General features: G+C 68.1%; 112 protein-coding genes, 1 tRNA gene and 1 pseudogene (2 of these 114 running past the window's edge). 61 read left to right on the plus strand and 53 right to left on the minus strand.

The genetic code is table 11. The features are described from left to right. Window positions 1–260: the 5' portion of an Lrp/AsnC family transcriptional regulator gene (locus JMT67_RS11230; protein ID WP_054764449.1), read on the minus strand. 229 nt of this gene lie to the left of the window's left edge; the window shows 260 of its 489 coding nt (coding positions 1–260); it begins with the start codon at window positions 258–260; its stop codon lies beyond the left edge, outside the window. 150 nt (window positions 261–410) lie between these two features. On the opposite strand from JMT67_RS11230, the gene JMT67_RS11235 reads away from it, so the two are divergent. The 8 genes and pseudogenes from JMT67_RS11235 (at window position 411) to lpdA (ending at window position 6,955) form a co-directional block, all read left to right on the plus strand. Beyond that, window positions 411–1,658 carry a 3-methyl-2-oxobutanoate dehydrogenase (2-methylpropanoyl-transferring) subunit alpha gene (locus tag JMT67_RS11235; protein WP_228184827.1) on the plus strand — a complete coding sequence of 416 codons (1,248 nt, stop codon included), beginning with the start codon at window positions 411–413 and terminating at the stop codon, window positions 1,656–1,658. A 2-nt stretch (window positions 1,659–1,660) separates the two neighbouring features. Continuing rightward, window positions 1,661–2,785 (plus strand): alpha-ketoacid dehydrogenase subunit beta, encoded by a 1,125-nt coding sequence (locus tag JMT67_RS11240; protein ID WP_201463504.1) that lies wholly within the window; start codon window positions 1,661–1,663, stop codon window positions 2,783–2,785. A gap of 1 nt (window position 2,786) precedes the next feature. Continuing rightward, window positions 2,787–3,365: pseudogene (locus tag JMT67_RS16275) on the plus strand (biotin/lipoyl-containing protein); the annotation flags it as partial. A gap of 277 nt (window positions 3,366–3,642) precedes the next feature. Next, window positions 3,643–4,500 carry a dihydrolipoamide acetyltransferase family protein gene (locus JMT67_RS16280; RefSeq protein ID WP_233455868.1) on the plus strand — a complete coding sequence of 286 codons (858 nt, stop codon included), beginning with the start codon at window positions 3,643–3,645 and terminating at the stop codon, window positions 4,498–4,500. Between the two features lie 44 nt (window positions 4,501–4,544). Next, on the plus strand, window positions 4,545–4,763 hold the full coding sequence (locus JMT67_RS11250; protein ID WP_183216326.1) for a ribbon-helix-helix protein, CopG family: 219 nt from the start codon (window positions 4,545–4,547) through the stop codon (window positions 4,761–4,763). Then, the gene (locus JMT67_RS11255; protein WP_183216324.1) at window positions 4,757–5,122 is read left to right on the plus strand and encodes a type II toxin-antitoxin system VapC family toxin; all 366 of its coding nucleotides are present in this window, start codon (window positions 4,757–4,759) and stop codon (window positions 5,120–5,122) included. Before JMT67_RS11250 ends, JMT67_RS11255 begins: the two co-directional genes overlap by 7 nt. After that, the gene (locus JMT67_RS11260) at window positions 5,122–5,256 is read left to right on the plus strand and encodes a 2-oxo acid dehydrogenase subunit E2 (protein WP_183216322.1); all 135 of its coding nucleotides are present in this window, start codon (window positions 5,122–5,124) and stop codon (window positions 5,254–5,256) included. Before JMT67_RS11255 ends, JMT67_RS11260 begins: the two co-directional genes overlap by 1 nt. Before the next feature lie 286 nt (window positions 5,257–5,542). Next, window positions 5,543–6,955 carry a dihydrolipoyl dehydrogenase gene (gene lpdA, locus JMT67_RS11265; RefSeq protein WP_201463505.1) on the plus strand — a complete coding sequence of 471 codons (1,413 nt, stop codon included), beginning with the start codon at window positions 5,543–5,545 and terminating at the stop codon, window positions 6,953–6,955. Window positions 6,956–6,973: 18 nt separating this feature from the next. Here the strand turns inward: lpdA and JMT67_RS11270 are convergent, their stop codons facing one another. Both JMT67_RS11270 and JMT67_RS11275 read right to left on the minus strand, forming a co-directional pair. Beyond that, window positions 6,974–7,771, minus strand: coding sequence for an SDR family NAD(P)-dependent oxidoreductase (locus JMT67_RS11270; RefSeq protein ID WP_201463506.1), 798 nt, complete (start codon window positions 7,769–7,771; stop codon window positions 6,974–6,976). Window positions 7,772–7,778: 7 nt separating this feature from the next. Next, a complete protein-coding gene (locus JMT67_RS11275; protein ID WP_201463507.1) occupies window positions 7,779–8,249 on the minus strand; it encodes an Rrf2 family transcriptional regulator in 471 nt (156 codons plus the stop codon). 167 nt (window positions 8,250–8,416) lie between these two features. Here JMT67_RS11275 and JMT67_RS11280 point away from each other — a divergent pair, with 167 nt between their 5' ends. The 7 genes from JMT67_RS11280 (at window position 8,417) to JMT67_RS11310 (ending at window position 19,408) form a co-directional block, all read left to right on the plus strand. Beyond that, the gene (locus tag JMT67_RS11280; protein WP_183216315.1) at window positions 8,417–10,393 is read left to right on the plus strand and encodes a potassium transporter Kup; all 1,977 of its coding nucleotides are present in this window, start codon (window positions 8,417–8,419) and stop codon (window positions 10,391–10,393) included. A gap of 47 nt (window positions 10,394–10,440) precedes the next feature. Then, window positions 10,441–11,784 carry an RsmB/NOP family class I SAM-dependent RNA methyltransferase gene (locus tag JMT67_RS11285; RefSeq protein ID WP_201463508.1) on the plus strand — a complete coding sequence of 448 codons (1,344 nt, stop codon included), beginning with the start codon at window positions 10,441–10,443 and terminating at the stop codon, window positions 11,782–11,784. Between the two features lie 47 nt (window positions 11,785–11,831). Further along, complete coding sequence (gene rpe / locus JMT67_RS11290) at window positions 11,832–12,503, plus strand: ribulose-phosphate 3-epimerase (RefSeq protein ID WP_152949292.1); 672 nt, start codon at window positions 11,832–11,834, stop codon at window positions 12,501–12,503. After that, complete coding sequence (locus tag JMT67_RS11295) at window positions 12,500–14,353, plus strand: heparinase II/III family protein (protein WP_201463509.1); 1,854 nt, start codon at window positions 12,500–12,502, stop codon at window positions 14,351–14,353. Before rpe ends, JMT67_RS11295 begins: the two co-directional genes overlap by 4 nt. Window positions 14,354–14,443: 90 nt before the next feature. Continuing rightward, window positions 14,444–16,048, plus strand: coding sequence for a bifunctional phosphoribosylaminoimidazolecarboxamide formyltransferase/IMP cyclohydrolase (gene purH / locus JMT67_RS11300; RefSeq protein ID WP_201463510.1), 1,605 nt, complete (start codon window positions 14,444–14,446; stop codon window positions 16,046–16,048). A 139-nt stretch (window positions 16,049–16,187) separates the two neighbouring features. Further along, window positions 16,188–17,087 (plus strand): dienelactone hydrolase family protein, encoded by a 900-nt coding sequence (locus tag JMT67_RS11305; protein ID WP_201463511.1) that lies wholly within the window; start codon window positions 16,188–16,190, stop codon window positions 17,085–17,087. Between the two features lie 278 nt (window positions 17,088–17,365). Continuing rightward, window positions 17,366–19,408 carry a S8 family peptidase gene (locus JMT67_RS11310; protein ID WP_201463512.1) on the plus strand — a complete coding sequence of 681 codons (2,043 nt, stop codon included), beginning with the start codon at window positions 17,366–17,368 and terminating at the stop codon, window positions 19,406–19,408. A 129-nt stretch (window positions 19,409–19,537) separates the two neighbouring features. Here JMT67_RS11310 and grpE read toward each other — a convergent pair whose 3' ends face one another. Both grpE and hrcA read right to left on the minus strand, forming a co-directional pair. Continuing rightward, on the minus strand, window positions 19,538–20,170 hold the full coding sequence (grpE, locus tag JMT67_RS11315; RefSeq protein ID WP_201463513.1) for a nucleotide exchange factor GrpE: 633 nt from the start codon (window positions 20,168–20,170) through the stop codon (window positions 19,538–19,540). After that, the gene (gene hrcA / locus JMT67_RS11320; RefSeq protein ID WP_182714648.1) at window positions 20,167–21,219 is read right to left on the minus strand and encodes a heat-inducible transcriptional repressor HrcA; all 1,053 of its coding nucleotides are present in this window, start codon (window positions 21,217–21,219) and stop codon (window positions 20,167–20,169) included. The genes grpE and hrcA overlap by 4 nt, the downstream gene beginning before the upstream one ends. A 106-nt stretch (window positions 21,220–21,325) precedes the next feature. Between hrcA and rph the strand changes: the two genes are divergently transcribed. Beyond that, window positions 21,326–22,051: a ribonuclease PH gene (rph, locus tag JMT67_RS11325; protein WP_201463514.1), complete on the plus strand. Its 726-nt coding sequence runs from the start codon at window positions 21,326–21,328 to the stop codon at window positions 22,049–22,051. A 61-nt stretch (window positions 22,052–22,112) separates the two neighbouring features. After that, window positions 22,113–22,487 carry a hypothetical protein gene (locus JMT67_RS11330; protein WP_201463515.1) on the plus strand — a complete coding sequence of 125 codons (375 nt, stop codon included), beginning with the start codon at window positions 22,113–22,115 and terminating at the stop codon, window positions 22,485–22,487. A 130-nt stretch (window positions 22,488–22,617) separates the two neighbouring features. Here the strand turns inward: JMT67_RS11330 and pnp are convergent, their stop codons facing one another. From pnp to JMT67_RS11370, 8 genes are all read right to left on the minus strand, one after another. Further along, on the minus strand, window positions 22,618–24,840 hold the full coding sequence (gene pnp, locus JMT67_RS11335; RefSeq protein WP_201463516.1) for a polyribonucleotide nucleotidyltransferase: 2,223 nt from the start codon (window positions 24,838–24,840) through the stop codon (window positions 22,618–22,620). Between the two features lie 245 nt (window positions 24,841–25,085). Beyond that, complete coding sequence (gene rpsO, locus JMT67_RS11340) at window positions 25,086–25,355, minus strand: 30S ribosomal protein S15 (RefSeq protein WP_152949300.1); 270 nt, start codon at window positions 25,353–25,355, stop codon at window positions 25,086–25,088. Window positions 25,356–25,420: 65 nt separating this feature from the next. Continuing rightward, window positions 25,421–26,359 (minus strand): tRNA pseudouridine(55) synthase TruB, encoded by a 939-nt coding sequence (gene truB, locus JMT67_RS11345; protein ID WP_201463517.1) that lies wholly within the window; start codon window positions 26,357–26,359, stop codon window positions 25,421–25,423. Window positions 26,360–26,394: 35 nt separating this feature from the next. After that, window positions 26,395–26,844, minus strand: coding sequence for a 30S ribosome-binding factor RbfA (gene rbfA / locus JMT67_RS11350; protein ID WP_201463518.1), 450 nt, complete (start codon window positions 26,842–26,844; stop codon window positions 26,395–26,397). Window positions 26,845–26,909: 65 nt separating this feature from the next. Further along, a complete protein-coding gene (locus JMT67_RS11355; RefSeq protein ID WP_201463519.1) occupies window positions 26,910–27,587 on the minus strand; it encodes a DUF2459 domain-containing protein in 678 nt (225 codons plus the stop codon). 77 nt (window positions 27,588–27,664) lie between these two features. After that, a complete protein-coding gene (locus JMT67_RS11360; RefSeq protein ID WP_201463520.1) occupies window positions 27,665–28,177 on the minus strand; it encodes a hypothetical protein in 513 nt (170 codons plus the stop codon). Window positions 28,178–28,224: 47 nt separating this feature from the next. Next, complete coding sequence (locus JMT67_RS11365; RefSeq protein ID WP_054764465.1) at window positions 28,225–29,157, minus strand: Gfo/Idh/MocA family protein; 933 nt, start codon at window positions 29,155–29,157, stop codon at window positions 28,225–28,227. 3 nt (window positions 29,158–29,160) lie between these two features. After that, on the minus strand, window positions 29,161–30,324 hold the full coding sequence (locus tag JMT67_RS11370; protein ID WP_201463521.1) for a DegT/DnrJ/EryC1/StrS family aminotransferase: 1,164 nt from the start codon (window positions 30,322–30,324) through the stop codon (window positions 29,161–29,163). A 311-nt stretch (window positions 30,325–30,635) separates the two neighbouring features. Here JMT67_RS11370 and JMT67_RS11375 point away from each other — a divergent pair, with 311 nt between their 5' ends. Continuing rightward, a complete protein-coding gene (locus tag JMT67_RS11375; protein ID WP_201463522.1) occupies window positions 30,636–31,145 on the plus strand; it encodes a D-glycero-alpha-D-manno-heptose-1,7-bisphosphate 7-phosphatase in 510 nt (169 codons plus the stop codon). A gap of 69 nt (window positions 31,146–31,214) precedes the next feature. Beyond that, a complete protein-coding gene (locus tag JMT67_RS11380; protein ID WP_191555122.1) occupies window positions 31,215–32,090 on the plus strand; it encodes an alpha/beta fold hydrolase in 876 nt (291 codons plus the stop codon). Here JMT67_RS11380 and JMT67_RS11385 read toward each other — a convergent pair. Further along, on the minus strand, window positions 32,087–34,756 hold the full coding sequence (locus JMT67_RS11385) for a TonB-dependent receptor (protein WP_201463523.1): 2,670 nt from the start codon (window positions 34,754–34,756) through the stop codon (window positions 32,087–32,089). The genes JMT67_RS11380 and JMT67_RS11385 overlap by 4 nt on opposite strands. Window positions 34,757–34,828: 72 nt before the next feature. On the opposite strand from JMT67_RS11385, the gene JMT67_RS11390 reads away from it, so the two are divergent. Further along, complete coding sequence (locus JMT67_RS11390) at window positions 34,829–35,707, plus strand: DUF6528 family protein (RefSeq protein WP_201463524.1); 879 nt, start codon at window positions 34,829–34,831, stop codon at window positions 35,705–35,707. Window positions 35,708–35,747: 40 nt separating this feature from the next. Further along, entirely contained in the window at window positions 35,748–36,929 is a 1,182-nt protein-coding gene (locus JMT67_RS11395; RefSeq protein WP_054764471.1) for an ROK family protein, read from the plus strand. Between the two features lie 65 nt (window positions 36,930–36,994). Here the strand turns inward: JMT67_RS11395 and JMT67_RS11400 are convergent, their stop codons facing one another. Then, window positions 36,995–37,969, minus strand: a complete 975-nt coding sequence (locus tag JMT67_RS11400) for an ABC transporter ATP-binding protein (RefSeq protein WP_201463525.1) — start codon at window positions 37,967–37,969, stop codon at window positions 36,995–36,997. A 106-nt stretch (window positions 37,970–38,075) separates the two neighbouring features. On the opposite strand from JMT67_RS11400, the gene JMT67_RS11405 reads away from it, so the two are divergent. The 4 genes from JMT67_RS11405 to polA all read left to right on the plus strand — a co-directional run bounded on the left by JMT67_RS11405 (window position 38,076) and on the right by polA (window position 42,415). After that, on the plus strand, window positions 38,076–38,315 hold the full coding sequence (locus JMT67_RS11405; protein ID WP_054764473.1) for a zinc-finger domain-containing protein: 240 nt from the start codon (window positions 38,076–38,078) through the stop codon (window positions 38,313–38,315). 70 nt (window positions 38,316–38,385) lie between these two features. Then, the gene (locus tag JMT67_RS11410) at window positions 38,386–38,826 is read left to right on the plus strand and encodes a VOC family protein (protein ID WP_054764474.1); all 441 of its coding nucleotides are present in this window, start codon (window positions 38,386–38,388) and stop codon (window positions 38,824–38,826) included. Further along, complete coding sequence (locus JMT67_RS11415) at window positions 38,826–39,461, plus strand: DUF6655 family protein (RefSeq protein WP_054764475.1); 636 nt, start codon at window positions 38,826–38,828, stop codon at window positions 39,459–39,461. Before JMT67_RS11410 ends, JMT67_RS11415 begins: the two co-directional genes overlap by 1 nt. Before the next feature lie 38 nt (window positions 39,462–39,499). After that, complete coding sequence (gene polA / locus JMT67_RS11420; protein ID WP_201463526.1) at window positions 39,500–42,415, plus strand: DNA polymerase I; 2,916 nt, start codon at window positions 39,500–39,502, stop codon at window positions 42,413–42,415. Window positions 42,416–42,434: 19 nt separating this feature from the next. Here polA and JMT67_RS11425 read toward each other — a convergent pair whose 3' ends face one another. Beyond that, on the minus strand, window positions 42,435–43,586 hold the full coding sequence (locus tag JMT67_RS11425; protein WP_191554832.1) for a hypothetical protein: 1,152 nt from the start codon (window positions 43,584–43,586) through the stop codon (window positions 42,435–42,437). 99 nt (window positions 43,587–43,685) lie between these two features. Here JMT67_RS11425 and JMT67_RS11430 point away from each other — a divergent pair, with 99 nt between their 5' ends. From JMT67_RS11430 to JMT67_RS11500, 15 genes are all read left to right on the plus strand, one after another. Then, window positions 43,686–43,886 carry a twin transmembrane helix small protein gene (locus JMT67_RS11430; RefSeq protein WP_054764478.1) on the plus strand — a complete coding sequence of 67 codons (201 nt, stop codon included), beginning with the start codon at window positions 43,686–43,688 and terminating at the stop codon, window positions 43,884–43,886. Window positions 43,887–43,899: 13 nt separating this feature from the next. Then, entirely contained in the window at window positions 43,900–44,472 is a 573-nt protein-coding gene (locus tag JMT67_RS11435) for a cob(I)yrinic acid a,c-diamide adenosyltransferase (protein ID WP_054764479.1), read from the plus strand. Between the two features lie 47 nt (window positions 44,473–44,519). After that, window positions 44,520–45,236, plus strand: coding sequence for a tRNA (guanosine(46)-N7)-methyltransferase TrmB (gene trmB / locus JMT67_RS11440; RefSeq protein ID WP_054764480.1), 717 nt, complete (start codon window positions 44,520–44,522; stop codon window positions 45,234–45,236). A 109-nt stretch (window positions 45,237–45,345) separates the two neighbouring features. Next, window positions 45,346–47,295 (plus strand): methyl-accepting chemotaxis protein, encoded by a 1,950-nt coding sequence (locus JMT67_RS11445; protein ID WP_201463527.1) that lies wholly within the window; start codon window positions 45,346–45,348, stop codon window positions 47,293–47,295. A gap of 75 nt (window positions 47,296–47,370) precedes the next feature. Then, window positions 47,371–47,874 (plus strand): DUF1993 domain-containing protein, encoded by a 504-nt coding sequence (locus tag JMT67_RS11450; protein WP_201463528.1) that lies wholly within the window; start codon window positions 47,371–47,373, stop codon window positions 47,872–47,874. Window positions 47,875–48,002: 128 nt separating this feature from the next. Further along, the gene (gene rimP / locus JMT67_RS11455; RefSeq protein WP_183216276.1) at window positions 48,003–48,602 is read left to right on the plus strand and encodes a ribosome maturation factor RimP; all 600 of its coding nucleotides are present in this window, start codon (window positions 48,003–48,005) and stop codon (window positions 48,600–48,602) included. After that, a complete protein-coding gene (gene nusA / locus JMT67_RS11460; RefSeq protein WP_182715180.1) occupies window positions 48,602–50,320 on the plus strand; it encodes a transcription termination factor NusA in 1,719 nt (572 codons plus the stop codon). The genes rimP and nusA overlap by 1 nt, the downstream gene beginning before the upstream one ends. 18 nt (window positions 50,321–50,338) lie before the next feature. After that, the gene (locus JMT67_RS11465) at window positions 50,339–51,013 is read left to right on the plus strand and encodes an RNA-binding protein (protein WP_201463529.1); all 675 of its coding nucleotides are present in this window, start codon (window positions 50,339–50,341) and stop codon (window positions 51,011–51,013) included. Window positions 51,014–51,119: 106 nt separating this feature from the next. Beyond that, window positions 51,120–54,146, plus strand: a complete 3,027-nt coding sequence (gene infB / locus JMT67_RS11470; RefSeq protein WP_201463530.1) for a translation initiation factor IF-2 — start codon at window positions 51,120–51,122, stop codon at window positions 54,144–54,146. Window positions 54,147–54,377: 231 nt separating this feature from the next. After that, on the plus strand, window positions 54,378–54,794 hold the full coding sequence (locus tag JMT67_RS11475) for a DUF2141 domain-containing protein (RefSeq protein ID WP_201463531.1): 417 nt from the start codon (window positions 54,378–54,380) through the stop codon (window positions 54,792–54,794). Window positions 54,795–54,837: 43 nt separating this feature from the next. Beyond that, entirely contained in the window at window positions 54,838–56,316 is a 1,479-nt protein-coding gene (locus JMT67_RS11480) for a carotenoid oxygenase family protein (protein ID WP_201463532.1), read from the plus strand. An 82-nt stretch (window positions 56,317–56,398) separates the two neighbouring features. After that, a complete protein-coding gene (locus tag JMT67_RS11485) occupies window positions 56,399–57,550 on the plus strand; it encodes an acyltransferase family protein (RefSeq protein ID WP_201463533.1) in 1,152 nt (383 codons plus the stop codon). A gap of 48 nt (window positions 57,551–57,598) precedes the next feature. Then, entirely contained in the window at window positions 57,599–58,129 is a 531-nt protein-coding gene (locus tag JMT67_RS11490) for a CHAP domain-containing protein (RefSeq protein WP_054764489.1), read from the plus strand. Window positions 58,130–58,169: 40 nt separating this feature from the next. Then, window positions 58,170–58,967: a tryptophan 2,3-dioxygenase gene (locus JMT67_RS11495; protein ID WP_201463534.1), complete on the plus strand. Its 798-nt coding sequence runs from the start codon at window positions 58,170–58,172 to the stop codon at window positions 58,965–58,967. Between the two features lie 92 nt (window positions 58,968–59,059). Next, on the plus strand, window positions 59,060–59,545 hold the full coding sequence (locus tag JMT67_RS11500; protein ID WP_191554843.1) for a PA2169 family four-helix-bundle protein: 486 nt from the start codon (window positions 59,060–59,062) through the stop codon (window positions 59,543–59,545). 71 nt (window positions 59,546–59,616) lie between these two features. Here JMT67_RS11500 and rplS read toward each other — a convergent pair whose 3' ends face one another. Further along, window positions 59,617–60,039: a 50S ribosomal protein L19 gene (rplS, locus tag JMT67_RS11505; RefSeq protein WP_054764492.1), complete on the minus strand. Its 423-nt coding sequence runs from the start codon at window positions 60,037–60,039 to the stop codon at window positions 59,617–59,619. A gap of 68 nt (window positions 60,040–60,107) precedes the next feature. Next, window positions 60,108–60,827 (minus strand): tRNA (guanosine(37)-N1)-methyltransferase TrmD, encoded by a 720-nt coding sequence (trmD, locus tag JMT67_RS11510; RefSeq protein ID WP_182714358.1) that lies wholly within the window; start codon window positions 60,825–60,827, stop codon window positions 60,108–60,110. A 112-nt stretch (window positions 60,828–60,939) separates the two neighbouring features. Here trmD and JMT67_RS11515 point away from each other — a divergent pair, with 112 nt between their 5' ends. Then, a complete protein-coding gene (locus JMT67_RS11515; RefSeq protein ID WP_054764494.1) occupies window positions 60,940–61,077 on the plus strand; it encodes an entericidin A/B family lipoprotein in 138 nt (45 codons plus the stop codon). Between the two features lie 45 nt (window positions 61,078–61,122). Here JMT67_RS11515 and JMT67_RS11520 read toward each other — a convergent pair whose 3' ends face one another. The 7 genes from JMT67_RS11520 to trxA form a co-directional block, all read right to left on the minus strand. Then, window positions 61,123–62,877 (minus strand): AmpG family muropeptide MFS transporter, encoded by a 1,755-nt coding sequence (locus tag JMT67_RS11520; RefSeq protein ID WP_201463535.1) that lies wholly within the window; start codon window positions 62,875–62,877, stop codon window positions 61,123–61,125. Between the two features lie 39 nt (window positions 62,878–62,916). Further along, window positions 62,917–64,437: a response regulator gene (locus tag JMT67_RS11525; RefSeq protein WP_201463536.1), complete on the minus strand. Its 1,521-nt coding sequence runs from the start codon at window positions 64,435–64,437 to the stop codon at window positions 62,917–62,919. A gap of 71 nt (window positions 64,438–64,508) precedes the next feature. Continuing rightward, window positions 64,509–66,113 (minus strand): YifB family Mg chelatase-like AAA ATPase, encoded by a 1,605-nt coding sequence (locus JMT67_RS11530; protein WP_201463537.1) that lies wholly within the window; start codon window positions 66,111–66,113, stop codon window positions 64,509–64,511. Window positions 66,114–66,176: 63 nt separating this feature from the next. Further along, entirely contained in the window at window positions 66,177–67,133 is a 957-nt protein-coding gene (gene gshB, locus JMT67_RS11535; protein ID WP_201463538.1) for a glutathione synthase, read from the minus strand. An 88-nt stretch (window positions 67,134–67,221) separates the two neighbouring features. Then, window positions 67,222–67,416 carry a Trm112 family protein gene (locus JMT67_RS11540; RefSeq protein ID WP_054764499.1) on the minus strand — a complete coding sequence of 65 codons (195 nt, stop codon included), beginning with the start codon at window positions 67,414–67,416 and terminating at the stop codon, window positions 67,222–67,224. Window positions 67,417–67,496: 80 nt separating this feature from the next. Then, window positions 67,497–68,153 carry an LON peptidase substrate-binding domain-containing protein gene (locus tag JMT67_RS11545; protein WP_054764500.1) on the minus strand — a complete coding sequence of 219 codons (657 nt, stop codon included), beginning with the start codon at window positions 68,151–68,153 and terminating at the stop codon, window positions 67,497–67,499. A gap of 13 nt (window positions 68,154–68,166) precedes the next feature. Continuing rightward, window positions 68,167–69,072: a thioredoxin gene (gene trxA, locus JMT67_RS11550; RefSeq protein WP_182714352.1), complete on the minus strand. Its 906-nt coding sequence runs from the start codon at window positions 69,070–69,072 to the stop codon at window positions 68,167–68,169. Window positions 69,073–69,265: 193 nt separating this feature from the next. Between trxA and JMT67_RS11555 the strand changes: the two genes are divergently transcribed. Both JMT67_RS11555 and JMT67_RS11560 read left to right on the plus strand, forming a co-directional pair. Further along, entirely contained in the window at window positions 69,266–70,735 is a 1,470-nt protein-coding gene (locus JMT67_RS11555) for an amidohydrolase (protein ID WP_201463539.1), read from the plus strand. Further along, complete coding sequence (locus tag JMT67_RS11560) at window positions 70,735–72,075, plus strand: amidohydrolase family protein (protein ID WP_201463540.1); 1,341 nt, start codon at window positions 70,735–70,737, stop codon at window positions 72,073–72,075. The genes JMT67_RS11555 and JMT67_RS11560 overlap by 1 nt, the downstream gene beginning before the upstream one ends. Window positions 72,076–72,136: 61 nt before the next feature. Here the strand turns inward: JMT67_RS11560 and JMT67_RS11565 are convergent, their stop codons facing one another. Continuing rightward, window positions 72,137–73,546 carry a coniferyl aldehyde dehydrogenase gene (locus JMT67_RS11565; RefSeq protein WP_201463541.1) on the minus strand — a complete coding sequence of 470 codons (1,410 nt, stop codon included), beginning with the start codon at window positions 73,544–73,546 and terminating at the stop codon, window positions 72,137–72,139. Between the two features lie 187 nt (window positions 73,547–73,733). Between JMT67_RS11565 and JMT67_RS11570 the strand changes: the two genes are divergently transcribed. From JMT67_RS11570 to arfB, 3 genes are read left to right on the plus strand one after another with little or no spacing between them, the layout of a single operon-like run. Beyond that, window positions 73,734–75,092 carry a PAS domain S-box protein gene (locus tag JMT67_RS11570; RefSeq protein WP_201463542.1) on the plus strand — a complete coding sequence of 453 codons (1,359 nt, stop codon included), beginning with the start codon at window positions 73,734–73,736 and terminating at the stop codon, window positions 75,090–75,092. A 44-nt stretch (window positions 75,093–75,136) separates the two neighbouring features. Further along, a complete protein-coding gene (locus JMT67_RS11575; RefSeq protein WP_152949325.1) occupies window positions 75,137–75,595 on the plus strand; it encodes a YaiI/YqxD family protein in 459 nt (152 codons plus the stop codon). Next, complete coding sequence (gene arfB / locus JMT67_RS11580) at window positions 75,592–75,996, plus strand: alternative ribosome rescue aminoacyl-tRNA hydrolase ArfB (protein ID WP_054764507.1); 405 nt, start codon at window positions 75,592–75,594, stop codon at window positions 75,994–75,996. The genes JMT67_RS11575 and arfB overlap by 4 nt, the downstream gene beginning before the upstream one ends. A 7-nt stretch (window positions 75,997–76,003) precedes the next feature. Here the strand turns inward: arfB and JMT67_RS11585 are convergent, their stop codons facing one another. The 4 genes from JMT67_RS11585 to JMT67_RS11600 are packed head-to-tail and all read right to left on the minus strand — an operon-like array spanning window position 76,004 to window position 79,622. Beyond that, the gene (locus JMT67_RS11585) at window positions 76,004–76,483 is read right to left on the minus strand and encodes a hypothetical protein (protein ID WP_201463543.1); all 480 of its coding nucleotides are present in this window, start codon (window positions 76,481–76,483) and stop codon (window positions 76,004–76,006) included. Between the two features lie 13 nt (window positions 76,484–76,496). Next, window positions 76,497–78,077: a 2-polyprenylphenol 6-hydroxylase gene (gene ubiB / locus JMT67_RS11590; RefSeq protein WP_201463544.1), complete on the minus strand. Its 1,581-nt coding sequence runs from the start codon at window positions 78,075–78,077 to the stop codon at window positions 76,497–76,499. Further along, window positions 78,065–78,853 (minus strand): class I SAM-dependent methyltransferase, encoded by a 789-nt coding sequence (locus JMT67_RS11595; RefSeq protein WP_201463545.1) that lies wholly within the window; start codon window positions 78,851–78,853, stop codon window positions 78,065–78,067. Before JMT67_RS11595 ends, ubiB begins: the two co-directional genes overlap by 13 nt. Window positions 78,854–78,893: 40 nt before the next feature. Continuing rightward, on the minus strand, window positions 78,894–79,622 hold the full coding sequence (locus JMT67_RS11600; protein WP_233455869.1) for a Crp/Fnr family transcriptional regulator: 729 nt from the start codon (window positions 79,620–79,622) through the stop codon (window positions 78,894–78,896). Between the two features lie 167 nt (window positions 79,623–79,789). Here JMT67_RS11600 and JMT67_RS11605 point away from each other — a divergent pair, with 167 nt between their 5' ends. From JMT67_RS11605 to JMT67_RS11615, 3 genes are all read left to right on the plus strand, one after another. Further along, complete coding sequence (locus JMT67_RS11605; RefSeq protein ID WP_152949329.1) at window positions 79,790–80,095, plus strand: 4a-hydroxytetrahydrobiopterin dehydratase; 306 nt, start codon at window positions 79,790–79,792, stop codon at window positions 80,093–80,095. Then, window positions 80,092–80,892, plus strand: a complete 801-nt coding sequence (locus JMT67_RS11610; RefSeq protein ID WP_054764511.1) for an SDR family oxidoreductase — start codon at window positions 80,092–80,094, stop codon at window positions 80,890–80,892. The genes JMT67_RS11605 and JMT67_RS11610 overlap by 4 nt, the downstream gene beginning before the upstream one ends. A 215-nt stretch (window positions 80,893–81,107) precedes the next feature. After that, window positions 81,108–81,184: transfer RNA gene (locus tag JMT67_RS11615), tRNA-Arg, on the plus strand. A 102-nt stretch (window positions 81,185–81,286) separates the two neighbouring features. Here the strand turns inward: JMT67_RS11615 and JMT67_RS11620 are convergent. The 3 genes from JMT67_RS11620 to JMT67_RS11630 are packed head-to-tail and all read right to left on the minus strand — an operon-like array spanning window position 81,287 to window position 84,054. Further along, complete coding sequence (locus tag JMT67_RS11620) at window positions 81,287–82,549, minus strand: TolC family protein (protein WP_201463546.1); 1,263 nt, start codon at window positions 82,547–82,549, stop codon at window positions 81,287–81,289. Continuing rightward, on the minus strand, window positions 82,546–82,749 hold the full coding sequence (locus tag JMT67_RS11625) for a YgaP family membrane protein (RefSeq protein WP_152949331.1): 204 nt from the start codon (window positions 82,747–82,749) through the stop codon (window positions 82,546–82,548). Before JMT67_RS11625 ends, JMT67_RS11620 begins: the two co-directional genes overlap by 4 nt. Window positions 82,750–82,776: 27 nt before the next feature. Continuing rightward, window positions 82,777–84,054 carry an NAD(P)/FAD-dependent oxidoreductase gene (locus JMT67_RS11630; RefSeq protein ID WP_201463547.1) on the minus strand — a complete coding sequence of 426 codons (1,278 nt, stop codon included), beginning with the start codon at window positions 84,052–84,054 and terminating at the stop codon, window positions 82,777–82,779. Window positions 84,055–84,171: 117 nt separating this feature from the next. Between JMT67_RS11630 and JMT67_RS11635 the strand changes: the two genes are divergently transcribed. Genes JMT67_RS11635 through JMT67_RS11645 form a run of 3 tightly spaced genes read left to right on the plus strand, consistent with a single transcriptional unit; the run spans window position 84,172 to window position 88,783 of the window. Beyond that, the gene (locus JMT67_RS11635; protein ID WP_191554856.1) at window positions 84,172–84,510 is read left to right on the plus strand and encodes a rhodanese-like domain-containing protein; all 339 of its coding nucleotides are present in this window, start codon (window positions 84,172–84,174) and stop codon (window positions 84,508–84,510) included. A 29-nt stretch (window positions 84,511–84,539) separates the two neighbouring features. Then, window positions 84,540–85,565: an efflux RND transporter periplasmic adaptor subunit gene (locus tag JMT67_RS11640; RefSeq protein WP_201463548.1), complete on the plus strand. Its 1,026-nt coding sequence runs from the start codon at window positions 84,540–84,542 to the stop codon at window positions 85,563–85,565. Beyond that, the gene (locus JMT67_RS11645; protein WP_201463549.1) at window positions 85,562–88,783 is read left to right on the plus strand and encodes an efflux RND transporter permease subunit; all 3,222 of its coding nucleotides are present in this window, start codon (window positions 85,562–85,564) and stop codon (window positions 88,781–88,783) included. Before JMT67_RS11640 ends, JMT67_RS11645 begins: the two co-directional genes overlap by 4 nt. A gap of 201 nt (window positions 88,784–88,984) precedes the next feature. Here the strand turns inward: JMT67_RS11645 and JMT67_RS11650 are convergent, their stop codons facing one another. The 9 genes from JMT67_RS11650 to JMT67_RS11690 form a co-directional block, all read right to left on the minus strand. Next, entirely contained in the window at window positions 88,985–89,260 is a 276-nt protein-coding gene (locus tag JMT67_RS11650) for an ArsR/SmtB family transcription factor (RefSeq protein WP_325100334.1), read from the minus strand. After that, window positions 89,257–89,916 (minus strand): peroxiredoxin, encoded by a 660-nt coding sequence (locus tag JMT67_RS11655; RefSeq protein WP_201463550.1) that lies wholly within the window; start codon window positions 89,914–89,916, stop codon window positions 89,257–89,259. The genes JMT67_RS11650 and JMT67_RS11655 overlap by 4 nt, the downstream gene beginning before the upstream one ends. Window positions 89,917–90,090: 174 nt before the next feature. Then, window positions 90,091–90,258, minus strand: coding sequence for a hypothetical protein (locus JMT67_RS11660; RefSeq protein WP_156314143.1), 168 nt, complete (start codon window positions 90,256–90,258; stop codon window positions 90,091–90,093). Between the two features lie 71 nt (window positions 90,259–90,329). Next, complete coding sequence (locus JMT67_RS11665) at window positions 90,330–91,520, minus strand: alkaline phosphatase (RefSeq protein WP_201463551.1); 1,191 nt, start codon at window positions 91,518–91,520, stop codon at window positions 90,330–90,332. A gap of 110 nt (window positions 91,521–91,630) precedes the next feature. Next, window positions 91,631–91,990 (minus strand): DUF167 domain-containing protein, encoded by a 360-nt coding sequence (locus tag JMT67_RS11670; protein ID WP_201463552.1) that lies wholly within the window; start codon window positions 91,988–91,990, stop codon window positions 91,631–91,633. Continuing rightward, window positions 91,929–92,159 (minus strand): DUF4926 domain-containing protein, encoded by a 231-nt coding sequence (locus tag JMT67_RS11675; protein WP_152949338.1) that lies wholly within the window; start codon window positions 92,157–92,159, stop codon window positions 91,929–91,931. Before JMT67_RS11675 ends, JMT67_RS11670 begins: the two co-directional genes overlap by 62 nt. Before the next feature lie 5 nt (window positions 92,160–92,164). Continuing rightward, complete coding sequence (locus JMT67_RS11680; protein WP_201463553.1) at window positions 92,165–92,494, minus strand: DUF6883 domain-containing protein; 330 nt, start codon at window positions 92,492–92,494, stop codon at window positions 92,165–92,167. A gap of 7 nt (window positions 92,495–92,501) precedes the next feature. Beyond that, complete coding sequence (locus JMT67_RS11685; RefSeq protein ID WP_201463554.1) at window positions 92,502–93,431, minus strand: electron transfer flavoprotein subunit alpha/FixB family protein; 930 nt, start codon at window positions 93,429–93,431, stop codon at window positions 92,502–92,504. A gap of 1 nt (window position 93,432) precedes the next feature. Further along, on the minus strand, window positions 93,433–94,197 hold the full coding sequence (locus JMT67_RS11690) for an electron transfer flavoprotein subunit beta/FixA family protein (RefSeq protein WP_201463555.1): 765 nt from the start codon (window positions 94,195–94,197) through the stop codon (window positions 93,433–93,435). Between the two features lie 115 nt (window positions 94,198–94,312). Here JMT67_RS11690 and JMT67_RS11695 point away from each other — a divergent pair, with 115 nt between their 5' ends. Continuing rightward, the gene (locus JMT67_RS11695; RefSeq protein ID WP_201463556.1) at window positions 94,313–94,657 is read left to right on the plus strand and encodes a hypothetical protein; all 345 of its coding nucleotides are present in this window, start codon (window positions 94,313–94,315) and stop codon (window positions 94,655–94,657) included. A gap of 4 nt (window positions 94,658–94,661) precedes the next feature. Here the strand turns inward: JMT67_RS11695 and JMT67_RS11700 are convergent, their stop codons facing one another. Beyond that, the gene (locus JMT67_RS11700) at window positions 94,662–95,171 is read right to left on the minus strand and encodes a prolyl-tRNA synthetase associated domain-containing protein (RefSeq protein WP_201463557.1); all 510 of its coding nucleotides are present in this window, start codon (window positions 95,169–95,171) and stop codon (window positions 94,662–94,664) included. A 52-nt stretch (window positions 95,172–95,223) separates the two neighbouring features. On the opposite strand from JMT67_RS11700, the gene JMT67_RS11705 reads away from it, so the two are divergent. After that, on the plus strand, window positions 95,224–95,991 hold the full coding sequence (locus JMT67_RS11705; protein WP_152949343.1) for a DUF6065 family protein: 768 nt from the start codon (window positions 95,224–95,226) through the stop codon (window positions 95,989–95,991). A 45-nt stretch (window positions 95,992–96,036) separates the two neighbouring features. On the opposite strand, the gene JMT67_RS11710 is transcribed toward JMT67_RS11705, so the two are convergent. From JMT67_RS11710 to JMT67_RS11735, 6 genes are all read right to left on the minus strand, one after another. After that, entirely contained in the window at window positions 96,037–96,624 is a 588-nt protein-coding gene (locus JMT67_RS11710) for a CC0125/CC1285 family lipoprotein (protein ID WP_054764525.1), read from the minus strand. 114 nt (window positions 96,625–96,738) lie between these two features. After that, the gene (locus JMT67_RS11715; RefSeq protein ID WP_201463558.1) at window positions 96,739–97,377 is read right to left on the minus strand and encodes a LysE family translocator; all 639 of its coding nucleotides are present in this window, start codon (window positions 97,375–97,377) and stop codon (window positions 96,739–96,741) included. A gap of 60 nt (window positions 97,378–97,437) precedes the next feature. Beyond that, complete coding sequence (locus JMT67_RS11720) at window positions 97,438–98,055, minus strand: hypothetical protein (protein WP_152949345.1); 618 nt, start codon at window positions 98,053–98,055, stop codon at window positions 97,438–97,440. 77 nt (window positions 98,056–98,132) lie between these two features. Continuing rightward, window positions 98,133–98,615, minus strand: coding sequence for a translation initiation factor IF-2 (locus tag JMT67_RS11725; RefSeq protein WP_152949346.1), 483 nt, complete (start codon window positions 98,613–98,615; stop codon window positions 98,133–98,135). A 65-nt stretch (window positions 98,616–98,680) separates the two neighbouring features. Further along, window positions 98,681–99,481, minus strand: a complete 801-nt coding sequence (locus JMT67_RS11730) for a metallophosphoesterase family protein (RefSeq protein ID WP_152949347.1) — start codon at window positions 99,479–99,481, stop codon at window positions 98,681–98,683. A gap of 21 nt (window positions 99,482–99,502) precedes the next feature. Beyond that, window positions 99,503–100,282, minus strand: a complete 780-nt coding sequence (locus JMT67_RS11735; protein WP_054764530.1) for a nucleotidyltransferase family protein — start codon at window positions 100,280–100,282, stop codon at window positions 99,503–99,505. A 127-nt stretch (window positions 100,283–100,409) separates the two neighbouring features. On the opposite strand from JMT67_RS11735, the gene JMT67_RS11740 reads away from it, so the two are divergent. Beyond that, the gene (locus tag JMT67_RS11740; protein WP_233455870.1) at window positions 100,410–102,551 is read left to right on the plus strand and encodes a hybrid sensor histidine kinase/response regulator; all 2,142 of its coding nucleotides are present in this window, start codon (window positions 100,410–100,412) and stop codon (window positions 102,549–102,551) included. Window positions 102,552–102,719: 168 nt separating this feature from the next. After that, window positions 102,720–103,769: a ribonucleotide-diphosphate reductase subunit beta gene (locus JMT67_RS11745; RefSeq protein WP_054764531.1), complete on the plus strand. Its 1,050-nt coding sequence runs from the start codon at window positions 102,720–102,722 to the stop codon at window positions 103,767–103,769. 6 nt (window positions 103,770–103,775) lie between these two features. On the opposite strand, the gene JMT67_RS11750 is transcribed toward JMT67_RS11745, so the two are convergent. After that, window positions 103,776–104,270 carry a hypothetical protein gene (locus tag JMT67_RS11750; protein WP_183216198.1) on the minus strand — a complete coding sequence of 165 codons (495 nt, stop codon included), beginning with the start codon at window positions 104,268–104,270 and terminating at the stop codon, window positions 103,776–103,778. Window positions 104,271–104,422: 152 nt separating this feature from the next. On the opposite strand from JMT67_RS11750, the gene JMT67_RS11755 reads away from it, so the two are divergent. Then, on the plus strand, window positions 104,423–104,686 hold the full coding sequence (locus tag JMT67_RS11755) for a hypothetical protein (protein ID WP_007390203.1): 264 nt from the start codon (window positions 104,423–104,425) through the stop codon (window positions 104,684–104,686). A 3-nt stretch (window positions 104,687–104,689) separates the two neighbouring features. On the opposite strand, the gene JMT67_RS11760 is transcribed toward JMT67_RS11755, so the two are convergent. Continuing rightward, window positions 104,690–106,162, minus strand: coding sequence for a sensor histidine kinase (locus JMT67_RS11760; RefSeq protein ID WP_201463559.1), 1,473 nt, complete (start codon window positions 106,160–106,162; stop codon window positions 104,690–104,692). Further along, window positions 106,159–106,920 carry a TVP38/TMEM64 family protein gene (locus JMT67_RS11765; protein ID WP_201463560.1) on the minus strand — a complete coding sequence of 254 codons (762 nt, stop codon included), beginning with the start codon at window positions 106,918–106,920 and terminating at the stop codon, window positions 106,159–106,161. The genes JMT67_RS11760 and JMT67_RS11765 overlap by 4 nt, the downstream gene beginning before the upstream one ends. A 126-nt stretch (window positions 106,921–107,046) precedes the next feature. On the opposite strand from JMT67_RS11765, the gene rpmH reads away from it, so the two are divergent. From rpmH to yihA, 4 genes are read left to right on the plus strand one after another with little or no spacing between them, the layout of a single operon-like run. Further along, window positions 107,047–107,181 (plus strand): 50S ribosomal protein L34, encoded by a 135-nt coding sequence (gene rpmH, locus JMT67_RS11770; RefSeq protein ID WP_003164000.1) that lies wholly within the window; start codon window positions 107,047–107,049, stop codon window positions 107,179–107,181. Window positions 107,182–107,211: 30 nt separating this feature from the next. Beyond that, a complete protein-coding gene (rnpA, locus tag JMT67_RS11775; protein WP_054764534.1) occupies window positions 107,212–107,628 on the plus strand; it encodes a ribonuclease P protein component in 417 nt (138 codons plus the stop codon). Continuing rightward, window positions 107,625–109,424, plus strand: coding sequence for a membrane protein insertase YidC (yidC, locus tag JMT67_RS11780; RefSeq protein WP_201463561.1), 1,800 nt, complete (start codon window positions 107,625–107,627; stop codon window positions 109,422–109,424). The genes rnpA and yidC overlap by 4 nt, the downstream gene beginning before the upstream one ends. Then, window positions 109,421–110,074, plus strand: coding sequence for a ribosome biogenesis GTP-binding protein YihA/YsxC (gene yihA, locus JMT67_RS11785; RefSeq protein WP_191554869.1), 654 nt, complete (start codon window positions 109,421–109,423; stop codon window positions 110,072–110,074). Before yidC ends, yihA begins: the two co-directional genes overlap by 4 nt. Window positions 110,075–110,083: 9 nt before the next feature. Here yihA and hemW read toward each other — a convergent pair whose 3' ends face one another. Next, window positions 110,084–110,893, minus strand: partial view of a radical SAM family heme chaperone HemW gene (hemW, locus tag JMT67_RS11790; protein WP_201463562.1) — the 3' portion only. It continues 363 nt past the right edge of the window; 810 of the gene's 1,173 nt are visible here — the last part of the coding sequence; its start codon lies beyond the right edge, outside the window; it ends in the stop codon at window positions 110,084–110,086.

Raw genomic sequence — 110,893 nt, forward strand, 5'->3', positions numbered from 1 at the left:
TCGAAGATGTCGAGGTTCTCGGCCGAGGGCAGCATCAGTTTGACGATGGCGTAGACCTCGAAATCCAGGCCCAGCAGCTTGGCGTTCAGCAGGGTGACGCGCTTGGTGATCAGGCCGGAATCTTCCAGCCGTTTGATGCGCCGCCAGCAGGGCGAGGCCGACAAGCCGACCCGATCCGCCACTTCGGCGACCGACAGTCCGGCGTCTTGTTGCAGGATATCCAGGATCCGGGCGTCGATGGGGTCGAGTTCGTCCGCCAATGCGTTTCTCCGATTGTGGTTATGGCGCAATAAAATACCCTAAATAGGGATTTTGCAAGGTCAATTTGAGCGAGCGCCTGCTTAGGGGCCGTGTTATCACACGTCCAGAGGAAACACGGCCGCATCCTCCGAACGGAACCGGACGCCCGCATGAACGACAAAATGAGCCAAAAGAACAGTCGCCCCCTTTCTTTGCGCGTGCCTGAACCCTCGGGTCGGCCGGGCGACGCGCCGGATTTCAGCCATCTGACGATGGACCCCGCCGGAGCCGTGGCTCGGCCGGAGGTTTCGACGGCGCCCTATGAGATGCGCGATCACGCCTTTCGACTGATCCGGGTGCTTGACGAGGATGGAAACGCCGTCGGGCCGTGGAATCCGCGCCTGGACCCCGAGACACTTCGTCGCGGCCTGAAGGCCATGATCCTGACCCGCGCCTTCGACGACCGGATGCACCGCGCCCACCGTCAGGGCAAGACCAGCTTCTATATGAAGTGCACCGGCGAGGAGGCCATCGCAGTCGCCCAAGGCATGATCCTGAGCCGCGAGGACATGGGCTTCCCCACCTATCGCCAGCAGGGTCTGCTGATCGCGCGCGGCTATCCGCTGACGGCGATGATGAACCAGATCTATTCCAACGCCGAAGACCCGATCAAAGGCCGCCAGCTGCCGATCATGTATTCGGCCAAGGACTACGGCTTCTTCACCATCAGCGGCAATCTGGGCACCCAAGTCCCCCAGGCGGTCGGCTGGGCCATGGCCAGCGCCTACAAGGGCGACGACAAGATCGCCATCAGCTGGATCGGCGACGGCGCCACGGCCGAGGGCGACTTCCACAACGCCCTGACCTTCGCCAGCGTCTATCGCGCCCCGGTCATCCTGAACATCGTCAACAACCAGTGGGCTATTTCGTCCTTCCAGGGCATCGCCGGCGGGCTGGAGACCACCTTCGCCTCCAAGGCCATCGGCTACGGCCTGCCGGCCCTGCGGGTGGACGGCAACGACTTTCTTGCGGTGTGGGCCGCGACCCAGTGGGCCGAGGAGCGCGCCCGCTCGAACCAAGGGGCGACGGTGATCGAGCTGTTCACCTATCGCGGCGCCCCGCATTCGACCTCGGACGACCCCAGCCGCTATCGCCCCGGCGACGAGCACGAGAAATGGCCGCTGGGCGATCCGATCGAGCGGCTGCGCCAGCATCTGACGCTGATCGGCGAATGGGATGATGAGCGCCACACGGCGGCGCTCAAGGAGGCGGTCGAACAGGTTCGCGCCGCCGGCAAGGAGTCCGAGGCCATCGGCACCCTGGGCCAGTCGCGTCCCAGCGTGAAGACCATGTTCGAGGAGGTCTATGCGACCGAGGACTGGCGCCTGGTCGAACAGCGTCGCGAGGTGGGGGTCTGATCATGAGCGAGCAAACCACCTTTATCGAAGCGGATCGTACTGACGGAGTCGAACCGGACATGGTCGATCAGAACGCCGCTCCCGCTTCGGAAGCGACCGGCGCCGGCGTCGTTCCGATGAACATGATCCAGGCCCTGAACTCGGCCCTGGACGTCAAGATGGCCGAGGATCCGAACGTCCTGTCGTTCGGCGAGGACGCCGGCTATTTCGGCGGGGTCTTCCGCGTCACCGACAAGCTGCAGCAGAAGCACGGCCTGACCCGCAGCTTCGACGCCCCGATCAGCGAATGCGGCATCGTCGCCGCCGCCATCGGCATGGGCGCCTATGGCCTGCGCCCGGTCGTGGAGATCCAGTTCGCCGACTACATCTATCCGGCCTATGACCAGATCGTCTCCGAAGCGGCCAAGATGCGCTATCGCTCGGGCGGTCAGTTCACCAGCCCGATTACGATTCGCAGCCCCTACGGCGGCGGCATCTTCGGCGGTCAGACCCACAGCCAGTCGCCGGAAAGCCTGTTCACCCATATCGCGGGGCTGAAGGTCGTCATTCCGTCCAACCCCTATGACGCCAAGGGCCTGTTGATCGCCGCCGTCGAGGATGACGACCCGGTCGTCTTCTTCGAGCCGAAACGTCTGTACAACGGCCCGTTCGACGGCTGGCACGAGAAGCCGGTCTCGCCGTGGAAGGCGCAAGAATTGGCGCAGGTTCCGACGGGCAAATATGTCGAGCCGATCGGCAAGGCGCGCGTGATGCGCGAAGGAAACGACGTCACCATCCTGGCCTATGGCACAATGGTCTGGGTGGCGCTGGCGGGAGCCGAACACGCCGGCGTGGACGCCGAGGTGATCGACCTGCGCTCGCTCGTGCCGCTGGACATCGAGACCATCGAGGCCAGCGTGAAAAAGACCGGCCGATGCGTCATCGTGCACGAGGCGCCCAAGACCTCGGGCTTCGGCGGCGAACTGTCGGCCCTGGTTCAGGAGCGCTGCTTCTATCACCTGGAGGCGCCGATCGCCCGCGTCACCGGCTGGGACACGCCCTATCCCCATGCTTTCGAATGGGAATATTTCCCCGGACCGCAACGGGTTTCAGACGCCCTGAAGAGCGTCATGTCGGGAGGTCGTTAAGATGGGTCGTTTCGTCTTCAAACTGCCCGACGTGGGCGAAGGCACCGCCGAGGCCGAACTGGTCGGCTGGCACGTCAAGGTCGGCGATACGGTCGCCGAGGACCAGATCGTCGCCGATGTCATGACCGACAAGGCCACCGTCGAGATCACCGCCCCGGTCAGCGGCAAGGTCGTTGCCCTGCACGGCGAACCCGGCGCCATGGTGCCGGTGCGCGGGCCCTTGGTCGAGTTCGAGGTCGAGGGAGCGGGGAATGCGGAAGAGAGCCCCTCCGTCTCTCCGCTGCGCTCCGAGCCACCTCCCCCCGCTTCGCGCGGGGAGGAGACAGTAGCGGCATCGTCTCCTCCCCACGCCAGTGGGGAGGGGGACCGCGCGAAGCGGGGTGGAGGGGCTCTTGACGCCCCCCAGGCCTCCACCGGCAACTATGTCTTCAAACTGCCCGACGTCGGCGAAGGCACGGCCGAGGCCGAGCTGGTCGGCTGGCATGTCCAGGTCGGGGATGCGGTCGAGGAAGACCAGATCCTGGCCGACGTCATGACCGACAAGGCCACGGTCGAGATCACCTCGCCGGTCGCCGGAACGGTCGTCGCCCTGTACGGCGAGGCGGGCAAGGCCGTGCCGGTCGGCGGGCCGCTGGTGGCCTTCGATGTGGCCGGGGCCGGCAATGTCGCCAAGAGCCCCGTTCAGGCCCCTCCGTCGCCTCCGGCGCTGCTTCCCCCAAGGGGGGAGGATCGACGCCGGCAGCTACACCAAATCTCCCCCCCCTGCGGGGAGCACCCGCGCAGCGGGGGAGGGGGGCAAACCGGCCCCCGCCCTGACCGGCCGGGCCCCCGGCGAACGCCCCCTGGCCTCGCCCGCCGTGCGCAACCGCGCGCGCGATCTGGGCGTCGATCTGACCTTCGTGTCCGGAACCGGCCCGGCCGGACGGATCACCCACGAGGATCTGGACGGCTTCATCGCCCGCAGCGGTCAGGTTCCGGCGTCCGCCGCTCCGGCCGGCGGCTCGCCCTTCGCCCGCGCCGAAGGGACTACCGAGGTCCGGATCATCGGCCTGCGCCGCAAGATCGCGGAGAAAATGGCCGAGAGCGTGCGCCGCATTCCCCACATCACCTATGTCGAGGAAATCGACATGACGGCGCTGGAGGAGTTGCGGGCCCATCTGAACGCGACCAAGGCGAAGGATCAGCCCAAGCTGAACGTCCTGCCCTTCATCGCCCGCGCCATAGTGGTGGCCCTGCGCGACCAGCCCCAGATCAACGCCACCTATGACGACGAGGCGGGCGTCCTGACCCAGCACGCCCCGGTCCATCTGGGCATCGCCGCCCAGACGCCGAACGGCCTGATGGTGCCGGTGGTCCGCCACGCCGAGGCCCGCGACGCCTGGGACACGGCGCTGGAGATCGCGCGGGTTTCGGGCGCGGCCAAGGACGGTTCGGCCAAGCGCGAGGAACTGTCGGGCTCGACCATCACAATCACCTCGCTGGGGACCCTGGGCGGGGTGGTCCACACCCCGATCATCAACCACCCCGAGGTCGCCATTGTCGGTCCCAACAAGATCGCCGACCGGGTCGTGGTCAAGGACGGCCAGATGGTCGTGCGCAAGATGATGAACCTGTCGTCCAGTTTCGATCACCGGATCGTCGACGGCCATGATGCGGCGGTGTTCGTGCAGCGGATCAAGGGCCTGCTGGAACAGCCCGCGACCTTGTGGATGTGAGCGCGCAGACATGATATACACATCATATATCATGGAGGCTTGAGATGCGTATTCTCGTGGACGCCAATGAGGCCCAGGTCGCCGCCTTGGACGAGCTCGCCAAGCGCGAGCAGCGGCCTCGCGCCGCCGTGATCCGCGCCGCCATCGACGACTATGTCGCGCGGAACGGTCGGAAAGCGACCCTCGAAGAGTCTTTCGGGATATGGGGCAAGGACGGTGAAGACGGCCTCGCCTACCAAGAGCGGCTCCGCAGCGAATGGTAGCGGCCCTGCTGGATTCCAATATTCTCGTCGATCACCTGAAGGGCTACCCACAGGCGACCGCCGAGATCGGACGCTACGAGAATCCGGCCATCAGCATCGTGACCTGGATCGAAGTCATGGTCGGTGCGGCGGATGAGTCCTCCAACCATACCCGACAGTTTTTGGACGGCTTCATAGTCATAGGCCTCGACGACGCTGTGGCCGAGCGAGCGGTCGTTCTGCGTCAGACCTACCGATTGAAATTCCCCGACGCCGTCATTTGGGCAGCCGCCCAGACGACGGGGCGGCTGTTGGTCACCCGCAACACCAAGGACTTTCCGGCCGATGAGCCGGGGGTTCGTGCGCCCTACCAACTCTGATGAAGGTCGTGCGCAAGATGATGAACCTGTCGTCCAGCTTCGATCACCGGATCGTCGACGGGCATGACGCGGCGGTGTTCGTGCAGCGGATCAAGGGGTTGCTGGAGCAGCCCGCGACACTGTGGATGGGGTGAGCTAGATGCAGGGTTTGGTTAGCAGATTGGGAACGCCAGAAGCGGTAAGAGTGGCGGGCGTGTTTTTGATGGTTTCTCTCGCGATCTCTGCGGCAGTGTCCGCTTGTTCGAATGTGACGAAGATCGTTCCAGTTGCAGATGGGTTCTATCGCATGAATGCCCTGACCGGCCGAGTAGAAGTTTGTCGTTCAGCCGGATGCTTCGAGGCCCAACAGTTCTCCATATCGACTCAATCGCTGCGTTCTTCCGGCGATAAACGGCGCTTTGACTTTGGGACAGACTCTCAGTGACCCAGACCCTGAAAACCAAAGTTCTCATCATCGGCGCGGGCACCGGCGGCTATGTCGCGGGCATCCGTTGCGGGCAGCTGGGCCTCGATACTGTGCTGGTGGACGGTGGCGACGGCCTCGGCGGGACCTGCCTGAACATCGGCTGTATTCCGTCTAAGGCTATCATCCATGCGGCGGGCAAGTTCGAGACCGTGGCCAAGGCGGCCGGGGGCGGGACCCTGGGCATCACGGCGGCCAAGCCGGCGATCGACCTGAAACAGACGGTCGCGTGGAAGGACGGGATCGTCCGCAAGCTGAACGCCGGGGTCGCGGCCCTGCTGAAGAAGGCCAAGGTCAAGGTCATCAAGGGCTGGGCCGAGTTCGCCGACGCCAAGACCTGCGTGGTGAAAACCGACGAAGGCGATATCCGCATCACCGCCGAACACGTCATATTGGCGACGGGGTCCGAGCCGGTCGAACTGCCCTTCCTGCCGTTCGGCGGCGACGTCATCTCCTCGACGGAGGCGCTGAGCCTGTCGGAGGTCCCGAAGAAGCTGGTCGTCGTCGGCGGCGGCTATATCGGGCTGGAGCTGGGCATCGCCTATCGGAAGCTGGGCGCCGAAGTCGCCATCGTCGAAATGGCCGACCGGATCCTGCCCCTGTATGACAAGGCCCTGACCGATCCGGTCGCCAAATGGCTGGAGAAGCACGGGGTCGAGCTACACCTGGGCGCGCGCGCCGGCGGGTTCGGCCCAGATGCTCAAGGTGGGGGGAAGCTGTCGATCACGACCAAGGACGGCGAACCGCTGCAGCTGGAGGCCGACAAGGTGCTGGTCACGGTCGGCCGTCGTCCGCGCACGCAAGGCTGGGGGCTGGAAAACATGGGCGTGGCCATGGCCGGTCCGTTCGTGAAGATCGACAACCGCTGCGCCACCAGCATGAAGAACGTCTGGGCCGTCGGCGACCTGACCGGCGAACCCATGCTGGCGCACAAGGGATCGGCCCAAGGCGAGGTGGTCGCCGAGATCATCGCCGGCCACGACCGGGTGTTCGATCCCACGACCATCGCCGCCGTCTGTTTCACCGAGCCGGAGATTGTTTCGGCGGGTCTGGGTCCCAGCGATGTCGAGGGCCGCGACGATGTGATCACCGCCGTCTTCCCCTTCGCCGCCATCGGCCGGGCCCTGGCCATCGAGGCCGGCGAGGACGGCGGCTTCGTGCGCGTGATCGCCTCCAAGGCCGACCACCGGCTGCTGGGGATCCAGGCCGTGGGCCAGCATGTGTCGGAACTGTCCAACAGCTTCGCCCAGATGCTGGAGATGGGGGCGGTGCTGGAAGACGTGGCCGGGACCATCCACGTCCACCCGACCCTGGGCGAAGCCTTCCACGAGGCGTCCCTGCGGGCCCTGGGCCACGCGATCCATATCTGACCTCGGCCTGGAGCGGTCCTACAGCCGCTCCAGCCGCCTGGCGTGGTTCGCCACCATCTTCAGGGCCAGACCGTCGGGCAGGACGCGCGCCAGGCCCGCCATGACATTGTTCATGACGCCGGGCGTCACGCTGGCCCGGTTCGCCTCGCAGGCGTCGTAGCCGATGCGCGCCACGCGCCCGGCGTCCATCCACATCCAGGCGGGATAGGCGCTGGATACCTGATCGCGAGACCCATTGACGTCGTGGAACTCGGTCAGGGTGTAGCCGGGGCTCAGGACCGTGACGTGGACCCCCGTCCCCAGGGTCTCCAGATGCAGGCCCTGGGAGGCCTTGATCAGGAAGCTCTTGATCGGACCATACAGGGTGTCGCCGCCCGTCGCCGGCATCTGGCCCGCCAGGGAGGCGACGTTCAGCACCCGGCCGAAGCCCCGCTGGACCATGCCGGGCAGGACCAGGCGCGACAGCTCCACCGGCGCGGTCAGCATGACCTGGATCATGGCCCGGTGGGCCGCGAGGTCGGTGTCGAGGAAGCCGGTGACCCGGCTGAAGCCCGCATTGTTGACGAGGCCGTCAACCGTCAGGCCCCGCGCCGCAACGGCCGCGATCAACCGTTCAGGGGCGGCCGGATCGGACAGATCCTCGGGAACCACGGTCGCAGTCACCCCGTGGGCGGCGGTCAACTCGTCCGCCAGCCTCGTCAGCGGCCCCTCGCGGCGCGCGGTCAGGATCAGGTTCCAGCCCTTGGCCGCATAGGTCCGGGCCAGGGCGGCGCCGATGCCAGCCGAGGCGCCGGTGATCAGGACCGTTCGGCTCATCGGCGCGTCAAGCCGCGACAGGGCAGAACTTGTGCGGCGTAAAGGCCGCCAGGGACGTAGGATTTTCCGCCAGCAGATCGGCGATGGTGATCTTGGACAGGGCCTCGGTCGCGGCCTCGTCGGCGGCGGTCAGGGCCTTGGCCACCTGGCGCGGGATATGTTCGCTGATCGGGCAGCCCTTGGCGCCGGACGGTGGGGAGCCGATGTGGGCGCAACCGTTGACGGCCTTCAACACCTCGTCCAGCCGGATGTCCTGCGGCTGGCGCAGCAGCCAGGAGCCGCCGGTCGCGCCGGGGCGGGTGGCGATCAGACCGGCCTTGGCCAGCAGGGCCGTGACCCGGCGCACCACAACAGGATTGGTCGGTATGGAGGAGGCCAGAACGCCGCTGGGCGCCGCCCGATCAGGCGAAAACGCCCCCTTGTGGGCCATATAGGCCAGGGCGTGGGCGGCGACGGGGAAGCGCTGGCTGTCTGACATGATCGTGTTCCTGAAGGGAAAATAGGCGCTCGCGCGCCGAATCACAAATCTCCGCCTGTCCGGAGAAACCGAATCCCGCGCGCCGCGATTGAAGCGGACGCGGAATGAGCCTAAAGGCTCGCCGCTTTGAAGGGCTCGACCTGTCGTCGACGACCCGGAGGATACGCATGGCCGGGGACACTCCCCACGACGCGGGCGCTCTCCCCGCCGCGTCGAACACGCCGAACAAGTCCACCCACGCCACGGGACCCGAGTCCCAAGCTCCAGCAGGCCAGATCGCCAAACACGGCGGCTTCTGGGCCCTGACGGTCGGCGCGATCGGCGTGGTGTTCGGCGACATCGGCACCAGCCCGCTCTACGCCCTGCGCGAGGCGATCGATCACGCCCGCTCGGGCGTGGGCGGCGACCTGGCCGTGGTCGGCGTGGTCTCCCTGGCCTTCTGGGCCCTGATGGTGGTGGTGACGTTCAAATACGTCTTCTTCCTGATGCGGGCGGACAACAAGGGCGAGGGCGGCACCCTGTCCCTGATGGCCCTGGCCCAGCACGCGGTCGGACGGCGCAGCGCCTGGATCTTCATCCTGGGCGTCTGCGGCGCAGCCCTCTTCTATGGCGACGGCATCATCACCCCGGCCATTTCGGTGCTGTCGGCCGTCGAGGGCCTTCAGGACGCGCCGGGCCTGGCCGGACGTCTGGATCCCTTCATCGTGCCGATCTCCGCCGGGATTCTGGTGGCCCTGTTCATGGCTCAGTCGGGCGGCACCGCCAGCCTGGCCAAATATTTCGGCCCGATCACCGCCGTCTGGTTCCTCAGCCTCGGGGGGCTGGGTCTTTATCACATCTTCGACGACGTCAGCATTCTGCGGGCTCTCTCGCCCCACTACGGCGTCATGCTGCTGATCAATGACGGCTTCCTGGGCTTCGTCATCCTGGGCAGCGTCTTCCTGGCCGTGACCGGCGCCGAGGCCCTGTATGCGGACATGGGCCATTTCGGAAAGGCGCCGATCCGCATGGGATGGCTGGCCTTCGTCCTGCCCTGCCTGACCCTGAACTATCTGGGCCAGGGCGCCCTGATCCTGGACAATCCGGCCGCGTCGGAGAACCCCTTCTGGAACATGGTGCCGGAGATGGCCTATTGGCCGATGCTGATCCTGGCCACCGCCGCCACCGTCATCGCCTCCCAGGCCGTGATCACCGGAGCCTTCTCGGTCACCCAGCAGGCGGTGCAGCTGGGCCTGCTGCCCCGGATCGACATTCGCAACACCTCCGAAACCCAGGCGGGCCAGATCTTTGTGCCGGCGGTCAACACCTTCCTGATGATCGGGGTCCTGCTGCTGCTGGTGGTCTTCCAGAGCTCGCACAATCTGACCGCCGCCTATGGTGTGGCCGTCACCGGGACCATGCTGGTCAACACCCTGATGAGCTATTCGGTGATCACCAAGGGCTGGAAATGGCCGATGTGGGCGGTCGCCGGAACCCTGATCCCCTTCGCCTTCATCGACAGCGTCTTCCTGACCTCCAACCTGCTGAAGATTCCCGACGGCGCCTGGATGCCCCTGGTTCTGGGGGCGATGCTGGTCCTGATCATGTGGACCTGGGTGCGCGGCACCCAGATACTGACGACCAAGACCCGCAAGGACAGCCTGCCTCTGACCGACCTGATCGAGATGCTTCAGGCGCGGCCGCCGCACCGCGCGCCCGGCACGGCCATCTTCCTGACCAGCGATCCCGACGTCGCCCCGGTCGCCCTGATGCACAATCTCAAGCACAACAAGGTCCTGCACGAGAAGAACGTCATCCTGACCGTGCGCACCTCCGAGCGGCCCCGCGTCAAGGAGGCGGATCGGGTGCGGATGGAGCCGATCAATGACGACTTCAAGAAGCTGACCATCACCTATGGCTTCATGGAGACGCCGAACGTGCCGCGCGCCCTGGGTCTGTGCCGCAAACAGGGACTGAAGTTCGACATCATGTCGACCAGCTTCTTCCTGGGCCGCCGGTCGCTTATCCCGTCGGCGCGCCAGGGCATGCCCCTGTGGCAGGACCGGCTGTTCATCTTCCTGATGCGCAACGCCGCCAATCCGACCGACTTCTTCCACATCCCGCCCGGCCGCGTGGTCGAGCTGGGCGCCCAGGTGGCGGTTTGAGGCCGGGCGCCCGGCCGGGCCAAAACTCCGAGGCGCGGGGCCGCCGGATGGCGACCAAGGGCAGGCCGCGTCCCGCTTCTGCCTCGGAAGCCTTGTCTGAAACCCCGCACCATGACGATATCGGGGTGGAGGCCCGCCTCGTCGCCGGCCTGTTGCTGAACGCGGCGCTGGAGCGACGCAACGGACTGGACGAAGCCCTGTCCCAGCCGGCCGCCCGCGCCCTGGCGCCGGTCGATCGCGCCTTCGCCCGGGCGGTGGCCATGGCGGCCCTACGGCGTCTGGGCGAGATCGACCAGATCCTGGATCGCCGCCTGCAGAAGTCGCCGCCCGAGGCCGTGCGCACCTTGATGCGCATCGCCCTGGCCCAGACCCTGGTGCTGGAGACCCCGGCCTTCGCCGCCGTCTCCACGGCCGTGAAACTGGCCGAGCGCGATCCCAAGACCCGGCCGTACAAGAACCTGGTCAACGCCGTGCTGCGCGGCGTGGGCCGCGACGGCCCCGGCCTGACCACGGCCGAGAGCAATCTGCCCGACTGGATCGCCGCCCGCTGGCGGGCGACCTATGGCGAGGCGGCCCTGACCGGCCTGGCCCTGGCCGCGCGCGAGGAGCCGCCGACCGATCTCAGCCTAAAGCCCGGCGTCGATCCCGCCGCCGTCGCCGAGGCGGTGGAGGGCGAGGTTCTGGACGGGGGTACGGTCCGCACCGGCCGTCGCGGCGATGTCGCCGCCTGGCCCGGCTTCGAGACCGGCGATTGGTGGGTTCAGGACGCCGCCGCCGCCGTCCCCGGCCGCCTGCTGGACGTCAAGCCCGGCGAGACCGCCCTGGATATGTGCGCCGCCCCCGGCGGCAAGACCCTGCAACTGGCCGCCGCCGGCGCTTCGGTGGTCGCCCTGGACCGGTCGGCCCCGCGCCTGAAACGTCTGACCCAGAACCTGGAGCGCACCGGCCTCGCCGCCGAGGTGGTCGCCGTCCCGGCCGAGGACTGGGAGGACGACCGCACATTCGACGCCGTGCTGCTGGACGCCCCCTGCACGGCCACCGGCACCTTCCGCCGCAATCCGGAAGTCCTGCGCGCCACCAAGCCGGCCGAGGTCGCCAAACTGGCCGACGTCCAGCACCGGCTGCTCGACGCCGCCGCCGAACGGGTCAAGGCGGGCGGCCGTCTGGTCTATTGCACCTGTTCGCTGGAGCGCGAGGAGGGCGAGACCCAGGTGATCGCCTTCCTGCGCCGCAACCCCGGTTTCCGCACGGTTCCGGCCGACCCCGCCGCCGTCGGCGCCCCGGCCGAGGCCCTGACGCCGGAAGGCTGGCTGCGCATTCTGCCTTCCCAATGGGCCGAACGCGGCGGCCTGGACGGCTTCTTCGCCGCACGGCTGGAGCGGATTTCCTGACGGTCGGCGGCTTGCCCCCGTGGGCAAGCCGTCCTATCCGAGGGGCCATGGCCGCACCCCTGATCTGCCCATCCATCCTCGCCAGCGATTTCGCGCGCCTGGGTGAAGAAGTCCGCGCTCTGGAAGCCGCCGGCGCCGACTGGATCCACATCGATGTGATGGACGGCCATTTCGTGCCCAACATCACCCTGGGTCCCGACATCGTGAAGGCGCTCCGACCGCACACCCGTCTGCCGTTCGACGTCCATCTGATGGTCGCGCCGGTCGATCCGTGGCTGGAGGCCTATCGCGAGGCCGGGGCCGATCTGCTGACGGTCCATCCCGAAAGCGGGCCGCACGTCCACCGCACCCTGGGCCGGATCCGCCAGCTGGGCGCCAAGGCGGGCCTGGTCTTCAATCCGGGCACGCCCCTGTCGATCCTGGAGGAGGTGGTCGATCTGGTGGACCTGGTGCTGATCATGTCGGTCAATCCCGGCTTCGGCGGGCAGAAGTTCATCGACGGTTCGCTGCGTAAGATCGAAAGGGCGCGCGCCATTCTGGATCGCGCCGGATCGCCGGCCCATCTACAGGTGGACGGCGGCGTGACCTCGGCCAATGCGGGCGCCTGCGTCGGCGCAGGGGCCGACGCCCTGGTCGCGGGCTCCTTCGTCTTCAAGGGCGATTATGCGGCCAATATCGCCGCCCTGAAGTCCGCCCCGAACGCTTCGACCGCCGGGTGAGCCCCTTGGGTCCCTTCGCTCCGCGGCGCGAGGCCGAGACGCCGGACGTCGCCTCGGGCCAGATCCCGGGCCTTCCGGGCGCGCCGGTCCGCACGCCCGTCCGGGCGGGGCAGGCGGCGACCAGCGCCGGTCTTTGGCCCGCCATCGCCGGGCGTCTGATCACCCGTCAACTGTGGATCGAGCTTTACGGCCTTCCCGGCTATGGTCTGACCCTGAGCCCCGTGCTGAGCGGGGGCAAGGTCACGGCCTTCGCCGCGACGCCGCGGGATTTCCGGCCGCACGATCCCGCCCCGGGCAAGAACCTGCTGGTCGGGCGCTTTATCCTGGCCGGCGCCTCCATGGAGGTGGAGCCCCCGTCCGATCCATGGAACCGACCCAGTCCGTCGCGGCCCTTCGCCGTCGAATTGCACGCCTTCAACTGGCTGCCGGCCCTGATGGCCCAGGGCGAGCGCGGCGCGCGCGAGGCCCTGCGCCTGGCCCTGGCCTGGGCTGACGCCTTCGCCCGCTGGTCGCCCTTCGCCTGGGGGCCGGAGATTCTGCCGCGCCGGGTGATCAACCTGGCCTGCGCCGCCCGCCGCATGGGGGCGGTGGCGACCGAGGCGGAACGGTTGAGGCTGGCCGACAGTCTGGCGCGCCAGACGCGCCAGCTGTTGCGTCCGCCGGGCGGCCTGGCCACGCGGGCGGAGCGTCTGACCGCCGCCGCCATCGGGGGCTGCGTCCTGGCCGGCGCGCCGGGGCAGGGCCTGCGTCGCCGCGCCCTGGGCGGTCTGGCGGGGGCGCTGCGCGTCACGGTTCACGACGACGGTTCGCATGCGTCACGCAGTCCCGAGGCGGGGCTGGAGCTGCTCTTGGACCTCCTGACCCTCGACGACGCCCTGGCCCAGCTGTCCGAACCGACGCCGCAGCCGGTGTCGGAGGCGATCGACCGCCTGACCCAGGGCTTGCGCCTTCTGACCCTCCCCGACGGGCGGCTGGCCGGTTTTCAAGGCGGTGGTCCCTCATCGGCCGCCCGTGTGGCCGCCGCCCGCGCCCATGACGAGGCCGCGACGGCGAGCCGTGCGGCCGATCCCACCCATCCGCCGGTCGGCCGGATCGGCGGACTGGTGCGGATCGCCAGCCCCCTGTTGTCCATCGTCGCCGACGCCGCCTCGCCCGCGCGCGGCGCCTGGGGCGCCACGGCCTGCGCCCAGCCGCTGGCGCTGGAGATCGCCTGCGGCAAGGACCGTCTGGTCACCGGCTCCGGCTGGACCCCCGCAGCCACCGATCGTCAGGCCCTGCGCCTGACCCCCGGCCATTCGACCCTGACCCTGGGCGAGCGGTCGCTGAACGAACCCTTGGGCGGCTGGAAGGGAGAGCTTCTGGGACCGCGCCTGGTCGGGCCGCCGATCCATGTGACCACCGACCAGAGGGAAGCCGAGGGGGCGGTCTGGCTGGAGATGGAGCATGACGGCTGGAACGAAGCCTTCGGCCTGAACCACCAGCGGCGCCTGTATCTGGACCAGAGGCTGGACGAGTTGCGAGCGGAGGAGAAGCTGTTCCCGACGCCCGGCCGCAAGGAGGTGATCCGCCAGATCGCGGCCCCCTACGCCATCCGCTTCCATCTGGAGCCGGGGGTTCAGGCCTCGCTGGCGCGCGACCGGCGCTCGATCCTGCTGCGCGGCGCCTCGGGCCGGGGCTGGTGGTTCCGGACCGACGGGCCCGACGTGGCCATCGAACCCAGCGTCCATATCGACGCCGGCCTGACCCGCCGCAGCTTGCAGATCGTCGTGCGCGGCTCGGCCCGGACCGACAGCGAGAGCCGGATCCGCTGGAAGCTGAGCCCGGCGGGCGCGAGCGGCGATCCGAGCTGATCCTCGTCAGAAACCGTCCGTGGGGTGACGAGGCGGCCGTTTGGCGCTAGAGGGCGCCCCATCCTCCCCCAAGCCTTCACGGACGCCGCCATGCCCGCCGCTCCCGACTTCCCCCCCGCCCCTGACCGGGTCAAGCCGCAACGCGCCCTGATCTCCCTGTCCGACAAGGCCGGGCTGGAGGACGTCGCCCGCACCTTGAACGACCTGGGCGTCGAACTGGTCTCGACCGGGGGCACCAAGGCGGCGATCGCCAAACTGGGCCTGCCGGTCAAGGATGTGGCCGATCTGACCGGCTTCCCCGAGATGATGGACGGCCGGGTCAAGACCCTGCACCCCGTGGTCCACGGCGGCCTCCTGGGCGTGCGCGACGCCGCCGACCATGCCCAGTCCATGATCGACCACGGCATCGGCGCCATCGATATCGTCTGGATCAACCTGTACCCGTTTGAATCAACCGTTGCGGCGGGCGGCTCGTTCGAGGCGGCGGTCGAGAATATCGACATCGGCGGCCCGGCCATGATCCGTTCGGGCTCCAAGAACCACGGCTATGTCGCCGTCGCCGTCGACGGCGAGAGCATCGGCCTGATTCTGGAGGCGCTGAAGGCCGAGGGTTCGACCGATCTGGCCCTGAGGAAGCACCTGGCCGCCCGCGCCTTCGCCCGCACCGCCGCCTATGACGCCGCCGTCTCCGCCTGGTTCGCAAGCCAGATCGAGGACGCCCCTCCGGCCCGCAAGTCCGTCGCCGGATCGCTGGCCCAGACCCTGCGCTATGGCGAAAACCCGCACCAGACCGGCGCCTTCTACCGCACCGGCGAGCGCCGTCCGGGCGTGGCCTATGCGACCCAGGTCCAGGGCAAGGAGCTGGGTTACAACAATATCGCCGACGCCGACGCCGCCTATGAGCTGGTCGCCGAGTTCGAGGCCCCGGCCTGCGTCATCGTCAAACACGCCAACCCCTGCGGCGTGGCTGTGGGCAAGGATCTGTCCGAAGCCTATGCCCGCGCCCTGGAATGCGACGCCGTCTCGGCATTCGGCGGCGTGATCGCCGTCAACCGGCCGCTGAACGGCGACGACGCCCGCGCCATCACCGGAATCTTCACCGAGGTGGTCATAGCCCCCGGCGCCGACGACGAGGCCAAGGCCGTCTTCGCCGCCAAGAAGAACCTGCGCCTGCTGATCACCGACGGCCTGCCCGATCCGCACGGGCCGGGCGAGGTGTTCCGTTCGGTCGCCGGCGGCTTCCTGGTCCAGAGCCGCGACCGGTCGCTGATCAAGCCTTCGGATCTGAAGATCGTGACGAAGCGCCAGCCGACCCCGACCGAGATCCAGGACATGCTGTTCGCCTTCACCGTGACCAAACACGTCAAGTCCAACGCCATCGTCTACGCCAAGGACGGCCAGACCGCCGGCATCGGCGCGGGCCAGATGAACCGCCGCGACAGCGCCCGCATCGCCGCCATCCGCGCCAAGGAGGCCGGCGAGGCCAAGGGTCTGACCACTTCGCTGGCCGAGGGGTCGGCCTGCGCCTCGGAAGCCTTCTTCCCCTTCGCCGACGGCCTCTTGGAAGCCGTCGCGGCCGGGGCCACGGCGGTGATCCAGCCCGGCGGCTCGATGCGCGACGCCGAAGTCATCGCCGCCGCCGACGAGAAGGGGATCGCCATGGCCTTCACGGGCGTGCGGGTCTTCCGGCACTGACCTCTTGGGGAAGAAGGGCGCTATCGCTCGCGACGCGGTGAGCGGCCTTCTTTCCATCGTTGACGTCCTCGCGTTCGTGACTGGACGCCCCCCGCGCGCCGTGATGGTCTGGCGGTTCCCCCGTTTCTGGAGCCGTCCCATGACCACCCTGATCCGTCCCGAAGGCCAGACCGCCGATGATCTGAAGCTCAGCCGCAGGGCGGTGGGGGCGCTTGGGGGGCTGTTCTTTTCCGGCTATGCGGTCGCCGCCCTGGCCAGGGAGGCCAAGCCGATCACCACCGACGCCGCCGGATTGGAGAGGGCGGAGGTCGCCTATCCGGCGCCGGACGGGTTTCAACTGCCGGCCTATGTGGCGCGTCCGGCCGGAGACGGCCCCTTCCCCGTCGTGATCGTGGTGTCCGAGATCTTCGGGGTTCACGACTATATCAAGGACGTCTGCCGCCGCCTGGCCAAACAGGGCTACGCCGCCATCGCCCCGGCCTTCTTCGTCCGGGTCGAAGATCCGGCGCCCCTGTCCGACATGGGCCGGATCATGCAGATCGTGGGCGCGGCGAACTATGAACAGGTGATGGGCGACCTGTCGGCCACCCTGGAATGGGCCAGCCAGCAGCTGTGGGCGCGCGACGGCAAGGTCGGGATCACCGGCTTCTGCTGGGGCGGCAAGGTGGTGTGGCAGGCGGCGGCGCGCTTCGCCGCCATCGGCGCGGGCGTGGCCTGGTACGGGCGTCTGGCCCCCGCCCCCGACGCGACGCCGGTTCAGGTCTCGTCCGGCCAGCCCTGGCCGGTGGATCTGGCCGACGATCTGAAGGCGCCGGTCCTGGGTCTGTACGGCGGTCAGGACCAGGGCATTCCCCTGGCCAGCGTCGAACGGATGCGCCAGGCCCTGGCCCGCGCCGGTCAGACCCAGAGCCGGATCGACGTCTATCCCGACGCCCCGCACGGCTTCCACGCCGACTACCGCGCCAGCTACGCCGAGGCGGACGCCAAGGACGGTTGGGCCAAACTGCTGGCGGTTTTCGATAAAGCGTTAAAGAATTAGGCGGTTACTGGGTGAAGGCGCGGCGACCGACCGCGCGGCTGGGGAGGAACGACGTGGTCGGAAAACAGTTGAAGCGGGCGATTCTGCTGAGCGCCGGTCTTCTGGCCTGCCGCTGGCGGCCTGCGGAGGGGGCGGCGGAGGAGGCGGTTCCGGTTCGGTGACGCCGGTGATTCCTCCCCCGCCTCCACCGCCTCCTCCTTCCACCACCCCCGCCGCCTCCCCCAGCGCCGCCGTCCACCACGTCACGAGAGTATGAGCGCAACTATGGTCTGGCCAATGTGAAGGCCGAGGCCGCCTGGCGGGCCGGCGCCACCGGAAGCGGGGTCACCGTCGCCGTGGTCGATTCCGGCGTCAGTCGAGACCAGGCGGACCTCATCGGACGGATCTCCGCCGCCTCGACCGACGTGGTTCCCGGCCGTAATGCGCCCTATGTCGCCGAAAGCAGCCACGGGACGCGGGTCTCCGGCGTGATCGCCTCCAACTTCAACGGCCAAGGCACGATCGGCGTCGCCTATGAATCGACGATCTTGTCGATCCGCACTGACATCTCCGACTGCGAGGAGAAGAACACCGACGTCTGTTTCAGCAGTTCGGACCTGGTCCGGGCCCTGGACTACGCCGTGGCCAATGGGGTCAAGATCATCAACATGTCCCTGGGCGGCGACGGCCGTCTGGGCTCGGCCTTCGAGGCGGCGCTTCTGCGGGCGGTCAATGCGGGGGCGGTGATCGTGGCCTCGTCCGGAAACGACGGCGAGGCCAATCCCGGCTGGCCGGCGCGTTACGCCGTCGATCCCCGCTTCGCCGGGGCCGTGATCGCGGTCGGATCGCACAACGCCGCCAACGCCATGTCCAGCTTTTCGAACAGGGCCGGGGTGGCCGCGGCGGGCTATATCTCGGCGCCGGGTGAACTCATCGTCACCGGCTGTGACGAGTCGTTCTGCCGACAGGTGCGCGGCACCTCCTTCTCGGCGCCGCACGTCGCCGGCGCCCTGGCCCTGTTGATGGACGCCTTTCCCAATCTGACGGGGCGCCAAGCCCTGTCCCTGCTGACCGAGACCGCGCGGGACGCCGGGGACGCCGGGACCGACGTCGTCTATGGCCGCGGCCTTCTGGACCTGGCGCGCGCCTTCCAGCCGGCGGGGGCCACCTCTGTGCCCCTGGCGGACGGCGCGACCCTGGTCGCCGCGACGGAGCCCGGCAGTTTCGTCGGCTCGGCCTTCGGCGACGCCTTTGCGCGCCAGACGGCGCTCGAAACGGTGCTGTTTGACAGTTACGACCGAATGTTCGCGGTCCAGCTGGGCGGCGCCTATCCGACGGCGCCCAGCCGTTCGTACCAGGCCGCGCCGTTCGAACCCAGCCGCACCGCCACCACCAGCCTCAGCCTGCCCCGCGGCGGGCGGCTGAGCCTGACCGCCGCCCAGTCGGACCAGCCTTTCGAGGCGGGAATCGCACGCCGCGACCTGACCGACGCTCCCTGGCTGGGCGAGGAACCCCGCCAGGAGGCCCTGCTGGATCTGGAGATCGGCCGCCTGAACTTTGCGACCTGGCAGGGCCGCGGCGGCGCCGTCTCTCCGTTCAAGGGCGCGGCGGGCGACGGTTTCGCCGCCCTGGCCCAGGCCGATCATGCGGCGCGCGGTCAGGTCCGCCTGGGGGCCTTCACCCTGGCGGCCGAGAGCGGCGGGGCCGACCGCCGCATGCCGCTGCGTCGGGTCGAAGAAGACGCCTCCACCTACAGCCGCGCCACCCTGGCCTGGCGCGGCGCCGACGGCGGCCTGTCGCTGAGCCTGGGCGCCCTTGACGAGCGTCTGGGACCGCTGGGGGCCTTCATCCCGGGCGGTTCGGACTTCGCCCTGCCGTCGCGGACCCGCTTCTATGCCGTGGGCGGGGACTGGACCCTGCGGCCGGGTCTGGCCCTGCTCGGCGAAGCGGGCCTGGGCGCGACCGAGACGCAAGGCCGCTTCCTATCGACGGACCAGGCGGCGATCAGCTCCAACTGGTGGCTGGCCCTGCTGACGGGCTGCACCGCCCTGTGCGACCGGATCAGCTTCACCGTCTCACAGCCGCTGCGGATCGAGCGCGGAACCTTTTCGGCCTGGCTGGCGGATGTGCCGGTCGACTATTTCGACCCCCTGACCTATTCGCGTCGCCGCTTCTCGGCCGCGCCCAGCGGGCGTCAGATCGACTTCATCCTGGGCGGCGAACGCAGTCTGCGGGACGGCTCCAGCCTGTCGCTGCAAGCCGTGGCCAGCCGCGAACCGCGCCATACGGCCGACGCGGATCCGGAGTTCGCCCTGATCGGGGCCTGGCGGCGCCGGTTCTGAGGGCGTGCTGGTGACTAGTGCCAGTGAGCGAGAATTGAGCGGCCTTGAACGTCGTGCCGAACGCCTCGCTCACCTGCCGCCCACCAGCACTATTCACTAGCACCAACCCTCCTCAGAGGAGGGCGGTGATCAAGCCTTGCCGTCGAAGGCGTGAGTCTGGGGTTCGCCGCCGCCGCCGCCATAGGGGTTCGACGGCTGGGCGCCCGAGCCCTTGGCGGCCACCACCACCATGGCCGGGCGGATGGTGCGACCGAACAGTTCGAAACCGGACTGCATGGTCTGGACCACGGCTCCGCCCGGCACCGTGTCCGACGGCTGTTCAATCATGGCCTGGTGCAGATGGGGATTGAAGGCCTCGCCGGCCTCGGGCGCGACCCGCTTCAGACCGTTGGTCTCGAACGCCTGCAGCAGGGCCTTCTGCGTCATTTCCAGACCCGTCACCAGACCGGCCGTGGCGCCTTCGGCGTCCTTGGGCGCGGCCATCAGGGCGCGCTCAAGATTGTCGGCCACGCCCAGCAGATCCTTGGCGAAGCGCTGGATGGCGTAGGCGCGGGCGTCGTTCTGCTGGGCCTCTGAACGGCGCTTCAGATTCTCCATCTCGGCGGCGACGCGCAGGGCGCGGTCCTTCCACTCGTCCCGCTCGGCGATCACGGCGTCCAGCGGCGCCAGATTGTCCGACGGCTCGGCGTCCAGTCCGTGTTCGGCGTTCAGTTCCGCCTCTTCCATTCCGTTCAGCTCATCGTTCTGGGGTTTGTCGCTCACGTTTCTTTCCCGTCCAGCATCCGGCCCAGCACCCGGGCGGTATAGTCCACCAACGGAATGACACGGGCGTAGTTCAGTCGCGCCGGTCCTATGACGCCTATGGCGCCCAGAACCCGCTGTCGGCCGCTCATATAGGGCGCCGCGATCACGGCGGAACCCGAAAGTGAAAACAGACGGGTTTCGGCGCCGATGAAAATCCGCACCCCCTGCGCCGCATCCACACCGTCCAGCAGGCCGATCAGCTGTTCCTTCTGCTCCAGGTCGTCGAACAGGACCCGCACCCGCTCCAGATCGGCCAGGCCTTCGCCGTCCTGCAGCAGATTGGCCCGACCCCGCACGATCAGGGCCCGCTCGCGGTCCGGCCCGCCGGACCAGGCGGCCAGGCCGTCCTCGACCAGCCGGGCGGCGGCCTGGTCCAGCTCGCGCCGGGCGATCTCCAGCTCCTGGGTCATTTCCCGCTTGGCCTCGGCGAAGGGCCGGCCGCGCAGCCGGGCGTTCAGGAAGTTGGAGGCCTCCGTCAGGGTCGAGGGGGTGACCCCCGCCGCCAGGCTCATGATCCGATTCTCCACCGTGCCGTCGTCGGCGACGATGACCGCCAGGGCCTGATCCCCGCCCAGGGCGACGAACTCCACATGCTTGACCCCGGCGTCGCGCACCGGGCTGGAGACCACGCCTGCGCCCCCCGCCAGGCCCGACAACAGATTGGACGCCTCGTCCAGGGCGGCCTCGAAATTGCGGCCCCGGCCGGCCAGGCGGGCGTCGATCTCGCGCCGCTCCTCCTTGGTGAGGTCGCCGATCTCCAAGAGGCCGTCGACGAACAGGCGCAGACCCGCATGGGTGGGAATCCGCCCCGCCGAGGCGTGGGGCGAGGCCAGAAGGCCCGCCAGGGTCAGGTCCTGCATCGTATTGCGGATCGAGGCCGGCGACAGGGCGATCCCGCCCAGCGACAGGGTCCGCGACCCGACCGGTTCGCCCGTCTCGAGATAGCTCTCGACGATGCGCCGGAAGATGTCGCGCGCGCGCGCGTCCAGCCCGGCCAGCCCCGCCAGAGACTGGCCCGTCGCCGGACCGCCGTCGAACGGCGGGGTTTTGGGGGCATACAGGCTCACGTTTTCAGGATAATCACCGCCGCCCCAGCTTCCAAGGACTCATCTCATGCGCCATTCGCAACGCACCGACGCCCAGCTGCGTCCCGTGACCATCGAGACCGGCGTCAATCGCTACGCCGAAGGCTCGTGCCTGATCAGCTTCGGCCACACCAAGGTTCTGGTGACGGCCTCGGTCGAGGAGACCATCCCCGGCTGGATGCGCGGCAAGGGCCAGGGCTGGGTCACGGCCGAATACGGCATGCTGCCCCGCGCCACCCACACCCGCGGCCGCCGCGAGGCCGCCGCCGGCAAACAGACGGGCCGCACCCAGGAAATCCAGCGCCTGATCGGTCGCAGCTTGCGCGCCGTCGTCGATCTGAAGGCGTTGGGCGAGCGTCAGGTGGTGCTGGACTGCGACGTGATCCAGGCCGACGGCGGCACCCGCACCGCCGCCATCACCGGCGCCTGGGTCGCCATGGCCTCGGCCCTCAACTATCTGCGCGACGAAGGCGTGCTGAAGTCCGACCCGATCCTGGACCAGGTGGCCGCCGTCTCCTGCGGCGTCTGCGACGGGGTTCCGGTGCTGGACCTCGACTATGAAGAGGATTCCGAGGCCGAGGCCGATTCCAACTTCGTCCTGACCGGCGCGGGCCAGATCGTCGAGATCCAGGCCACGGGCGAAAAGCGCGGATTCACCCGCGCCGAATTCGACCGCCTGTTCGCCCTGGCCGAGACCGGCTGCACTGAGCTGTTCGCCCTGCAGAAGGCGGCGCTGGAGGCGGTGCGCTCTTAAGGGGTTTCGCGCGTTCAACAGGCGGGTCATCGTGGCTATGACCCTCAGCCCGGAGATGTCGATGCGCCCTTTCCTGTCCGCCTGTTTCGCCCTGTCGGCCGTCCTCGCGGTCGCCGCCTGCCAGTCCGGGGAGGACAGGACCGCGCCCGCTGCGGACCCCGGTTCGGGGGCGCAGACCGCAGCAGAGGCGGTTCCGGGTCCGGCGTCTTCGGATCAGCCCGATACGGGCGCTGAACAAGGCCTCGCAGCCCAGACCGCATGCCGAGCGGATATCGGCGAGGCGGCGGCGGCGCGTCTGGTCGAGCGCTGCATCCAGGTGAGTCCGGCCACCCATCCGCCCTGTAACGCCGACAATCCCTGCGCCCTGATCCAGGGCGAGATCGACCGGTCCTGCAAGCTTTGGGACAAGGACCCGCCCCCCGAATGCCGCTCTTGAGACAGCCGCCAGAGCCTGATCGTTCTGGACGGAACCGCTGCGCGACGCCGCCAAAGCCGTGAATCAGGCCCTATGAAAAAGGCCCCGCCGTCGCCGGCGGGGCCTTCGTCATTCAAACCTCAAGCGAGGCTCAGTCGCGACGGCGACGGCCGCGATCGCCGCCTTCGCGCTTGGGACGGCCGCCGGTGTCTTCCGACAGGGGCTCTTCGCCGCGTTCGGCGCGTTCGGCGTTGATCTTGTCGGTGATGTCTTCGCCGGTGGTCTGATCCACGACCTTCATCGACAGCTTGGTCTTGCCGCGGTCGTCGAAGCCCAGGAACTTGACCTTGACCTCCTGGCCTTCGGACAGGACGTCGGCCGGGTTGGCGACGCGTTCCAGAGCGATCTGGGACACGTGGACCAGGCCGTCCTTGGCGCCGAAGAAGTTCACGAAGGCGCCGAAGTCGACGACCTTGACCACCTTGCCGGAGTAGATGGCGCCCACTTCCGGTTCCGAGGCGATGGACTGGATCCAGGCCTTGGCGGCGTCGATCTTCTCCTGGTCGTTGGCGGCGATCTTGATCGTGCCGTCGTCGGCGATGTCGACCTTGGCGCCGGTCTTCTCGACGATCTCGCGGATCACCTTGCCGCCCGAACCGATCACTTCACGGATCTTGTCGACCGCGATCTTGATGGTTTCGATCTTGGGGGCGTGCTCGCCCAGCGAGGCGCGCGGGGCGTCCATGGCCTTGGACATCTCGTCGAGGATGTGCAGACGGCCGGCCGAGGCCTGGGTCAGGGCCTGTTTCATGATCTCCTCGGTGATGCCGGGGACCTTGATGTCCATCTGCAGCGAGGTGATGCCTTCCGAGGTGCCGGCGACCTTGAAGTCCATGTCGCCCAGGTGGTCTTCGTCGCCCAGGATGTCCGACAGGATTGCGAACTCGCCCGACGGCTCCAGGATTAGACCCATGGCGATGCCCGAGACCGGACGGACCAGCGGAACGCCGGCGTCCATCAGGGCCAGGGACGAACCGCAGACCGTGGCCATCGAGGACGAGCCGTTCGACTCGGTGATCTCGGAGACCAGGCGGATGGTGTAGGGGAAGTCTTCCTTCTTGGGCAGCATCGGACGGATGGCGCGCCAGGCCAGCTTGCCGTGACCGATTTCGCGACGACCGGGCGAACCCATGCGGCCGGCTTCACCCACCGAATAGGGGGGGAAGTTGTAGTGCAGCAGGAAGCTTTCCTTATAGGTGCCCTGCAGGCTGTCGATGTACTGCTCGTCCTCGCCGGTGCCCAGGGTGGCGACGACCAGGGCCTGGGTTTCGCCGCGGGTGAACAGGGCCGAACCGTGGGTGCGCGGCAGGACGCCGACTTCCGAGACGATGGCGCGGACCTTGTCCAGGGCGCGGCCGTCGACGCGGTGAGCGTTCTCGATGATGTCGCGACGCAGGACGTCGGCTTCGCATTCCTTGAAGGCGGCCGAGAATTTGGAGCTGTCGACGCCCTCGGGGTTCTCGTCGGTCTTCACCAGGGCCTCGGCGGCCTTCTTCTTGGCGGCGTCGACGCCCGAGCGGCGCTCGTACTTGCCCGGATGGGCGTAGGCGGCCTTGATCTCCTCGCCGACCAACTTCTTGATCGCGGCGACGACGTCGGAATGGTCTTCGGCCTGGAAGTCGAACGGCTCCTTGGCGGCGTGTTCGGCCAGGTCGATGATGGCGTCGATCACCGGCTGCATGCCGGCGTGGGCGAACATCAGGGCCTTCAGCATGGTCTCTTCCGACAGCTCCTTGGCCTCGGATTCCACCATCATCAGGGCGTCCTGGGTGCCGGCGACCACCAGATCCAGGTCGGAGCCTTCCATCTGGTCCACGGTCGGGTTCAGCACGAGCTCGCCGTCGATGAAGCCCACGCGGGCGGCGCCGATCGGACCCATGAAGGGCACGCCCGAAATGGTCAGGGCGGCGGAGGCGGCGACCATGCCCAGGACGTCCGGATCATTCTCCAGGTCGTGCTGCAGCACGGTGACGACGACCTGGGTCTCGTTCTTGAAGCCCTTGACGAACAGGGGGCGGATCGGGCGGTCGATCAGGCGGGAAACCAGGGTTTCCTTCTCGGTCGGACGGCCTTCACGCTTGAAGTAGCCGCCCGGGATCTTGCCGGCGGCGAAGGTCTTTTCCTGATAGTTGACCGTCAGGGGGAAGAAATCCAGGCCCGGCTTGGGCGAACGGCCGTAGACGACGGTGGCCAGAACCACGGTCTCGCCGTAGGTCGCCAGCACGGCGCCGTCGGCCTGGCGGGCGATGCGGCCCGTCTCCAGAGTCAGGGGGCGTCCGGCCCACTCGATCGTCTTGCGTTTGATATCGAACATATTTCGTCTTTCGTATCCCGGACGGCGTATTCCGTGCGGGGTCCCATCATTGGGCGGATGCGTCGGCGTTCAGTCCTTCGATCCAAAGGTCGCCGCGCCATCGCGGAGACCCGGGTGAGGACCGGCTCGGCCCTCGCGTCTGCGCCGTTAAAGTCCTGCGGCGCGCAGGTCGGTTCTAATCGCACAACGAGGCGCGGACGTGACCGCCCGCGCCTCGTCATACAGTCTTACACGGAGCCGCGCCCTTAGCGACGCAGGCCCAGCTTGGCGATGAGCGCCTGATAACGGTCGGCGTCGACCTTGTTCAGGTGGTCGAGCAGACGGCGGCGTTGCGACACCATCTTCAGAAGGCCACGGCGAGAGTGGTTGTCCTTCTTGTGCGTCTTGAAGTGTTCGGTGAGGTTGGCGATGCGCTCCGACAGGATCGCGACCTGAACCTCGGCCGAGCCGGTGTCGCCGGCGGTGCGGGCGTTGTCGGCGATGATTTCGTTCTTGCGTTCAGCAGTGATCGACATCGAAGGAGTCCTTTCGTGGCCCTACCGCGCTTCGCGCTGCTTGAGGGCCGCTGGGTCCCTGGTTCTTACGAACCTTGGAGATTGAAAACGCGGTCGGGTTCTAACCGGCCGGCCCGCAACTGACAGAGTGCGATGAGGGTCTGGCCCTGGAAGGCTGAAACCGTTCGCGAGCCGTCCGACAGACGGGTCTTGAGGGTTTCCACCTGACGGGGGAGCAGAACGATCGGTCGTCCCTGCCGAAGCGAGAAGGCGTCCTGTTCCGTCACGGCCAGATCCGGGATGTCGTCCAGAGCGGTCGCGACGGGAAGCAAGCCTTCCGAGGCGGCGCCCCTATGCACCATTTCCTCCAGAGAATCCAGAGTGACGGCGTTTTCCGTGCTGAACGGCCCCACGCGCTCGCGCCGCAGGGCTGACACATGACCCTCCGCGCCCAGGGCCAGGGCCAGGTCGCGCGCCAGCGAACGGACATAGACGCCCTTGCCCGTAAGGATGCGGATCTCGACATGATCGGCGTCCGGCGCGGCCGTCGCCTCGGCCGAATGGATGACCACCCGCCGGGACGGCAGTTCGAAATCCACCCCGTCGCGGGCCAGATCATAGGCGCGGGCGCCGTCCACCTTGATGGCGGAAAAGCGCGGCGGGGTCTGGTCGATCTCGCCGACGAAGGCGGGCAGGGCGGCCTTCACCTGGTCCAGGGTCGGGCGCACGTCGGAGCGGCCGATGATCTCGCCCTCGCGGTCCACGCTGTCGGTCGAGACGCCCCAGTTGATCGTGAAGCGATAGACCTTCTTCGCCTCCATCATCATCGGCACGGTCTTGGTCGCCTCGCCCAGGGCGATCGGCAAGATTCCGCTGGCCAGGGGATCCAGCGTCCCGGCGTGACCGGCCTTCTGGGCGTTGAACAGGCGGCGGATGCGACTGACCGCCTCGGTCGATCCCATTTCGAACGGCTTGTCCAGGCAGACCCAGCCGTCGACGAAGTCGCCCTTCTTCTTGCGGGCCATCTAAATCCTCCCCCGTCGGGGGAGGATCGCCGGCATCAGTCTTCAACCTCGTCGCGGCGCTCCAGGTCGGCGCGGACGCGGGGGTCGTCGAACAGACGGTCAATGTGGCTGGCGGCGTCGAAGCTCTCGTCGTGGCGGAACTTCAGGTCGGGAGTAAACTTCATGTCCAGCCGGCGGCCCAGCTGGCCGCGCAGGAACTTGGCGTGGACGTTCAGCGCCTTGATGATCTCGCTCTCGTGGCCGGCGACCGGGGCGGTCTCCACGCCCGCGCCCAGGGGCTCGACGAAACAGGTGGCGTGTTTCAGGTCCGGCGACAGGCGGACCTCGGTCACGGTGACCGAGACCCCGGCCAGGGCCTCGTCGTGGATGTCCTCCTCGCGCAGGATGTCGACCAGGGCGTGGCGGATCAGTTCGCCGGCGCGCAGCTGGCGCTGGCTGGGGCCGGCGGGGCCGGATGCGTTGCGTGTGTGTTGTTTACGGGCCATCGGCCGCTCCTTCTTGATCGCCCGCCGGGGCTCGGACCCGGCCGGATAAGCGAAAGGCGGGCGGTCTAGGCGCGTGGAGCCGCCGTGTCCAGTTCCGCCGCCCGGACGGCCCGTATCACCTCGCCGGAAAAGATCGACCGCGCGGGGCGGATCGTCACGCCGCCGGCGTTCAGGACGCCGGCCGTCCAGTGGTTGCAAAGATGCAGGATGGAAAAGGTTTCACGGCTGGCGAAGAAGCGGGCGTCGTCGCCGGGGCGGGCGGCGGCGACGCGGGGCGCGCCGCTCGACAGGTCCAGCGACGCCTCGATCCGATCCGCCAGCCGGTCCAAGGCGGCGGGCGTCAGATGAAGGGCGGCCCGCCGATCGGGGGCGTGTCGCGCGCGCGGGTCGCCCGCTTCGGGATCCAGCATGACGACGGACGGATTGCCGGGCCGGAAGAAGGCGCGCGCGCCGTCGGGCAGGCGATCCGAAATCGGGCTCTGATCGACATAGAATCGGGCGTCGCCCCAGCCGACCAGAATCCAGTCGCCGGGCGCCAGGGTGGCCACCGCCCGTCCCAGGGCGCCGCCTCGTCGTTCAAGCGCGGCGCGGGGCAGGGCCAGATCGGAATGAAAGCCGTTGTCCAGCAAATAGACCACGATCGGGGCGTCGGTCGCCGGCGGCGCGGCCGAACCGGGCCGGGTCCAGGTCAGAAGGGCGGCGACAAGGCCGACTAAAACAACCAGGGGCAGGGCCCATCGCATCGCCGTCATCTCCGAAGGTTCGGTCGATCGCCAGACTAGGCGATCAAGCGGTGCGGTTGGAAGGCGGGTTCGCCGGATCAGGCGCCGGGGGCGTCGGCGAACGGCGAGGTCGGCGCCGTCTGCCATTCTCCGCGCCATTCATAGGTCAGGGTCACGCAATGGCGGTGGGTTCCGTCGGCCCAGCGACCGACCGCATTCAGGGTCAGGGGGCGCGGCGCGCGAATGCGGCTTGCCGCCAGCCAGACCTGGTCGGCCCCCGGACACAGGGCGCGGGCCAGACCGCGCCCGTCGCCGACCTGCTGGACTTCATAGAGGTCCGCGCCTTTGGCCCCCTCCGGCAGAAGCCGGCGGGCCGCATCAGGGCCGCCGCGCGACAGGTCGGCCGATCCACGGGCGGTGGTCGAGAACAGCCGCTCTATGGCGACGGCGCCGAACAGGCCGCGCCTCACCTGAAGGGTGATCCCCTTGGTCAGGGCCTGGGTGATCCGATCCGAGGCGTTGTAGGAGAAGTAGCGGGTGTCGGCCTGGGCCGGGGCGGCGGCCGACACGGTCAACAGGGCGACGGACAGGGCGGCGAGGGGCGTGCGCATGCCTCTTTCCTTCCTCTCCATTGCGGCGACTTTAGGCCTCGCCCCGATCAGTGTTCACCCAGGCAGCGCAGGGCGACCTCCAGATTGCGCAGGCCGTCCTCGCCGGTCACCGCCGGGGTCTCGCCGGTATGGATGGCGCGGGCGAAGGCCTCAAGCTCCTTCTTCAGCGGTTCGGCGGGCCAGCTGTTCAGCATTTTCGTCGAATAGGAGCCGTCGGGCTGCTGGCCGAAATATTCGGTCACCTGGCGGGTGATCAGGTCGGCGACGATGAACTTGGTCTTGGTGGCCACTTGCAGGGTGCGGGTCTTGTAGGGGGTGACCCAGTTGGTGGTGATGTGGGCGATGACGCCGTTGTCCAGCCGGAACTGCAGCAGGGCCGTGTCCTCGCGCTCGGCGCGGGTGCGGGCCAGCTGAGGCTGGACCTCGACGATCTCGGACCCGGTCAGGTGGCGGATGATGTCGATGTCGTGAACCGCCAGGTCGATGACCACCCCGACCTCGCCCATGCGGGGCGGGAAGGGGCCGACGCGGGTGATCTGGATGGAGATGATCTCGTCGTCGGCGACGGCTCGCTTGACCGTCTCGACGGCCGGATTGAACCGCTCGACCTGGCCGACCATCAGGACGCGGTCATTGGCCTTGGCGGCGTCGATCATCCGCTGGGCGTCGGCCACGGTGGCGGCGATGGGCTTTTCGACCAGGACGTGGACGCCCTTTTCCAGCAGGGCCACGCCGACCTCGGCGTGGAAGCGGTTGGGGGTGGCCACGACGGCGGCGTCCAGGCCGGCGTCGACGAAGGCCTGGGCCGTCGTGACCGGGGTCGCCTCATAGGCGGCCGCAACGCCCTCGGCGACGACCGCATCGGGATCGAAGACCGTGGTCAGGTCGAACTCGCGCATCTCGGCCGCGACACGCGCATGGTTGCGGCCCATGACGCCGACGCCGGCGACGCCGAACTTGAGGACGGGGGTGTTCGGCATGGTTCAGCCCTTGTAGCCGGCGACGGCGGCGATGATCCGGTCCTGGGTCGCCTCATCCAGGTCCGAGTGCATGGGCAGGCTGAGGACTGCATCCTTCAGCCGCTCGGTGACCGGCAGGCCGCCGGCGCCCTGGGGGAACCGCTGGTAGGCCGGCTGCAGGTGCATGGGCACCGGATAGTAGACGGCGGTGGGCACGCCCTGTTCCTTCAGATGGGCGGCCAGGCCGTCGCGGTCCGCATGCTCGATCGTGTACTGGGCCCAGACGGACACGCCGCCGTCGATGACATGGGGCACGGCCCAGACATGGGGGGCCAGACGTTCATTGTAGCGGGCGGCGATCCGGTTGCGCCATTCGATCTCCTGACCGAACACCTTCAGCTTCTCGATCAGGACGGCGGCCTGGATGGTGTCCAGCCGGCTGTTCATGCCGATGCGCATGGCCAGATATTTAGGGTCATGGGCGAAGGCGGCCGCCCCGGCCTCCAGGTCCTTGGCCACGACCTTCCCGTGGACGCGTAGGGAGTCCATCTCCTGGGCCAGGTCGTCGTCGTTGGTCAGCACGGCTCCGCCGTCGCCGTAACAACCCAGCGGCTTGGCCGGGAAGAAGCTGGTCGTGGTGACGTCGGCCCAGTTCAGGGGATGAGCGCCGTTCAGGGTGCAGCCGAAGCCTTGGGCCGAGTCCGAAATCAGCTTCAGACCGTGGCGGTCGCAGATGGCCCGGATGGCGGGATAGTCGGCCGGCTGGCCGAACAGATCGACGGCGATGACCACCTTGGGCGTCAGGCGCCCCTCCGCCTCGACCGCCTCGATGGCGGCCTCGAGCTTGGCCGGGTCCATATTGTAGGTGCGGGCGTCGACGTCGACGAAGACCGGCGAGGCGCCCAGCCAGGGCACGACCTCGGCCGTGGCGGTGAAGGTGAAGCTGGGGCAGAAGACAGCGTCGCCGGTGCGGATGCCCCAGGCGATCAGCGGCAGGATCAGGGCGTCGGTGCCGTTGGCGCAGCCGAGCGCATGCTTGGCCTGGCCGAAGGCGGCCAGGTCGGCCTCGAACTGACGGACCTGGGGCCCCATGACCCAGGCGCCGCCGACGACGGCCTCCTGGACGGCGGCCTCGATCTTGCCGGAGAGGCGCAGGCGCTGGGCCTGGAGGTCAATGAAGGGGATCATGCGGGCGCTCTCCACGGTGATTCGGGGGCGGCGGACCGACGGATCGGCCGCGAGGATGGCCGCCCTCCTAGCAAGATCAGTCCCAGGGGCCAAACGGGGCTGCGTCACTTCGCGTTGCCCTTTGCAACGTTAGAGCCTGATCCGTTGAGGAGGAACCGCCTCGCGGCTCCGCCTGAAACGATCATGCTCTAGGGCGGTGTTCGACCGCTCTTGGCGCCGGCTTGTCCTCATCCTAAGCCAGGTTCCTTTTCTAACCGTCCCTTCGCGCCGCGCCTTGCGGCGTCGATACGGCTACGTTCGAGACAAGACGCATGACTGGTGTTCCCGCGGTTTTTCTGGATCGCGACGGGGTTCTGATCGAGGATTCGGGCTATCCGCATCTGCCTGAGCATCTGAGACTGATTCCCGGCGCCTCGGCGGCGGTGCGCCGGCTGAATCGGCTGGGCTATCTGGCGGTGATCGTCACCAACCAGTCGGGCGTCGCGCGCGGTCTGTTCAGCGAAGATCAGATGCATGCGTTCAACGGTTTGCTGACCAGACGGCTGGCCCAGGACGGGGCGGTGATCCACGCCGTCTACGCCTGTCCCTTCCATGCCGACGCCCAGGACGAACGCTATCGCCATCCGGATCACCCTGACCGAAAGCCCAACCCCGGCATGCTGCTGAGGGCGATCGCGGACCATCAGATCGACCCTGCGCGGTCCTTCATGATCGGCGACCAGCAGACCGACATGGCGGCGGCCCGCGCCGCCGGGGTCTCGGGTTTTCTGTTCGAGGGCGGCGACCTGGACGTCTTTGTGAAGGAGTTGCTCGGCGCCTGACGCCATCGCAATTCTTCGCGCGGTGAATTACTGTGGCGGCTTCTCGGTTCAAGGAGACCGCCCGTGACTATGGCCGCCGCCTATGTCGAACGTCGCTGGAAATCGCCGGACGGCCTGGATCTGTTCGCCCGCGACTATGCGCCCGGTCCCGGCCCGGCGCGGCCGCCGGTCATCGCCATCCACGGGCTGACGCGAAACAGCGCCGACTTCGAAGCGATAGCCCCGCTTCTGGCCCAGAGCGGGCGGCGGGTCCTGGCGGTCGATGTGCGCGGACGCGGACTGTCGGACCGCGCGCCCGATCCGATGACCTATCGACCGGACGTCTATGCGGCCGACGTGCTGGCGCTGATGGACCAGGCGGCCGTGGGCCGGGCGGTCTTCATGGGCACCTCCATGGGCGGGTTGATCACCATGGCCCTGACCGCCCTGCGGCCCAAGGCGGTGGTCGCCGCCATATTGAACGACATCGGCCCGGAAGTGGCGCCCGAGGGTCTGGCGCGCATCGCCGCCTACAGCGGTCAGCCGGTCGAGATCGACAGCTGGGCGGACGCGGCGGCCTATGCGAAGCGGATCAACGCCGTCGCCTTCCCCCACTATTCGGATGCGGACTGGGACGCCTTCGCGCGACGCATCTTCCGCCAGGGGCCGGACGGCGAGATCGGCCTGGACTATGATCCCGACATCTCCGTGCCCATCCGGGCGGCGGGCGCCAAGGCCCTGGTTCCCAATCTGTGGCCCATGTTCCGGCGGCTGGCCCGCAACCGGCCGACCCTGCTGGTGCGCGGCGGCGTCTCGGACCTGCTCAGCGCCGACATCGCCGCGCGCATGCGTAAGGCGGCGCCAGACATGGCCTATGTCGAGGTTCCCCAGATCGGCCACGCCCCCATGCTGGACGAGCCGGAGGCCAAGGCGGCCATTTTCGAATTTCTGGCTGAGCTGAACTAGTATCTGAACAATGCGCCGGCATAGAAGGCGCGGCCGTTGTCGAGCTCCTCGCGCAAGAGGCCGAAGTCGGGGCCGAACATTCTGCGGCGGCGTTCGTTGGTCAGGTTCTTGGCCTGGGCGACGAGCGTGAGGTTCCGGCTCAGGCGATACCGGGCCTGGGCGTCGAACCTGTCATTGGCTTCAACGATCCGGTCCTGCAGCGGGTCGCTGCTGGACACCGAATAGAGCATGTCGCCGACATGATTCCAGGCGCCCTGCACCGTGAAGGGGCCTGAGATGTAGAAGACCTTGAGGTTGCCGACCCGGTCGGCGCTTTCAAACAGCCCCGGCAGGCGACGTTGCGTGAAGTCGCTCATGGCGACACTGGGCGGCGTCCCGTCCAACAACGTCAGATTGGCGGACACCCCTAACCCTTGGAACGGGGTCGGCAGGAAGTCCATGCGCGAAACCACCAGGTTGAACTCGATCCCCTGGACCTTGAAGTCGCCAGCGTTGACGGGACGTACGCGAGTGACGGATTCCAGCGAGCCGTCGATGATTTCGTCTGCCGTGGACCGCAGGACGATGATCTCGTCCGAAACATCCTTCTCGAAAACGCCGACCGAGGCCATGGTGTCACGGCCCGCGTAATATTCCAGGCTCAGATCCGCGTTATTCGACCGGCGCGGTTTGAGAAAGGGATTGCCGCCCTGAATGGTGTAGTCGCCCTCGGTGTTGACCGTCCGCACTTCGCGCGCAGCGAGGTCGTCATAGTTGGCCCGCCCAATGGTCCGGCTCCAGGCGGCGCGGACTTTCAGGTTTTCGGTCAGATCATAGTTGGCCTGGAATGACGGAAGCCAGTCGTCATAGTCTGTCTCCTGAACGCCATAAAGGTAGGCGCCGGCGGTCAGGGCGGCGGAACCGGACCGGAGTTTCGTGTGCTCGTAGCGCAGGCCGCCTGAGACGGTGAGGCGATCGGCGCCGAACCGCGCCATGGCGTAGCCCGCGTCAATATCCTCGTCGATGTCATAGTCGGCGGAGATGCTGCCGGCCGCATTCGTCGGGGTCGCCGCGAAACCCGCTCGGTTGGCTTCGAAGAACGCCCGGGCCAGGCCTGGATCAACGATCAGAATTCGTGTCCCCCGCGCATTGAAGGGCGAGTAGTCGGACAACCGGCCTACTGCGGACAGGCGATAGTCGCTGGAGCTCAGCGGCCGGTAGTTGTCAACGCCCCTATCGTAGCTGCGCTCAAGGCGACGCGCATAGGCCCCTGTCTGCAGACCCAGGCCGCGGTCGCTTCGATCGACGTTGAACCCCCAGTCGAGATGCGCGGTTTTGGCCTGTTCGCGGGCGTCGTCCAGCGTGGTGCCGTATTCAAACTGCCGGTAGTTGGCGGGATCGAAGGCGAAGGCCGGGTTGGCCACGTCGAAATAAGGAAACGCGCCCCGCTCGATCTCATAGGTGAAGGCGAGGTTCGTCGTATTGGCGATGCGATAAGTCGCCAGATGCGCGTCCTGGCGGTAGGTGGCCACGGCGTCGTTCAAGCCGAAGTCGACGAACTGACGCGCGCCGGGCGCCCAGCGCACCCGGAAATCGACATATCGGATGCCGCGCGCCTGGTCATATTGGACCAGATCGACTTGGGCGTTGGCGGAAGTCACGCTTCCCCCCGTGGCGGAAATGCTGGCCGATACCGGATTGCCGTTCGCGATCAGGATGTTGCTCTGGCGGTCCTCATCGTTGGTATGGGTGAAGTCCGCCGCCGTGAGGCGCGCCTCCAGGCCGCCGTGACGGTATTCGAACTTGCCGAACACGCCCTCTCGCTTACGCACGTTGTCGTAGGCCAGCCAACGACGACGCTGAGGCGCGACGTCCGCCGTATCCAGACCCGGCGCCGTCACAGCCAGTCGCGCATGGGTGACCGGATCAAAGAAACTATAGTTGTCGACGGCCGAGTTCAGTGACGAAGAATCGCGGATATAGCGGCTCGCCGACACGACGAAGCCAAATCGGTTGTTGGGACCGAAGGTGTTGGAGACCACGACCTCGCCTTGACCGGACGGTCCGCCGTCTCTGAAATGCCGTTCGTTGTCCCAAACGCCAATATCGAACCGTCCAGCGATGAACAGATCGCCGCGTCCGTCAAAGGCGCTGCGGGTCACGAGGTCGGCCGCGCCGCCGATGGCGTTTCCGTTCATGTTCGGGGTCACGGACTTGGAGACATCGACCCGCCGCGCCAGCGACGAGGGGATGACGTCGAGCGAAACGTTGCGGCGCCCGAGTTCGTTGGCCGGAAGGGCGACCCCATCGACCTGGACCAGATTGTAATCGGCGTTCAAGCCGCGAATGGACAAGAACTGCGCTTCGCCGCGGTCATTGTTCTGAACCGTCGAGACCCCTGGAACCCGTTCGAGCGCCTCGCCCAGACCAAAGTCCGGCAAGCTGCCGATTTCGTCCGAACTGATCGAATCCGAGATGATCGCGGCCGTGCGTTTCGTCGAGATTTCGTTCTGCGCCTGTAGTCGAACCCCGGTGACGACGATCTCATCCAACTGGGCGGCGGGAGCGGTCGGGACCGTCTGGGCCACCGTCGGCGTTGCGAAGAGAACGGTGGACGCCAACCAGAGTTGACGAAGCGAAGAGTGGCGAACCGACATGTGGGCCTCCGTGATCGGGATGCGCTCCATTTACTCACTCATAGTGAGATATTTATGACATGATCCGTCGTTATAGGTTCCGGGTCACTTTCAGGAGCCTCCATGATCCTCTCCGCCCTCTTCACCCTCGCATCGGCGCTCTCCGCTTCGCCCGCCCTTCTGGCCTGTGGAGATGATCAGGTCCGGCGCTATGAACTCGCCGCCGAAGGACCGCGCGAGACCTGGCGCTGGGACGCCTCGGAGGCCGAAAACCTGCCGCAGGGGTTTCGCGCGGGGCTCCTGGAAAAGATCGATGAGTGCAAGCCCGTCGCCGATGGTCGTGTGCTGATCACAGCCTCAACGGGGGGCGTGGTACTGCTGGACGGTGCGTCTGGAGACGTGCTTTTTCGCGCTGAAGCGCCCATGGCGCATTCGGCCGCCGTCCTGCCCGGCGATCGCATCGCCGTGGCGCTCTCGATTCACGACAGGGGTGATCGACTGAACGTTTACGATCTCACGGACGGCGAAAAGCCGGTTCTCAGCCTGCCATTGCCGTCGGGTCATGGGGCGGTTTGGGACGCAGAGCGTCAACGTCTCTTCGCCCTATCGCACGACACCATCCAGGCCTTCGCCCTGGTGGATTGGGAGGGTGACGAGCCGCGACTTCAGGAGACGGCGCGGTGGACGCTGCCCGGCGCCCGCGACGGACATGATCTGTCCAGGGCAGCCGACGGATCGGATTATCTGGTCACGACCCACGACGGAGCCTGGCGCTTCGATCCCGAAGCCAACGCCTTCAAGGCTCTGGAGCCGCTGAATTCCGCTCTGCAGGTCAAATCCGTCGACATCGACGCCGAGGGTCGTCTGGCCTGGGTCAAGGCTGAGGAACGTTGGTGGGCGTTCGGCTTCTCGGTCATGCAAGACGGCCGCGTCGTCCGTGTCTCGACCAACGACATGCATTTGTACAAGGTGCGGTGGATTCCTGCGCCGCCCCGACCATAAGGTAGGTGCTTGGCTGGCCGTTTCCGCTATGCATCCCTCTATGGTGGGAGTCGGTTACGGATCAATCGCGCCGCGTTTCCTGCGTGAGGACGGCGTACGCACGGCGACGGCCAACGAACGTCGGCTGCTGTCCCTGCTGCGCCGGGACGGGCCGATGACGCGCGCGCAACTGGCGCGCGCCACTGAGCTTACGGAACAGTCGATCGCTCGGTTGGTCGAATCTCTTTTGCAGCGCGACCTACTGATCGAAGGCGCGCCCGTCGTGGCGGGTCGTGGGAAGCCGGGTCTTCCCGTGAGCCTCAATTCAAAGGCGCTTCACGCGGTCGGCGTCTCCGTCATGACCGACGCCGTCGCCGCAGCCGTCATGGATCTGAGCGGCTCGATCCTGGCCCGTCGCCAGATCCCGATCCGCGACGTGTCCCTGACGGCCGCCATCGCCGAGATGCAGAAGCTCGTCAGAGATCTGGAAACCCAGGCGGGCGTGTCCGCCTCTCAAAGGATCGGCGTCGGCGCCGCCGTGACGGGATATTTCATCGGCGACGGGGCCCGCCTCAACCCGCCGCCTGCGCTGGACGCCTGGGCCCTTCAACCTTTGGACGGGATTCTCTCCAAGGCCTTCGACGGCCCGGTGTGGATCGAGAACGACGGCACGGCGGCGGCCATCGGCGAGGCCATGTTCGGCGTCGGGCGCCGGTTGGACAATTTCGCCTATCTGTACTTCTCGGCAGGATTCGGCGGTGGCGTCGTCGTGCGAGGCGAACCCCTGCGCGGCGACAACGGCAATGCAGGCGAGTTCGCCTCTGTCATACCCGTTGACTGGTTCCAACCCAATCTGACCGCCCTGCTCCGGATGATGCAGGCTGGCGACGGCGACCGGTGGGCGTCGCTCGGCGACCTTCTGGCCGACTTCCCCGCCGATCATCCGATCATCGACCAGTGGCTGGACGCGGCGGAACAGCCGCTAAACCTGGTGCTTTCCGCCATATCGGGCGTGCTGGATCCCGGCGGGATCGTCCTGGGCGGGCGGCTGCCTCACGCCCTGGCTCTTCGCCTGATCGAACGGCTGCGCTTCACCAACCCGCAACGTCGCGGGCATTGCCGCCCTGTCCCGAAGGTCGAGGCGTCGCCGATCCTTGGCGACGCCTCGGCGGCGGGGGCCGCCGCACTCCCTTTGCGAGCCGCCTTTTTCTCGCTCGCGTCGCACGAATCCGCCGGTTCTTGACCTCTAACCGGCCCCCTTCATGAGCGGGCCGTTCGGCGCCGTCGTCTGATTGTCTTCGCCCCCTTCTAGTCCCTGGTCGGATCGACCTGACTGGCGTCCCCATAGGTCAGGGCCAGGAAGACGTCCTCCAGGTCGGGATCCTCGGTGGTGATGTCGGCGATGGTGACGCCTGCGGCGCGGACCGCATTGATCACCTGCTCCACCGACGACTGCCCCTTCTTATAGGTTACGGCGAAGGCTCCGCCCGCGCGCGGCGCGACCTGGAAGCCGTTCAGGACCGGGGGGGTCTCCTGCGGCGTCTCGGGCGTGACCACCACATTGCGGCTGTCCAGCCGGCGCAGCAGCTGGGGCGTGGGCTCACAGGCCACCACCCGGCCCCGATTGACGATGGCGATCGTGTCGCACAGCTCCTGGGCCTCCTCCAGATAGTGGGTGGTCAGGACGATGGTCACGCCCTCGGCGTTGATCTGGCGCACATAGGCCCAGAGCTGACGGCGCAGTTCGACGTCCACCCCCGCCGTCGGTTCGTCCAGGATCAGAATAGGCGGATTATGGACCAGGGCCTTGGCCACCATCAGGCGACGCTTCATGCCGCCGGACAGGGCGCGGACATAGGCGTTGGCCTTGTCCGACAGGCCCAGGGCCGCCAGGAGCTCGTCGGAACGGTGTTCGTTCTTGGGCACGCCGTAGAAGCCCGCCTGAACCTCCAGCGACTCGCGCGGGGTGAAGAAGACGTCGGCGACGATCTCCTGAGGCACCACGCCCAAGGCGGCGGCGGCGTCACGCGGCTCCTTGTCGATGTCGCGGCCCCAGATGGTCACGGTCCCTTCGGACTTCTTGACCACCCCCGCCAGGATGTTGATCAGGGTCGATTTGCCGGCGCCGTTCGGACCCAGGAGTCCGAAGACGGACCCGCGTTTCACCGCCAGGTCCACGCCGTGCAGGGCGGTCTTGGGGGAGGCCTTCTTGGAGCCGGCGTAGGTCTTTTTGAGCCCCCGCACCTCAATGGCGTTGTCGGGCAGGGTGGTGGCGTCGGTCATTCGGTCGGGCTTTGATCGGACAGGAAGGGGCGCGGCGGTTTGACGCCGCCGAATGGGCCGCATAGGTATGCGTCCGACGCCTCCTCGCCAAGATACGAGCCGAATAATGCCGCCCCGTCACCCCGATGCGATCATTCCGCCCCCCGAAGAGATCGTGGTCTCGACAAAGCGTGTCGCCTGCGACGGCGGCGGCGGCGCCCTGGGCCATCCGCTGGTCTATATGGACATGGGCGAGGATGATTTCGTCGAATGCGGCTATTGCGACCGTCGCTTCGTCCTGTCGGCCCAGCCGCATGACGAAAGCGAATATCTGAGCCCCGCGGCCCGTGCGGCCGAGGCGCACTGAGGCTGCGGTTTGGCCGCTCAGCCGCTGTAAGAGACGCTCGACCCCGCCTTTGAACTGAAAAGAGACAGAGTTGCGCTATCTGCACACCATGGTCCGCGTTCGCGACCTCGACGCCTCTCTGCATTTCTACTGCGATCTGCTGGGACTTCAGGAGGTGCGTCGCACCGAGAATGAAGCAGGACGTTTCACCCTGGTCTTTCTGGCGGCGCCCAAAAATCTGGAGCAGTCGGCGGCGGAACGGTCGCCTGAGCTGGAACTGACCTATAATTGGGACCCGGAAACCTATCAGGGCGGCCGCAATTTCGGACATCTGGCCTATAAGGTCGATGACATCTATGCCGCCTGTCAGCGGCTGATGGACGGGGGCGTGGTGATCAACCGACCGCCGCGCGACGGCAATATGGCCTTCGTCCGCTCACCGGACGGTATTTCGATCGAACTGCTTCAGGACGGTCCGCCCCTGACGCCGGCCGAGCCCTGGGCGTCCATGCCCAATACGGGGAGCTGGTGATGGGCGGATTTCGCGCGACGTCGGCGCGCCTCGTCGCCGCCCTTTCGATGACAGCCCTTCTGGCCTCGGCCTGCGCCTCAACCACGGAATCCAACATCGGCCGCACGGCGACCGAAAACCTGCTGCTGGCCCGGGCCGCAGACAAGGCGGTGGAGGGCCTGTCCCTGCCGCTTCCGACCGGCGCGACCGTGTTTGTCGATGAGACCTATTTCCAGACCGAAAACTCCCGCTACGCCATCAGCGCAATCCGCGGGGCCCTGTCGGACGCCGGTTATCGGCTGACCCGCACCCGGGAGGACGCCGACGCCGTGTTCGAAATCCGCACCGGCGCCCTGGCGCTGGAGCAGATGCGCCGCGTCTTCGGCATTCCCGAAATGCGGATTCCGATCAACGAGAACTTCAACGTCGTCTCGCTGCCGGAGCTGTCGGTTTACAGCAATCGCGACCGGGCGGGCGTGGCCGAATTCTCCGGCTTTCTCTATGAGGCCAAGACCGGAGCGCCCTTGGGCGCGGTTCTGCCGATGATCGGACAGTACCGGATTCGCAGCCACAAGCTGTTCATGATCGTGACCTGGGGCCAGCAACAGGCGCAGCCGGGTCAGCGCGATCCGGGATCGAGCTGGACGGAATTCTGACGGCTGACGCGGCGGCTCGGGCCGCCTATGTTCCGGCCATGACCGACGCTTCCGCTTCCGACGCCGCCCCCTCCCAGGACCGCCCGCTCACCCAGGACGGACCCGCCCTGCGGCTGTGGATGATTGACGCCTCGGCCTATATCTTCCGCGCCTATCACGCCCTTCCGCCCCTGACGCGAAAGTCGGACGGCCTGCCCGTGGGGGCGGTCCAGGGCTACTGCAACATGTTGTGGAAGCTGCTGAAGGACATGAAGGGCGCCGACGGCCCCACCCATCTGGTCGCCATCTTCGACCATTCGGAAAAGACCTTCCGCAACGACCTGTACGACCAGTACAAGGCCCACCGCCCGCCGGCGCCCGAGGATCTGGTGCCGCAGTTTCCTCTGGTGCGCGAGGCGACGGCGGCCTTCGGCGTCCATTGCGTCGAGCTGCCCGGCTATGAGGCCGACGATCTGATCGCCACCTATGCCTGCAAGGCCCGCGACGCCGGAGGCGAGGCGGTGATCGTCAGCTCCGATAAGGATCTGATGCAGCTGATCGGCGGCGGCGTCGTCATGTGGGATCCGATGAAGGATCGGCGTCTGGCCGAGCCCGAGGTGTTCGAAAAGTTCGGCGTCGGGCCGGGAAAGATGGTCGATCTTCAGGCCCTGATCGGCGACAGCGTCGACAATGTGCCGGGCGCGCCCGGCATCGGCCCGAAGACGGCGGCGCAGTTGCTGGACGAATACGGCGACCTGGACACCCTGCTGGCGCGGGCTGGGGAGATCAAACAGCCTAAACGCCGCGAGACCCTGATCAATTTCGCCGACCAGATCCGCCTGTCGCGCGAACTGGTCCGCCTGACCTGCGATGCGCCGGCGCCGGAGCCGATCGAGGATTTCGCCGTGCGCGATCCCGATCCTGAGACCCTGTCGGCCTTTCTGGACAAGATGGAGTTCCGGTCGCTGCAGCGTCGGGTCGGAGACGGCAAGGCGGGGCCCAGCGAAACCTCCGCCTTCGCGCCCAAACGCACGCCCAATCTGAACGCCCCGGTGGCGGCGCCCCGCTATGGCCAGACGGCGGACGGGCCGGTCGAGGCGCAGTCCTTCGATCTCGACGCTTATGAATGCGTCCAGACCGAAGAGGCTTTGGACCGCTGGATCGCGCGGGCGACTGAGGCGGGTGTGGTCGGCTTCGACACCGAGACCGACGCCCTGTCAGCGACCCATGCGGGCCTGTGCGGCGTATCCCTGGCGGTCGGGCCGAACCAGGCCTGCTACATCCCCCTGACCCATGAGCATGAGCCCCAGGCGGGCGAGGGCGGGCTGTTCGGGGAAGCGGGCGAGCCGCGCGAGCCTATTCAGCAACTGGACAAGGCGACGGCCCTGACGAAGCTGAAGTCGCTGCTGGAAGACCCGTCGGTCCTGAAGGTGCTGCAGAACGCCAAATATGATCTGGCGGTCATGGCGCGGCGCGGAATCCGGGTCGCGCCTTATGACGACACCCTGCTGCTCTCCTATGTGCTGGAAGGCGGATTGCACGGTCACGGGATGGACGAGCTGGCGCGGCTCCACCTCGGCCACGAGCCGATACCCTTCAAGAGCGTGGCGGGGACCGGCAAGAGCCAGAAATCCTTCAAGCACGTCGCTCTGAAGTCGGCCACCACCTACGCCGCCGAGGATGCGGACGTCACCCTGCGTCTGTGGCGCATTCTAAAGCCCCGGCTGGCGCGCGAGGGCCTGTCCACCGTCTATGAGACCCTTGAACGGCCCATGCCCGCCGTCCTGGCCGAGATGGAGACCGCCGGCGTCCGCATCGATCCCGACCGCCTCAAGCGTTTGTCGAGCGAATTCGGCTTGCGCATGGCCGAGTTGGAGACCCAGGCCCATGAGATTGCGGGCCGTCCCTTCAACATCGGCTCTCCCCGCCAGATCGGCGACATCCTGTTCGGCGAGCTGAATCTGCCGGGCGGGAAGAAGACCGCCTCCGGCCAGTGGGGCACCGACGCCAGCGTTCTGGAGGACCTGGCCCAGACCCACGCCCTGCCGCGTGTCCTTCTGGACTGGCGACAGCTGTCCAAGCTGAAAGGCACCTATACCGACGCCCTGATCGCCGCCGCCGACCCCCGGACCGACCGCGTCCACACCTCCTATCAGCTGGCCGCCGCCTCGACCGGCCGTCTGGCCTCCAGCGATCCCAACCTCCAGAACATCCCCATACGCACCGAGACAGGCCGCGAAATCCGTCAGGCCTTCATCGCCGCCCCCGGCCATCTTCTGATCAGCGCAGACTACAGCCAGATCGAACTGCGCCTTCTGGCCCATATCGGCGACATCCCCGAGCTGAAACGCGCCTTCAAGGCCGGGCTGGACATCCACGCCGCCACCGCCAGCGAAATGTTCGGCGTCCCCGTCGAGGGCATGCCGTCCGAGACCCGCCGCCGCGCCAAGGCCATCAATTTCGGCATCGTCTACGGCATCTCGGCCTTTGGTCTGGCCGCCCAGCTGGGCATCGATCAGGGCGAGGCCGGCGCCTATATCAAGACCTATTTCGACCGCTTCCCCGGCATCCGGACCTATATGGACAGGACCAAGGCCGAGGTCCGCCAGGCCGGCTTCGTCTCCACCGTCTTCGGGCGTCGGATCCATATCCCCGCCATTCACTCGAAATCGGGCGCCGAACGCCAGTTCGGCGAGCGCGCCGCCATCAACGCCCCCATCCAGGGCGCGGCCGCCGACATCATCCGCCGCGCCATGATCCGCATGCCCGCGGCCCTGGCCGAGGCGGGACTGAAGACCCGCATGCTGCTGCAGGTCCATGACGAACTGGTGTTCGAGGCTCCAGAAGCGGAGGCTGAGCGCGCCATTCCCGTCATCAAGCGGGTCATGGAAACCGCTTCGGACCCCGCCGTCGCCCTGACCGTGCCCCTGGTCGTCGACGCCCGCGCCGCCCCCAACTGGGACGAGGCGCACTGAGACGCCGGCGCGGCGGCGTTCAGGCCGCCAGGACGATGATGTCGTCGGGGCTTTCGCCGCGCCCCAGAAGGCCGGTTTCAAAGTCCATGAAGATGTCCATAAGCTCGGCCACCCCCGCCGGATGGGCGCCGGCGCCGAAGCGGAAACGCCAATAGCTGACGATGTGCTGGACCGCGCCCAGCTGGTCGCCCAGGCGGGCGAACATCGACGGGGCGTCCAGCAGGAAGTCGCGGAAGGCGATGGGTTTGCCCTCGCGCGTCAGCCGGGCGTAGGCGTCGTCATAGACGCTGAGGGTGCGGCTGACCTCGTCGCAGGTGCGAATGATGCGGCCCCGCAGGACGGCGCGGCTGCGGTCCAGATATTCGCGGGCCTGTCGATCGACCTTACCGACCGGCTTGATGGTGCGCACCGCCTCGGCGACGGCCGCCACCTCGCCCAGCAGGGTCGACAGGGTCCATTTGTAGTAGAGGAAGCCTTTCCAGCAGAAGACCCCTTCCTGATACTGTTCCGGGGCCAGACGCAGGGTCTCGCGCAGGGCCTCCAGCTGGTCGCCAGGGGTGTTGGACAGGATCTTGGCCGTCATCCGCGCCGCTGAATCGGCGGCTTCGCTGTTGCCTGCGCCCAGGCTGAGGCTGACCAGGGGTTCGATCTCGCCCCGGACGAAGGTGGTCATCCGCTGAAGATCGCTCTCGCTGATCGAGAAATAGCAGGGCGCCGGCTCCAGGCCGCACCGGCGCAGCTGTTCGCGAAGCAAAAAGGGGTCGAGCGACGGCAGGCGGTCGATCTGGCGCAGGGTGACGATGTCCGCGTGGGTCGCGGGGACGCCGAACGATTCCATCATCATCCGTTCGAAGCCGATCTGATTGACGAAGACATAGCGGCCGCCGGTCTTCAGATCCTCGTCGTCGATCGGAATGATCACCTTGGTCGCCACATGGCGACGGCCGGTGAACAGGTCCGTCTCGTTGCGTCGGAGCCGGTGTTTGATGATCAGGGATCGGTTCAGCACCGGGGTGCGGAAGATCGGGCGTGCGGCCCAGTCGGGATTGCGCAGGGCGCCGTCTGCCCGGCTGTCGCCGTTCTCTTCCCACACCTTCAGCAGGTTCAGCACGCGGGCGGTGGAGGCCGAGCCCCTCAAATGGTCGAGATTTCGGACGGCGCGATCAGTCATGAGCGGCACCTTGCACCACAAATCGTCACCAATGGCTTAGCTGGGCGGCCAAATCGCGCCGTGCTGGCGCCGGAAGCGCGACGCGCCTAAAAGGACGTCATGCAGATGTTGGACATTCTGATCCTCCTCGCCATCGCCGCCGTGACGGTGACGCTCGGCCTGGGGCTGTATTCGCTGTTTCGCGGGGGCGCCTACGCCCGCAGCCATTCCAACCGGCTGATGCGCTGGCGGGTCGGGTTGCAGGCCCTGGCGGTCCTGCTTCTGGTGATCGGCATGCTGTGGAAGGCGACGGCGTCTTGACCGGAGGTCGTCCATGGTGACGCTGAACAAGATCTACACCAAGACTGGGGACGAGGGCCTGACGCGGCTGGCCTCGGGCGCGCCGGTGTCTAAGACCGATCTGCGGGTCCAGGCCTATGGGGCGGTGGATGAACTGAACGCCGTCCTGGGGGTGGCCCGGCTCAGCAGCGGCCAGAACGACCGGATCGACGCCATGCTGGGGCGGATTCAGAACGAACTGTTCGACCTGGGGGCCGATCTGGCCACGCCGCTGGACCCGCCCCCGGCCTGGGAGGCGCTGCGAATTCTGGACAGCCAGGTCGAGCGGCTGGAACAGGAGATCGACTGGATGAACGAGAGCCTGAAACCGCTGGACAGTTTCATCCTGCCCGGCGGTTCGCCCTTGTCGGCCCATCTGCATGTGGCGCGCACCGTGTGCCGTCGCGCCGAGCGGGACGCCGTGCGTCTGGTTGAGGCGGGGCAGGCGGTCAACGGCGCGGCCCTGCGCTATCTGAACCGGCTGTCGGACCATCTGTTCGTCGCCGGGCGCCGCGCCAACGCCAACGGCGCCAATGACGTCAAGTGGAAGCCGGGCGCCACGCGCTGAGGCGTCGCTTATGGACGCCGGGGTTCCGGACGGCTAACGGCAGGCGGATGAAGACCGACCTGCCCCCCGAGGACGACAATCCGCATCTGGAGCGGCCGCTGCGGTCGTTCGGCCGCATCAAGGCTCGCCCGATCAAGCCGCGTCAGGCCGCCCTGATGGAGACGCTGCTCCCACGGATCGCCGTGCCGGACCCGAAGGCGGGACCGGTGAACCCGCAGACTCTGATGCCCAACGCCGCCGAGGTCTGGCTGGAGATCGGATTCGGCGGGGGCGAACATATGGCGGCCCAGGCGGCGCGGCGGCCGGACGTTCTGGTGATCGGCTGCGAACCCTTTCTGAACGGGGTCGCCTCGGCCCTGCGCCACGTCGAGGAAGGCGGGCTGGAGAACGTCCGCATCCACGCCGACGACGCGCGCGACCTGGTCGAGGTCCTTCCCGACGCCTCGGTCGATCGGGTGCTGATCCTGTTTCCCGATCCCTGGCACAAGGCCCGGCACAACAAGCGCCGCCTGTTGCAGGACGAGACGGCCCAGGCCTTCGCCCGCATTCTGAAGCCCGGCGGGACGCTGCGGTTCGTCACCGATTGGCGCGACTATGCGGAATGGACGCTGGAGCGATTGGAGAGGGCGCCGGGGCTGAAACGGATCGGAGCGGCCGAGGCCGACTGGCATGTCGCCCCGTCGGACCATGTGATCACCCGCTATGAGGAAAAGCGACTGGGCGACACCGCGCCGATCTTCCTGGAATATCAGAAGGCGGCCTGAGGGAACTTGTGCGGGGCTGATTGTCGCATAAGGGTATCTACCTAGCCCCCTCATAGGCCCCCGTTTAACCTCGTTCTTTAGGCATGGTCCGATGCTTAGGGAAACAACCATGAAGGCTTTGACGATCGGCGGGCGGATTAATCTGCTGGCGCTTGTGACGGTGGTCGGCCTTCTGGTGGTGACGGCCTTGGCCCTTTTCCGGCTGGATGCGGTCATGCGTGACGACATCGCCGACCGCACTAAAAAGTCCGTCGAGATCGCCCACAGCGTGGTCGCCTATTACCAGGGTGAGGAGGCGGCCGGACGGATGAGCCGGGATCAGGCCCAGACGGCGGCCAAGGCGGCGGTCGGGGCCATGCGGTACGGCCAGGACGACTATTTCTGGATCAACGACATGCATCCCACCATGGTGATGCACCCGATGAAGCCGGCGCTGAACGGCAAGGATCTGAGCGAGAACAAGGACGCTGACGGCGTGCTGATGTTCAAGGAATTCGTCGCCGTGGTGCAGAAGGACGGCGAGGGCTTCGTCGAGTATCAGTGGGCCAAGCCGAACCAGGACGAGGCCTCGCCGAAGATCTCCTATGTGAAGGGCTTTGCGCCCTGGGGCTGGGTGATCGGTTCAGGCGTCTATACCGACCAGATCGCGGCGGCCGTGGGCAAGTCGGCCCTGGCCTTGGGCTCCATGGCCCTGCTGGTTTTGCTGGTGGTCGGGGCGGCGGGCTGGTTCATCGGCCGGTCGGTGTCGGGGCCCGTGGTGGCGCTCGAGCGGCGGATGCGCGGCCTGGCGGAGGGGGATACGGCCTCCGAGATTCCGGGCGTCGCGCGCGGCGACGAGATCGGCAAGATGGCCTTGGCGCTCGCGACCTTCCGCGACGCGGCCATTGAGAAGGCGCGTCTGGCGGCGGAGGCGCTTTCGCAGCGCTCGATGAGCGAGCAGGAGCGGGCCGCCCGCGAGGCCGAGAAGGCAGCGGAGGCCGAGGCCGACCGGGTGACGATCGAGGCCTTGGGCCGGGGTCTGGCGGCCATGGCGGACGGCGACCTGACCTATCGGATCGAGACCGAATTCGCGCCCAAGGCGGCGCAGCTGAAGACGGACTTCAACGCCGCCATCGCTCAGCTCCAGCAGGCCCTGTCGGTGGTGGTGGGCAATATCGCCGGCATCCGCTCCGGCGCCGGCGAGATCAGCCAGGCCGCCGACGACCTGTCGCGGCGCACCGAACAACAGGCTGCGGGGCTGGAGGAGACGGCGGCGGCTCTGGACGAGATCACCGCCACGGTGAACAAGACGGCGTCGGGCGCGCGCCAGGCCTCGGACGTGGTCCAGGCCGCCAAGGGCGACGCCGAGACCTCGGGCGTCATCGTTCGCGACGCCGTCCAGGCCATGCAGGCCATAGAGGGCTCGTCGGACCAGATCAGCCAGATCATCGGCGTCATCGACGAAATCGCCTTCCAGACCAACCTCCTGGCCCTGAACGCCGGGGTCGAGGCGGCCCGTGCGGGCGAGGCCGGTCGCGGCTTTGCGGTGGTGGCCTCCGAGGTCCGCGCCCTGGCCCAGCGGTCGGCGGAAGCCGCCAAGGAGATCAAGACCCTGATCTCGACCTCCAGCACCCAGGTCGGTTCGGGGGTGAAACTGGTCGGCCAGACCGGCGAGGCCCTGCAGCGGATCGTCGATCGGGTGGCCGAGATCGACGGACTGGTGTCGGAAATCGCGGCCTCGGCCCAGGAACAGGCCATCGGCCTGGCCGAGGTCAATACGGCCGTCAACCAGATGGACCAGGTCACCCAGCAGAACGCCGCCATGGTCGAACAGTCGACCGCCGCCAGCCACTCTCTGGCCCAGGAGGCCCAGTCGCTCCAGGCCTCGGTGGCCCGGTTCAAGGTCGGCTCAGCGGCCCAGGTCGCCGCCGCCCCCGCCCCGACCCGCGCCACCGCGCCGGCCCTCAATCCGGCCAAGCCCGCCCACCGCATGGTCCAGGCCCTAAAGACCCTGGGCCGCGGCGGCGCCGCGCCCGCCCAACAGGCCGCTCCCGCCGAAGACGGCTGGGAGGAATTCTAGGCGGCTTCGTCGAGGACGGTCTGGCGCGGCGGCGATGAACCGACCAGCTTAGGCCGTCTTCACCGGAGCCCTTGAATGACCCTCTCGATCTACGACTTCGCCACGCCCGTTCTGGCGCGCGGCCTCACCAATCTGTCCGGTTTCCTGGACAAGGCCCTGGCGGAGGGCTTCGACGAGACAATCCTGATCCAGGCCCGGCTGCACGACGACATGCGCCCCCTGGCCGCCCAGGTGCAGCTGGCCTCGGACACGGCCAAGGGCGCCGTGGCGCGGCTGGCCGGCGTGGACAATCCGTCCATGGCCGATACGGAGACGACCTTCGCCGAACTGAAGGACCGGATCGCCCGCACCCTGGCCTTCATCGAGGGCGTGGACCCGGCCGCCTTCGCCGGCGCCGAGACCCGGTCGATCAGCCTGAAGACGCCGAGCCGGGAACTGAACTTCGACGGCCTGGGCTATCTGACCAGTTTCGTCCTGCCCAACTTCCATTTCCACGTCACGACCGCCTACGCCGTCCTGCGCAAGGAGGGCGTGCCGCTGGGCAAGATGGATTATCTGGGGCGGCTGGCGCTGGTTTGAACGAAGAGGGCTGACAAGCGAATGTGAAAGGCCTATATGGCGCTCCACATCGTTAGACCGGCGTCCAACGGCGTCGTTCAAAGCGGCGGCCCGGACGGACCGCCGCTTTTGTTTTGGATATTCGCCGCTTGCGCGCAAAGACCGCCCAGGACCGCCAACTGCTGGAGCTGATCGACCCGATCGCGGAGTCGCTCGGCCTTGACGTCGTGCGCGTTCGTCTGATGAGCGGCTCCAAGCGCCAGCGCCTGCAGATCATGGCCGAGCGCCCGTCCGACCACGACATCTCGGTGGAGCAATGCGCCAAGCTGAGCCGGGCCGTGTCGGAGGTGTTCGACGCCGCCGACCCGATCTCCGGCGAATATCTGCTGGAGGTGTCCTCGCCCGGCATCGACCGGCCCCTGACCCGTCCCATCGACTTCGACCTGTTCGAGGGCGAGGAGGCGCGGCTGGAGACGGACCGGATGATCGAGGGCCGCAAACGCTTCAAGGGCGTGCTGGCCGGGTTCGAGGACGGCAATGTCCTGATCGACCTGGAGGGCGAGGAGGACACCGCCCTGATCCCCTTCGACTGGCTGGCCGACGCCAAGCTGGTCCTGACCGACGCCCTGATGAAACGGGGCGCCGCCATCCGCGCCGCTCGCGGCGAACCTGAAGACGACGGCCTGCCCGAAGGGGAAGCCGACGACGCTGACACCGACACCACGACCCCTTCTGAGGACAAAGCCTGATGGCCGTCACCGGTATTTCCGCCAACCGCCTCGAACTGCTGCAGATCGCCGAGGCCGTGGCTAGAGAGAAGAACATCGACCGCGAGATCGTCATCGAGGCGATCGAGGAGGCGATCCAGAAGGGCGCCAAGTCGCGTTACGGCGCCCATCACGACATCCGCGCCAAGATCGACCACAAGACCGGCGAACTGTCCCTGACCCGTCACGTCACCATCGTCGAGGACGACTGGCAGCCGGAAGACGAGCTGGAGGAGTTCAACGACAGCGCCATGGTGCGTCTGCGTGACGCCCTGAAGCGCGACCCCGAGGCCGAGGTCGGCAAGGAATATGTCGAACAGCTGCCGCCGTTCGAGTTCGGCCGCGTTCAGACCCAGATGGCCCGCCAGGTGGTGACCGGCAAGGTCCGCGAGGCCGAGCGCGCCAACCAGTATGAAGAGTTCAAGGATCGCGTCGGCGAGATCGTCAACGGCACGGTCAAGCGCGTCGAATACGGCAACACCATCGTCGACCTGGGCCGGGGCGAGGGCGTGATGCGCCGCGACCAGTCCATCCCGCGCGAAGTGTTCAACATCGGCGACCGGATCCGCACCTACATCTACGACGTCCGGCCCGAGGCCAAGGGGCCGCAGGTCATGCTGAGCCGCGCCCACCCCGGCTTCATGGCCAAGCTGTTCGCCCAGGAAGTGCCGGAAGTCTATGACGGGGTGATCGAGATCCGCGCCGCCGCCCGCGACGCCGGCTCGCGCGCCAAGATGGCCGTCCTGTCGAACGACAGCTCCATCGATCCCGTGGGCGCCTGCGTCGGCATGCGCGGCTCGCGGGTTCAGGCGGTCGTCGCCGAACTGCAGGGCGAAAAGATTGACATCATCCAGTGGAACCCGGACGAGCCCACCTTCATCGTCAACGCCCTGGCCCCGGCCGAGGTGTCCAAGGTGGTGCTGGACGAGGAAGCCGGGCGGGTGGAAGTGGTCGTGCCTGACGAGCAGCTGTCGCTGGCCATCGGCCGCCGCGGCCAGAACGTGCGTCTGGCCAGCCAGCTGACCGGCTGGCAGATCGACATCATCACCGAGAGCCAGGACTCCGAGCGCCGCCAGCGCGAGTTCGGCGAGCGCACCGCCCTGTTCCAGGAAGCCCTGGACGTGGACGAGGTCATCGCCCAGCTGCTGGTCACCGAAGGCTTCGCCACGGTGGAAGACCTGGCCTATGTCGACCCCTATGAGGTCTCCGAGATCGAGGGCTTCGACGAGGAGACCGCCGAAGAGCTGCAGACCCGCGCCCGCGAATATCTGGACCGCAAGGCCGCCGAGCTGGACGCCAAGCGCGTCGAACTGGGCGTCGAGGACGCGGTTCTGGACGTGCCGGGCGTGACCCTGGCCATGGCGGTCGCCTTGGGCGAAGGCGGGGTCAAGACCGTCGAGGACCTGGCCGATCTGGCGACCGACGAAATTCGCGGCGGCTACGAGGTGAAGAACGGCGAACGGGTCAAGGTCCCGGGCGTTCTGGAAAGCTTCAACCTGGCCCAGGAAGAGGCCGAGCTGCTGATCCTGCAGGCCCGTGTGGCCGCCGGCTGGATCGACGCCTCGGAACTGCCGCAGCCCGAGCCGGAGTATGAGGACGAGGGCGACTACGCCGAGGGCGAGTACGATCCCGACCAGGTGTTCGGCGAGGCCGGTGGCGAAGGCCAGGCGTCCGACGACGCCGAACCGTCGAACACGTGATGGGAGACCTGGCCCTTCATGAGCTTGCGCGACGCGACGATCGATAGGGAACGCCGGGACCTGGTCAGCCACCAGGTCATGGACGAATCTCGTCTGATCCGTTTCGTCGCCGGGCCCGAGGGTCAGGTGGTTCCCGACCTGGGGCGCAAACTGCCCGGTCGCGGCCTGTGGGTCGAAGCCAGTCGCGCCTCGGTCGAGGCGGCGGTCAAGAAGAACGGCTTCACGCGCGCCGCAAAGACGAAGCTGACCGCGCCGGCCGATCTGGCGGATCTGGTCGAGCGGCTGCTGGTCCGGCGTTGTTTGGACCAGCTGGGTCTTGCCCGGCGCGAAGGCGTGCTTATCTCAGGCTTCGAAAAGTCCGCTGCGGCCCTGCGGTCCGGCAAGGCCGCCTGGGTGATCGAGGCCTCTGACGGGGCCATCGACGGCCGTGGCAAAATCCTCGCATTGGCCCGCCATCAGACCGCCAAGGTCTGCGGCGCCTTTACGGCGGACGATTTGAGTTTGGCCCTTGGGCTGGAAAATGCGATACACGCCGTCCTGCTTGCGGGCGGACGCGCCGATCGGTGGACCCTAGAGGTCGAACGACTGGCTGGATTTCGGCCGCTTCGCCCCCCTCACTGGGAGATTTCCGGTGTCGAGGACGGACCGGCGGGCGCACCCCCGACTGATTTTGATCACGGTGGGGCGAGCTGAGGATTTTGGCGGCCGAGGGCCTGTCTCCAGGGGCGGAGACGGGCTCACGGCCGTTTATGGGTATTGAGACGACGGCGGGCTTTTCCGCCCCAAGTAAAGCGACCGGATGAGCGACGAAAACGACAAGACCAACCAAGGCCAGGGTTCGAACACCGGCGGAACGCCGTCCCAAACGGGGCCGCGGGCGCCGCTGAGCCTGAAGCCGCGCGCCGCGGGATCGGTTTCGACCGGCACCGTGAAGCAGAGCTTCAGCCATGGCCGATCCAAGACGGTGGTGGTCGAGACCAAGCGCCGCCCGGGCGCCGGCGGGCCGCAACGCCCGCAAGGCTTCGACGTCGCTCGCCCGCAGCAGGCGGGACAGGCGCCGCGTCCGCAAGGCCAGCGGCCGTCCCAGCCCGCCGGCGGGGGGCTGTCGCCTGAGGAGCAGGAGGCCCGTCGCCGCGCCATCGCCCTGGCCACCCAGGCCAACGCCGAACGCGAACGCGCCGCCGCCGCCGAAAAGGCCGCCCGCGAAGCCGCCGAGCGTGAGCGCGCCGCCGCCAGCGAACGCGCCGCCCAGGCCGCGCGTGAAGAGGCCGCCGCCGCCAAGGCCGCAGCCGAGGCCGCCCGCGCCGAGGCCGCGAAACTGGCCGCCGCCGCGCCTCAGCCGGCCAAGCCTGCGCCCAAGCCGACCCCGGCTCCGACGCCTGCTGCGGCCGCGCCCGCCCCTGCGCCGGTCGTTCCGACGCCGGCGCCCGCCCGTCCCGCCGCCCCGGCGCGTCCGACCGTCAACTTCGGCCAACGCGCGCCCAAGCCCGGCAATCCGCAGCGTGCGGCGCCGGAACGCCCCGCCTTCGGCGGCCGTTCGGCCCGCGAACAGGCGATGGGCGGCGGCGATCGGTCCTATTCGGATCGTCCGCAGTCGTCCGAGCGTCCGCAAGGCGAACGTCCCCAGGGCGGTCGTCCCGGCGGCCCCGGCCAGCGTCCGCAGGGCGCCAAGCCGGCTGAGCCGGTCCGCTATTCGGCCCTGAACCCCCGCCCGGCCCCCGGCGCCGCCCGTCCCGGCGGCCCGCGCACGGGCCCCGGCGGCCGCGCCGCACCCAACGCCCCGCCGGCGACCCCGGAAGTGGCGCGTCCCAGCCGCGCGCCCGGCGCCGGCTTCGGCCGCCCGGTCGGTCGCGACGATGATCGTGAGAAGCGTTTCTCCGACGCCGGCAAGGCGGTCAGCCGCACCCGCGGCGAACCCAAGCGCCGCGAAGGCCGGATGACCATCCAGTCCGTGGTCGGCGACGGCGACGCCGCCGAGCGGATGCGCTCGCTGGCCTCGGTCCGCCGCGCCCGTGAACGCGAGAAGGAAAAGCGCAAGGGCGGATCGACCGATGCGCCGAACCGTCCGCGTGAAGTGGTCATCCCCGACGTCATCACCGTGCAGGAGCTGTCCAACCGGATGGCCGTGCGCGGCGTCGACATCATCAAGTTCCTGATGAAGCAGGGCATGATGATGAAGATCAACGACGTGATCGATTCCGACACCGCCGAACTGGTGGCCGAGGAGTTCGGCATGGCGGTCAAGCGCGTGTCCGAATCCGACGTCGAGACCGGCTTCATCGCCGAGGCGGACGACGAGGGCGCCACCGAGACCCGCGCCCCGGTCGTGGCCATCATGGGCCACGTCGACCACGGCAAGACCTCGCTGCTGGACGCGCTGCGCACCACCGATGTGGCGGGCGGCGAAGCCGGCGGCATCACCCAGCATATCGGCGCCTATCAGGTGCGTCTGGAAGACGGCCAGAAGGTCACCTTCCTGGACACCCCCGGCCACGCCGCCTTCTCGGCCATGCGGGCGCGCGGCGCCAATGTGACCGACATCGTGGTTCTGGTCGTGGCCGCCGACGACGGCGTCATGCCCCAGACGATCGAGGCCATCCAGCACGCCAAGGCGGCCGAGGCCCCCCTGATCGTCGCCGTCAACAAGATGGACAAGCCCGGCGCTACTTCGCAGAAGGTCGTCAACGAACTGCTGCAGTACGAAGTCATCGCCGAGAGCCTGGGCGGCGACACCCAGATCATCGAGGTCTCCGCCAAGGAGCGGATGAACCTGGACGGCCTCCTGGAGGCCATCCTGGTCCAGGCCGAGGTCATGGACCTGCGCGCCAACCCCGACCGTTCGGCCGAGGGCGTGGTCATTGAGGCCAAGCTGGACAAGGGCCGCGGCCCCGTCGGCACCGTCCTGGTCAAGCGCGGCACGCTGAAGCGCGGCGACATCGTCGTGGCCGGCGGCGCCTGGGGCAAGGTTCGCGCCCTGCTGAACGAACGCAACGAGCAGCTGGCCGACGCCGGCCCCTCCGTCCCGGTCGAGATCCTGGGTCTGGACGAGGCGCCGTCGCCGGGCGACGTCTTCGCCGTGGTGGATTCCGAGGCCCGCGCCCGCGAGCTGACCGAATATCGTCAGCGGGTGAAACGCGAGAAGGCCCAGGTTTCGGGCGGCTCGGTCTCGCTGGTCGACATGATGGCCAAGCTGGGCTCCAAGAAGATCAACGAGCTGCCGGTCGTCATCAAGTCCGACGTCCAGGGTTCGGGCGAAGCCATCGCCGCCTCGCTGGAGAAGATGGGCAACGACGAGGTCCGCGCCCGCATCGTCTATTCCGGCGCCGGCGGCATCACCGAGAGCGACGTCAACCTGGCCAAGTCGGCCGGGGCGCCGATCCTGGGCTTCAACGTGCGGGCCTCGAAACAGGCGCGCGATCTGGCCGAGCGCGAAGGGGTCGAGATCCGCTACTATTCGATCATCTACGACCTGCTGGACGACATGAAGGGCGTGCTCTCGGGCATGCTGGCGCCGCTGCAACGCGAAACCTTCCTGGGCAACGCCCAGGTGCTTCAGGTCTTCGACATCTCCAAGGTCGGCAAGATCGCCGGCTGCCGCGTCACCGAAGGCGTCGTGCGCAAGGGCGCCCGCGTCCGCATCATCCGCGACGACGTGGTGGTGCTGGAGCTGGGCGTGCTCAACACGCTCAAACGCTTCAAGGACGAGGTCAACGAGGTGCCCTCGGGCCAGGAGTGCGGCATGCAGTTCCAGGGCTTCCAGGACATCAAGGAAGGCGACTACATCGAGTGCTTCACGGTCGAAGAGATCAAGCGCACCCTGGACTAGGTCCGGCGTTCGCAGGCGCACAGAGAGACAGGCCCGGAACCCAGGTTCCGGGCCTTTTTCTTTGCGCGGCGGATCCGACACGGGCGTTCACGCTTCGCCGGCGGCGGCGCACGGTCACTGGCGAAAACGGACTGTCCAGCGCCGCAAGTCCGCTGGCGGCGGCTGCGGACGGGCGGCACGGTCCGGTCATCGAGAGCCGGCCGTCGGTTCTCACCCAACAGGATCGCCGCCGTGAAGTTCTCCGCCCTCATCCTTTCCGCCGCCGTCGCCGCTCTCGCCGCCGCGCCAGCCTTCGCCGCCGACCTGACCATCGTCTTTCCGGACGCGGCCGCAGAAGGCCGGATCATGGTCGCCGTCTTCGACAGCGCCGAGGCCTATCAGGCGGGCCGACCGGTCAAGGCGGCCCAGCTGGACGCCGCAGCAGGCGAGACCCGCGTCACCTTCGACGACCTGCCCGACGGCGATTATGCGGTGCGCGCCTTCCACGATCTGAACGCCGACGGGCGGATGAACACCAATCCCTTCGGCATGCCGACCGAGCCCTTCGCCTTCTCCAACAATGCGGTCGGCAATATGGGCCCGGCCTCCTGGGACCGCGCCCGCTTCCAGGCGGCCGGGTCGGTCGAACAGACGATTACCCTGAAATAGATCCCGCCGCCGACCTGCCGTTTTCAACTTCAAGAGCCTGATCATGATCCCCTCCCGCCGCGCCTTTCTGATGGGCGCCGCCGCCCTGTCCGCCGCCGTGGCCACGCCCGAAATGACGCGCGCGGCCGCCGCCTTGAACGCCGTCGCCGAAATGAAGGCCGACTGGGCCCTGGCGACGCGCGATGTCGCCGCCGACGCGCCCCGTCACGCCCTGCGCCTGATCCACGGCCGCGCGCCGTCGGGTCTGGAGGGCGTTCTTTATCGCAACGGGCCGGGGCGCTTCCGTCGGCCGGGCGGATCGGCGACCCACTGGTTCGACGGCGACGGCCTGATGCGGGCCTTTAGGATTCAGGACGGTCAGGCCACGCTGGAGGCCCGTTTCGCCGATACGCCCAAGCGCCGAACCGAGACGGAGCTGGACGCCGTCGTCACCCCCGGCTTCGGCACACGCGGCGACGCCCGCGCGCGAGTCGGCTCCAATGACGACGCCAACGCCGCCAATACGGGGATCATGCCGTCGGGCGATCGGGTCTGGGCCCTGTGGGAGGGCGGGTCGCCCCTGGCCATGGACGCCGCCGACCTGTCCACCCAGGCGTTCGTCACCCTGCGGAGCGATCTGAAGGGCATGCCCTTCCAGGCCCACCCGCGTCGAGGACCGGACGGCTCGATCTGGAACGTCGGCGCGGCAGGCGATCGGGCGGTGATCTGGCGGCTAAATCCCGACGGGGGACTGAATCAGGCGGAGGTGCTGCGTCTGCCGCGCGCCAGCTACATGCACGACTTCACGGCGACTGACCGGCATCTGATCCTGGTGATGCAGCCCTGGCTGTTCGAGACCCAGGCGACGCCGATCATCAACGGCCTGGTCTGGCGGCCTGAGGCGGGAACCCAGGTCATGGTGCTGGACAAGGACGATCTGAGCCGGCGGAGGATCTATGAACTGCCCGGCTTCTTCCACTTCCACCTGGGCGACGCCTGGGTGGAGGCGGACGGGACCATTCGCTTCGACGTCGCCGCAGCCGAGGATCCGCGCTTCGCCGTCGATGGGGCGAGGGTGCTGGTGGAGGGGCAGGGAACAGTTCCAGGGGATCCGGCGACCCTGGCCTTGATCACCCTTCGACCTGACGGGCGGGCCGAAATGACGCGCTCCAACGCCGTCGGGGAGTTTCCGCAGAGCGATCCGCGTCGTCGGGGGCTTAAGCGACGCCTGACCGTCCATACGGGCGGAGAAACGCGCGGCCGGCCTCTGCCCACCGGCCTGGCCTTGCAGGACTGGGAGACGGGTCGATCCGAGGGCTTCACCTTCGGCCGCCATCAGGTCGTTGAAGAGGTGCTGTTCGCGCCCAAGCCCGGCGCGACGGCCGAGCGGGACGCCTGGCTGATCGGCCCCTCCATCAATCTGGACGCCGGTCGCACCGAACTGCATGTGTTCGACGCCGCCCGGATCGAGGACGGGCCGGTCGTCAGCTGGGCTGCGGACTTCGCCCTGCCCGCCGGCTTCCACGGGGCCTGGGTCGGTTAGTGCTCCGGTCGGGCCAAAAGGCGGCAGGCGCCGTTCTTGCGGCCTTCATGGTTCGCAAAGCCTGACGTGCCAAGGTGAGACCATGACCCCCGTTCAAACGCCGGCCGATCTTCGCCCCTTGACCGCCCTGCGGTTCGCCGCGGCCCTGTGGGTCGCCGTCTACACCTTCTGGCCCAATCTGGCCGGGGCGCCGCAGACGACCGTGGTCGCCAAAGGCTATCTGGGCGTTGAACTGTTCTTCGTCCTGTCCGGCTTCATTCTGAGCCACGTCTATCTTCAGGCGGCGGGCGAGAAGCGGTTTTCCTATCGCGGCTTCCTGTGGGCGCGGATCGCCAGGGTCTATCCGCTGCATCTCGCCACCCTGATCGGGGTCGGAGGGCTGGCGGCGGCGGCTCTGATCGCGGGAATGAGCGTGGACGCCAACGTCCTGTCCTGGTCGTCGCTTCCCGCCAATCTGCTGATGCTCCACGCCTGGGGTCTGGCGCCGGTGGCCGGTTGGAACCATCCGTCCTGGTCGATCTCGGCGGAATGGTTCGCCTATCTGTGCTTTCCCCTGTTCGCCTTCGTCTTCTGGCGTCTGCGCGACAAGCCGGTCGCGGCCGTGGTGGGAACGGCGGCCTTTCTGACGGTGCTCTATTTCGTGTTCGAACAGACGGCGGGCTTTCCCCTGACGGAGGCCACCATTCGCTGGGGCGCGCTTCGGATCGTCCCCTGTTTCGCCCTGGGGTGCGCCCTCTATCTGGTCTATCGCAAGGCCGGGCCGCAGCTGTCCGCCCCGGCGGCGGGCGCAGGCGCGGCGATCGCCTTCGTCCTGATGATGGGCAGTGCGGCCCTTGGTCTCTGGGACGGCGTCACCGTCCTGTGCGCCGGCGCTCTGATCCTCGCCCTGGCCGCCTTGCCCAATGCGAGGGCCGGCTGGCTGGCCTCGCGCCCGGCCGTCTATCTGGGGGAGATCAGCTATTCGGTCTATATGGTTTGCGTGCCGTGGAATCTGCTGGCCGTCGGCCTGGCGGCGAAGCTGACGGGCGCCGCTGACAAGCAACTTCAAATTTTCGTGTGGCTGGCGATTCTGGCCCTTTTGCCCGTCGTGGCGGCGGTCTCCTATCACCTGGTCGAACGCCCGGCGCGACAGGCTTTGAGGGGGTTGGCCGAGCGGCCGAAATCCGTGTCAAGCGCTACAGAAGACCGTCCGTCGCCTGACGGCGGTATGTCGAAAACGGTTGTCGAATCCTGAGGGCCTGTGTTCTAAAAACACCATCGGCAGTCGGGATACGGCCTCAGCATGACAAAACGGCTCAAAGCCGCCGCGGTTGCGGCGACCCTCGGTTTTTTTGCACTGGGCGCAGTTCCCTCCAATGCAAAGGCTGACGAGCCGTACTGGCAGTGCGTGACCTTCGCCCGCATGTTCTCGGGCATCAACATCTTCGGCGACGCCTGGACCTGGTGGCGTCAGGCCGCCGAGAAGTTCCGCACGGGCAAGGCGCCCGAGACCGGTTCGGTCCTGGTCTTCCGCCCGGAAGGCCGGATGAGCCGCGGCCATGTCGCCGTCGTTTCCGACATTCTGACCGACCGGGTGGTGCGCGTGACCCACGCCAACTGGGGCGGCAGCCGCGGCAAGGTCGAGGAAAACGTCACCGTCGTGGACGTCTCGCCCGCCAACGACTGGTCCCAGGTCAAGGTCTGGTACAATCCGATCAACGGCCTGGGCACGACCGTCTATCCGACCTACGGCTTCATCTATAAGGGCGCGCGCGACGCCTTCGACGCCGGCCGCCAGATGGCCGCCAATGTGTCGGGCCAGGGTCAGCAATAGGCGGACTTGCGCCTTTCCCGGCCGCGGGCGATAGCGGCGCATGACCCAATCCCGCGACATGACCTACGCCGGCTATCTGGCGTTGGACGATCTGCTTTCGACCCAGCATCCGCTGTCGGATCAGCACGACGAAATGCTCTTCGTCGTCATCCACCAGACCAAGGAGTTGTGGCTGAAGCAGATGCTGCACGAAGTGGCCCTGGCCCAGACCCTGGTGCGGGCCGGCGACCTGGTCCCCGCCTATAAGAGCCTGGCGCGGGTCAGCCGCATCCAGGCGGTGATGACCCAGAGCTGGGACATTCTGGCGACCATGACCCCGGCCGACTATCTGCGGTTCCGGGGCGTGCTGGGCGCGTCCTCCGGTTTCCAGAGCGACCAGTTCCGTCGCTTCGAGGCCATGCTGGGGCTGAAGGACCCCGCCTTCCTGAAGTTCCATGTGGACCGACCCCAGGCCCATGCGGCGCTGGAGGCGGCGATCGCGTCGCCCAGTCTGTATGACGACGCCCTGGCCCAGTTGGCCAAGGCCGGCCTGTCGGTGCCCGAGGCCGTGCTGAACCGCGACGTGACCCAGCCCTATGAACCGTCCGAGGCGGTAGAGGCGGCTTGGCTCGAGGTCTATCGGGACACGGAGCGCTGGTGGGCCCTGTATCAGCTGGCCGAGAAGCTGGTCGACCTGGACGACGCCCTGCTGACCTGGCGACATAAGCACGTCGTCACGGTCGAGCGCATCATCGGCCGGCGCCGTGGGACGGGCGGAACGGAAGGGGCGGCCTATCTGGCCACGACCCTGACCAAGCGGTGCTTTCCTGAGCTGTGGTCGCTGCGGACCGCCCTCTGACGGCCTGTTGATCGGGCGCGGCGCCGCATCCGGCAACCTTCGCCGCGTCCGGCCATTGTCCGCTTGACCGCCTAAGCGGAGGAGCCGACGCAATGAGCAATCCCAACGCCCATGACATCAAGGTCTTAAACGGCCTGATCGAGACCACCCTGGACAGCGCCGACGGCTACGCCCAGGCGGCCGAAGAGACGAACGACCCCCATTTCCGCAGCCTGTTCGAACGCCGCAGCGAGGAGCGCCGCCAGGTGGTCGAGGACCTGTCGGCCGCCGTGCGCGGTCTGGGCGGCGACCCTGAGGCTCACGGCTCCATCCTGGCCAAGGCCCACCGCGCCTTTCTGGACGTCAAACACGCCCTGCTGAGGAATGACGACAGCGTGGTGGGGTCGATCAACAGCGGCGAGGGGTTCATCGCCGCAAAGTTCGACAAGGCTCTGGATGACACGGCCATCTCGGCCACCACCCGCGAAACCATTCGCCGCGCCTACGCCTCCATCAAGACGGGCCATGATCAGATGGAAGGCCTGAAACACAGTCTGGAAGGCCAGAGGGATGCGTCCAATCCGCTGTTTCCGCAATAGGGGCGCGCCGGACAAAGAAAAAGGCCCCGGCGTCGCCGCCGGGGCCCTTATCGTTTCGCAAAGGCCTGGGATCAGGCTTCGTCGCCCTTGTCGGCGGCGCCGGTTTCCGGGACCACCACGCCCTTGGCGGGACGAACCGTCTGACGCTCGGCGATCCGGGCCGACTTGCCGCGACGGTCACGCAGATAATAGAGCTTGGCGCGACGCACGACGCCGCGGCGCTTCACCTCGATCGACTCGACGTTCGGCGACAGAATGGGGAATTTACGTTCGACGCCTTCGCCGAACGAGATCTTGCGGACGGTGAAGGTCTCGTTCACGCCGCCGCCGTCGCGGGCGATGCAGACGCCTTCGAAGGCCTGGACGCGCTCGCGCTCGCCTTCCTTGATCTTCACATTGACGCGCAGGGTGTCGCCCGGCTGGAAGTCCGGGATCTTGCGGTCGCCCAAGACGCGGGCTTTTTCTTCAGCTTCCAGCTGTTGAACGATGTTCATGTCATTTCTCCTCGAGCTTGGCGCTCTTTACCTGTCATTTGGCGGGCGGGGCCCGCTGGTCCGCAAGGTCAAGCCTTGCGGGGGTGAGCGAGATGCGCCTGCCAGAGATCCGGCCGCCGCTCCCGCGTGGTCTGCTCCCGCTGCGCCTGACGCCATTCGGCGACCTTCTTATGGTCGCCCGACAGCAGCACCTCGGGAATCTCAAGCCCCTCGAACGTCCGCGGTCGCGTGTACTGCGGATGCTCCAGAAGCCCGTCCTCGAAACTTTCGGACGACAGGCTGTCGCCTGAGCCGAGCACTCCGGGGATCAGTCTTACGCACGCCTCGATCACGACCATGGCCGCCGCCTCGCCGCCGGCGAGGACCGCGTCTCCGACCGAGACCTCCTCGAACCCCCGGGCGTCCAGCACCCGTTGATCCACCCCCTCGAAACGGCCGCACAGCACGACGATCCCGTCCGCTGTCGCCCATTCCTTGACGCGCGCCTGGGTCAGGGGCCGACCCCGGGCGCTCATGTACAAAAGCGGCCGTTTCGGCCCCGGCAGGCTATCGACCGCCCTGGCCACCACGTCCGCCTTAAGCACGGCTCCCGGACCGCCGCCCGCAGGGGTGTCGTCCAGGAAGCCGCGCGTATCTGTGGAAAAGGCGCGGATGTCAACCGTATCCAGGCTCCACAGCCCCTTCTCGCGCCAGGCCGTGCCGATCAGGGACACGCCGAGCGGGCCCGGAAAGGCTTCGGGGAACATGGTCAGGACGGTGGCCAGAAAAGGGGGGGCAGTGAAGGACATGGCGGCCCTTTAGCCCCGAACGACGGCGAAAATCCATTGTTTGCGACAGGGATGCGCAACCAAGGCCAAGCTTGAGCGTTCCAGCCGAGCTTGACCATATACGAGGTTCGCCATGCGCAAGATCATCACCCTGTCGCTCGTCGCCGCCGCCCTGGCCGTCTCGGCCTGCAACACCATCGCCGGCGTCGGCCGGGACGTTTCGGCCGCCGGATCGGCCGTCAGCTCGGGCGCGGAACGGGCGAAACACTGAGCGGATGATCCGCAAGGCCCGCCCGTACCGGCGGGCCTTCGCATTTCAGGACGGCTGGCCCTCGGTCGCCGCCACGGCGGGATCCACGTCTTCGGCCGTCTGACGGGCCTGAAGCGCGGTCTGTTTTCCGGCCACGACGAAGGCCAGGACGATGCCGAACAGGCCGATGACGAAGGAATAGAGGAAGAAGGCCACATAGCCGGCGCCCAGGGCCGCAGGCGTCACGCCGCTGGCCGCCGCGCCGGTGGTCAAAACGCCCTCCTGTAGATTGGCGAACAGGCCGCGCAGGCCCGCGAAGGGGCCGTTCCCTTCCGCCGCCCGGGCCGAGGCCTCCACGATCCGACCCGACTGCGAGGCGATCAGCTTGCCCGGCAGGGCGTACAGCGAGGTGAAGAGGGCGTACTGGGTGGCCGTAAAGCCGATCGAGGTCAGGCTGGACATATAGGCGATCAGGGCCGTCCCGGCGTAGCCGCCAGAGACGTTGTCGACGCCGATGGCCACCGTTAGGGCCGACAGACTGTGTCCCTGGGTCGCCAGCCAGGCGAAGACCAGGTTGGAGACCGGGCTCATGAAGGCGCCGATGACCATGGTGCGGATCAGGCCCAGCCTGGCCACCGACCAGCCGCCGATGAAGACGCCGAGCGTCGTCATGACCACGCCGAACACTTTGCGCACCTCGGCCAGCTCGGTCTTGGTGAAGCCCAGGTCGATATAGAAGGGCGGCATGATGTTCAGCACGAAGTCGGCCAGGCGATAGACGCAGATCAGGGCCAGGATCAGGGTCGCGACGCCGGCGAACCGCTTGTAGAAGTCGGCCACCGGCTGGCCGAAGGATCCGGCCAGATAGGCGCCGGGGCGGGTCTTCAGTCCCGGCAGAGGCCAGCAGGCCAGAACCATGACGCCCAGGCCCAGGAAGACCGAGACGAACTGCAGATAGACGCCTTCGGGCTTAGCCGACAACGCCGCCTTCACCGCAGCCTGGCCCTCCGCCCCCAGGCCGAAGAGACCGAACAGGGCGTTCAGCGGCGCGGACTGGCCTGTCAGGCCCGAGCCGAGGAACATGGCGGCGACGCCGATGATCGCCAGACGGGCGACCCACTCCAGCACCTCCAACCTGGGCCGCGACGGCACGTCGCCGACGGGGATGGGGCGGATCGAATGGGCCTTTTCGCGGGGCGCGAACAGGACGCCGGCGATGCCGAGACCCATCAGGGCGGCCATGACGGCGTAGGACAGGTTCCAGTTGTAGAGATCGGCCAGGACCAGGGGCACGGCGCCCGCGACGATCATGGCGACGCGGTATCCCATCTGGTAGGCGGCGGCCATGGCGCCGTGGCGGCGGTCGTCGGCCGCCTCGATCCGCCAGGCGTCGATGACGATGTCCTGGGTGGCGCCGAAGAATCCGACCAGGGCGGCGAAACCGGCGACGGCGATCAGGGCGTCGGCCGGGTTCAGCGTGGAGATCGACCACAGGCCGAAGACGATCACGCCCTGGGTGACCAGCATCCAGGCGCGACAGTGACCCAGGAGGGGCGTCAGAAGAGGGACGGCGGTCCGGTCGATCAGGGGCGCCCAGACGAACTTCAGCGAATAGGACAGGGTCGCCAGGGCGAAGAAGCCGATCACCTCCAGCGTCAGGCCGCTTTCCCGCAGCCAGGCTGTCAGGGTGTCGAAGATCAGCAGATTGGGCAGACCGGCCGAAAAACCCAGAAGCAGCATGATGAAGACGCGCCGCTCGCCATAGACGGCCAGGCCGCCGAAACGGCTTGCGGGTTTGGCGGGTGTGGTCTGGTCGGTCATGCACGGCTCCGGCGGCGGCCGGAGACGGACGCCGTTAACTCAGCCGACCTTGGCGCGGATGTCGCGCTTCGTCCAGCGGGCCAGGGCGGCGCGCAGCCCCTCGGCGTCCAGCGGCTTGACCAGATGGTCGTCCATCCCGGCCTCCAGGCACAGGCGGCGGTCCTCGGCGAAGGCGTTGGCGGTCAGGGCCAGTATGGGGGTGGCGTCGCCTGTGGCGCGGATGGCGCGGGTGGCGGCGGGGCCGTCCATGCCCGGCATCCGCATGTCCATCAAGACCAGATCATAGCGGGCGCGTGCCAGGGCGGCGACGGCCTCCTGACCGCTGGCGGCGGTTTCGACGATGCAGCCCTCGCGCTGCAACAGGGTGCGGGCCAGCAGGGCGCCGACCGGATTGTCCTCGGCCAGCAGGACCCGCGTCCCGGCGAAGCGGGCAGGGACGACCCGGTCGTCCTCAGCCGCCGGAGAGGCGGCGCCGGCCTCGCGCATGGGATCGTCCTGGGCCGCGACGGCCAGCACCCGTTCGGCGAGGGAGGCGCGGCGCAGAGGCTTGATCAGATAGCCGTGGAAGCCCTGGGCGCGGTAGCGCGCGATCAGATCGCGCTCGGACGGTTTCAGCAGGATCACGCCCCGGCCGTCCGACGGCGGAAGCGCCAAGTCGCCGGACAAGGCGCCGACGTGATCGACCAGAACGACCGGCGCCGATGCGGCGAACCGCCCACCGGACGCCTCGATCTGGGCGACGGCGGCGGCCTGGACGAAGGGGTCGGGCGAGCGGACGGCGACGGTCAGGCCCGCCAGAGGCTGGTCTCGCGTACCGGGAACGACATCGAAGGCGGCCTCGAAACAGAAGCGGGCGCCGCCGCCCGGGCGGTCTGCGACCTGGACAGACCCGCCCATGGCCCGCGCCAGTTTTCGGACGACGGCAAGCCCCAGGCCCGCCCCGTCGTGTCGCACGGCGTCGGAAACGTCGGCGTGTCCGAACTCTTCGAAGATGCGCGTGCGGGCTTCGTGCGGCACGCCGGGGCCCGTGTCATCGACGATGAAGGCCAGGTGCGCCGCCCCGCCGGCGCCGTTTCGCCGTTCGACCGCGATGTAGACGCCGCCGGTCTCGGTGAACTTGACCGCATTGCCGGCCAGGTTGAACAGAACCTGCTTCAGCCGGCCCTCGTCGGCCCTGATGTCGGGGACGTCGGCGCCGACGGACCAGACGATCTCCAGCCCCTTGTCATGGGCGCGCGGGCTCAGCAGTTCGGCGACGCTGCGGACCAGGGGTTCCACATCGACCGGCGCCAGGTCGAACTCCAGCGCCCCGGCCTCAAGCCGCGCATAGTCCAGAAGGTCGTTGACCAGTCCCAAAAGATGTTCGGCCGACTGGCGGGCGTTCTCGGCATAGGCGCGCTGGGCGCCGTCCAATCGGGTCCGCTGCAACAGATGGATCATGCCCAGCACCCCGTTCAGGGGGGTGCGCATCTCGTGACTCATCAGGCGCAGGAACTGCTGGGCCGGATCGGCCGTCGTCGCCGAGCCTTCGGTTCGTTTCGTCGCCGCCCGCCGCGCCATGGTCTGTTCCGTCTCCGCGAGGGACGACCTCTAAGCCGAACGGAGTTAAGGACGCTTCAAGAGGCCCTGGATCAATCATGGATGAAGGCCGCCCGACCGGCGGCCTCGGCCAGGCTGGAGCGGGCGGCGACGCGGCGGTCGAAATCGGCCTCGGCGCCGACCGTGTTGCGGCGATAGATCAGGGCCTCGGCGACATGGCGTCGCAAGACCCCGTCGCAGCCGTCCAGGTCGGCGATGGTGCGGGCCAGCCTCAGGGTGCGGGTCCAGCCCCGCGCCGTCAGACCCCCGGCCTCGCCCGCCCGCATCAGCAGCATCCGCCCCGCCTCGTCCGGCGTGGCGAACCGGTCCAGCGCCTCGCCGGAGGCCCGGGCGTTCAGCCCCTGGGCGGGATCCAGGCCGGCGGCCCGCGCCCGGTCTTCCTGTAGGGCGCGTGCAGCGGCGACGCGCGCCTTGGCCTCGGCCGTGCCTTCGGACGGGGGCGGCAGGATCATGTCGGCGGCGGTGACGGGCGGGGTCTCGACCGTCAGGTCGATCCGGTCGAACATCGGACCGGACACCCGGTTCTGATAATCCCGCTGGCAGCGGGGCGCCTTGCCGCAGGCGCCGCGCCCGGCGCCGCCGATGCCGCAGCGACAGGGGTTCATCGCCGCCACCAGCTGGAACCGGGCCGGATAGCGGATATGGGCGTTGGCCCGGGCCACGACGATCTCGCCCGTCTCCAGGGGCGCCCGCAGCGAGTCCAGGGCCTGGGCGCTGTATTCGGGCAGTTCATCAAGGAAGAGGACGCCGTTATGGGCCAGCGACGCCTCGCCCGGCTTGGCCCGCAGACCCCCGCCGGTCAGGGCGGCCATCGAGGCGGAATGATGCGGGCTGCGGAACGGGCGATCCCTTGTCAGGGCCCCGCGCTCGATCAGGCCGGCGACCGACCAGACCATGGAGGTCTCCAGCAGCTCCTGGGAGGTCAGGGGCGGCAGCAGGCCGGGCAGGCGCTGGGCCATCATCGACTTGCCTGATCCGGGCGGGCCGATGAACAGCAGATTGTGGCCCCCGGCGGCCGCGATCTCCAGCGCCCGCTTGGCGCCTTCCTGGCCCTTGACCTCGCGCAGGTCGGGCACGGCCTTGCCGCCGGCCAGGGGACCGGGCTCAGGCGCGCGCAGCACCTGGCTTCCCTTGAAATGATTGATCAGGGCGATCAGGGACCGCGGCGCCAGAATACGCGCCCCGCCGGCCCAGGCGGCTTCCGGCCCCGTTGATTCCGGGCAGATCAGGCCCAGGCCCAGAGCGTCGGCGGCCACGGCGGCGGGCAGGGCGCCCCCGACCCGGGCGATCTGCCCGTCCAGCCCCAGTTCGCCGATGGCGGCCCAGCCGTCCAGGGCGTCCGGCCCGATCACCCCCATGGCCGCCATCAGGGCCAGGGCGATGGGCAGGTCGAAATGGCTGCCCTCCTTGGGCAGGTCGGCGGGGGCCAGATTGGCGATGATCCGCCGCGAGGGCAGGGCCAGACCGATCCCGGCGAAGGCGCCGCGCACCCGCTCGCGGCTTTCAGCCACCGCCTTGTCCGGCAGGCCGACGATGTTGAACACCGTCTGCTGATCCTGGCCGACCAGCTGGACCTCGACGTCCACGCGCCGCGCCTCGACCCCGTCAAAAGCGACCGTAACGACTCGCGCGACCATGGCTCCGCCCCCCTTTTTGGAGCGAGGAACGAACCATGAACTTGGCTCTAATTCAAGTAGCGATTACGCAACCTGTGCGGCGCGTTTCGCTTCTATGACCTCCCACATCCGCGCCGTGGCGTCGACGCCGGTGAAGGTCTTCAGCTGCTGGGCCCCCGTGGGAGAGGTGACGTTGATCTCGGTCAGCCAGTCGCCGATCACGTCTATGCCGACGAAGATCAGGCCGCGTTCCTTCAGGGTCGGACCAATGGCGGCGCAGATTTCGAGATCGCGCGGCGTCAGCTCGACCGGCGCGGCCGTGCCTCCGACCCGCAGGTTGGACCGGACCTGGTCCTTGGCGGGAATTCGGTTGATGGCGCCCACCGGCTCGCCGTCCACCAGCAGAATCCGCTTGTCGCCCTTGGACACGGCGGGAATGAATTTCTGGATCACCAGAGGATCGCGCGATCCCATGGCGTGGATTTCGATCAGAGCATCCAGATTGGGATCATCCGCCTTCAGCCGGACCACGCCCGAGCCTGCGGCCCCATGCAGGGGCTTCAGCACCACCTCGCCGTGGCGCCGGTGGAAGTCGCCCAGCTGGACGGGGTCGGAACTGATCAGGGTCGGCGGGGTCAGGTCGGGGAAGCGTGTCACGAGCAGCTTCTCCGGCGCCGAACGCACCTCGGCCGGATCGTTGACCACCAGGGTCGAAGGGTGGATCGTTTCCAGGAGATAGGTGGCCGTCACATAGGCCATGTCGAACGGCGGGTCCTGACGCATCAGAACCACATCGACGTCCTGTCCCAGATCCAGCCGAACGGGGTCGCCGAAATCGACATGATCGCCGGCCTTGCGACGAACGGCGACCGGACGGGCGCGGCAGTAGAGCCGCCCCTCCTCAAGGGCCAAGGTGCGGAAATCATAGACCCACAGCCGGTGCCCGCGCGCCTGGGCCGTTTCCGCCATCAGAAAGGTGGTGTCGGACTCAATATTGACGGCCTCGATCGGGTCCATCTGGATGGCGACTTTGAGGGTCATGGTGTCTGGGGCCTATCGCGCCTTGCGCTGCTTGGGCCCGATCGGCGCGAGGCGCCCGAGCCGAGGGTTCGTCTTCGTCTGTTGCGGTTCAGTCCAGCGGCCTGGCTTCTTCGGCCAGCATGATCGGCACGCCTTCCCGGATCGGATAGGCCAGTTTGGCGCCCGGCGAGATCAGCTCCCCGGCCTCGCGGTCATAGGTCAGGCGGCCCCGCGTCACCGGACAGACCAGCACCTCTAGCAGGCGAGGGTCGACGGAAACCGGCGTCTGGAAGGCGTCGCTCATGAGGGCTCCTGTCGTCTGCGAAAACCAGGTCGGAAAGGCTGTTTAGGGTCACGGCGCGCTTTGCGCCATATGGGCGGGCCTTATTGGATCGACGATGCGGCGTCGTCGCCCCCGTCGGCGGCGTCGATCCGCAACAGGGCGGTCAGGGCCTCGGCGCGCGACATCAGGCTCATCGACTCCAGCAGGGCCTGTTTTTCGGCGGGTTCGAACGGCAGGGCCATGGCCAGGCTGTTGACCAGGGCCTCCATAGGCGCGGTCTCGGCCGTGTCCCAGTCGATTTCCAGGGCGCGGTGAGCCATGTAGTCCCGCAAGGCGTCCAGAAAGGCGTGGCGGTCGAAATCCGGCTCCTCGGGCGGGGGCGCCAGATCGTCCTCATAGGCGTCGAACGCCGCCCGCACCTGTCGATACGGCGTCTTGGTCGGCAGTTCGGCCGCGACGCGGAACCGCGACACGCCCGTCAGGGTGATCAGATAGCGCCCGTCCGACGTCTCGGCGAAGCCGGTGATCCGTCCGGCGCAGCCGACCGAAGACAGGCCGGGCAGGGCCGGCGTCCCGCCCTTGGGCTGAATCAGGCCGATGATCCGGTCGCCCGCCATGGCGTCGTCCACCATGTTCAGATAGCGCGGCTCGAAGATGTTCAGCGGCAGCTGTCCGCGCGGCAACAGGATGGCGCCGCCCAGCGGAAACACCGGAATGACCTGGGGCAGGTCCAAAGCGCGCACATAGCCCTGGGGCATGGAGGTGTCCGCCCTAGGAGAAGAGGATGGAGGACAGGCGGCGGCGCCCGTCCTTGGAGACGTCCGACCCCAGGCCGGCCGCCTCGAAGATGACCAGAAGCTGTTTGCGCGCGGCCTGATCGTTCCATTCGCGATCGGCCTGGACGATGGACAGAAGATTGTCGATCGCCCCCTTGAAGTCGCCGGCCGCGCTCTGGGCTTCGGCCAGATCGAAGCGCGCCTGATGATCGTTCGGATCGGCCGCGACCTTGGCTTCCAGCTCGGCCGATGCGCCGGCGGGCGCCTTGGCCGCCAGGGCCAGCTGGGCCCGCACGCTCTGAACCGCCGGTTCCTTGGACTCGGCCGGCGCCATGGCGATGGTCTGGGCCGCCTGTTCGACGTCGCCGCCCGCCATATAGACGCGCGCCAGGCCGGCGATGGCCTTTTCGTTCTCCGGCTCGATCGACAGGACGTGGGCGAAGGCCTGGGCCGCCCCGCCGAAGTCGTTCAGGCCCAGCGATTCTTCGCCCAGCTCCAGCAGCTGGGCCGTCTCGGCGGAGCCGCCCTGGCCGCCGGTCAGCTTGTCGATGAAGGCCTTGATCTGGCTTTCGGGAATGGCGCCCTGGAAGCCGTCCACCGGCTGGCCGTTGACGAAGGCGTAGACGGTCGGGATCGATTGCACGCGCAGCTGGCCCGCATAGGCCGGGTTGGCGTCGACGTCGATCTTGACCATCTTGACCGCCCCCTTGGCGGCGCGCACCGCCTTCTCAAGCGCCGGGCCCAGGGTCCGGCAGGGGCCGCACCAGGTGGCCCAGAAGTCGACGATCACCGGCTGGGTCTTCGACGCCTCGATCACGTCCTTCATGAAGGAGGCGTCCGTGCCTTCCTTGATCAGGTCGCCGGATGGGCGCGGGTCCAGGGTCGGGTCGGCGAAGGTCATGGGGAAGTCCGTGTATCGAAGAGCCTTAGAACCCCAGATGGTCGCCTTACCGGCCCAACACAACTCCCCCGGCCGTGCGAGCATGGCGCGATCGAGAAAGAACGTCGAAATCTTTTGACGGCCGGGCGGCGAGCCCCTTCTATGACAGCTGCAAGACACGCCGGGGCTGGCGTGTCGTCGGGAGAGGGATCTGATGATCAGACATCATCTGCGGGGCGTCGGCCTCGCGGCCTTGGCGTGCGCCTTGGGCCTGTCGGCCTGCGCCACGACGGAGCCAGACCAGGGCGGGACCGCCCCGGCCAAGGACAGGAGCCTGGCGGCCGGGCTGGACCCGGCGACGAGGTCGGACCCCTATCCTTCGACCTATCAACCGTTGCCGCGCGAGAATTTCGCCGTGGTCGGGGCTACGGTCCTGACCGGGACGGACCGCAAGATCGAAAACGGCGTGGTCGTGGTCACTGATGGCAAGATCGCCGCCGTCGGCGACGCCTCGACCCCCGTCCCTGCGGGCTATCGGCTGATCGAGGCGCGCGGCCGCTATGTCACGCCGGGGATCATCGACGTCCACAGCCACCTGGGCGTCTATCCGTCCCCCGGGGTCCAGGGCATGAGCGACGGCAATGAGGCGACCAGCCCGAACACCGCCCAGGTCTGGGCCGAACATTCGCTTTGGCCCCAGGATCCGGGCTTCAACACCGCCCGCGCCGGCGGGGTGACCACGCTCCACATCCTGCCCGGCTCGGCCAATCTGTTCGGCGGCCGGGGCGTCACCATCCGCAATACGCCCTCCATCACCATGCAGGGCATGAAGTTTCCGCAAGCCCCCTATACGCTCAAGATGGCTTGCGGCGAGAACCCGTCGCGGGTCTATGGCGGCCGCAACCAGAGCCCGGCGACCGGCATGGGCAATATGGCCGGCTATCGCGCCGCCTTCATCGCCGCGCGCGAATACAAGGCCAAGTGGGACAAGTGGCAGGCGGATCACGAGGGTTCGCCCCCGACCCGTAACCTGCAGAACGAGACCCTGGCCGGGGTGCTGGACGGCTCGATCCTGATCCAGAACCACTGCTACCGCGCCGACGAAATGGCGCTGATGATGGATATGGCCAAGGAGTTCGGCTACCGCATCACCACCTTCCACCACGCCACCGAGGCCTATAAGCTGGCCCCCCAACTGGCCCAGAACGGCATCTGCGCCGCCATGTGGACCGGCTGGTGGGGCTTCAAGATGGAGGCGCTCGACGCCATCGAGGAGAACGCCGCCCTGGTGGACGCGCCCGAAGGCTCCTGCGCCGTCATCCATTCCGACGACGCCGAACTGACTCAACGGTTGAACCAGGAAGCCGCCGCCGCCCTGTCGGCCGGTCGCCGCGCCGGGCTGAACATTTCGGAAGAACACGCCATCAGCTGGATCACCTCCAACGCCGCCAAGGCCATCGGCGTCGCCGACCAGACCGGCTCGCTGGAGCCCGGCAAGCGCGCCGACGTGGTGATCTGGAGCGCCGATCCCTTCTCGATCTACGCCCGCGCGGATCAGGTCTTCATCGACGGCGCCCTGACCTTCGACCGGACTGACCCCGCCTATCAGCCGACCAGCGATTTCGAGCTGGGCCAGCCCGGCTATGGCCTGACCGCCGCCAACGTCGCCGAAGGAGCCCGCTGATGCGTCTGCCTCACATCCTTGCGGCCGCAGTGGCCGCCCTGTCTGTCGCCGCGCCTGCAGTCGCCCAGGACACCGTGGCGATCACGGGCGGCCGGGTTCTGACCGGAACCTCCGTCATCGAACGCGGCACGGTGGTGATCCGCGACGGCAAGATCGTCTCGGTCGGAACGGCCGCCGCCCCCGCCGGCGCCCGCGTCATCGACGCGACCGGCAAGACGGTCGCCCCCGGCTTCGTCGCCGTCGATTCCGGCCTGGCCGGGACCGAGGTCGGCGCCGTCGGCGGCACCAACGAGCTGCGTAATGCGTCCAACACCCTCAGCGCGGCCTTCGACATCTCCTACGGCCTGGACCCCTGGTCCTTCACCCTGCCGGTGGCGCGTCTGGGCGGCATCACCCGCGCCGTGGTCGTGCCCCAGCACCCCGGTTCGTCCGGCGGCCATGTCCATGAGGACGAGACGGCCGGCGCCGGCGACGGCGGCTATCAGACGCCCGGCCTGTTCGCGGGCCAGGCGGCGGTCATCGACCTGGGTCAGGACGCCAACATCCTGGTCAAGCCGCGCGTGGCCATGGTCGCCCCCTTCGGCGAGGCCGGGGCCGACATCGCCGGCGGCGCGCGCGGCGCCCAGTTCGTCCTGTTCAAGGAGACGATGGCCGAGGTCCGTCTCTACGCCCGCAACAAATCGGCCTATGAGCGGGCGGGCCTGCGCGACCTCAGCCTGTCGCGCGCCGACCTGGAGGCCCTGATCCCGGTCGCCAACGGCTCCATGCCCCTGATCGTCACCGTCCACCGGGCGTCCGACATCCAGCAGGTGCTGCGTCTGGCGCGCGAGGAAGGGATCAAGTTGATCCTGGACGGCGCCGAGGAAGGCTGGCTGGTCGCCGGCGAGATCGCTTCGGCCGGCGTGCCCGTCTTGCTGAACCCCATCTCCAACCTGCCCGCCGACTTCGAGATGCGGGCGGCGCGGATGGAGAATGCGGCGGCCCTGAACGCGGCCGGCGTCGTCATCGCCATCAAGGGCAACGAGGGTTCGACCCACCGCGCCCGCGAGGCCCGCTACAACGCCGGCAACGCCGTCTCGCACGGCCTGCCTTACGGCGCCGCCATCGCCGCCCTGACGGTCAATCCGGCCAAGATCTTCGGCATGGCCGGACAGTTCGGCCAGATCGCGCCGGGCGCCGCCGCCGACGTCGTGGTCTGGTCCGGCGACCCGCTGGAGCCGCTCAGCCAGCCTTCGTCCGTCTTCATCGACGGGGTCGAGCAACCCTTGACCAGCCGCGCCCTGCTGCTGCGCGACCGTTATCGTCAACAGACGCCGATGCCGCCGGCCTATCGCAACTGACGGCCTTTCAGGTCTGAACGGAAGGGTGGGATCGCAGGGTTCCGCCCTTTTTCGTTTTGGCCTAGCGGGCCAGAAACCGCAGGGCCGCGCGCGCCAGCCGGCCCGCCGCCCCGTCCCACGGCGGCCCCAGCCGTTCAAAGGCGTTCACCGGCCCCACGTCATAGACCGCCCGCGCATGGCTGAAGCGCTTGAAGCCCTGAGGCCCGTGATAGGCGCCCAGGCCGCTGGGGCCGACCCCGCCGAACGGCAGGTCGTTCTGGGCGATATGGAGCATGGTCCCGTTCAGGGTCACGCCGCCCGACAGGCCGGAACCCAGAATCCGATCCCGCGTCCGCGCCTGGTTGGTGAAGCCGTACAGGGCCAGGGGCCGGGGCCGGGCGGCCACGAAGGCCAGGGCTTCATCCAGGCTGTCATAGCCGATCACCGGCAGGACCGGGCCGAAGATCTCCTCCTGCATCAGCAGGCCGTCGGTCGGCGGGTTCAGCACCAGGGTCGGGGCGATCTTGCCGTTGTTCCCGTCGCCCGCATCCGGGTGCTCCAGCACCTCGGCCCCCGCCGCCTTCGCCGCCGCCACCGCCTCGCGCAGCCGGACCCGGTGGCGTTCGCTGATCACCCCGCTGTAGTCGGGATTGTCCTGAAGGGTCGGATAGGCCCGCTGCGCCTGATCCAGCACCGCCTCGGCGAAGGCCCGGACCTGACCGGCCGGGACCAGGGCGTAGTCGGGGGCGATACAGGTCTGGCCCGCGTTCAGGAACTTGCCGAAGGCGATCGACCGCGCCGCCTTGTCCAGCGGATAGTCGGGCGCCACCACGGCCGGCGACTTGCCGCCCAGCTCCAGCGTCACCGGCGTCAGGTTTTCCGCCGCCGCCCGCATCACCTCGCGCCCCACCCGGGTCGAACCGGTGAAGACCAGATGGTCGAAGGCCAGGCGCGAAAAGGCCTGGGCTGTATCGACGCCGCCGTTGACCACGGTCAGCACCGCCGGATCGAACCGTTCGGCCACGGCGGCTTCCAGCAGGGCGCCGAAGGCGGGGGTCAGCTCGGACGGCTTGATCATCACCCGATTGCCCGCCGCCAGGGCGTCCACCGTCGGCCCGAGCGCCAGCAGCAGGGGATAGTTCCACGGCGCAATCACCCCGACCACGCCCAGGGGCTCATGCCGGATCCAGGCCCGCGACGGCTGGAACATCAGGTCCACCGGACGCCGCTCGTCGCGCATCCACCGCCCCAGACGGGCGCGCGCATGGTCCAGGCTGCGGATCAGGGGCGTGACCTCCAGCAGCCCCGTCTCCATCGCCGACCGCGCCCCGAAATCCGCATCTATGGCCCGCGCAAAGGCCTCGCGCCGCTCCAGCACCAGGGCCTTCAGCGTCTCCAGCCGCCCGCGCCGCTCCTGGGCCGACGCAGCCCCCTCCGCCCGCGAGGCTGCGTGCTGAAGCCGGAACCGGTCCGAGAGCTGAGCCTGGGTCATCTGGTCGATCCTTCGCGCCGGACGACCGCCGCCGGCCCCCGCTTCTCAGACCGGGTCCGGCCGGGGTCAAGCTCCGCTTGAGGGCGCCTCTCCGGGCCGATGCTGATTTTCCCCGCATAATCAAAATCATTGCCAGAGAGAGGCGGCTTATCTAGGTTCGTCGAACCATCGGAGGCAGGCGCGGGGCATGACCAAATCCATCGCGGTGACCAGCGAGCGCCTGGGGCGGATCGTTGAGGGGGCCGCGAGCGAGGTCTATGTCTTCGGCGTCGAGGACTTCTATTTTCGGCTGGTCAACAAGGGCGCCCGGGATAATCTGGGCTACAGCGCGGACGAACTGTCCCGCCTGACGCCCTGGGATCTGAAGCCCCGCATCCGTCGCGACGACTTCCTGGCTCTGATCCGGCCGCTCCTCGCCGGCGAAGTCGATCGGCTCGACTTCGACACCGTCCATCGGCGCAAGGACGGGTCCGAATACGACGTCTCCGTCAAGCTCCAGCTGTTCGACGACGGCGACGACCCGGTCTTCTACGCCGCCATCCAGGACACGACCCAATACCGGCAGGTGGAGCAGCGGCTGCGCGACACAGCCCAGCGGCTGGACGTCATCCTGGACAATACGACCATGGCGGTCTTCCTGATGGACGACCGGCAGCACTGCGTCTTCATGAACCGGGCGGCGGAAAAACTGACCGGCTACGCCTTCGAGGAGACCACCGGGCGACCGCTGCACGACGTCATCCACCACACCCGTCCGGACGGATCCCACTTCCCCCTGTCCGAATGCGCCATCGACCGCGCCTTCCCCGAGCGGGCCGGCGTCCAGGGGGAGGAGGTCTTCGTCCACAAGGACGGCGGCTTCTATCCCGTCGCCTTCATCGCCAGCCCCATCCATGGCGAGGGCGCCCAGGTGATCGGGACCGTGATCGAGGCGCGCGACATCAGCGAGGAGAAGCGCAACGCCGAGGTCCGCAACCTCTTGATGCACGAGGTGGACCACCGGGCGCGCAATCTTCTGGCCATCGTCCAGTCCCTGGTGCGCCTGACCCGCGCCGACGAATTGGAAAACTACAAGTCGATCCTGGCTGGGCGGATCGGCGCCCTGGCCCGCGCCCAGACCTCCCTGGCCAGCCGGCGCTGGGAGGGCGGGCGGCTGGAGGACGTCGTCTGGGAAGAACTGGACGCCCTGTGTCCGAAAGAGGCGGTGGAGGTCGAGGGGCCGCCGGTCGATCTGTCCCCCGAACAGGTGCAGCCCCTCAGCATGCTGCTGCATGAGCTCGCCACCAACGCCAGCAAATATGGAGCCTGCAGCCGCAGCGGCGGTCGCATCTGCGTGGACTGGGCGATCAAGGACGGTCAGGCGACCCTGAGATGGCGCGAGGTTGGCGGCCCGCCTGTCAGTGCGCCGACGCGCCAAGGTTTCGGCTCTTCGCTGCAAACCAATATGGCCCGGCAACTGGGCGGCGCCTTGAGCCGCAACTGGGCGAGTGAAGGATTGGAGGTGGAGATCGTCTTCCCTCTGGAGCCCCCGTCGCCGGTCGCATGAGGGAGGGTGTGGCGCCCCACCCCCGTCCGCGCTAGGTCAGGCCCATGCCGACCGCCCTCTACATCGACGCCGACGCCTGCCCGGTGAAGGAGGAGGTCTATCGCGTGGCGCGGCGCTATGGGCTGAAGACCTATGTGGTCTCCAACGGCTGGATGCAGGTGCCGCGCGAGGCCCTGATCGAACAGGTGGTGGTGGACGCAGGCCCCGACGTGGCCGACGACTGGATCGCCGAACGGGCGGGTGTGGGCGATGTGGTGATCACGGCCGACATTCCCCTGGCCGACCGCTGCCTGAAGGCCGGGGCCCAGGCGCTGAAATCGAACGGCCAGGCCTTCACCCCGGACTCCATCGGCTCGGCCCTGGCCGGGCGGATGGTGGGCGAGCATCTGCGGTCGATGGGGGTGGCCACCTCCGGCCCGCCGCCCTTCTCGGCCGCCGACCGGTCGCGCTTCCTCCAGGCCCTGGACCAGGCCGTGGTCAAGGCGCGCAAGGCCGCTCCATGAGCACCGTCATTCCCGAGGAGGAGCTGGAGTTCCGCTTCTATCGCGCCGGCGGCCCCGGCGGGCAGAACGTCAACAAGGTCTCGACCGCCGTCCAGATGCGGTTCGACGTGAAGAACTCCTCCAGCCTGACCGAACCGGTCAAGGCGCGGCTGATGAAGCTGGCCGGCAGTCGGCTGACGCTCGACGGGGTGATCCTGATCAACGCCGTCCGTTTCCGCACCCAGGAGCGCAACCGCGCCGATGCGATCCAACGGCTGCAGGCCCTGGTGGACGAGGCCTCGATCAAGCCGGTCTTCCGCGTCCCGACCCGGCCCACCAGGGCGTCGAAGGAGCGCCGGCTGAAGGCCAAGACCAGCCGCGCCTCGATCAAGTCGGGGCGGGGCCGACCGTCGCTCGACTAGGCTCGGATCACTCTTCGACCGGGCGGAAACGCAGGCCCGCGATCCGATCTTCGGGATCGAACAGGATCATCCATTCGGTCACCTTGTTGTCGAAAGTAATGCGGAACAACTGGGCGTCGCCTTCGGCCGCCACGAAATCGACGGAGCGGACCTCCCCGAAGCTCTTGATCAGGGGGATCAGCTGGGGCGCCAGCTGGCGCATGCGCCCGCCCAGGTCGGGGGTGAAGACGGCGTAGTTGAAACCGGCGCCTTGGGCCGAGGCGATGACGTTGCGCAGCGCGTCTTCCGCACGAGCGATGTCGGGCGCCTGGGCTGGGGTCTGAGGTTCGGCTTGGGCCTGGGTGGGCGTTTGAACGGGGGGGACCTGGGCCGCCGGGGCTGCGCCGTCGAAGGTGTTGGCCACGGCGCCGGCCGCGACCTGGCTGAGGGCGGCGTGCGGCGCGGCGACAGCGGTCAATGCCAGGGCCACGATCAGGATGGTCTTCATGCGAAGGCTCCGGTCAGTGCAGATAGGGCCAGAGCGAAAGGCCCAGGGCCGTCAGGGCCGCGACGACCGCGACCGTCAATGAAGCCGCGACCCAAGCCGGAGTTCTCGGCTTTTCGATGACCATCGCCGTCGGGGCGGGCGGATCCTGGATCAGGCGCGAAAGGGCCCGCGCCGCCGCGATCACCTCGTTCAGGGCGTCGCGCGCCTGGGCCTGGGGCCCCAGTTCGCGGCGGATCCAGCGTTCGACCGCCGGCTGGGCGGCCTTCCACAGGTCGTGGTCGGGCTGAAGCCGGCGGGCCACCCCCTCGACCGAGACCATGGTCTTCTGCAGCAGGATCAGTTCGGGCCTCAGCCGCATGTCGAACAGGGCGGTGATCTCGAACAGCTGGCCCAGCAGTCGGCCCATCGACACCTGGCTGGCGGCGCGGCCGATCACCGGCTCGCCCACGGCGCGCAGGGCCTGGGCGAAGGTCTCGACCGAATGGTGCGGCGGCACATAGCCGGCCTCGAAATGGACCCGGGCGATCCGGTCGTAATCCCGGCTGATGAAGCCCCACAGGATCTCGGCCAGATAGCGTCGCTCGGCCGGACCCAGCCGCCCGACGATGCCGAAGTCGATGGCCGTCAGATGGGCCGGGGCGCTGGCGAACAGATTGCCCTCGTGCAGGTCAGCGTGGAAAACTCCGTGATCCAGGGCCTGAACGAGGAAGGCGCGCACCACATTGTCAGCCAGGAGGTCGGTGTCCAGCCCCGGCAGCTCGGCCAGGGTCGGGTCGGTCATGGGCAGACCTGGCGCCCATTCCAGGGTCAACACCCGCTTGCCGACCCCGTCCCAGACGACGGCTGGGGCGGACATATAGCCGTCCTTGGCCAGGACGTCGGCCATTTCGCTGGCCGCCGCCGCCTCCAGCCGCATGTCCAGCTCCAGCTCCAGCGAATTGGCGATGGTCTCGACGAAGGCCTGGGGCTCCAGCCGGCGCGACAGGGGAACCAATCGGTACACCAGGGCGGCGCCCAGCCGCATGGCGTCCAGACCGTCGGCGACGCGCCGCTCGACCCCCGGCCGCAGCACCTTGACCGCCACGGCCCGACCGTCCGCCAAGGTCGCCCGGTGCGCCTGGGCCAGGGAGGCGGCGGCGACCGGCGGGCTCAGGTCGATGAACAGGCTCTCGACCGAGCGACCCAGGGATTTCTCGATCTCGCGCCGCGCCTCTTCCAGCGAAAAGGGCGGCAGGGCGTCCTTCAGCCGGCCCAGGTCGCGGGCGAACTGGATGCCGAAGATGTCGGCCCGCGTGGCCAGGACCTGGCCCAGTTTGATCGCCACCGGCCCCAGATGCTCGAAGGCCTTGCCCAGCCTCTGGCCCGGCCGACCCTCGCGCCCGTCACGGCCCGACAGCATCTGCACGAACCGGGCGAAGGGCCGGGTCCAGACCGGCAGAAGGGGGGTGACCTCGCGCGGGATCAGGGCGTCGTGGCGCGCCAGCACCCACAGCCAGCCGACCAGGCGCAGGAAGGCGGCCACGGGGTTGCGCACCGCCACGGCGGCGGGCGGCGGCGGAGCCGTGCGATAGATCCGGCCGGTCAGATCGCCCACCCGTGGTGGATGGCGGCGATCCCGCCCGACAGATTGGTCACCGACACCCGCTTGAAGCCGGCGTCCTCGATCAGGGCCTTGAAGGCCGCCTGGTCGGGGAAGCGGCGGATGCTCTCGACCAGATACTGATAGCTGTCGCGATCCTTGGCCACCCAGCCGCCGATGCGCGGAATGGCGTGGAAGGACCAGGCGTCATAGAGCTTGCGCACCGGCCCCGCCGTGGGGCGCGAGAACTCCAGGCACAGGAACCGCCCGCCGGGTTTCAGCACCCGCCGCGCCTCGGCCAGGGCCTTGTCGATATGGGCCACGTTGCGGATGCCGAAACTGATCGAATAGGCGTCGACCGATGCGTCCGGCAGGGGCAGGTTCATCGCGTCCCCGACCGACCAGCTCATCTCCGGCTCGCCGCCCTTGGCCACGCCCGCCAGGATCATCTCGACGTTATAGTCCAGCACGATGACCGAGGCGTCCGCCCCGCCGCGACGCTCCTGGGCCGCGCGCGCCATCTTGGAATAGCGCCGCGCCATGTCGCCGGTGCCGCCGGCCACGTCCAGGATGGTCTCGCCGGGGCGCGGGTTCAGCTTGGCGGCGGCGATGTCCTTCCACACCCGATGGACGCCGACGCTCATCAGGTCGTTCATCACATCGTAGTTCGAGGCGACGGAGTCGAAGACCCCGCGCACCATCTTCACCTTTTCGCGCGCGTCGACGTCGCGGAAACCGAAGGAGGAACGGTCGCCCGACGAATGCGGGCCGTGGGAGGAGGCGTCGGTCATAATCGGGGGTCTAGCGCGTCACGAGCCGCCCGTCACGCGATCAGGCCGCCTCGGATCCGGCTTCAGGCCCGGCTTCCGGCTGGGGCAGGGCCAGATCCTTCATCACCTGGCGCATCAGGCCGTAGCAGCCGCAGGACGCCGCCTCCAGACCGTCGCGGTCCCGCACCCGCACCCAGCCGCGGCCGCGCTGGATCAGCTTCCTGTCCTCCAGCACCGTGCCCACTTCGGATACGGTGGCGCGCCGCACGCCCAGCATGCCGGCGATGTCGGCCTGGGTCAGGTCGATCCGGTCGTCCTCGGCCCGGTCGTGCAGGGTCAGCAGCCAGCGCGCCAGCCGCTCGTCCAGCCGGTGCTGGGCGTTGCAGGCGGCGACCTGCTGCACCTGGGCCATCAGGCCTTCGGTGAAGCGCGACAGGGCCTGGCGCAGGGTTTCGCTGGCGTCCAGCGCCGCGCCGAACACCTCGGCCGAGCAGCAGGCGGCGACGCCGTCGCCCTGGGATATGGCGCGGCTGGCGGCCCGGGCGTTGAACGGGCCGCAGGTCACCCCGACCAGGCCCTCGCGGCCGATGGCGGCCGTCTCCACCGTCTTGTCGTCAGGCAGGACGGTCATCAACGACACCACCCCCTTGATCGGGAACCAGACCTGATCGACCGCCTCGCCGGCGTCGTACAGCATCTGGCCACGCGCGACCTGGCGTTCCTCCAGATGGGGTTCGATCCGCTCGCGGTCCGACGGATCGAGGGCGGCGATCCACAGATTGTCCATCATCCTCTTTCCTCTACATCCGACGTCAGCAGCAACGCTTTTCGTCCACGCCCAACGCCCAAGCTTCATCCCGCGTTCCGCGACCCTTTCGGGGGTCATGTTGCGGCGTCGCCTGTATGCTTGCGGCGCTCTCCCGAACGCCTTACGCCTTGGAAAAAAGAGGAAGCCCCATGACCGACGTCCGCATCGAGGTCGCGAAAGCGCTCGAAACCTTGCCCGCCTGGCGCGCCGACGACGGCGACCGCCCCGCGATCGCGCGCTCACTCAGGTTCGCCGATTTCAACGCCGCCTTCGGCTTCATGACCCGCGTCGCCCTGATGGCCGACAAGATGGACCATCATCCGGAATGGTCGAACGTCTACGACCGCGTCGAGGTGCTGCTGACCACCCATGACGCCGACGGGGTGACGGACAAGGACGTCGCCCTGGCCCGGTTCATCGATCGCGCCGCCGCCGAAACGGGGGCGAACTCGTGAGCGCTCCCCACGCCCGCCCCGGCCGCGTCGCCGGCAAGACCGTCCTGATCACCGGCGCCGCCGGCGGCCTGGGCGAGGCCATGGCCTTCATGATGGCCCGCGAGGGCGCCCGCCTGGCCCTGACCGACATCGACGGCGACCGCGCCGCCGCCCTGGCCGCCCGCATCAACGCCGAAATCCCCGGCGCCGCCTTCGCCTACGCCCACGACGTGGCCGACGAAGCCCAGTGGGAACAGGTGATCGCCGCCGCCGTGGCCGACCTCGGCGGCCTGTCGGTCCTGGTCAACAACGCCGGCGTCGGCGGCCCCCTGGCCTTCGTCGAACAGGACACGGTCGACAACTGGCAACGTCAGTACGAGATCAATCTGCGCTCGATCATGCTGGGCGCCAAATACGCCATGCCGCACCTGCGCGCCGCCGCACCGGCCTCGATCATCAACATCTCGTCGATCGCCGGCCTGGTCGCCGCCCCCGGCATGGGCGCCTATAACGCCACCAAGGCCGCCGTCTGGATGTACACCAAGACCCTGGCGCTCGAGGCGGCCAAGGCCGACTGGAACGTGCGCTGCAACTCTGTCCACCCGGTCTTCATCAAGACCCCGATCCTGGATCCCTTCATCGCCATGGCCGGCGGCGACGAGGCCAAGGCCCACGAACGCCTGACCCGCGGCATTCCCCTGAAGCGGATCGGCGACCCGGACGACGTGGCGTACTGCGTCCTCTATCTCGCCTCCGACGAATCCAGGTTCGTCACAGGGTCCGAATTCAAGATCGACGGCGGCATGACCGCGCAATAGGGCGCAGGCGCCCTATTGCTTTCTTTGGGGCCTACCGCGCTTCGCGCTGCTTGAGGCCCAGGCTTAGGGACCTATCGCGCGTCCCGCGTCTTGAGGCCGTTGGCGCCCGGCGCGGCGGTTGGAAAACCGCCATCCGACCGCCTTGCGCGTATTCGGGGATTGAGGCCGCCCGCCGCTTGCTGTAAGCGGCCTCTTCCGGCCTTCTCGCCGACCACGCACCCGTAGCTCAGCTGGATAGAGCGTTGCCCTCCGAAGGCAAAGGTCACACGTTCGAATCGTGTCGGGTGCGCCACTTCGGTTTAAAATCGAGAACTCCGCCAGCGGCGGCTTGACGCCCTCGTCGCGTGCCGAAGGTCCGGGCAAGCTCGGTCTGGGAAGCGGATCACCTCTGACCTCAAGCCGATCCGATCAGGACCCTCAGCCGATAGGCGGCGACGATCCGGGCGGTCCTGGCCTGGGCGGCGGCGGCGGCGGCGGCCGTGGCTTCGCGTTCGGCGTTCAGCAGGTCGATCTGCGGCTTCAGACCGACGCGGACCTCGTGCCGGACGCTGGTCAGGGCCTGGTCTGCGGCCGTGCTCTGTTCGTCGGAGGCCTGGGCCACCAGTTCGGCGGTGTGGATGTCCTGCCAGGCGGAGAGAACCTGTTCCTCCAGGCCCATGCGGGCGGCGCGCAGGCGGGCAAGGGCGGCGCGGACATCGGCGGCAGTCTCGGCGATCCTGCCCGACGTCAGGCCGCCGCTGGACAGGGTCCAGCGTCCACGGATCCCCACGGTCGCGCTGTCGGCGCGATAGTCGGGGAAAAACTGATCCCGAACCGATCCCGCCTCGACGAAGGCGCTGACGGTGGGCCGGCGTTCGCCGCGCGCGGCGCGGGCGCCGGCCTCGGCCGCCTCGACATCGGCCTGCGCCCGCCGCAGGGCGGGACTGGCGCCGAGCGCAGTCGCCATCGCGTCCTCAAGGGAGGCGGGCAGGGGCGGATTGGGCGGAATCGGCTGCAGATCCACCGGCTCCAGGCCGGTCAGATTGCGATAACGGGCGCGGGCGGACACCTGCATTCCCTCCGCCCGGGCCAGATCGGCGCGGGCCTCGGCGGCGCGCGACGCGGCCTGGGCGACGTCCGTGCTCGGGGTTTCTCCCGCCCGGAAGCGCTCGCGCGCCTGTCGCTCGATTTCCGTCATCTGGGCCGCCAGCGCGCGATACAGCCTCAGCACTTCATCGGCCGCGAGCATGTCGCCATAGGCCTGAACCACCGCCGTGACGACCTGGCCTTGAACGGCCTCGCCGCCGGCCTCGGCTGCGGCCATGTCGGCGCGGGCCCGAGCGATTCCCGCCGCCGCACGCCCGCCGGTGAACAGGGGCTGTTCCAGCGTCAGCTGGGCCGCCCGAGGCGTGACGTCCGCCGCGTCCAGGCCGAAGAAGGCCTTCGGATCAAGCCAGCCCTGGCCGACCGTGCCGTTGAGGCTGAGGGAGGGGGCGCGCGCCGAGCGGGCCTGCTGCAACCGGCCTTCCGCGGCCTCGGCCTCGGCCTCGGCGGCGGCGATCTCGGGCGCGTGGGCGAGGGCGGCGGCGATCGCCTCCTCCAGCGTCGTCGCCTGGGCCAGACCCGGCGAAGCGAGGATTAGGGCCAAGGCCCAGGGGGCGGCGCGTCTCAGGCTCATCGGAAGGCGTTCCCGGGGCGCAGGCCGATGGCCTTGAAGACCATGGCCGCCGGACAGAAGCCCGTGAACCCGGCCTGGATCATGTTCAACCCCGCGAAGACGGTCAGGGCGATCCACCACGGATGGACGGCGTAGGACAGGCCCACGCCCGCCAGCACGACGCATCCGGCGAAGATCATGACGGCGCGATCGAGGTTCATCGGTAGGCTCCAGATCTAGAGGAAGGGTCACATGCGAAGCTTGCGGATGCCCATGATGTGCATCGCCAGCCGCTCGTAGGAGGGTTCGCTCTCGCCCTTGCGCACCTTGCGCAGGAAGTATTTTTCGAAGCCCACCTTGGCCAGATGGACCCATTTGCCGCTGGCGGCCCAGTTGACGTTGCGGGGCGGAATCTGCGGCTGGGCGACGAAGGCGACGCCGCCGTCGCCGAAATCCGCCAGACAGACGGCGTTCCAGGTCGCCTCCGCAGCCGGCGTCTCGCCGGCGACGAGGGCGGCCAGATTGGCGGCCACCGCCGTCACCATGCTCTCGATCATGAAGCCGGTCTTGGGCGCCCCCACCGGCACAGGCGTCGGACCGGTGGGGGCGATGGCGACGCAGACGCCCAAGGCGAAGATTTCCGGAAAGGCTGGGTTGCGCTGGTGCTCATCGACCAGGATGAAGCCCCGCGGATTGGTCAGTCCGGGGATGTCGCGGACAGCCGGCACGCCGCGGAACGCCGGCAGCATCATCGAATAGCCGAAGGGGAGCTGGTGGGTCTTGGCGACGGCCCCGTCCTCGGCCACCTCCTCCACATGCATCAGGCCGGGCTCGACCTTGGCGACGCGTGCGTTGGTGATCCATTTGATGTGTCGATCACGCAGCTTGCTTTCCAGCAGCGACTTGGTGTCCCCCACCCCGTCCAGGCCCAGATGGCCGATATAGGGTTCGGCGGTGACGAAGGTTATCGGCGCCCGGTCCCGGATCTTTCGCCTCCGCAGCTCGGTGTCCAGGATCAGGGCGAATTCGTAGGCGGGGCCGTAGCAGGAGGCGCCCTGGACCGCCCCGACCACGATCGGGCCGGGGTTCTCCAGATAGGCGTCGAACAGGGTCGCGGCGTGGGAGGCGTGAGCCGTCTGACAGACCGAGGCCGTATAACCGCCTGGACCGAGCCCCTCGATCTCATCGAAGGCCAGATCCGGCCCTGTCGCAATTACAAGATAATCGTAATCAACGCTCTCGCCGTCATTGAGCTCGACCCGCTTCTCCGAGGCGTGAAGCCGTTTCGCGCCGATGGCGGTGAAGCCGATCTTCTTGCGGGCGAAGATCGGCGGCAGATGAACCTGGATTGCTTCGGGCTCCCGCCACCGGACGGCGACCCAAGGGTTTGAAGGGACGAACGAATATGTCTCAGACTCGGCGATCATAAGGACGTCGGCGCGCCCCTTGAGCGCCGCCTTGATCTCATAGGCGGCGATCGTTCCGCCCAACCCCGCCCCGATGATCACAATCCTGGGTTTGGCCATGTCTTCCTCCAGCAGGCGTTTCCATCACCCTTATGCGCTTGACTGGATATAATGATTACATGATATATACAATCATAAAAGTATAAGGCTGCTGCCTGCGGACCTCGGGAGATTGGAATGTTCGGATTTGGAAAAAGCGCAAAGCATCGCGAGATCGGCCCGGCCGAGCTGAAGGCCCTGCTCGATCAAGGCGAGGCGCTGGTGATCGATGTGCGCGAGCCGGGAGAGTTCGCAGCCGAACACATCGCCGGCGCCGTCAACCTGCCCCTCTCCTCGTTCGATCCGGCCCGCCTGCCTGCGGCGGACGGAAAGACCGTCATCCTCCAGTGCGCCGGCGGAAAGCGATCCGGCATGGCGCTGGACCGCTGCGCCGAGGCTCAGGCCGCGATCGACACCCATCTGGCCGGCGGCCTGGGCGCCTGGAAGTCGGCGGGCCTCCCGGTCGAGCGCGGTTGATCGGCGAGAAAGACGGAAGGACGACGGCGATGAAGAAGTGGACCCTCATGGCTGCGGTCGCCCTGACCCTGTCCGCCTGCGGCGGCTCGGAAGAGAACAGGACGACGCCCGCCCGAACCGCGCCTGCCGGCGAGCAGCTCGTTCTGACGTCGAACGCCCTTGCCGACACCAAGACGGTGGCGGGCGAGATCACTACCCGCGACCAGTCGCAAGCCCGGGCGCGCATCCCCGGCCTCCTCGTCGTCCTGTCGGTGCGTGAAGGGGATAGGGTCAGTAGGGGCCAGCAGATCGGCCGGGTCGTCGATGACCGGATCGGCTTCGAGACTCGGGCCTATGACGCCCAGGTCGCCGCCGCCGAGGCCGAGGCGACCCGCGCCCGCGCCGACCTGACGCGGATTCAGGATCTGTACGACCACAATATCTACGCCAGGGCGCGTCTGGACCAGGCCGTCGCCGCCGCCCGCGCCGCCGACGCCCAGGCCGCCGCCGCTCGCGCGCAACGGGGCGCCAGCGCCAGTATGGCGGGGCAGGGGGCGATCCTGGCGCCGGCCGCCGGGCGCGTGCTGAAGGTCGAGGTTACGGCGGGGTCGGCGGTCAGCCCCGGCATGTCCATCGCGACCATCACCGCCGGCCCGCCCGTCCTGCGTCTTGAACTGCCCGAATCCCTCGCCGGTCAGGTCAAGCCCGGCGCCCGCGTCCTGCTGGCGGCCGATGATCTTCCGGCCGAAGCGCGCCAGGGACAGGTGACCCAGGTCTATCCCGCCGTCGTCGGCGGGCGGGTTCAGGTCGACGCCGCCGTTCCGGGCCTGACCACCGAACTGGTCGGTCGTCGCGTCGCCGCCTCGATCGAGATCGGTCAAAGGCAGGCCCTGACCGTGCCCCGCCGCTTTGTCACGACCCGCTATGGCCTGGATTATGTCGAGGTCGTCTCTCCTGACCGCAAACGCAGCGCCGTTCCGGTCCAGACCGCGCCGACGGACGATCCCGACACGCTTGAAATCCTGAGCGGCGTCAGAGCCGGCGACCGGCTGGTCGCGACGAGGACGCAGGGATGAAACTGGGCCTGTCCGGGCGCCTGACGCGCTTCACCATCGCCTCGCCTCTGACGCCGCTGTTCCTGCTGGCGGCCATAGCCGTCGGCCTCCTGGCCCTGTTCTCGATCCCGCGCGAGGAGGAGCCGCAGATCAGCGTGCCCATGGTCGACATCCAGGTGGCGGCGCCCGGCCTGGCGGCCGCCGACGCCGTCGAACTGATCGGGATTCCGCTCGAGACCATCGTCAAGAGCGTGAACGGGGTCGAGCACGTCTACACCCAGGCCGAAGACAACGGGGTGCTGGTGACGGCGCGCTTCCTGGTGGGATCAAACCCCGAGGACGCCGCCATACGGATCGAAGAAAAGCTCCGCGCCAACCAGGACCGGATTCCCGTGGGCGTCCCCGATCCCAAGGTGACGGTGCGCGGCATCGACGACGTGCCGGCCATCGTCCTGACCCTCACGCCCAAGCCGGGCGCGGCGGGCCAGTGGACCGATCAGGCCCTCTATGACCTGGCGCACAAGCTGCGCACCGAGATCGCCAAGGTCGACGACGTGGGCCTGACCTTCATCACCGGCGGCCGACCTGACGAGATCCGCATCGCCCCCGATCCGGCCAAGCTCAACCTGTACGGCGTGCCCCTGGGCCAGGTGATGGAGGCGGCGTCCCAGGCCAACCGCAGCTTCCCCGTCGGCAATATCCGCGAGGACGGTCAGGCCGTCGCCGTCACCTCCGGCCGCACCCTGGCCTCGGCCCAGGAGGTCGGGCTGCTGACCGTCCGATCCGTCACCGGCGCGCCGGTCTATCTGCGCGACGTCGCAGACGTGGCCCAGGGACCCCGCGAAGACCAGGCTCGCGTCTGGCGCTGGGCCCGACATGACGGTCAGTGGGCCGGCGCGCCCGCCGTCAGCCTCGCCATCGCCAAACGCGCTGGCGCCAATGCGGTGGTGGTGTCCGAGGCCGTGCGTCAGCGCGTCGAAAACCTGAAAGGCAAGCTGATCCCCGAGGGGGTCGAGGTCGCCGTCAGCCGCGACTACGGCGAGACGGCGAACGAAAAGGCCAACGAACTGCTGTTCCACCTGGCCCTGGCGACCGTTTCGATCGTGGTGCTGATCGGCTTCGCCATCGGCTGGCGCGAGGCCGCCGTCACCGCCGTGGTCATTCCCACCACCATCCTGCTGACCCTCTTCGCCTCCTATGTCATGGGCTATACGATCAATCGCGTCAGCCTGTTCGCCCTGATCTTCTCCATCGGCATACTGGTCGACGACGCCATCGTCATGATCGAGAACATCGCCCGTCACTGGGGGATGCGCGACGGCCGCAGCCGAACGGAGGCGGCTGTCGAGGCGGTGGCGGAGGTCGGCAACCCCACCGTCGTGGCGACCCTGACCGTGGTGGCGGCCCTGCTGCCCATGCTGTTCGTTTCGGGGCTGATGGGCCCCTATATGGCGCCGATCCCGGTCAACGCCTCGGCGGCGATGATCTTCTCCTTCTTCGTCGCCGTGGTGATCGCGCCCTGGCTGATGATCCGGTTCGCGCGAAAGACCCTGGCCCACGGCGGGCCCGATCACGCCCATGAAGAGGGCGGCGGCAAGCTGGGGCGGCTGTACGCGCGCGTGGCCCATCGCGTGATCGGCACGCGCGCCTCGGCCCGCAACTTCCTGATCGGGGTCGGCGTGGCCACCCTGCTGGCCTGTTCGATGTTCTATTTCAAGGCGGTGACGGTGAAGCTGCTGCCCTTCGACAACAAGTCGGAGATCCAGGTGGTGGTCGACATGCCCGAAGGGACCAGCCTGGAAGCCACCGCCCGCACCCTGGACGAGGCTGCGGCCCAGATCCGCGCCCTGCCGGAGGCCGAGGCCATGGAGGTCTATGCCGGCGCCTCGGCGCCGTTCAACTTCAACGGCCTGGTGCGGCACTATTTCCTGCGCGACCGGCCCGAGATGGGCGATCTGATGATCTCCCTCCTGCCCAAGGACGCGCGCAGCCGGTCCAGCCATGCCGTCGCCCTGGATCTGCGCGCCCGGCTGAAGGCCCTGTCCCTGCCCGCCGGGGCCTCGATCAAGGTGGTGGAGACGCCGCCCGGACCGCCCGTCCTGGCGACGCTGCTGGCGGAGATCTACGGACCCGATGCCGAGACCCGTCGCAAGACCGCCCTGGAGGTCGAGAAGCTCTTCCGTTCCGTTCCCTATGTCGTCGACGTCGACAACAGCTTCGGCCAGGAACGGCCGCGGCTGCGGCTGATCCCCATCCGGGACCGTATGGACTATTACGGCCTGTCCGAACGCGAGTTGCAGGATTCCATAGGCGCGATCCTGGGCGGCTCCACGGTCGGTTACGCCCCGCGCGGGGACGGTCGCGCCCCCCTGCCGATCACCGTCGCCCTGCCCCAGTCGGCGCGCAGCTGGAGCCGCACCCTGGCCACGACGCCGGTCGCCGTGACGGCCGGTCCCGCCGGTCCGCGCCTGATCGAACTGGGCGAGGTCGTGGACAGCCGGCGCGAGACCGGCAGCTACGCCGTCTTCCGCCGCGACGGACGACCGGTCGACATGGTGACCGCCGAACTGGCGGGCCAGTACGAGGCGCCCGTCTACGGCATGCAGGCGGTGAATCGCGCCATTCAGGCCCACGACTGGGACGCCCTGGGCCTGCAAAAGCCGGCGATCCGTCTCAACGGCCAGCCGGAGGACGAGTCCGTCCCCTCGCTGCTGTGGGACGGCGAGTGGGAGATCACCTGGGTCACCTTCCGCGACATGGGCGCCGCCTTCATGGTCGCCCTGCTGGGCATCTATGTGCTGGTCGTGGCCCAGTTCCGCAGTTTCAGACTGCCCCTGGTCATCCTGACCCCCATCCCCCTGACCTTGATCGGCATCGTCATCGGCCACATGCTGTTCGGCGCGCCGTTCACGGCCACCTCGATGATCGGCTTCATCGCCCTGGCCGGCATCATCGTGCGCAATTCGATCCTGCTGGTGGACTTCATCCGGCACACGGCTTCGCCCGACAAACCCTTGCGCGACGTGCTGATCGAGGCGGGCGCCATCCGGTTCAAGCCGATCCTGCTGACCGCCCTGGCGGCCATGATCGGGGCGGCTGTGATCCTGACGGACCCGATCTTCCAGGGTCTGGCGATCTCGCTGCTGTTCGGCCTGGCCTCCTCGACCCTGCTGACCGTCCTGGTCATTCCCGCCATCTATGTCGTGTTGCGGGATGACGGAAAACCGGCGACCCGATGACGCCGTGCTGCGAGCGGCGGGGACGCAGAGGGGCCGCTCAGATTGAAGCGTGGATCATTCTCTAGCGGCGGAGAACGGGCGCTACGCGGGCGAACTGGGCCGCATCCCCGCGTGGACGCGCCGGCGTTTCCACGCGGGGGGCCTTGGCGCGCGTGGAAGCCGGCTGTCCGTCGCCGCAGAAGATGTCGTACAACATGTCCATCACCGCCTGGGCTCGATCATCGGCGATGGAATAGTAGATCGCGACTGCCGCCGGGTCTTCACCAGGCCGTACTGGCGCAGCTCGGCCAACTGCTGCGACAGAGCCGGCTGTCTGATGCCCAGATCCGTCTCGAGCTGTCCGACCGATCGTTCCTCGGCCGCGATATGGCAGAGGATCAACAGCCGATTGGCGTTGGCCAGCTGACGCAACAGTTCGGCGGCCTGGGGGGCCTTGTCCTTCAGCCGCTCCATGGCGGCGATCGAGTCGTCGCTCATGCGCTGCGCTCGCGATAATACCAGGGCGTCTCGCCCTCGCCGTCGGCAAGGGCCGCGTCCAGGGTGGTGGCGGCCGGCTCCAGCAGGGGCTCGCCCGGGGACCATCCCGCCGGGGTCGACGCCTGTTCGCGGTCGGCGGTCTGCAGCGCCGTCACCAGCCGCAGCAGTTCATCGACCGAACGGCCGATGTTCATCGGATACCAGCTGACCGCCCGCACGATTCCGTCCGGATCGATGACGAAGCTCGCCCTCACCGTGGCGCTGTCGCTGGAGCCCGCATCCACCATGCCGAAGGCGTGACCGATGGCCATGGAAGGATCTTCGATGATCGGAAAGGCCACCTTGACGCCGAAGCGGCGATAGATGTCCTTCAGCCAGGCCAGGTGGGAATACAGACTGTCCACCGACAGGGCCATCAGGTCGCAGCCCAGGGCCTCAAACGCATCCGCCTGCTTGGCCAGGGCGATGAACTCGCTTGTGCAGACCGGGGTGAAATCGGCCGGATGAGAAAACAGCACCAGCCAGCGCCCCCGGTAGTCGCTGAGCCGTTTTTCCCCCTGGGTCGTGCGCGCGATAAAGTCCGGCGCCGGATCATTGATGCGAAGGGGGCGCAGGGCTTCGGCGCTGGAGGAGGGGGCGATTTCTGTCGAATTCATGGCCCCTACGCTAGCGATTTCCAGCCCCTCTCGCCACCCTGCAATACATAGTTTCATCAACTATAAAGGTATCAATATGGCGCCTGTCGAACAGCGGCCTGCGCCGTTTCCGAACCCAAGACCTCGGCCGAACGCGGCTGGTTGGCCGAAGACGGCAGACTGTCGGCGATCGACCTAGGGGACGACCCCGGTCTGCGGACCGACGCCCGCGTCGTCTTCAGCCGGCTTGGGCAGGACGCCGTCGTCTTCAGCCCGCTCTTCCAGGCGGTTGGCCTCGTCGCCAACGGCGTCGATGTCTTCGGGGCGGGGCGCCTCGGGCGCAGGGGTGTCGGCGGGCTGCATGCCAAGGCAACCCGCGAGCCGCCGCTCCGTTCCGTCCGAGGTCGGTCTCTGAACCCGCCCGAAGCGAAGCCTCACTCGCCGGACGAGGGCGTCCAGCCGAAGGCCTTCATCATGACGTCGAACAGGTGGGTGTTGGGGAAATAGCCCCGCACCCGCTCGGCGCCGACGCCGACGGCCAGGGCCGGGACTTCCTCGGCCGTATGGGTGCGGTTGACCGTCACATTCTCCAGCCGCACCACGCGGTCGTTGGAGTCGCGCGCCTTCCAGGCCTCATAGCCTTCCAGCAGGGGCTCCCCGCGCCGCCCGCCGTCGACCTGCAGGCCGAAGGAGTGGTCGGCGGTGAAGATCATCAGGGTCTCGTCCAGATCGACCCGCGCCTGCACCTCGGCGATCAGCCGGTCCAGATTCGCGATGTTCTGCAGACCCTCGCGCGGATCGTCGGTATGGGCGTCCCATTCCACCACCAGCAGATAGCCCTTGTCCCCGGCCTGCAGCAGGTCCAGCGCCCTCAGGGTCGCCGCCCGCACGTCGATCTCGTCGGCCACGACCACAGGCCGCCGGTTGCCCGCCGGCGCCGCCTCCAGGGTTTCATAGATCGGCCGGTCGTGCGCCCGGGCCAGGCTGTCGAAGCTCACGCCGTTCGCCGCCATCTGTTCGGCGATCTCCGTCCGGCCCGAGCCGATCAGAACGTCCACCCCGTCGCCGAAGCGCGGCGAAAAGGCCTGGGGGAAGATCTCGCCCCATTTGCCGCGATCATTGGAATGGGCGTAGGTCGCCGCCGGGGTCGCATCGGTGATCGGACGGTCGGTCACCACTCCGGTCAGCAGGCCGTGCTCCTCGGCGTATTCCAGCACCGTCTTGGTCGGCGTCCCGTCGCGCCGGCCGCGTTCGCCGTCCGGCCCCTGACTGATCACCCCGTTGTGGGTCTTCACCCCGGTGACGATGGCGCTCATGCCGTTGGCCGAGTCCGAGACGAAGGCGTCGACCGGCGAGGTCTCGCTCAGCCCCAGGTTCGGCCACTGCTGGACGTGCAGCCTCAGCGGCTCGCCATAGGCCATCACGCTGGCGGCATGGACCGAGGCCACGCCCCCGGCGTCGGCCAGGAACAGGATCACATTCTTCGCACGGGGCTGGCTCTGGGCCTGTTCGACAGGCGGACGGGCCGCCGTCTGGGCCGAGGCGCCCCCAGAGGCCCCCCCCGAAGCACAAAGACCGATCGCAAGCGCGAGGGCGGAAACCAGGCGGAGAGAGGCAGGGGTCATGGGCGTCGGTCCAGCAAATCAGACAAGGCCGCCCGCGTCCCCCGAACCGCCCCCGCCTGTCTACCGCGAACCTGTGACAGCCGCCGTCGCCCGCCACGGCTCCGGACGGCTCAGCCCGCCTCGCCCGTGGCCGCGTCGATCCGCGCCTTCAGCCCGGCCTCGTCCAGCCCCTCGACCATGATCATCTTCAGCCGCGACTGCCCGCCCCGCTCCAGCACGACCGAGGACCGCGACACCCCCAGCGCCTTGGCCAGGAATTTCACCAGGGCGGCGTTGGCCTCGCCGTCCACCGGCCGGGCGCGCACCCGCACCTTCAGCACGGGCCGGCCTTCGGGATCGGCGTCCCAGCCGTCGATCCGGTCGCCGGAGGCGCCGGGCTGCAGTTTGATGGGTAGTCGGGCCAGGGGATCAACCGGCGGCGCGTCGATCCGGGGCGCGATGATCGGCGGCGCGCCAGACCACTTCGACATCTTCGGCGCTCAGGGTCGGGGTCGCCCGTTCCACGCCTCTCTCGTCGGCGAACTCCGCCAGGAAGCGGGTCGGGCCGAACATCATCACCACCGTGCCGCGCTCGCCCTTCTTCAGGCCCAGGTCCGGAAGATCGGCCCTGAGGGCCACGACGTCGAGTTCCTCAATCATGGTCGTCACTCCACCATCGCGGTCGTCAGGCGGGGAACCCCGTCCGATCCTACGATCCAGCCGCTGCGGATCAAGGCCGAGCGACCGCCGAACTCTAACACGAAGCGGACAAGGTACAGAGTCCCGAACGGGGTCGTCCTGACGACCTCGGCCTCGGCCTCCTTGGCCGCTTCCAGAAGCCGGCGTTTCAGATAGGAAGCGTCCGCCCGAGTCAGCCCCAGGGCGGACGCAAAGACCCGGGCCTTGTGACGGCCCTCCGGGTGGTCCGCCGACAGGCAGTAGGCTTCGATCTTTCCATCCGGAACGACCGCCTGCCTGCCGCCTGGCAGCTTCATTCGAGCCTCAGCCCAGGGCGGACATCAGTTCCGGCACGGCGGTCTTGTAATCGGCGACCAGGCCGAAGTCCGCGACCTGGAAGATCGGGGCGTCCGGATCCTTGTTGATGGCGACGATGGTCTTGGAGTCCTTCATCCCGGCCAGGTGCTGGATGGCGCCCGAGATGCCGATGGCGATGTACAGCATGGGGGCGACCACCTTGCCGGTCTGGCCGACCTGATAGTCGTTGGGGGCGTAACCCGCATCGACCGCCGCGCGGCTTGCGCCGATGGCGGCGCCCAGCTTGTCGGCCAGGGGCTCCATCACGGCGTGGAACTCTTCGGCCGAGCCCAGGGCGCGGCCGCCCGAGACGATGATCTTGGCGGCGCCCAATTCCGGACGGTCCGACTTGACCATTTCCTCGGCGACGAAGGTCGTCTTGGGCGCATCGGCGCCCGCCACGCTCTCGACCGGGGCCGAGCCGCCTTCGCCCGCCGCCGCGAAGGCGGTGGGGCGCACGGTGATCACCTTTTTGGCGTCGCCCGACTGGATCGTCTCAAGCGCATTGCCGGCGTAGATCGGCCGCACGAAGGTGTCGGCCGACACCACTTCGACGATGTCCGAAATCGGGGCTACGTCCAGCTTGGCGGCGATCCGGGGGGCGAAATTCTTCCCGTCCGTGGTCGCGGGCGTCAGAATGGCGTCGTAGCCGCCGGCCAGCGGCAGGACGGTGGCCTCAACGGCCTCGGCCAGGACCTTGCCCAGGCCGGCGCTCTCGGCCAGCAGCACCTTGCGGACCCCGGCGATCTTGGCGGCGCCGTCGGCGACGGCCTTGGCCCCCTGGCCCACGACCAGAACGTCCACCTCGGACGACAGGGCCAGGGCGGCGGTCACGGTCTTGTGGGTGGTGTCGCGGACGGCCGAGCCGTCGTGATCGGCGATGACGAGGACGGCCATCTTACAGCACTCCTGCGGACTTGAGGGATTCGACCAGCTGGGCGGCGCTCTCGACCTTGACCCCGGCGGCGCGCTTGGGCGGCTCGGTGACCTTGAGCACCTTCAGACGGTCGGCGACATCGACGCCGTAGTCGGCGACCGCCTTCATGGCGATCTCCTTCTTCTTGGCCTTCATGATATTGGGCAGGGAGGCGTAGCGCGGCGTGTTCAGCCGCAGGTCCACCGTCACCACCGCCGGCAGTTCGGCGGCGATGGTCTGCAGACCGCCGTCGACCTCGCGCGTTACCGTGGCCTTGCCGCCGTCGATCACCAGCTTGCCGGCGAAGGTCGCCTGGGGCCAGTCCAGCAGGGCGGCCAGCATCTGGCCGACCGCGTTGTTGTCGCCGTCGATCGACTGTTTGCCCATCAGCACCAGGTCGGGCTTCTCCTCCTCGACCACGGCCTTCAGCAGCTTGGCGACCGCCAGCGGCTCCAGATCCGTATCCGACTGGATCAGCACGCCCCGATCCGCGCCCATGGCCAGGGCGGTGCGGATCGTCTCCTGGGCCTGGGTCACGCCGATGGAGACCACGACGATCTCGGTGGCCGTGCCGGCGGCGTGATGATCCTTGCCTTCCTTCAGACGCACCGCCTCTTCGACGGCGATTTCGTCGAAGGGATTCATGCTCATCTTGACGTTGGCCAGATCGACGCCGGACTGGTCGGCCTTGACGCGGGCCTTGACGTTATAGTCGATCACCCGTTTGACGGGGACGAGAACCTTCATGGGTCTATCCGTGAATTCGCCTGAATGTAGGGGCAGGACATGGAGCGGTCGCGAAGGCCTGTCAACGTAACGCCGGGTCAAGCTCCCGTGCAAAACCCGCCTAACGGATGCTGAGATGAAGCGTTTTCTGACCTTTCCCCGCCTTTCGATGATCTTTCTGGGCCTGTTCGGCATCGCCGTGGCGGGGGTTTTCGCGGTCCAGGCCTATTGGGTCACGCCGGGCGAACGCTGCGAGGCGGCGGGCAAATGGTACGATATGGACAGCCGCATCTGCGCCCAGCCCATCTCCATCGCCCAGATCACCGGCCGGCCCAACGGCGTCTCCCGCGCCCAGGCCTCGGCCGAAAAGAATCGCGAACTGGTCCGCATCGAACACGAACTCGCCGCACAGGACCGCGCCCGCGACGCTGAAATCGCCCGTCAGAAGGCCGCCCTGGCCGCGGCCCGTCCGGCGAACTGACGACCTAGGTCAGGGCGTCGAAGTCCACCACCAGGGGCTCGCGCTCCAGCAGGGCGAGGATGCGGCGAAAGGCCGCCTGATCCAGCGCCGTGGTGGCGGTGTTGGTCAGGGGGTGGAAGTTGACGATCTCGGCCTCCCACAGCCTCTGGTCCAGGACGAAGGTCACGCGCCGCTCGGCGTCGTTGATCAGCGCCAGCGCCGTGACCGAGCCGGGGCGGACCCCGAGGGTTTCGAACATCAGGGTTTCGTTTCCGAACGAGAGCCGGCCTGATCCCATGGCGGCGGCGGCGCGTTTCAGGTCGATCATCGTGTCCTGACGGGCCGAGATCAGCCACAGCCGGCCCCTATGATCCTTCAGGAACAGGTTCTTGGTGTGGGCGCCGGGCAGGGCGGCCTTCAGTTCGAGCCCCTCCTCGACGCGGAAGACGGCCGGATGGTCGTGGGTCCGGTGGTCTACGCCCTTTTCGGCGAACCAGGTCAGAAGGCGGTCGCGGTCGAAAGCCGGTTCGCTCATGCCGGTCGTTCTCATGGTTGAGTGGTCGCACATCGGGCGTTAGGAACAGGTCATGGTCGATACAGCGCCCGCCCGCCAACTGGAACTGGAATGCTATCCGATGACGGCGCGGCCGCCGGACCTCGTGCCCGGTCGCCAGTCGCGCAACTGGATGGACGCCTTCATCAGCCGCCACCCCTATCGGTGCCTGCCGCTGAACATGGCCAACACCACGGGCTGGGAGATCCTGTGCCCCTTCGGCTTCTCCGCCGAATGGAACGGCGGGCCGCGTCAGGAAGACATCGTCATCACGCCCGATCGGCCCCAGCACGACCTGGACCATTTCGTCACCTCCCACTTCTCGCGGGGGGTTCTGACCATGCATCCCCAGTATCTGTTCCGCACTCCGCCGGGCTGGGGCATGATGTGTTCGGGTTCGCCCAACCATGTGAAGGACGGCATCCAACCCCTGGTCGGGCTGATCGAAACCGACTGGCTGCCCTTCCCCTTCACGATGAACTGGATCTTCACCCGGCCGGGCCGCGTGACCTTCGAGCGGGGCGAACCCTTCTGCTTCATCAATCTGATCGAGCACAAGAAGGTCGAGCAGTTCCAGCCGGTGATCCGGACCCTGCAGTCCAATCCCGTCATGAAGGGTCAGTTCGAGGCCTGGAACCGCGCCCGGACGGACTTCAACCAGCGTCTGGCCAGCGGCGACCCGGACGCGGCCAAGGAGGCGTGGCAGCGCTATTATTTCAAGGGCGAGGTGCCCGAGGATCTGGGCGCGGCGCCGGCCACCCATTCCAACAAGCGCCGGCTCAAATCGCCCCGCGTCGGCTGACCGAAAGGCCCGCCCCATCCGCGCGGCGGACGGGGCGGTTCGACGTCAGGCGCCGGGCCGGGTGACGCGCGAGCCCAGGTTCTGGATCACCTCGCGGGCGTCGAAGGCGTTGGGATCGCCGGCGGGCTTGGGACCGCGACCCATGATGATTTCGGCGCTGGCCTCGTAGCGGTCGATCTGGCGGGTGTCGATGTCCTGCGGACCCCAGGGGCCCCAGCGATCCCAGGGGCTCCAGAAACCGCTCCGGTAATAGCGCCAGGACGGACCCCAGTAGGGGCCGTAGAAGCGGGAATAGGGGCCGTAGAAGGGGTCGGGCGTCGAGACGAAGCGGGTGTCGCGTTCGGTCGCGCGGTTGACGGTGGCGAACCAGTCATAGCCGCTTTCGACCGTCAGCTCGGCCGAGCGCAGCAGCAGGGACATTTCCACCTGTTCGCGCGAGGTCACCGAATTGCCTGCAAAGGTCACGCGATAGCGGTTGCTCTCGACGCGCTGTTCGGAATAGCCGCCGCGCTGACCGTTGTAGCCGGCGGGCTGATAGGGGGTGGCGGTGGCGCAGGCGGCCAGGACGAGGCCGGCGACGGCCGTCGTCGCCAGCACCTTGAGCGCGGACGTCGTTCTTGAGGGGGCTTTCATGAAATCAACTCCTTGATCGCCCATTCGGGCGCGCTGCCGGCTGAACGGGGCATGAACGAGCCTGTTCCCTCGGCACTCTAGATCGAAGCTCGACCGCGTCCAGACCTGCAGGAGCTAGGCTTGCAGGCGCGAAACGATCAGGACCGCGGCGGTCAGCAGCAAGAGGCCGACGAAGAGGCCGAAGCCGCGGCGGAACCGGGGCGTCTGCATCCGCCGCGACAGGGCGGCGCCGGACAGGGCGTAGGCGCTCATCGACGTCAGGTCCATGCCGATCACGGCCAGGGCGAACAGGGCCAGCTGCGGCGCCACAGGGCGGGAGATGTCCAGAAACGGCGGCAGGACGGCGGTGAAGAACAGAATGGCCTTGGGATTGGCGATCTGGACCATGAAACCGTCCAGAAAGGCGTTGCGGCTCTTGTGGATTTCGACGGCCTCGGGCTCGGCGGCCGTGGCGAAGGCCCCGCGCAGGGCCTTCAGCCCCAGCCAGGCCACATAGAGGGCGCCCAGGACGGCGATCAGGTGAAAGACCTGGGGGAAGGCCTTGACCAGGGCGCCCAGACCCAGGGCCGCCGCGCCGAACCAGACCAGGGTCGCCGTATTCATCCCGACCACGCCGATCAGGGCCGGGACGCGCCCCCGCTCCACCCCGGCGGCGACGGCGAACAGATTGGCGGGGCCGGGCGGGATCGCCATCACCACCATCACCCCCCGAAAGGGCAGATAGAGGGGCGGGGCGACGGGCAGGGCGGACATGCGGCGTCGTGTCGCTGCATCGGCCCCCGTGGTCAAGGCCTGTGAGGCGCGCCTTGCGTCCTATCGTGCGCGAGGCGCCTTGGGCGGGGCGGGCGGTTCAGGCGCCTCGGGGGCCTCGGGCGCTTCGGCCTCTTCCGGCGCTTCGTCCGCCTCGGTCAGCACGGCGTCTTGGGCCTGGTCCAGCGCATATTGGGCGATCAGCCCATAGGTCTCCATCTGTTCGGGATCGGGATTGGTCCAGGCGCTGTTGCGGGCGATGCCGGTTCCGGCCGCCAGACCCTGCTCCATCGCCTGTTTCACCTCGGGATCGTTCAGCGCCTCCTGAACCAGGGCGTCGACGTCGATGTCCTTCAAGGCCTCGGCCGCCGCCTCGGAGGCGTGGCGCGTGGCCTCGGCGGTGAAGGCGGCCACGTCTGGCGCATATTCGGACCAGAGGGCGGCGATCCTTTGGCCGCGCACGGCCTCGTCCAGGCTCTCGTCTTCGGAAATCGCTTCGGCGCGCTTGCCGAAGGCCTCCATCCGCGCCTCGAAGGCGGCGGCCGCCGTCTCCAGACGGGCTTCAGCCTTCGACTCGGCGGCCTCGGCCCGGTCTTCCTGAGGGGAGGCCAAGGCGCCGGCGAATGCGCAGGACAGGGGCGACAGGGCCAGGGCGGCGGTTAGGCTGAGCAGGCGGATCATGGGAAATCTCCCTTTGAATGACCCGCGCAAACTCCGCCGTCAGCCGCCCCGTCTCAAGTGAAATCGCGGTAAGGCGACTATTGGGCCGCAGGCGCCGGCTCGGTCTTACCGGCTACGGCTTGCTGGACACCCTCGCGGAACTGTTCGGGAATGGCGCGGATCGACTGGCCGGCCGCCGTCGACGCCGTGAGAAGCTCCGTCTTGCGCGCGGCGTTTTCGGGCTTTTCGGCCTCGGCCTTGAAAAAGGCCTCCACCTCTGCGGCGAAGGCGTTCATCCCCGGCGCGTGCCGGTCGATCACGGCGTAGGCGGCGGCCGTCTTGGCGGCGGCGTCCTTCGTGGCGTCGCCCAGAATCGCCTCGAGCTCGGTGTTCATCTGCTCCAGATCGGCCTCAAAGGCCTCAGCCTTGGCCTCCAGGGCCGCCTCTTCCGGGCTCTGGGCCTCCGCTTGGGTCTCCGCTTGGGCCTGTGCAGGGGCAGGCGCAGCGGCTTGGGCGGCGGCCAGCGCCGGGGCGGCGAGGGTCAAAACGGCCAGGGCCGCGACGGAGGACAGAAGACGCATGGCCATGGACCTTTGGGCTGGAGGCGGCGGGATCGCCGCAGGGACGAGGCCGTCGCCTGTGAGGCTCAGACTTCAAACACCCGATACGGCTTTTCCCCCAGAGACCGCAACACCGGCAGAGCCACGTTATAGACGGGCACGCCCCGATTGGTGCGCCCCTCCGGCCCGCCGCGATGGGCGTGGCCGTGCGCCACCAGGCTGATGTTGTCGTATCGGTCGATGGTTTCGGCCAGGCGCGACGAGCCCAGGAAGGCGTGGATTTCGGGCGGCTCGCCCATCACCGTCTCGACCACGGGCGCATAGTGCAGCAGGACGACCGACCGCTCGGTGCGCAGCATGCGGATGGAGTTTTCGATCAGATTGGCGTCCTCGACCGCCTCCTGGACGAAGGTCTTGACCGCCGCCTCGCCGAAGGCGCTCAACATATAGCGGCCGAAGCCGCCGACGAACCCCTTCCCCCCGGCGAAGCCCACTCCGTCGATCTCATAGGCCTGGCCGGTCAGCATGCGGACCCCGGCGTCCGCCAGCATCCTGGCGACCTGATCGGGCTGGCCGCATTCGTGTTCGTGATTGCCCAGAACGCCCACCATCGGAATACGACACAGCCGCAGATCCTCCAGCAGCCGCTCCACCTCGGCCGTCTTGCCGTAGTTGACCAGGTCGCCGCACAGGCACAGCACGTCGGCCTCGTCCGACACCCGTTCGAACAGGTCGCGATAGGGGCGGCGCGCGTCCTCGCCGACGTGCAGATCGCCCACGGCGGCGACCCGCATCTTCTTGGCCGGTCCCGGCTCCAGCCCCGGCTGGGGCGTCTGTCCAGAGGCGAGGGAAGGCGCGGAGGAAGGGGGTTGGGGGGCGTCGGTCATGGGTCGCTCTCCGGCGGGGGCTCAGGTCACGGGATCGTGGCGTTCTTCCAGCCCCTTGCCGACCACGTCGCCGAAGCCCCATTCGGCGACGTCGATCACATAGTCGCGCGGGCTCAGAAGACGGCCGCGGCACACCTTTACCCGCGGGGGCGGCAGGTCGATCTGGGCCGCCAGCCGTTCGGTCAACTCCTCCATCAGCCAGCGCGGCACCCGATCGCGCTCGGTCGGATAGGCGAAGCGGAAGTTCAGCAGATGGGCGGCCAGCACCTCCCAATAGAGGTCCATCTGGTCCAGCAGGCTCTTCCAGTCCACGGCGTCGGACTGTTTCAGAATGACGTGGTTCACATCCGCCCCGTCATAACGATAGCGATCCTGAATGAAGACCTTGGACAGGATCAGGGCCGTGGGCGGGGTGATCCGCACCTCATGGCCATAGACCCGGATCACATCTCCGCCGAACCAGCTGTCCGACACGGCGATGGCGCCGTTCGACATGGCGAAGATGACGTCGAAGAAATGCCGGTCGTCCTTCCAGACCTTGGCGATCCAGCGTTCGTCCTCGACGTCGGTGCGATAGCCGCGCTTCTGGAAATAGGCGAGAATGCGGGGATAGTCGCCGGGCTTGCAGAAGACGTCCAGATCCTTGGTCGGGCGGCGCACCCCCGTATAGGCGGTGACGGCGTAGGTGCCCGAGAGCAGGAAGGGTATGCCGCTCTCCTTCAGCAACCCCAGGCTTTCCTCATAGAAGGCCAGGGCGTCCGGCGGCGGCTCGAAGGTCGGTTCGGCGATGACGTCGGACATGGCGGGCCCTGGATTGGCGAGGGCAGTGGAACGACGGCCCGCATCGGCGGTTCCTGCGCCCCTTCTCCGCAATTCTACCTAGGCGTCGCAAAACCGTATTCTTAGGATATTCATTCACGGGTGAAGCATGGTCGGTCTGACGACATCCATGCGGCGCGGGCGCTGGCGGTTCTTCCGCCATGACGCCGGACAGGAGGCGGGTCCCCCGCCCTCCGTCTATCTGCTTTTGTTCGTCGCCTCCCAGCTTCTGGGGCTGTGGAGCGTGGCCGCGCTGGACGCCAAGGTGATGTGGCCGGCTAATGCGGTGTTGCTGGCCGCCGTCCTGCAGTTGTCGCGTTACAAGGCCCTGGGGGTTCTGGTCGGGTGCGCCCTGATCAATCTGGTCAGCAATGTCATACGCGGCGACGCCGCCGTGATCGCGGTCACCAACGTCGCCTTCAACATGACCCAGGTGATCGTCGCCACCCTGCTGATCCGTCGCTTCTGCGGCGCCGCCCTGGACATGCGTCGTCCGAAACGGCTGCTGCGGTTCGCCCTGATCGCTGCGGCGCCCTCCGTCGCCTTCACCACCCTCCTGGCCGGCCTTGTCGCCGTCGTCGTCAGCGGACCGCCGTTGGAAAGCCTAGGCTTTCGGATGCGGCACCTCTTCGACATGGAATTGCTGGCGATGATGATCGTCACGCCGACCCTGTTGCTGGTGGCGCGCAGTCACCGCTTCCGCTCCGACGCCCAGGCCCGACCCGCTGAATTCGTGCTCCTGATGGTTCTTGTGACCGCCGCCGTGGTCTGGGCCTTCGGCCAGAACCAGGCGCCGATCCTGTTCATGATCCTGCCGCCTCTGATCCTGCTGGCCTTCCGACTGTCTCCGCCCTGGACCGCAGGGGCGGTTCTGTGGGTTACGGTCATCGCCGTGGGCGCCACCGTGACGGGTCACGGCCCCGTTACCCTGACGCGCCTTCAGCCTGACCCGGTTCTGGACACGGTCCCGACCGTCATGCGGCAGATGAGCGTCCTGCATCTGTTTCTTCTGACTCTGGTCGTCACCGCCCTGCCGATCACCACATTATCGACCGAGCGGCGGCGGCTGATGACGCGATTGGGCGTGCGCACCGAGGCCGCCCTAGCCGCCGTCAAACGGGCCGAGACGGCCGATCAGGCCAAGTCCCGCTTCCTGGCCATGATGAGCCACGAGATGCGCACGCCTCTGACCGGCGTCACCGGCTATGCCGACCTTCTGGCCCGACGTCCTGGGCTGGACGACGAGGGGCGCCGTCAGGTCGAGGCGATCAAACAGTGCGGCGAGGCCATGCTGCGCCTGATTGAGGATCTGCTGGAGGTGTCCCACGGCGGGGCCGAGGTGGCGCTGAAACCGACCGACATCCCCGCCTTGATCGAAGAGGCGGTCGCGCCGTCGCGGGAGTGGGCGAATGTTCGCGGCCTGGACTTCACCGTCAGCATCGCCCCCGAGGCCCAGGGCGCGGTCTGGACCGACGGCCGGCGTCTGCGCCAGATTCTGCACCATCTCAGCGCCAACGCCGTGAAATTCACCGGCCTGGGCGGCGTGCGGGTCGTGGCGGACCGACGGGGCGATCATCTCCGCGTGCAAATTCACGACACCGGCTGCGGCATGACGGATGAGGTGCTCTGCGGCGTCTTCTCCCTGTTCCAGCAGGCGGACGCCACCACCAGCCGGGCGCATCAGGGCGCGGGAGTGGGTCTGGCCCTGGCCAAGAGCCATGTGGACCGACTGGGCGGAACCATTTCGGTGGAGAGCGCGCCCGGCATGGGAACGACCTTCACCGTCGAAATCCCAGCCGAGCCGGTCGAAATCGTTCAGAGCGACGCCCCCCAGCCGTTGGAGGCGCGGCGCATGCGGATCCTCGTCGTGGACGACCATCCCCTGAACCGCAATCTGATGCGAGTCATGCTGGAGGCGGCCGACTGCGACACGGCCGAGGCGTGTGACGGCGCCGAGGCGGTGGAGGCCGTCGCGGCCGGCGCCTTCGACCTAGTCCTGATGGACGTCCGCATGCCGGTCATGGACGGGATCGCCGCCACCCGCGCCATCCGCAGTCTGATTGGACCGGCCGCCGACGTCGCCGTCCTGGCCGTCACCGCCGAGGCCATGCCCGAAGACGCCGCCCGCTGCCTGGCCGCCGGCATGGACGGTCATCTGGCCAAGCCCATCACCCAGGCGGCCCTCTATGCGGCGATCGACGCCGCCCTGGCTGCGGCGTCTGACCGTCGGGACGACGCCCAGGCCGCCTGAGGCGGGGCGCCCATCCCCAGGGCCGTCCCCAGCTTCTTAACCGCCGCACACAAGATGTAGCGGTAGGACAAAATGTGATCGCAACATAGATGATTTCCGACTTGGCGCCGGGCGCGCCGAGTCGCATGGTGCAGGCCTCTCCGGAATCGCTCCTTCAGGTCCAGTTCGATGAACGCCATCACCCCGATCATCCGCCCCGACCGCGCCGGTCTTCTGACGCCCTCCGTGGCCTACAAGCCTTTCCGCTATCCGTGGGCCTTCGACATGTGGAAGAAGCAGCAGCAGGTCCACTGGATGCCCGAAGAGGTGCCGCTGGGCGAGGACGTCAAGGACTGGGCCTCGACCCTGAACGACAATGAACGCAATCTGCTGACCCAGATCTTCCGCTTCTTCACCCAGGCGGACATCGAGGTTCAGGACAACTACATGGAACGCTACGGCCGGGTGTTCAAACCGACCGAGGTGAAGATGATGCTGGCCGCCTTCGGCAATATGGAGACCATCCATATCGCGGCCTACGCCCTGCTGCTCGAGACCATCGGCATGCCCGAGAGCGAGTTCGGCGCCTTCATGGAATATGAGGCCATGCGGGACAAGCACGACTATATGGGCCAGTTCGGCGTGGATTCGGACGCCGACATCTGCCGGACCCTCGCCATGTTCGGCGGCTTCTCCGAAGGGGTTCAGCTGTTCGCGTCGTTTGCGATGCTGATGAACTTCCCGCGCATGAACAAGATGAAGGGGATGGGCCAGATCGTCTCCTGGTCGGTTCGCGACGAGAGCCTGCACTGCGAGGGCATCATCAAGCTGTATCACGCCTTCAACAAGGAGACGGGCGCCGTCACCCAGGCCGTGGCCGACGACATCGTCGACTGCTGCAAGACGGTGGTGAAGATGGAGGACAAGTTCATCGACCTGGCCTTCGAAATGGGCGCGGTCGAGGGCATGACCCCCGACGACATCAAGCAGTACATTCGCTTCATCGCCGACTGGCGCCTGCGTCAGCTGAAGCTGCCTGAGGTCTATGGGGTCAAGGAAAACCCGCTGCCCTGGCTGCAGGCCCTGCTGTCGGGCGTCGAGCACGCCAACTTCTTCGAGGCCCGCGCCACCGAATATTCGAAGGCGGCGACGCAAGGCAGCTGGCACGGCGCCGACGGCGTCTGGACCGAGTTCGACCGGATGATGGCCCGGCGCGACATGAGCCTGGTCGCCGGCTGATTCCGACTACTGCTGCGGCCTGACCCAGGCGGGGCGGGCCGTGCAGGCTTCGCGGAAGCCCGACTGGCACAGGCGCACCTGTTCGCGCCAGGCGGCGTAGTCGCGGTCGTACTGCTCCTGGGCCGCGCGAGTCGCCTCGGCGGCCGCTCGCGCCTCCTCTTCGATCCGCCGGATCTCGATCTGGCGCCGGGCCACGGCGGCGTCATATTCCAGCCGAGCGGCCTCGTCGGCCTTGTCGGCCAGGGCGTTCTGGGCGGCGATCTCGGCGTTCAGGGCGCGGGTGGTGCGCAGTTCCTCCTCGGTCTGTTTGGAGTCATCGGCCCGGTGATAGGCCTCGCCCCGCGCCCGCTCCAGGGCCTCGCGCGCCTTGGGGTCGTTGGGATCGGGCAGGACACGCTGATCGCCATAGGGGTCCGACGCCTGCTGGGCGGCCGCCGAAAGGGGCGCCGCGACGGCTGTCGCCGCCAGCAAGGCGGACATCAGGGACGTGCGAATGGTCATGGACATCTCCTGGTTCAGACCCTGTCGGCCAACCTTGGCCGTAAAGGGCGGTTGCGGCAACAACGCTGTCATGACGAAAAGGTGGCGCCCGGCCGCGCTTCGCGTCATGGTTCCCCTCTCCACTGACGCACAATCGACGCCGAGCCGCCTTCATGATCCTGAGCACCTCGTCCGGAGACTTCCCCATTCCCGCCGATGTGGCGCGTCAACTGCCCAACGTCCCGGCCCTGCCGGACCCGGCCGCCCCCAACGCCCGTCTGCAGATCGAGGACTTCCGCCATTGGCTGGACGCCTCGCCCGAACACGCCATCAGCTATGAACGCCTGCGTCGCTGGCACCTGGTGCAGGAAGAGCTGGCGGCCCAGGCCAAGGCCGCTGACCGACCCTTCGTCGTCACCGACGACGGGCTGGAATAGCTGTCAGGCGGGCAGCTGCAGCTCGAACACCGCCCCGCTTCCGTCGCCGGGAACCAGTCTCAGCTCGCCGCCGTGCAGGGCCGCCAGTTCGCGCGATATGGTCAGGCCCAGGCCCGATCCGTCCGAACTCTTGGAGCTGACGAAGGGTTCGAACAGACGTTCGGCCAGGCGCGGCGGAATGCCCGGCCCGTCGTCGGCTATGCGGACGACGCAGACCCCGTCCTGACCGAAGGCGCTGACGGTGACGGCCCCCTTGCCGCGCCGCTCGGGGGAGCGGCCCGGATCGGCCTCTATGGCCTGGCGGGCGTTGCGCATCAGATTGACCAGGATGCGGTACAGCTGATCCGGATCGGCCTCGACCGCGAACCGGGCCGGCACCTGTTTGATCAGCCGCACCCCCTCCGGCTCCAGGCCGGCGTCCTCGGCCGCCAGGGTCAGGGCCTTGGTCAGGACCACGCGGGTCTTCTGGGGCGCGGGCTCCTCGCTGCGGCCGTATTCCAGCACATTGCGTGACAGGCTTGCGGCTCGGCTCAGCGCCCGCTCCAGCCGGGGCAGGGCCTTGGCCACCTGGGGGTCGGCCGAGGTCGCCAGCCGCTCCGACGCCATCTGGGCCGAGGTCAGCATGTTGCGCAGGTCGTGGTTGATCTTGGCCACCGCCTCGCCCAGGGCCACCAGACGGGCGCGGGAGCGCAGGGACTGGCGCACCTCCTCCTGCATCCGGGCCAGTTCGCGCTCGACCCGGCCGATCTCGTCATGCCGGTCCGACGGGGTCTCGGCCTCGCTCTCGGGATCGGCGGCGAACCGCTCCATCGAGCGGGTGACGCGCTGGAGCGGCCGCAGCACCAGAAGCGCCAGACCGCCGTACAGCAGGGCGCCCGCCGTCAGGGACACCAGCAGGCTGACCAGCAGACTGTTCAGAAGGAAGGCCTTCAGCTCCAGTTTCAACGGCTGGGCCGGGGTGACGATCTCGATGAAGTCGCCCGAGCGATAGCGGGGCTTGGCCTGGACCCGCAGCGACCGGTCCGGATGGCCGAACAGGGTGCGCCAGGGATCGGTCAGCCGCGCCCAGCTGTTCTGCTGACGCAGGTCGATCAGCTCGGGCGCGCGCGGCAGGTTGGGCGCCTGGAGCAGCAGCCGCCGCACCCCCTGTTCGGTCAGGGCCACGGCCTGGACCCCGCCGATCCGCATCAGCTCGGCGGCCGTGTCGTCCTCGACCGCGCTGTAGGGCAGGGCCTCCACCCCGACCGAGGCCAGTTCGGCGGCCTGGAGCCGGTCGCGCAGCCAGCGCTCGTGGAAGGCGGCCAGGTTCGGCCCCATGATCAGGGCCTCGACCGCCAGGGTGAAGGCGAAGGTCAGCAGCAGCAGCCGGGCCGACAGGCCGTCGGGCGCCCGGGGCCGCAGCCGTTCGCGCCAGGTCTCCGCCGTCTGGGGCGACAGCTTCAGCGCCGTCGCGAGCCGATCGAACAGGGGGATCATGCCGGGGCCGCCCCTCCCTGGCTTCGGGCGCGTCGGGCGCGGATCATCTGGACCAGTTTGATGCCGATCGGCAGCAGCAGGGACAGGAAGGCCACCCCCATCAGCGGCCAGAAGAACTGGCGCAGCAGCATGGGCAGGTCCGGCTGCACCCCGGCCCGCAGCAGGTCGCCCAGCTGCGATCCGATCCAGGTGTAGATGAAGGTGGACGGCAACAGGCCGATGAAGGTGGCGACCACATAGGGGCGCAGCGGCACCGCCATCATGCCCGCGGTGGCGTTGACCAGGACGAAGGGCACGCTGGGAATGACGCGCAGGGTGAACAGGGTGGTGAAGGCGTTTCGGTCGATCCCCTTGGCCAGCCGGTCCATGAAGCCGGCGTCCGCCTCGAACTTGGCGCGCAGCCAGGTCCCGATCGAGGTGCGATAGACCATATAGATCACGACCGAACCCAGGGTCGCTCCGCTGGCCTGGGCCAGGGCGCCGACATAGGGGCCGAACATCATCCCGCCCAGCAGGGTCAGAAAGACCGGCCCCGGAATGGTGGAGGCGGTGGCGACGGCGTAGACGGCGACGAAGGCGACCAGGGCGGTCCACCAATGGGCCTGGGCGTAGGCTTGCAGGTTCAGCCCATGCTCGCGGATCAGGTCCATCGACAGATAGCGGTTCCAGCCCAGGGCGAAGAAGGCGGCCACCAGGCCGGCGATGACCGCCAGCGGCGCCAGCCGCAGGCCCCATTCCTTCGCCGTTCGTTTCGCCATACGCGCTTCATTCCCGAATTGCCGGCCGAGCGTTGACTCGCGCGACCATGCGACTTATACGCCCGCCCTTCCTGCGGCGGACGCCTTCTGCCCCGTCGCCCAACCTTTTAACGTCAGGAGCCGACCGTGAAGCGGACCTATCAGCCGTCGCGACTCGTGCGCAAGCGCCGTCACGGCTTCCGCAGCCGGATGGCCACCAAGAACGGCCAGAAGATCGTTGCGCGCCGTCGCGCCAAGGGCCGCAAGCGCCTGACGGCGTAAGCGGCTCTCGCGTCCGAAAGCCAAGGACGCATGAGCGACCCTTTACAGATCAAGCGTCTGTTGCGGCGGCCCCAGTTCCTGGCGGCCGCCAAAGGCGTTTCCGAGGCGCGCGGCGGGGTGGTGATCCAGAGGCTGGATCGCGGCGACGGTTCGCCGCACGTCGGCCTGGGCTTCACCGCCACGCGCAAGATCGGCGGGGCGGTGGTCAGGAACCGCGCCAAACGCCGCCTGCGCGAGGCCGCGCGGGCCATGCTGCCCCAATATGGCGTGCCCGGTAGCGACTATGTCTTCATCGCCCGCATGGGCACCACCGAGCGGGCGTGGGACCGTCTGCTTGACGATGTGAAATCGACGCTTACAAGGCTGGCGACACCGAGAAACGATCGGGGGGCCGACCGGCCTTCGCCCGCCCCCGCCCCCTCCGGCCAGGACCGCCCGAATCCATGAAAAACGAGAACTCGCGCAACACGATCCTCTTCATCGTGTGCTCGGCCCTGATCCTGGGGGTCTATTGGTTCGCCGTGCTGCGGCCCCAGGCCGAGCGCCGCGCCGTCCAGCAGCAGGCCCAGGCCGAACAGTCTCAGACGGCCAGGAACGCCGCTCGCACGGCGCTGAGCCCCCAGGGGCCGGTCTTCGTCACCGATCGCCGCCAGGCGCTGAGCACCGCCGCGCGCGTGCCGATCCAGTCCGGCACCCTGAAGGGCTCGCTGTCGCTCCAGGGCGGTCGGATCGACGACCTGTTCCTGACCGACTACAAGGAGGTCCAGGACAAGCCTGAGCCGGTCGAACTGTTCCGCCCCCAGGGGATGCAGAACGCCTATTTCGCCCAGTTCGGCTGGACCGGCCCCGATGTGGCCGGCGGCGTGCCTGGTCCCAACACCGTCTGGCGCCTGACGGCCGGTTCGACCTTGACCCCCACCTCGCCGATCACCCTGACCTGGGACAATGGGCAGGGTCTGCGCTTCACCCGCGTGGTCTCGGTCGATGACCGCTACGTCTTCTCGATCAAGGACACGGTCCAGAACCTGGGAACCCAGGCCATCACCATCGCCCCCTACGGCAGCGTCCAGCGCCAGGGCGTCCCGCCCCTGGCCGGTTCGTCCCACATCGTCCACGAAGGCGCCATCGGCGCCTTCGGCAAGCCGGGCGAGTACCGGACCGAGCAGAAGAAGTACAAGGACTGGCTGAAGGAGCCGCGGATCGAGAACGCCTCGATCGGCGGCTGGCTGGGCATCACCGACAAATACTGGCTGGCGGCCCTGCTGCCGCAGCAGGACGAGGCGGTCGAGACCGAATTCCGGGTCCGCGAGGTTCCGGGCGGCCAGCCGCAGCTGGAAGCCAACGTCCTGGGCGCGACCCGCACCATCCAGCCCGGCGGAACCGCCACCGAGACCCAGCGCCTGTTCGCCGGCGTCAAGCGGGCCGAGGTGCTGAAGACCTATGAGCAGTCCCTCAATCTGCCGCGCTTCGTCTATGCGATCGACTGGGGCATGTTCTGGTTCCTGACGCGGCCGATCTTCTGGATCCTTGAGAATGTCTACGGCCTGGTCGGCAGCTTCGGCGTCGCCATCCTGGCCCTGACCGTCATCGTCAAACTGGTCATGTTCCCCCTGGCCAACAACGCCTACGCCTCGATGTCCAAGATGCGGAACCTCCAGCCCAAGATGGAGGAGATCAAGAAGAAGTTCAAAGACGATCCGCAGAAGCAGCAACAGGAGACCATGGCCCTGTACCAGAAGGAGAAGATCAATCCGGTCGCCGGCTGTCTTCCGCTTCTGCTCCAGATCCCGGTCTTCTACGCCCTGTACAAGGTGCTGACGGTCACCATCGAAATGCGCCACCAGCCCTTCCTGGGCTTCATCCACGACCTGTCGGCGCGCGATCCCTCGGTGGTGTGGAACCTGTTCGGCCTGATCCCCTGGGATCCGGCGACCCTGCCGCTCCTGGGGGGGCTGCTGGTCGGGCCTCTAGGCATCGGTCTGCTGGCGGTCGCCTACGGCCTGACCATGTGGCTGCAGACGGCGATGAACCCGCCTGCGGCCGATCCGGTCCAGCGCCAGATCTTCCAGTTCATGCCCCTGGTCTTCACCTTCATCATGGCGCCCTTTGCGGCGGGCCTGCTGGTCTATTGGGCCTGGTCGAACATCCTGACCATCCTGCAGCAGTACGTCATCATGCACCGCTACAAGGCCGAGAATCCGATCGACGACTTCATCGCCCGCTTTAAGAAAAAGCCCGCGTGATCGAGGAAACCGACTTCAGCCCTGAAGAGATCGAGGCCGCGCGGATTCTGTTCGCGCGGCCGGCGACCTTCGTCATGGGGGCGGCCAAGATCGAGCAACTGCCCGATCCGGACCTGCCCGAGATCGCCTTTGCGGGCCGCTCCAACGTCGGCAAGTCCAGCCTGATCAACGGCCTGGTCGGCATGCACAAGCTGGCCAGAGCCTCCAACGAGCCGGGCCGGACGCGCGAGGTCAACTTCTTCGATCTGGACGGTCGGCTGCGGCTGGTCGACCTGCCCGGCTACGGCTGGGCCAAGGCGTCCAAGACCACGGTCAAGAAGTTCCAGGACCTGGGGCGCGATTACCTGCGCGGCCGGGTCACCCTGAAACGGGTCTATCTGCTGATCGACAGCCGCCATGGGCTGAAGAGCGTGGACGCCGAGGCGCTGGACGCCCTGGATCTGGCCGCCGTCTCCTATCAGATCGTCCTGACCAAGGCCGACAAGCTGAAGAAGGGCGAGGGCGAGCGGATGCAGGAGGCCACGCTTAAGGCCATCTCCAAACGCCCCGCCGCCTTCCCCGTGGTGGCCCTGACCTCGTCCGAAAAGGGGCTGGGCCTGCCCGAGCTGCGGGCCGAGATCATGCGCACCACCGGCGCGACCCTGGACTGAGGCGCGACCTCAGGTCAGCAGGGCCTTCAGCACCCCGTCCAGCACCGGTCGCCCGCGCGGGGTGGCGACCAGCCGCCCGCCCGTGACCGTCAGAAAGCCGTCGGCGATCAGGTCCGCGGTCGGTTCCGCCTCGGGCGACAGGCCCAGGTCCCCCAATACGCCGACCGGCGCCCCCTCCACCGTCCTCAACCCCAGCAGCAGCCGCTCCTCCGCCGCCCCGGCGGCGTCCAGCCGTTCGACCTCGGCCCAGGGGGCGCCCGCCTGCACCCCTGCCGCATAGTCGCCGATGCGGCGATGGGCGACGGTTGCGGTGCGAACGCCGTCCAGGGTCAGTCGCCCATGCGCCCCCGGCCCCAGGCCCAGATAGTCCCCGCCACGCCAGACGTGCAGATTATGGGCCGACCGGGCCGCCACGCCCCGCGCATGGTTGGACACCTCATAGGCGTCGAAACCGGCGGCCTCCAGCACGGTCTGGGTGGTCTCGTACAGGGCCGCAGCCTGGTCCTCGTCCGGCGGGACCAGGGTTCCGCGCGCCAGGGCCCGGCCGAAGGCCGTCGTCGGCTCGAGCGTCAGCTGATAGGGCGAGACATGCTCGAACCCCATGTCCAGGGCCGCGCCCAGCTCCGTCGCCCAGTCGGCGGGCGTCTGGCCCGGCCGGGCGTAGATCAGGTCGATGGACAGCCGGTCGAAGGCGCGTCCGGCCAGGGCGACCGCGCGCCGCGCCTCGGCCGCCGAATGGTCGCGCCCCAGAAACCGCAGGGCGGCGTCGTCCAGGGCCTGCACCCCCATGGACAGCCGATTGATCCCGGCCTGGGCCAG

The sequence above is a fragment of the Brevundimonas aurantiaca genome, from assembly GCF_904830995.1.
GTDB lineage: Bacteria > Pseudomonadota > Alphaproteobacteria > Caulobacterales > Caulobacteraceae > Brevundimonas > Brevundimonas aurantiaca.

Coding starts and splice junctions, on each gene's coding strand:
- purH (WP_201463510.1), top strand. CDS start 14,444: ATGCCCGCCGCTCCCGACTTCCCCCCCGCCCCTGACCGGGTCAAGCCG.
- rplS (WP_054764492.1), bottom strand. CDS start 60,039: ATGAACATCGTTCAACAGCTGGAAGCTGAAGAAAAAGCCCGCGTCTTG.
- JMT67_RS11480 (WP_201463532.1), top strand. CDS start 54,838: ATGATCCCCTCCCGCCGCGCCTTTCTGATGGGCGCCGCCGCCCTGTCC.
- JMT67_RS11585 (WP_201463543.1), bottom strand. CDS start 76,483: ATGAAGACCATCCTGATCGTGGCCCTGGCATTGACCGCTGTCGCCGCG.
- JMT67_RS11260 (WP_183216322.1), top strand. CDS start 5,122: ATGAAGGTCGTGCGCAAGATGATGAACCTGTCGTCCAGCTTCGATCAC.
- JMT67_RS11465 (WP_201463529.1), top strand. CDS start 50,339: ATGAGCTTGCGCGACGCGACGATCGATAGGGAACGCCGGGACCTGGTC.
- JMT67_RS11650 (WP_325100334.1), bottom strand. CDS start 89,260: ATGAGCGACGACTCGATCGCCGCCATGGAGCGGCTGAAGGACAAGGCC.
- JMT67_RS11250 (WP_183216326.1), top strand. CDS start 4,545: ATGCGTATTCTCGTGGACGCCAATGAGGCCCAGGTCGCCGCCTTGGAC.
- JMT67_RS11675 (WP_152949338.1), bottom strand. CDS start 92,159: ATGATTGAGGAACTCGACGTCGTGGCCCTCAGGGCCGATCTTCCGGAC.
- JMT67_RS11565 (WP_201463541.1), bottom strand. CDS start 73,546: ATGACCCAGGCTCAGCTCTCGGACCGGTTCCGGCTTCAGCACGCAGCC.
- JMT67_RS11700 (WP_201463557.1), bottom strand. CDS start 95,171: ATGAGCGAACCGGCTTTCGACCGCGACCGCCTTCTGACCTGGTTCGCC.
- JMT67_RS11630 (WP_201463547.1), bottom strand. CDS start 84,054: ATGGCCAAACCCAGGATTGTGATCATCGGGGCGGGGTTGGGCGGAACG.
- JMT67_RS11530 (WP_201463537.1), bottom strand. CDS start 66,113: ATGGTCGCGCGAGTCGTTACGGTCGCTTTTGACGGGGTCGAGGCGCGG.
- rph (WP_201463514.1), top strand. CDS start 21,326: ATGCGCCATTCGCAACGCACCGACGCCCAGCTGCGTCCCGTGACCATC.
- JMT67_RS11430 (WP_054764478.1), top strand. CDS start 43,686: ATGCAGATGTTGGACATTCTGATCCTCCTCGCCATCGCCGCCGTGACG.
- trxA (WP_182714352.1), bottom strand. CDS start 69,072: ATGACCTTCGCCGACCCGACCCTGGACCCGCGCCCATCCGGCGACCTG.
- JMT67_RS11665 (WP_201463551.1), bottom strand. CDS start 91,520: ATGACCCCTGCCTCTCTCCGCCTGGTTTCCGCCCTCGCGCTTGCGATC.
- JMT67_RS11755 (WP_007390203.1), top strand. CDS start 104,423: ATGATCCTGAGCACCTCGTCCGGAGACTTCCCCATTCCCGCCGATGTG.
- JMT67_RS11600 (WP_233455869.1), bottom strand. CDS start 79,622: ATGATGGACAATCTGTGGATCGCCGCCCTCGATCCGTCGGACCGCGAG.
- JMT67_RS11635 (WP_191554856.1), top strand. CDS start 84,172: ATGTTCGGATTTGGAAAAAGCGCAAAGCATCGCGAGATCGGCCCGGCC.
- JMT67_RS11395 (WP_054764471.1), top strand. CDS start 35,748: ATGGTGGGAGTCGGTTACGGATCAATCGCGCCGCGTTTCCTGCGTGAG.
- JMT67_RS11705 (WP_152949343.1), top strand. CDS start 95,224: ATGGTCGATACAGCGCCCGCCCGCCAACTGGAACTGGAATGCTATCCG.
- JMT67_RS11605 (WP_152949329.1), top strand. CDS start 79,790: ATGACCGACGTCCGCATCGAGGTCGCGAAAGCGCTCGAAACCTTGCCC.
- JMT67_RS11235 (WP_228184827.1), top strand. CDS start 411: ATGAACGACAAAATGAGCCAAAAGAACAGTCGCCCCCTTTCTTTGCGC.
- JMT67_RS11445 (WP_201463527.1), top strand. CDS start 45,346: ATGAAGGCTTTGACGATCGGCGGGCGGATTAATCTGCTGGCGCTTGTG.
- JMT67_RS11515 (WP_054764494.1), top strand. CDS start 60,940: ATGCGCAAGATCATCACCCTGTCGCTCGTCGCCGCCGCCCTGGCCGTC.
- JMT67_RS11375 (WP_201463522.1), top strand. CDS start 30,636: ATGACTGGTGTTCCCGCGGTTTTTCTGGATCGCGACGGGGTTCTGATC.
- JMT67_RS11385 (WP_201463523.1), bottom strand. CDS start 34,756: ATGGAGCGCATCCCGATCACGGAGGCCCACATGTCGGTTCGCCACTCT.
- JMT67_RS11735 (WP_054764530.1), bottom strand. CDS start 100,282: ATGTCCGACGTCATCGCCGAACCGACCTTCGAGCCGCCGCCGGACGCC.
- JMT67_RS11435 (WP_054764479.1), top strand. CDS start 43,900: ATGGTGACGCTGAACAAGATCTACACCAAGACTGGGGACGAGGGCCTG.
- rnpA (WP_054764534.1), top strand. CDS start 107,212: ATGAGCGACCCTTTACAGATCAAGCGTCTGTTGCGGCGGCCCCAGTTC.
- JMT67_RS11685 (WP_201463554.1), bottom strand. CDS start 93,431: ATGGCCGTCCTCGTCATCGCCGATCACGACGGCTCGGCCGTCCGCGAC.
- JMT67_RS11365 (WP_054764465.1), bottom strand. CDS start 29,157: ATGCCGAACACCCCCGTCCTCAAGTTCGGCGTCGCCGGCGTCGGCGTC.
- JMT67_RS11240 (WP_201463504.1), top strand. CDS start 1,661: ATGAGCGAGCAAACCACCTTTATCGAAGCGGATCGTACTGACGGAGTC.
- JMT67_RS11400 (WP_201463525.1), bottom strand. CDS start 37,969: ATGACCGACGCCACCACCCTGCCCGACAACGCCATTGAGGTGCGGGGG.
- JMT67_RS11280 (WP_183216315.1), top strand. CDS start 8,417: ATGGCCGGGGACACTCCCCACGACGCGGGCGCTCTCCCCGCCGCGTCG.
- JMT67_RS11655 (WP_201463550.1), bottom strand. CDS start 89,916: ATGAATTCGACAGAAATCGCCCCCTCCTCCAGCGCCGAAGCCCTGCGC.
- pnp (WP_201463516.1), bottom strand. CDS start 24,840: ATGTTCGATATCAAACGCAAGACGATCGAGTGGGCCGGACGCCCCCTG.
- rpe (WP_152949292.1), top strand. CDS start 11,832: ATGGCCGCACCCCTGATCTGCCCATCCATCCTCGCCAGCGATTTCGCG.
- JMT67_RS11330 (WP_201463515.1), top strand. CDS start 22,113: ATGCGCCCTTTCCTGTCCGCCTGTTTCGCCCTGTCGGCCGTCCTCGCG.
- JMT67_RS11620 (WP_201463546.1), bottom strand. CDS start 82,549: ATGAGCCTGAGACGCGCCGCCCCCTGGGCCTTGGCCCTAATCCTCGCT.
- JMT67_RS11540 (WP_054764499.1), bottom strand. CDS start 67,416: ATGAGCGACGCCTTCCAGACGCCGGTTTCCGTCGACCCTCGCCTGCTA.
- JMT67_RS11560 (WP_201463540.1), top strand. CDS start 70,735: ATGCGTCTGCCTCACATCCTTGCGGCCGCAGTGGCCGCCCTGTCTGTC.
- JMT67_RS11255 (WP_183216324.1), top strand. CDS start 4,757: ATGGTAGCGGCCCTGCTGGATTCCAATATTCTCGTCGATCACCTGAAG.
- trmD (WP_182714358.1), bottom strand. CDS start 60,827: ATGTCCTTCACTGCCCCCCCTTTTCTGGCCACCGTCCTGACCATGTTC.
- JMT67_RS11360 (WP_201463520.1), bottom strand. CDS start 28,177: ATGCGCACGCCCCTCGCCGCCCTGTCCGTCGCCCTGTTGACCGTGTCG.
- rpsO (WP_152949300.1), bottom strand. CDS start 25,355: ATGTCGATCACTGCTGAACGCAAGAACGAAATCATCGCCGACAACGCC.
- JMT67_RS11725 (WP_152949346.1), bottom strand. CDS start 98,615: ATGCGTCTTCTGTCCTCCGTCGCGGCCCTGGCCGTTTTGACCCTCGCC.
- JMT67_RS11485 (WP_201463533.1), top strand. CDS start 56,399: ATGACCCCCGTTCAAACGCCGGCCGATCTTCGCCCCTTGACCGCCCTG.
- JMT67_RS11710 (WP_054764525.1), bottom strand. CDS start 96,624: ATGAAAGCCCCCTCAAGAACGACGTCCGCGCTCAAGGTGCTGGCGACG.
- JMT67_RS11520 (WP_201463535.1), bottom strand. CDS start 62,877: ATGACCGACCAGACCACACCCGCCAAACCCGCAAGCCGTTTCGGCGGC.
- JMT67_RS11500 (WP_191554843.1), top strand. CDS start 59,060: ATGAGCAATCCCAACGCCCATGACATCAAGGTCTTAAACGGCCTGATC.
- JMT67_RS11595 (WP_201463545.1), bottom strand. CDS start 78,853: ATGACCGACGCCTCCTCCCACGGCCCGCATTCGTCGGGCGACCGTTCC.
- rbfA (WP_201463518.1), bottom strand. CDS start 26,844: ATGGCCCGTAAACAACACACACGCAACGCATCCGGCCCCGCCGGCCCC.
- JMT67_RS11670 (WP_201463552.1), bottom strand. CDS start 91,990: ATGTCGAAGTGGTCTGGCGCGCCGCCGATCATCGCGCCCCGGATCGAC.
- JMT67_RS11370 (WP_201463521.1), bottom strand. CDS start 30,324: ATGATCCCCTTCATTGACCTCCAGGCCCAGCGCCTGCGCCTCTCCGGC.
- JMT67_RS11450 (WP_201463528.1), top strand. CDS start 47,371: ATGACCCTCTCGATCTACGACTTCGCCACGCCCGTTCTGGCGCGCGGC.
- JMT67_RS11275 (WP_201463507.1), bottom strand. CDS start 8,249: ATGTCAGACAGCCAGCGCTTCCCCGTCGCCGCCCACGCCCTGGCCTAT.
- JMT67_RS11495 (WP_201463534.1), top strand. CDS start 58,170: ATGACCCAATCCCGCGACATGACCTACGCCGGCTATCTGGCGTTGGAC.
- JMT67_RS11760 (WP_201463559.1), bottom strand. CDS start 106,162: ATGATCCCCCTGTTCGATCGGCTCGCGACGGCGCTGAAGCTGTCGCCC.
- JMT67_RS11745 (WP_054764531.1), top strand. CDS start 102,720: ATGAACGCCATCACCCCGATCATCCGCCCCGACCGCGCCGGTCTTCTG.
- JMT67_RS11415 (WP_054764475.1), top strand. CDS start 38,826: ATGGGCGGATTTCGCGCGACGTCGGCGCGCCTCGTCGCCGCCCTTTCG.
- JMT67_RS11425 (WP_191554832.1), bottom strand. CDS start 43,586: ATGACTGATCGCGCCGTCCGAAATCTCGACCATTTGAGGGGCTCGGCC.
- JMT67_RS11750 (WP_183216198.1), bottom strand. CDS start 104,270: ATGACCATTCGCACGTCCCTGATGTCCGCCTTGCTGGCGGCGACAGCC.
- polA (WP_201463526.1), top strand. CDS start 39,500: ATGACCGACGCTTCCGCTTCCGACGCCGCCCCCTCCCAGGACCGCCCG.
- trmB (WP_054764480.1), top strand. CDS start 44,520: ATGAAGACCGACCTGCCCCCCGAGGACGACAATCCGCATCTGGAGCGG.
- JMT67_RS11645 (WP_201463549.1), top strand. CDS start 85,562: ATGAAACTGGGCCTGTCCGGGCGCCTGACGCGCTTCACCATCGCCTCG.
- truB (WP_201463517.1), bottom strand. CDS start 26,359: ATGGCCCGCAAGAAGAAGGGCGACTTCGTCGACGGCTGGGTCTGCCTG.
- JMT67_RS11355 (WP_201463519.1), bottom strand. CDS start 27,587: ATGCGATGGGCCCTGCCCCTGGTTGTTTTAGTCGGCCTTGTCGCCGCC.
- JMT67_RS11640 (WP_201463548.1), top strand. CDS start 84,540: ATGAAGAAGTGGACCCTCATGGCTGCGGTCGCCCTGACCCTGTCCGCC.
- yidC (WP_201463561.1), top strand. CDS start 107,625: ATGAAAAACGAGAACTCGCGCAACACGATCCTCTTCATCGTGTGCTCG.
- JMT67_RS11695 (WP_201463556.1), top strand. CDS start 94,313: ATGAAGCGTTTTCTGACCTTTCCCCGCCTTTCGATGATCTTTCTGGGC.
- nusA (WP_182715180.1), top strand. CDS start 48,602: ATGGCCGTCACCGGTATTTCCGCCAACCGCCTCGAACTGCTGCAGATC.
- JMT67_RS11625 (WP_152949331.1), bottom strand. CDS start 82,749: ATGAACCTCGATCGCGCCGTCATGATCTTCGCCGGATGCGTCGTGCTG.
- JMT67_RS11380 (WP_191555122.1), top strand. CDS start 31,215: ATGGCCGCCGCCTATGTCGAACGTCGCTGGAAATCGCCGGACGGCCTG.
- JMT67_RS11490 (WP_054764489.1), top strand. CDS start 57,599: ATGACAAAACGGCTCAAAGCCGCCGCGGTTGCGGCGACCCTCGGTTTT.
- JMT67_RS11730 (WP_152949347.1), bottom strand. CDS start 99,481: ATGACCGACGCCCCCCAACCCCCTTCCTCCGCGCCTTCCCTCGCCTCT.
- JMT67_RS11555 (WP_201463539.1), top strand. CDS start 69,266: ATGATCAGACATCATCTGCGGGGCGTCGGCCTCGCGGCCTTGGCGTGC.
- JMT67_RS11405 (WP_054764473.1), top strand. CDS start 38,076: ATGCCGCCCCGTCACCCCGATGCGATCATTCCGCCCCCCGAAGAGATC.
- JMT67_RS11545 (WP_054764500.1), bottom strand. CDS start 68,153: ATGCCCCAGGGCTATGTGCGCGCTTTGGACCTGCCCCAGGTCATTCCG.
- JMT67_RS11715 (WP_201463558.1), bottom strand. CDS start 97,377: ATGTCCGCCCTGCCCGTCGCCCCGCCCCTCTATCTGCCCTTTCGGGGG.
- JMT67_RS11690 (WP_201463555.1), bottom strand. CDS start 94,197: ATGAAGGTTCTCGTCCCCGTCAAACGGGTGATCGACTATAACGTCAAG.
- JMT67_RS11740 (WP_233455870.1), top strand. CDS start 100,410: ATGGTCGGTCTGACGACATCCATGCGGCGCGGGCGCTGGCGGTTCTTC.
- JMT67_RS11765 (WP_201463560.1), bottom strand. CDS start 106,920: ATGGCGAAACGAACGGCGAAGGAATGGGGCCTGCGGCTGGCGCCGCTG.
- JMT67_RS11305 (WP_201463511.1), top strand. CDS start 16,188: ATGACCACCCTGATCCGTCCCGAAGGCCAGACCGCCGATGATCTGAAG.
- JMT67_RS11525 (WP_201463536.1), bottom strand. CDS start 64,437: ATGGCGCGGCGGGCGGCGACGAAACGAACCGAAGGCTCGGCGACGACG.
- JMT67_RS11570 (WP_201463542.1), top strand. CDS start 73,734: ATGACCAAATCCATCGCGGTGACCAGCGAGCGCCTGGGGCGGATCGTT.
- JMT67_RS11680 (WP_201463553.1), bottom strand. CDS start 92,494: ATGAAGCTGCCAGGCGGCAGGCAGGCGGTCGTTCCGGATGGAAAGATC.
- JMT67_RS11720 (WP_152949345.1), bottom strand. CDS start 98,055: ATGATCCGCCTGCTCAGCCTAACCGCCGCCCTGGCCCTGTCGCCCCTG.
- JMT67_RS11575 (WP_152949325.1), top strand. CDS start 75,137: ATGCCGACCGCCCTCTACATCGACGCCGACGCCTGCCCGGTGAAGGAG.
- JMT67_RS11270 (WP_201463506.1), bottom strand. CDS start 7,771: ATGAGCCGAACGGTCCTGATCACCGGCGCCTCGGCTGGCATCGGCGCC.
- gshB (WP_201463538.1), bottom strand. CDS start 67,133: ATGACCCTCAAAGTCGCCATCCAGATGGACCCGATCGAGGCCGTCAAT.
- arfB (WP_054764507.1), top strand. CDS start 75,592: ATGAGCACCGTCATTCCCGAGGAGGAGCTGGAGTTCCGCTTCTATCGC.
- JMT67_RS11285 (WP_201463508.1), top strand. CDS start 10,441: ATGGCGACCAAGGGCAGGCCGCGTCCCGCTTCTGCCTCGGAAGCCTTG.
- JMT67_RS11660 (WP_156314143.1), bottom strand. CDS start 90,258: ATGCAGCCCGCCGACACCCCTGCGCCCGAGGCGCCCCGCCCCGAAGAC.
- infB (WP_201463530.1), top strand. CDS start 51,120: ATGAGCGACGAAAACGACAAGACCAACCAAGGCCAGGGTTCGAACACC.
- JMT67_RS11390 (WP_201463524.1), top strand. CDS start 34,829: ATGATCCTCTCCGCCCTCTTCACCCTCGCATCGGCGCTCTCCGCTTCG.